Genomic DNA, 112,974 nt, shown 5'->3' on the forward strand with positions numbered 1-112,974 from the left:
CGCGCCAGCCAAGCGCGTCGTGACGGTGACCACGGGTTCGTCGATCTTGGGATACTCGCGCACCGGCAGCTGGGTGAACGCCACCCAGCCCACGAGCACGATCAACAGCGACAGCACGGTGGCAAACACCGGGCGGCGGATGGCGATTTCGGGCAGTGGCATCGGGCAGCTCCCGGGGGGTCAGGACGCGGCCTGCGGCGCGCGCGGCGGCCGGTTGGGGTCGATCACCCGCACCGGGGTGCCATCTTTTTGCAGCCGCTGCTGCCCCGCCACGACGATGGTATCGCCGGGCTGCAGGCCCTCCGTTACCTGCACGCGGCCGTCGCGCCGCACGCCCAGGCGCACGGACACCCGCTCCGCCTGCGGCGGCGCGTCGCCCTGTGCCGGGCGCAGCCGCCACACCCAAAACTGCTGCCCCTGCGGCACAATGGCTTCCTCTGGCACCATCAGCGCCGCGGGGTCGCGCCCCAGCTCGAGCGCCACGCGCGCGAACATCCCGGGCTGCAGGCCCTGCTGCCCCTGCTCGAGCTGCGCGCGCACGATGAGCGCGCGCCCGTCGGCATCAAGCGCCGGGTCGATGGCCTGCACGCGCGCCAATACGTCCTGCTGGGGCCGGGGATCCACGCGCAGGCGCAGCGTCTGCCCCAACCGCACTTGCGGCTGCCAACGCTCCGGCAAACGAAAATCAACGACGAGGCGCGAGGTGTCCTCCAGGTGCACCAGTTCGGTGCCGTCCTTCACATACTCCCCCACGTGCACCTGGCGGATGCCCGCCACGCCGTCGAACGGCGCCAACAGCCGCATGCGCTGCAGCCGCGCCTGCGCCAAGGCCACCTGCGCCTGCGCCACCTGCACCGCAGCGCGGCTCTCATCCAGCACCCGCTGCGCCACGAACCCCTGTGCCACCAGCTCCTCGTTGCGGCGCAGGTTGGCCTGCTGCACCGCCAGTTGCGCCTGCGCCTGGGCCAGTTCGGCCTGCTGCAGCGCGTCGTCGAGCTGGAACAGCACCTGCCCCTTGCGCACAGGCGCGCCGTCAACGAAGCCGATGGCCACGATGCGCCCGGCCACCTCCGGCCGGATGGCCACCCGCTGGCGCGCCAGCAGCGTGCCGACCGCCTGCGCCTCTTGCACGAGCGGGACCGCCTGCACGATGGCCACCTCCACCGCTGGCGGCCCGCCGCGGCCGGGGCCACCAGCGGCACCCGGGCCAGAGCCTGTGCCCGCGCCGCCACGCGGGGCTCCCGACGCGGCGCCAGCGGCCGCTGTTGACGCGCCACCCGCCGACCCCGCCGCCGTCCCGGCGCCAGCCGTCGCCGCAGGCATCCTCTGCCACCACCAGCCCGCCGCAGCTACCACGGCCAGCACGACGACGGCCACGATGGCATGGATGCGCGGACGGACCTGGGGCATGGGCATCTCCCGTGAATGAGCAGGGCTAACCGTATCAGCCGGCGAGTCTCAACTGTAGCCCAGCCACGTTGCTCGCGTGTAAACCCGAGGCAAACACCGCCACTAGCGCGGCACCCCCCGATTGGCCAGTGCATCGGCGCGCTCGTTGCCCGGGTCGCCGGTGTGGCCGCGCACCCAGTGCCATTCGATGCGGTGCCCGCGGGTGTGCACCAGCTCGTCGAGTTGGCGCCACAGGTCGGCGTTTTTGACCGGTTGCTTGGACGCGGTCTTCCAGCCCTTGGCCTTCCAACCGGGCAGCCATTCGGTGATGCCCTTGCGCACGTACTCGCTATCCAAATAAACGTGCACGTGGCAGGGGCGCTTGAGCAATGCCAACGCCTCGATAACAGCGCGCAGTTCCATGCGGTTGTTGGTGGTCAGCGACTCGCCGCCGCAAAGTTCTTTTTCGGTGCCACCGGCGCGCAGCAGCGCCCCCCAGCCCCCGGGGCCGGGGTTGCCCTTGCAGGCGCCGTCGGTGTAGATGGTGACTTCGGTCATGACAAACTCGGGGTGTCGCGGTCGCGCCGTGCCACCACCGCCGGCGCCGCGGCGGCGCGGGTAGGCCGCCACGCGGGCCCGAGCAGGTGCATGCCGCGCACGCGCTTGACCGCCACGATGAAATAAACCGCACCCAAAAGCGGCCACCAGCGCGGCCCGAGCCGGTCCATCCAATCGAAGCGCTGCAACCAGCGTTCGGACCGCACGGCGGGCCGGTAGCAGCCGCGCTCGATGGCCTCGACCTCGAAGCTGAGCAGGCGCAGCCAGTCGCACAAGCGCCACGGGCCGATGAAGGCGCCCGCCTCCGGCAGGTATAGCCGCGCCAGGCGCGTCTGGCCTAACCCCAGGCGCGTCGCCGCATGCGCGCGGAACTGCCGCATGCCCCACCAGCTGGCGGGATTCAAGCCGCTGACGATGACGCGGCCGTTGGGCACCAGCACGCGCTCGACCTCGCGCAGCACGGCATGTGGGTCGGCACTGAGCTCCAGGGTGTGGGGCAGCAGCACGAGGTCGAGACTGGCGGCTGGAAACGGCAACGCGGCCGCGTGCGTGACCAGGTCGACCGGACGGGCCGGGCCACCCTCCGTCGACCAGGCAACGCCGCCGGGCGCTTCGGGCAGTGCCAGCCAGCGATGCGGCATGCGGTTGTTGGCCAGCGCGTCCAGTGGCGGCAGGCCCAGTTGCAGCGCATGGTATCCAAACGCATCGGCGACCGCGTCGGCAAACCGGGCGCGCTCCCAATCGAGCAGATAGCGCCCTGGCGGGGTCTGGAACCAAGCGGCCAGTTCCGCCCCGAGCGCCTGCGCCTCGTCGCTGGCCCGCTGCGGCTGCGTTTCGGCGGCACGATCATCGGACATGGCCGACAGCGACGACGGTCAGTCGGCGGCGGCGGCCAGCGCCGGTGCCGGCGCCGCATCGGTATCGGCGTCGGGCTGGCCCAACACCACGGCGCGCACCATCTCACGCATGGCGCGCTTTTCGGGGAACGTCAGGTTGCGCCCCAGTTCGTGCCGCACACGCATCAGGATGCGTCGGTCGGCTTCGGGCGGCACGCCGATCTGCCCGCGCATGGCATCGGCCAGTTCTTGCCGTCCGTCTTCAGGCTCGTCGTCCCACCACGACTGGATGATGCGCGAAATCTCCGCACGCCAGTGGTCGTCGGGCTCGGCCGGGGCGCGCGAGGGCGGCACCGAGCGCTGGCCGGCATCGATGTCGTCGCCCTCTGCCCCGCTGGCGCGCGGCACAGCGTAGCCCACACCCGGTGTGGTCAGCGCACTCCAGGCGCCCATGGGCACGGCCACACGGCGGTCGGCCTGCATCAGCAGCCGGGCCCAGCTCGGGTCTTCCTTCGACAAGTGGCCGAAGTCGTGCACCGCGTCATCCGCCACCAGCACCACCCGCGCACCCCAGGACTGCGCTTCGTCCAGATAGGGAATCAGGCGCTCGTCATCGCTGGCGACGAGCAGCCAGCCCGCGCCGTGGCGCGCCAACTGGACGATCTCTTGCCCCAGCGCGCGCACCAGCGACAGCCCACCGTCGGTCGAGTGTCGCGGTACCAGCCGCACCACGATGTCGTCGTGCAGCTCGGTCGGCGACGCGTCGCTGAAGAGTAGCGTGCGCAGCAAGGGGGCTTCGGCGCCCGCGAGCCGGGCCAGGTGCGCCAGCACGCCAGCCAGCGATCCGCGCTGCAGCGTGTTGTGCTGCGTTCCGGTGACCTGAGACGCGAGCCAGACCAAGTAGCGTTCATCGACCAGCGCGATGACCGACCCACCCGTGGCTGCCGACGACGCGGACGACCCCAAACGATGGGGGGAGCGCTTATTGAGGTGGTATTTGGTTTTCATGAAGAACGATCCGATGGGGAGGTATGTTCAGCGGCAGAGTCACACCAGCCGACTGAAACGATAGAAAGCCAAAAGGCGTGGCGAATGCAAAGGTTGCCACACGCGGATTGTGCCGCAAGTGCGGGCTGCACAGGGGCCCGGGGAGCTCAACGCCCCTGGTCCGTCGGGGGCGCCTCTGGCCCCAGGACCCATGCTTGCCGACGACGGGCACGCGCCGCAGCCTCGGCGTCCCCGGCGGCATCAGCCAGGCGGGCCTGTACCCCCAACCAGACCGCCAGCGGCCGCCGCCAGCCCTGCGCCGAAGCGGTATCGACCAGAACGGCCACGCCGGCCGCATCGAGCCGGCCTGCCCGCCACACGACGCTGCCCGCAACCAGCCGAGCGAGCGGGTCGGGCACCGACTGCAACGCCAGCACCAACTCACCGGGAGGCGCCCCCTGGAGCAGCCGCTGGGCCACGGGCTGGTGGGCGGGCGGCAGCGCGGTCACGGTCGGCGCAGTCGTGGGCACATCGGGCCATGCGAGCCACGCGGCGTATGCCTGCAGCGCGGGGCTGGCATCGGGCAGGTAGGGCTGCGCGGCGGCGCACCCATCCCACACGAGCGCGGTTTGCTCGATGGCGCAGCGCGACAACGCCACGTGGGCCAGCACGTCGGCGCGGCCGGTGGCGGCGGCGGCCTGGAGTGCCCGGTGCCACTGGGCTTGAGCCACCCTTGCCTGACCCGCCAGCGTCGCGGCCATTGCCTGCTCGACGGCTTGGCGCACGTCGAGCTGCCAAACGGGCGGCGGCGTGCCCGCACAGCCGGTCAGGGCGGCCATGACGCCGACGGCCAGCCAACGGGTCAGCATCGACCAGGGGGCTTGTCGCGGGCTCATGGCAGACGCAGCTCCGGGTTGGCGCCGAACGGCCAGCGGCGCTGGATGTCGAGGATCATGCCGTCCACGCGGCGCAGCGTGGTTTCGACCTCGGCGCGCAGCGCGTCCAGGTCTTGGGTGGCGGTGCGCGCGTTGGCCGCCACACCCTGCGCCTCGACCAGCACCGCATCCACCCGCTGCAGCGTGGCGCGCAAATCGAGCAGCAGCTCGCGCGCCTGCCGCACACCGCCCTGCACGTCGTCGGCCAGCCCTTGCGCGCCAAAGACGCGCTGATCGGCCTGCTGCACCAGGCGTTCTGCGCGCTCGGCCACCCCTTGCAGGCGCTGCAACAGGCGTCGCACATCGTCCACGGCTGCGGTCACGCGCTGGCGGTCGGCATCGTTGCCCATGAGCACGCCCAACACCCCTTCGCGCCCGTTGGCGCGGGCGAGCAGCTGTTGCAGCTCGCGCAGACTGGCGTTGAGCGGTGCGTCGGCGGCGGTCATGGCTTTGATCTGCTCCAGCAGCTCGCGCGCAGTGTTGACCATGCGCGGCAAGTCGGCCAGCGCGTCGCCGCGCAATACCGGCCGCTTCGCCCCGTCGGGCAGCAGCGGCCCCTCCAGCACACCGGTGTAAGCCCGCAGGCGCACACCGCCGACCAGCCCCCGCTCCATGGTGAAGACACTGCCCTCGCGCAGCCAATGCGCCTCGCGCCGCACCACGTCGATCACGATGCGCACCGTCCCGTCGGGGGCCAGTTCGATGCGGCGCACGCGCCCGATGGGAAACCCCGAAAACGTCAGGTCCATGCCCACCGCCACGCCCTCGGCGTCGTCGGCGGTCAGCACCAGGGTCTGCGTCGGCTCGAACACGCCACGCGCGTACAGCACATACAGCGTCGAGGCCAACAGCAGCACACCCAGCAGCACCAGCAGGCCGCGCGCGCGGCGCTCGACGGCCGCCGCGATCGCGGGCGGCTCCCGATCGGCATGGGCTGGCGGCGGGGAGTCGGACACCGGGTTCATGGGCTCAATAATAGTTGCCGATCAGCGACAGCAGCTCCACCAGCAACAGAACGGCGGCGGTGCGCACCAGCGCCCGCACGTCGCCCTGGGGCGACGACTCGAACGCCGCCACCATGGGCACCAGCGAGATCGCCAGCGCAAACCCCAGCGTCTTGAACACGAAGATCAACGCGACCGCGGGCGAAAAGACATGTCCGACGGCGCGCGTGTAGGGGGCCAGGGCCCACGGCGTGAAGCCGTACAGGTTGAGATAGGCCAGCACCAGCGCCAGCACGGCGCTCAGCATCACGAGCAGCAGCGTGGCAAACACCCCACTGAGCACGCGCGGCAAGGCCAGCTCGCGCAGCGGATCCTGCCCAGCGCGGCGCAGTGCATCGAACGTGCCGCCGTCGCGCAGGGCTTGCAGCGCCCGCCCGTGGCCCACCGTGACGCGCAACAATACGAACAACGCCGCCGTCAGGGGAATGAGCTCCAGCACCAGCACCCGCACCACCATCTCGACCGCATACTGCGTCAGCCCATAGCTGATGGCGGTGACGACCACGATACGGATGAGCACTTGCCCGAACAGCGCCGACAGCACGGCATACCACCACACCGCGGGCACGGCAGCGGCGACCAGTTGCTCGGCCAGCGCGTGCCAGCGCGCGCCGCGGTAGCTGGACGCCATGCACGCCCACGCCAGCACCCGGCCCGTCAAGCGCAGCCACTCGCCCCAGTGGGCCAGCGCGGCCAGGGGCCCACGCCGGGCGGGGATGGCGACCAAGGGATCACGGCGATCGGCGCTCATGGCGTCATCCTAGTCCATCAGGGCCCAGGCGACGTGCTCGCGCACCAGTGCGGGCGTGTCGGGGTCGGCCAGCGCAGGGGCCAGCGCCGACTCGATCGCGGCTTGCTGCGCAGTGTCGCCCCGCGCACGGGCAGCCGCGCGCGCATTGCCCAGCGCCACGGCCAGGTTGCGCCGCCAGCGCTGGTAGCCGATGCGCCGGATGGCGCTGCCCTCGGTGTGGCGCAAAAACTCGCCCTCCGACCAGGCCCATAGCGGCAGCAGTCGCGGGGCGGCCAGGGCCTCGCGGGCGTCGAAATCCGGCAGCGGGCTGCGGCGCGCGTACTTGTTCCAGGGACAAATCAACTGGCAATCGTCGCAGCCGACAATGCGGTTACCCAGCGCGCGGCGCAGCGGCACGGGGATCGGCCCCTCGTGCTCGATCGTCAGGTACGAAATGCAGCGGCGCGCATCGAGCCGGTAGGGCGCGACGATGGCACCCGTCGGGCACACGTCGATGCACGCCTGGCAGCGGCCGCAGTGCGCCGGGTGCGCAGGCGTGGGCGGCAGCGCCTGGTCGATAAAAATCTCGCCCAGAAAAAACATCGACCCCGCGTCGCGGTGCAACGCCAGCGTATGCTTGCCGCGCCAGCCCAGGCCACTGCGCGTGGCCAGCTCCACCTCCAGCACCGGTGCCGAGTCGGTAAACACGCGCGTCTGGGGCGCGGGCTGCCCCGCCGCGACCCACTCGGCCTCGATGCGCTGCGCGAGCTGCTGCAGCCGCCGCCGCAGCACCTTGTGGTAGTCGCGTCCGCGGGCGTAGATCGACACGACGGCAGCGTCCGGGTCGGCCAGCCGCGCCCACTCGCGCGCGCGCCAGTCCTCGCCCGCGTCACGCGGCAAGTAGTCCATGCGCGCGGTGATCACGCTCAGCGTGCCCGGCACCAACTCCGCCGGGCGGGCGCGCCGCAGCCCATGGCGCGCCATGTAGTCCATCGTGCCATGAAAGCCTGCGGCCAACCAGGCCAGCAACCCGGGCTCGGCATGCGACAGGTCGACGGCACTGACGCCGATCTGGGAAAATCCCAGCGCGAGCGCCCAGCCGCGGATGCGCTCGACCCAAGCGACGCCGGTGTCCGGTGTCGGCTGGGCGGGCGCATCGGCCCCGCTCGGCGTGGGTATTGGCTGCATGCGCCGCGATTGTAGGAAGTCCCCGAGAAAGATCCATGTCTTCGTCCCCCACGCCCCTGCCCACCGCCACGCGCGACTGGCTTGCCGCCAGCGAGGACGACACCGCGCGCCTGGCACAACGGCTGGCTGTAGCCATGCAGGCCGACGCGTCGCTGGCCGACGCGCTGCTGACCCTGCGCGGCGAGCTGGGCGCGGGCAAGACCACCTTCGTGCGCCACCTGCTGCGGGCGCTGGGCGTGACGGGGCGCATCAAGAGCCCGACCTATGCCCTGGTCGAGCCCTATGAGCTGCCCGCCACCCCTGCGTGGGGCGGCCCCCTGCCCGCCTGGCACGCCGATCTATATCGCTTCGACGACCCGCGCGAGTGGGAGGACGCGGGCCTGCGGGAACTGTTCGCCGGGCGCGGGCTCAAGCTGGTCGAATGGCCGGACAAGGCCGGCCCGCTGCTGCCCATGCCCGACCTCGACCTGCTGTTGCGGCACACCGACGACGGTGGCCGATACATCACCCTCAGCGCCCGCTCCGCGCGTGGCGTGGCCCTGCTCGACACCGCTGCATGAGCCGATCGCTGAACGCCGAACGCCGCGCCCTGATGAGACACCTGCACGCACTGCTGGTGCTGGCAGGATTGGGGGGCAGCTGGCCCGCCTGGGCCGCGCGCGTGGTAGGCGTGCGGGTGTGGCCCGCACGCGACTACACGCGTGTCACCATCGAGTCCGACACCGCCTTGCAGGCCACCACCCTGTACGTGGCTGACCCGCCGCGGCTGGCGGTAGACATCCGGGGTGCCGACCTGCTGCCCAGTTTGCAAGAGCTGGTACAGCGCATCCAGCCCGACGACCCATTCGTGGCGCGCGTGCGCGTGGGACTCTACGACCCTGACACGGTGCGGCTGGTGCTCGACCTCAAACAACCGGTCGGGCCGCAGGTATTCCAGCTCGAGCCGGTGGCCGCGTACCAGCACCGGCTGGTGCTGGACCTGTACCCGCTGACCCCGCCGGACCCCCTGGAAGAGCTGATCGCACGCCACGTGGCACGCGCCCCGGCGCCAACGTCCGGGGCCGACGCGGCCATATCACCGTCCACCCACACCGCTGGGCCGCCCGCTGTGGACGAAGACCCCATTGCCGACTTGATTGCGCGCCGCGAACGGCAAGAAGTCGCCCCGCCCCCGGCGCCACCGCCGGCTGAACGCGCCCCGGCGGCCCGCCCCACGCCCAGCCCCGACGGCCCCCGCCGCGCACCCAGCGAGCGCCTCATCATCGTCGCCCTCGACCCCGGCCACGGGGGAGAAGACCCCGGCGCGATCGGCCCCGACGGCACCCGGGAAAAAGACGTCGTGCTGGCCATCGCGCACCGCCTGCGCGAACGCCTGGATGGCACGCGCATCCAGGGCAACCCGGTGCGCGTGTTCATGACGCGCGACGCCGACTTCTTCGTGCCGCTGCACGTGCGCGTGCAAAAGGCGCGCCGCGTGCAAGCCGATCTGCTCGTGAGCGTCCACGCCGACGCTTTCTTTACCCCGCGCCCACGCGGTGCCAGCGTCTATGCCCTCAGCGACAGCGGGGCGTCGAGCGCCGCCGCGCGCTGGCTGGCCAACCGCGAAAACGCCGCCGACCGCATCGGCGGCCTACCCGTCAACGTCAAGGACGTGACCGTGCAACGCACGCTGCTCGACATGAGCATGACCGCGCAGATCAACGACAGCCTGCGCTTAGGCGCCACCCTGCTGCGCGAGATCGAGCGAGTTAGCGTCCTGCACAAGCCACGCGTCGAACAAGCCGGCTTTGCCGTGCTGCGCGCGCCCGACATCCCCAGCGTGCTGGTGGAGACCGCCTTCATTAGCAACCCCGACGAAGAGCGCCGACTGCGCGACCCGGCGTTTCAGGCCCGCATCGCCGAAGCGCTGGAGCGCGGCATCCGGCGCTACTTCGAGCGCAACCCGCCACTGGCGCGCAATCGGTCCACCTGATGAGCCCCGACGCCCCCATCCCACGCCGCGCCATCCGCCCCCTGCCCGACGAGCTCATCAGCCAGATCGCTGCGGGCGAAGTGGTCGAGCGGCCCGCCTCCGTCGTGCGCGAGCTGGTCGACAACGCCCTCGACGCGGGCGCGCGCCAGATCACGGTGCGCCTGGCTGGTGGCGGTGTGCGCCTGATCGCGGTGGAGGACGACGGCATCGGCATCCCACGCGAGGAACTGCCCGCCGCCGTGCAACGCCACGCCACCAGCAAAATCCGCGACCTGGCGGAACTCGAATCCGTGCTCACGATGGGCTTTCGTGGCGAGGCGTTGGCCGCCATCGCCTCGGTGGCCGAGGTGACGCTGGTGTCGCGCCCGGCCGACGACCCCGATGGCCATGCGTGGAGCCTGGACGCCCGCAGCGGCGAACTGCGGCCGGCGGCCCGCCCACCCGGCACCACGGTCGAGGTACGCGAGCTGTTCTACGCCACCCCCGCGCGGCGCAAATTTCTCAAAAGCGACGCCACCGAGCTGGCCCACTGCATCGAAGCCGTGCGCCGCCACGCCCTGGCGCGCCCCGACGTGGGCTTTGCCATCTGGCACGAGGGGCGGCTGGTGCAGCAGTGGCGCGCGTGCACCGATCTGGACGCCACACTCGCGTGGCAGCGCCGCATCGCCGACGCGCTGGGCAGCGATTTCGTGGGCGACAGCCTGCCGCTGCAGGCCAGTGCCGGGCCACTGTCGCTGCACGGCCTGATCGGCCTGCCCGATGCAGCCCGCGCACGCACCGACCGCCAGTTTGCCTACGTCAACGGCCGCTACGTGCGCGACCGCGTGATCACGCACGCCGTGCGCAGCGCCTACGACGACGTGCTGCACGGCCAGCGCCAGCCGGCGTACGTGCTGTTCCTCACGCTCGATCCGCGTGCGGTGGACGTGAATGTGCACCCGACCAAAATCGAGGTGCGCTTTCGCGACAGCGGCGCCGTGCACCAAGCGGTGCAGCGCGCGGTCGAAGCCGCCTTGGCCACCCCCCGCAGCCGCACCATCGGCCCCACGGCCACCCCCGCGCCCGCTGCACCCGCACCCGTGCCCTCCCCGCTGCCGCGCGGCCCCGGGGACTGGGACACCACCCGCTACCAGCGGCCGGTCGGCCTCGACCTGGGCGTGCGCGAGCCGCTGCCGCGCCTGCCGGGTTGGCCCGACCCGCCGCCGCGCCCATCCGAGCCCGCCGCCCCGACATTCCCGCCGACCCCCACCGCCGCGGTCGCCACGGACGCCCCAGCGAACGGCGAATGGCCGCTGGGCCGAGCACTGGCGCAACTGCACGGCATCTATATCCTGGCCGAAAACGCCCACGGCCTGGTGCTGGTGGACATGCACGCCGCGCACGAGCGCATCGTGTACGAGCGGCTCAAAGCACAGTTCGACCAGCTGGGCGAGACGGCCATGCCGAGCCAGCCGCTGCTCATCCCGGCCACGTTTGCCGCCACCCCGCTGGAGGTGGCCTGCGCCGAGCGCTGCGCCGACGACCTGCAGCGGTTGGGGCTGGAGGTGGTGCCGTTGTCGCCACAGACGCTGGCGGTGCGCGCCGTGCCCGTGCTGCTGGCCCACGCCGATGCGGTGGCCCTGGCGCGTGCGGTGCTGGCAGAACTGGAGCAGCACGGCGGCGGCCGCTGGGTACTGGAGCGTGCGCGCAACGAGCTGCTGGCGACCATGGCCTGCCACAGCGCGGTGCGCGCCCACCGCCGCCTCACCGTGGAGGAAATGAACGCCCTGCTCCGCCAGATGGAAGCCACCGAGCGCAGCGACCAGTGCAACCATGGGCGCCCGACCTGGCGCCAGCTCAGCCTCCAAGAGCTCGACGCGCTGTTTCTGCGCGGTCGCTGAGGCGACGCCGGACGGCTCGCGCCCAGGCCTGCACGCGGGCTGGGTTTGGTAGCATCCTGTCATGCACGCATCCGCTACCGGCACGCCCCCCATGACACCGGGGTGGGTCGTCGTCTTCCTTTCGCTGCTGCTGGGCATCCAGCCGCTGGCCACCGACCTGTACCTGCCCGCGTTGCCGGCCGTCACGGCCGCCTTTGGTGCCCCCATGGCCCAGGTCCAGGCGACGCTGACCGCCTTGCTGCTGTCGTTCGGTGCCGCCCAGCTCGTGTGGGGGCCGATTTCCGACCGCTTCGGCCGCCGCCCGGTGCTGCTGGTCGGTCTGGCGGCGTACACGCTGGCCTCGATCGGCAACACACTGGCCACCACGATCGAGCAGCTCATTCTGTGGCGCATCGTTCAGGGGGCGGCCATGGGTGCCTCGGTCATGGGCGCGCGCGCCATCGTGCGCGACCTGTATGGCCCGACCGAAGGCGCGCGCATGATGTCGCGTGGCCTGACCGGGCTGGGCATCTTCGCCTGCATCAGCGGCCCTCTGGGCGGTTGGCTGACGGAGCACTACGGCTGGCGCGTCACGCTCGGGGCACTGGCGGTGTTCTCGGCGTTGGCGCTGGCACTGGTGGCGCTGCGCTTTCGCGAGACGCTGCCCGCCCCCAACCCGCGTGCCCTGCAACCGCGCGAGATGCTGCGCATCTGGGCTCGCATCGTGCGTCACCCGACGTTTTGGGCCTGGGCGCTGCTGGCCGCCACCTCGTATGGCGGACTGTTTACGTTTCTCGCCACCTCGTCGTTCGTCTTCATCACCGTCTTGGGTCTCAGCAAAACCCAGTACGGCTTGCTGATGCTGTCGATGTCAGCCGTCTACATCGCGGGCACCGTGTTGTGCCGGCACTTGATTCCACGCTGGGGTGTGCGGCGCACGGTAGCGCTGGCGGCGGGCTTTACCCTCACCGGCGGGACGCTGTGCGGCGTGCTGGCGCTGCTGGGCTGGCACCACACCTGGGCCATCATGGGACCGTACTACCTGTTCATCCTGGCACACGGCGTGCACCAGCCCTGCGGCCAAAGCGGCGCCGTCTCGCCATTCCCACAGGCGGCCGGGGCGGCGTCGGCGCTGGCGGGTTTCATCATGATGCTCACCGCCTTTGGCATGGGCACCTGGCTGGGCCAGCACATGTCCACTGGCCCCGACGGTGGGGTGTACCCGCTCACCAACGGTCTGTGGTTCTGGTCCGTGGTCATCGCCACCGTGGCCTGGACACTGGTGCAGCGCCATGGGGAGGTTCGCTCGCCAGTGCGGCCGCGATAATCGCGGACCCATGACTGCCCCTCCCCTCCACCCCACCGATGCCGCACCGAGCGTTGCCTGGCTGGCACTGGCGGGGCCCACGGCCAGCGGCAAGACGGCAGCGGCGCTGGCGGTGGCCACGCGCTGGCCGGTGGAGATCATCAGCGTGGACTCGGCGTTGGTGTACCGCGGCATGGACATCGGCACGGCCAAGCCAACGGCAGTCGAGCGCGCGGCGGTGCCGCACCACCTGATCGACATTCTGGAACCGACGCACGCCTACAGCGCCGCCGAGTTCGTGCGCGATGCGCGGCGGCTGCTGGCCGACATCCGCGCCCGCGGGCGATGGCCATTGTTGGTCGGGGGAACGATGCTGTATTTCAAGGCGCTGTTCGAGGGGTTGGACGACCTGCCCCCGGCCCAACCGGCCGTACGCGCAGCGATCGAGGCACGGGCGCAGCAGTACGGTTGGCCGGCGTTGCACGCCGAACTGGCGCGGGTCGATCCGCTCACCGCGGCGCGGCTGCCGCCGACCGACGCGCAACGCATCGGTCGGGCGCTGGAGGTGTGGTACACCACTGGTCAGCCGTTGTCGGCACTGCAGCGGCGCTGGGGGGGCGAGGAGCGAAAGCACGGCGAGCAGAGAGACGCTCGCCCCGCGCTGCTCATCGATAGCCTGCCGGGGCACCTGCTGTCGTTGGAGCCGCGCGAGCGCGCCTGGCTGCATCAGCGCATCGAGGCCCGCTTTGCCGCCATGCTGGACGATGGGTTGCTCGATGAGGTGCGCGCCCTGCGCGCGCGCGGCGACGTACACCCAGGGCTGCCGTCGATGCGATGCGTGGGTTACCGACAGGCGTGGGAGGCGCTCGACGCCGCCGCCGCGCACGGGCGCGACACGCTGAGCGCTGACGAACGGCGCGCGCTGCAAGAGCGTGGGGCCGCCGCCACACGCCAACTGGCCAAGCGGCAGCTCACCTGGCTGCGCTCGATGCCGCACAGGCACGTCATCGCCATCGATGACCCCCTGACGGCACAGACCGAGCTGCTGGCCGCCGTGCGTGCCGCCTGGGGCCCAGAGGGCAGCGCTCCTCTGCCGCTGTCGACACTGGCCTGATACAGACCAGCGCGGCGGTCAACCCGGCTCACGCCCCCGCGCACAGGCGCGCGCGAGCCTCGTCGTACTCTTGTTTGAGGCGCGCCACCACCTCGGCCGCCGGGCGCACCGCATCCACCACACCAATACCCTGACCACAGCCCCAGATGTCCTTCCAGGCCTTGGCGCCTGCCGAGGCGAAATTCATCTTGCTCGGATCGCTCTCGGGCAGATGGTCCGGGTCCAACCCCGCCGCACGGATCGAGGGCTTGAGGTAGTTGCCGTGCACGCCGGTGAACAGATTGGTGTAGACGATGTCGTCCGAGTTGCACTCCACGATGCACTGTTTGTACGCGTCGCTGGCACGTGCCTCGTGTGTGGCGATGAACAGCGAGCCGATGTAAGCGAAATCGGCCCCCATCGCCTGCGCTGCCAGCACCGCACCGCCCGTCGCGATGGATCCCGACAGGGCCAGCGGCCCGTCGAACCACTGGCGGATCTCTTGGATGAGCGCAAACGGGCTTTTGGTACCCGCGTGCCCCCCCGCGCCGGCGGCGACCGCGATCAGGCCGTCGGCGCCTTTCTCGATCGCCTTGCGGGCGAAGGTGTTGTTGATGATGTCGTGCAGCACGACGCCGCCCCAGCCATGCACGGCCTGGTTGACGTCCTCGCGTGCGCCCAGACTGGTGATGACGATGGGCACTTTGTACTTGGCACACAGCGCCATGTCGTGCTCCAGCCGGTCGTTGCTCTTGTGCACGATCTGGTTGATGGCAAACGGCGCGGCGGGCTGATCTGGGTGCGCGCGGTTGTGCGCATCGAGCGCCTCGGTGATTTCGGCCAGCCACTCATCGAGCTGCGAGGCCGGGCGCGCGTTGAGCGCTGGCATGGCGCCCACGATGCCGGCTTTGCACTGCTCGATGACGAGCTTGGGATTGCTGATGATAAACAGCGGCGAGCCGATGACGGGAAACGGCACGCGCTGCAAAACAGTGGGCAAACGGGACATGAAAGCTCCTTCAGTACGTATCGAGCGCCATGTCGGCGATGGCGTCGTGACCCGCAACGATGCTGTCGCGCCAGCCGCCGCAGCGGGTCAGGATGTGGTCGGCGTAGAAGCGGGCAGTGGCGATCTTGGCCTGCATGAACGCGACATCCCGCCCGGCGGCCAGCTCACGCTCGGCCACGAGCAGCGCGCGCGCCATCTGCCAGCCCGCCATCAGGTTGCCCGCCAGCATCAGATAGGGCACGCTGCCCGCGTACGCCGCCACCGGGTTGGCCTTGGCTTGCGCAGCAATGAACGCCACCACCTGCTCGTAGGCCTCGCGGGCCGCCTGCAGGCGCACCTGCACGGCGCGCGCGGCGTCGCTGCCACTGGCGGCCAGCGCCGCTTCGGTGGCCTGGATTTGCCGGGCGATGGCCAGCGCCGTCGTTCCACCGTCGCGCGCCGTCTTGCGGCCCACCAGGTCGTTGGCCTGAATGGCCGTCGTGCCCTCGTAGATCGTCAAAATCTTGGCGTCGCGGTAGTGCTGCGCCGCGCCCGTCTCTTCCACGAAACCCATGCCGCCGTGCACCTGCACACCCAGGCTGGTCACCTCGTGGCTGATCTCGGTGCTGTAGCCCTTGACCAGCGGCACCATGAATTCGTAGAAGGCCTGGTTCTGGCGCCGCACCGATTCGTCCGGGTGGTGGTGCGCGGCGTCATAAGCGGCAGCGGCCACCGTCGCCATCGCGCGGCAGCCCTCGGTGAGCGCGCGCATGGTCATGAGCATGCGGCGCACGTCCGGGTGGTGGATGATGGGCGCGGGGCCGGCCACGCTGCCGTCGACCGGGCGGCTTTGCACGCGGTCGCGCGCGTACTGCACCGCTTTCTGATAGGCCCGCTCGGACAGGCCGATGCCCTGCAGACCCACGGCGTAGCGCGCGGCGTTCATCATGATGAACATGTACTCCAGCCCGCGGTTTTCTTCACCGACCAGATAGCCGATCGCCCCGCCGTGGTCCCCGTACTGCAGCACGCACGTCGGGCTGGCCTTGATGCCCAGCTTGTGTTCGATGCTGACGCAGTGCACGTCGTTGCGCGCGCCCAGGCTGCCGTCCGGGTTGACCAAGAATTTGGGCACGATGAACAGGCTGATGCCCTTGACGCCCTCCGGCGCCCCCGTGACGCGCGCCAGCACCAGGTGCACGATGTTTTCGGCCATATCGTGCTCGCCGTAGGTGATGAAGATCTTGGTGCCAAAGATCTTGTAGGTGCCGTCGGGCTGGGGTTCGGCGCGCGTGCGCACCAGCGACAGGTCCGAGCCCGCCTGCGGCTCGGTCAGGTTCATGGTGCCAGTCCAGCGGCCCTCGATCATCGGCGGGATGTAGGTCGCCTTCTGCGCGTCCGAGCCGGCGGTCAGCAGCGCCTCGATCGCGCCATCGGTCAGCAGCGGGCACAGGGCAAAGCTCAGGTTGGCGGCATTGAGCATCTCGGTACACGCTGCGCCGATCGTCTTGGGCAAGCCTTGACCACCGAACTCGGCCGGGTGTTGCAGGCCCTGCCAGCCACCCTCGGCGTACTGGCGGAAGGCGTCGGCAAACCCGGGTGTGGTGCGCACCGCGCCGTCTTGCCACCAGGAGGGGTTCTTGTCCCCCTCCCAGTTCAGGGGCGCGATCACTTCCTCGTTCAGACGCGCGCACTCTTCCAGCACGGCCTGGGCCGTCTCCAGGTTGGCGTCCTCGAAGCCAGGCATCTGGGCAATCTGGTCCAGCTGCGCCAGGTGCGCCATCGCAAAGAGCATGTCTTTGACGGGGGCTTTGAAAGTCATGGGGTCACTCCTCGGGCAAAAAAAGGGCATCCCGCGGATGCCCAGCCATCGAACACGGCGTCACAGCGCCTTGACCAGTTCTGGCACGGCCTGGAACAGGTCGGCCTCGAGCCCGTAGTCGGCGACGCTGAAGATCGGCGCTTCCGGGTCCTTGTTGATCGCCACGATCACCTTGGAGTCTTTCATCCCCGCCAGGTGCTGAATGGCGCCGCTGATGCCCACGGCGACGTAGAGCTGTGGCGCGACGATCTTGCCTGTCTGCCCCACCTGCCAGTCGTTGGGCGCGTAGCCCGCATCGACCGCGGCGCGGCTAGCGCCGATCGCCGCACCCAGCTTGTCCGCCAGTGGCGTGATCACCTCGTTGAACTTCTCGGCGCTGCCCAGCGCCCGCCCGCCCGAGACGATGACTTTGGCCGCTGTCAGCTCCGGGCGGTCGCTCTTGGCCAGCTCGCTCTTGACGAAGGCGCTCTTGCCGCTGTCGGCCACCGCCGGCACCGGCTCCACGGGCGCCGCACCGCCGCTGCCCGCGGGGTCGAAGGCGGTGGTGCGCACCGTGATGACATGCTGCGCATCGCCGCTTTGCACCGTCGCGATCGCGTTGCCTGCGTAGATCGGGCGCTCGAACGTGTGCGCATCGACGACGGCGGTGATGTCGCTGATCTGCGCGACGTCGAGCTTGGCAGCCACGCGTGGTGCGACATTGCGCCCGCCCGCGGTGGCCGGAAACAGGATATGACTGTAGCCCGCGGCCAGGGCCAGCACCTGAGCGGCCACGTTTTCGGCCAAACCGTGCGCCAGCGCGGGCCCGTCGGCGTGCAGCACCTTGGCTACGCCGGCAATCTGGGCGGCAGCTTGCGCGGCCCCTGCGGCGTTGTGCCCGGCCACCAGCACGTGGATGTCGCCGGCCCCGGCGGCTTGCAGCTTCAGCGCCGCCCCCACGGTGTTGAGGGTCGCGCCCTTGAGGGTGGCGTTGTCGTGTTCGGCGATGACGAGAATGGTCATGGCGCGTGTCCTTTCCTCAGATGACCTTGGCTTCGTTCTTGAGCTTGTCCACCAGCGTGGCAACGTCCGGCACCTTGATGCCCGCGCTGCGCTTGGGTGGCTCGGCAACCTTCAGGGTCTTCAGGCGCGGCGTCACGTCCACGCCCAGATCGGCGGGCTTGACGGTCTCCAGCGGCTTTTTCTTGGCCTTCATGATGTTGGGCAGCGTGACGTAGCGCGGCTCGTTGAGGCGCAAGTCGGTGGTGACGATGGCCGGCAGCGTCAGCCGCAACACCTCCAGTCCGCCGTCGACCTCGCGCGTGACCTCCACCGCCTCACCCTGCACCTCGACCTTGGAGGCAAACGTCGCCTGTGGCCAATCCGCCAGTGCCGCCAGCATCTGCCCGGTCTGGTTGGCGTCGTCGTCGATGGCTTGCTTGCCCAGGATCACCAGGCCCGGCTGCTCTTTGTCCACCAAGGCCTTGAGGATCTTGGCCACTGCCAGCGGCTGCAGCTCCTCGTCCGTCTCGACCAGGATGGCGCGGTCGGCACCGATGGCCATGGCGGTGCGCAGCGTCTCCTGGCATTGCGCCACGCCGCACGACACCGCCACCACCTCGGTGGCCACACCCTTTTCCTTCAGGCGCACGGCTTCCTCGACGGCGATTTCGTCGAACGGGTTCATGCTCATCTTGACGTTGGCAATGTCGACACCAGTGCCGTCGGCTTTGACGCGCACCTTGACGTTGTAGTCGACCACGCGCTTGACGGGGACGAGAATCTTCATGCTGGCTCCTGTGGGTGGTGGAGAACGACGCCGACTTGACGTTTACGTCAACGTCAATCGTTCGCATTGTACGGGGAGGACCCCGTGAAAAAACGAACGATCGTTCGTTTTTCGTGCATTATAGGGGGAGCGCGCGGACGTCACAAGCCCCCAACCCGCGCGTCACAAACCCGTCAGTGGCCGGGCGCCTGGGGAGCCGCGGCAAGCACCGGCATGGCCGCCCCCGCGCCACCCTCCGTCGGGCGCACATGCAACACCCTCTGCGGGTAGGGGATTTCCACCCCGTGCTCGCGAAACAGCGCCAGGATGCGCAGATTGATGGCCGAGCGCAGGCCGAGCTGGCCGTTTTCGGGGTCGGCGATCCAATAGCCCAGCGTGAACTCGAGCCCGTCGGCACCGAAGGCCGACAGGGCCGCCAGCGGCGCCGGGTCACGCAACACGCGGGGCTGCTCCAGCGCGGCTTGCACGAGCAGGCGCTGCACCAGCTCGACGTCACTGCCATAGGCCACGCCGACCACCGTGGACTGCCAGACCTTCGGGTCGGACAGCGAGAGGTTTTCCACGCGCTGCGTCAGCAGCAGCTCGTTGGGCACGATCGATTCCCGCCCGCCCACCGAGCGGATGACGGTGTAGCGCGCCTTGATGTCGGCCACCACCCCTTCGAAGGTGTCGAGCCGCACCATGTCGCCGATGCGCAGGCTGCGCTCGGTCAGGATAACGAAGCCGCTGACGTAGTTGGCGGCGAGCTTTTGCAAGCCAAAGCCGATGCCCACGCCGATCGCGCCGCCCAGCACCGACAGCGCCGTCAGGTCGATGCCGACCGCGGACAGCGCCAGCATCAACCCGACGAACAGGAGCAGCGCGCGCGTGGCATTGCTGGCGGCCTTGCGCAGCGACAGCGACTCGCCGCTCGCGTCTTGCAGCAACCGTGCCTCGATGGCCGACGAGATCCACAACGCCACGATCAACACCGCGCCGGCGCTGAGCACCCCCTCGATGAGGGTGCGCACCGACATCGTCGTGCCGCCCAGTTTCCACGTGATCTGGTCCAGCTCGGCCAGCACCACCGGCAGCAACCCCGTGATCCAGGCCACCGCCGCCAGCCACGCCAACCACGACACGGTGCGCTCCACCGGGCGCAGCCACGCCGCCCCGCGGAACGCCACTTCCAGCACCTTGACGCCGATGCGAATGATCACCAGCGCCAGCAGCGCCGGAACGGCGACACGCCAAACCGCGGGCGGCGCCCACAGCGCGGTCAGCGCACGCGCTGCATACGCCAGCACGAGCAATAGCAACGGAAACAGCACCCCATCGATGCCGCGATGGCCAAACCAAATCGAGCGCTCGGCGTCGGGATTGAACGCATGTTTCAAGCCTCGCGCGACGCCCCAGCTCAGCGCCACACACACGGCCAGCGCAGACAGCTCGATCAGGGCGCCGGGCTGCAAAAAGGTCTGCAACCAGGCGCCGATGTCGTCGATCGGGGCGGGAGCGGGGGGTCGGCTCATGGGTGACTCGGTCGGTCGAACAACGCTGAAAAGGAGGGCGGTCGGCAGCGACGCGTCAGGCCGACGCGCGCCACGCGGGCGGACGCTTTTCGATAAAGGCCTGCACGCCTTCTTGGGCCACCTCGTGCATCATGTTGCAAGCCATGGTTTGGCCCGCCAGTTGGTAGGCGGCCTCGATGCCGGTCTCGCGGTGCTGGTAGAACACCGCTTTGCCCATCGCAATGGCTGCGCGCGGCTTGGCCAGGATGGCGCTGACCAGCCGCTCGATCTCGGCGTCCAGCGCATCCGCTGGCACCACCCGGTTGACCAGCCCGCGCAGGCGCGCCTCCTCGGCGCTGATGAACTCGCCCGTGAGCAGCATCTCCATCGCCACCTTGGTCGGCACGTTGCGCACCAGCGGTACGCTGGGCGTGGCACAAAACAGCCCGACGTCGATGCCGTTGACGCCAAAGCGCGCCTCTTGCGCCGCCACGGCCAAGTCGCACTGCGCCACCAGTTGGCAGCCCGCCGCCGTCGCCAACCCTTGCACGCGGGCGATCACCGGCACCGGCAAGCGCTGGATCTGCAGCATCATGCGCGAGCACTGGGCAAAGAGCTGCTGGTAGTACGCAAGCTCCGGGCGAGCCCGCATTTCCTTGAGGTTGTGCCCGGCGCAAAACGCCTTGCCCGCCGCGCCGATGACGAGCACGCGCGCGCCCTCGTCGGCGGCGATGTCGTCCAGCTTGGCCGACAGCGCGGCGAGCATCGCCTCGCTGAGCACGTTGAACGATTGCGGCGTGTTGAGTGTGAGGGTATGCACGCCGCGCGCGTCGCGGGTGTGCAACAGGATGGGGGCATCGGTCGTCATGGGGGTCTCCTCGGCAAAGCCATCACAACTCGGCCAGCGTGCGCACGTGTGCCTCGACGCTGCGCGCCAGCGCACTCAGGTTATAGCCGCCTTCGAGCACGCTGACGATACGGCCCTTGGCATGGCGCTTGGCCACCTCCATCAGCCGCTGCGTGATCCAGACGTAGTCCTGCTCCACCAACGCGAGCTGACCCAGGTCGTCCTCGCGGTGCGCATCGAACCCGGCGCTGATCAAGATCAGCTGCGGCCGGTGCGCCTGCAGCCGAGGCAGCCACATCATCTCGACGATTTCGCGCACGTCCATGCCCTTGGTGTAGGCCGGCACGGGCACGTTGACCAGGTTGGGCGCATCGCGGTGGTCCCACTCGGGGTAGTAGGGGTGCTGATAAAAGCTGCACATTAGAATGCGCTCATCACCCGCGACGATGTCCTCGGTGCCGTTGCCGTGGTGCACGTCGAAGTCTACGATGGCCACCCGCTGCAGCCCCAGCCGCTGCAACGCGTATTTGGCCGCCACGGCAACATTGTTGAAAAAGCAAAAGCCCATCGCGCGGTTGCGGCAGGCGTGGTGCCCGGGTGGGCGCACGGCACAAAAGGCGTTGGCCAGCTCGCCGGCCACCACGGCCTCGGTAGCGTCGATCGCGGCCCCTGCCGCGGCCAGCGCCGCCTCCCAGGTGTGGACGTTGAGCGCGGTATCGGGGTCGAGCGACAGGTGCGACGGCCCACCGGCGGCAATGCGCTCGCGCAACTCGTCACTCAGGCCGCGGATGGCGGCGATGTGCAGCCGGTCGTGCGCCAGCTCCAACTCGGCCACCGCCGCCGGCGTCGCGGTTCGCTGCTCCAGCGCGTCGAGCACCCCGGTGATGAGCAAGCGGTCGTCGATCGCGCCCAGGCGCTGCGGGCACTCGGGGTGCCCCGGCCCCATGTCATGGCGGACGCAGAGGGGGTGCGTGAAGTAGCCGGTCGGTTTCATGGCTTGTCTGTCGCGGGGCCGTCGCGGCGTGACGCTTTCCGGTATCGTGCAGTCATGGATGCGAACCGGCCCCTCATTGCCTCGTTACTCGATCAGCTTACCACGGTCATCGTGGGTAAAGACGACGTGCTGCGCGACGCCGTCACGTGTTTGCTGGCAGGTGGCCACTTGCTCATCGAGGACATGCCCGGCGTGGGCAAAACGACGCTGGCGCACGCGCTGGCGCGCACCTTCGGGCTGCGCTTCGCGCGCGTGCAGTTCACGTCGGATTTGATGCCCAGCGACCTCACCGGTGCGGCCGTCTATGACCGGCAGCGGCAAGAATTCGTCTTTCACCCGGGCCCGCTGTTCGCCCAGGTGCTGCTGGCCGACGAGATCAACCGCGCCAGCCCGCGCACCCAAAGCGCGTTGCTGGAGGCGATGGAAGAGCGTCAGGTCAGCGTCGATGGCGTCACGCACGCGCTGCCCGAGCCATTTTTCGTCATCGCCACGCAAAACCCGTTCGAGCAAATCGGCACGCACGCGCTGCCCGAATCGCAACTCGACCGGTTTTTGATGCGGCTATCACTCGGCTACCCCAACCGCCGCGCCGAGCGTGCGCTGTTGGCGGGCGAAGACCGGCGCGACATGCTGCAACGGCTGCCGGCACTGGTCGATGGCACCCGACTGCGGGCACTGCAGCAGGCCGCGGGGGCGGTGACGGTCAGCGACGCCCTGCTCGACTACGTGCAGGCGCTGCTCGAGGCCACGCGCGACGGCCGCTGGTTCGTGCACGGGCTCAGCCCCCGGGCGGGCTTGGCACTGTTGCGCGCCGCGCGCGCCCGCGCGCTGCTGCAGGGGCGCCGCTACGTGGTGCCGGACGACGTGATCGACGTGCTGGTGCCGGTGGCCGCACACCGACTCGTGCCCGTCAGCGGCGCGGGGCGCGATGCGGCCGGCCAACTGCACGCGCTGGTGCAGGCCCTGCCCTTGCCGTGAGCCCGATGGCCGCCCCCTCCCAACCCCACAGCGGCTGGCGGCAGCGATGGCGCGCCTGGTGGCTGGCCCGCCTGCCCGTCACCGCGCAGCACGTGCTGACGCACCGCAACCTGTATCTGTGGCCCACTCGGGCGGGCTGGATGCTGGGGCTGACACTACTGCTGTTGCTGGTGGGCAGCATCAACTACCAACTCAACCTGGGCTACGGCCTGACATTTCTGCTGGCCGGCAGCATCGCCGCGAGCGTGCACGTCGGGCATGGCAACCTGCGCGGGCTGCGGCTGCAGGTTTCGATCGACGGCGAGGCGTGGGCCGGGCGCCTCATCCCGGCCCGGGTGTGGCTGGAGGCACCCGGGCGCCACCCGCGCTGGGCGGTGTCGCTGCAGTGGCTGCAGCCCGGCGCGGCAGCGGCCGGCACCGACGTCGCCGCGGGCGACCGCACGGCGATCGAGCTGCCGCTGGTGCTGCCCACGCGCGGACGGCACGCGCTGCCGCCGCTGCGGGTCGAATCCCTGTACCCGCTGGGCGTCGTCCGCTTCTGGAGCGTGTGGCGCCCCGCAGGCAGCGTCACGGTCTACCCCGCGCCGGAACCCGACGCCCCGGCGCTGCCCACGGCCTCGCTGTCCACGCCGGCGCCTTTACAGCCCGTAGCGCTACCCATCCGGCATACCGCCACGGGCGACGCGACACCACAGGCCGTGCGTCCGTACCGCACTGGAGACGCCGCCACTCGCGTGCTGTGGAAGAAGGCGGCGCGCACCGATGGCAACCCAGCGGGCTGGCTGGTGCGCGCCGCCGAGCCCACCCCGCCATCCGCCGACCTCTGGCTCGACGAGGCCTGCTGCGGCCTGGGGTCGCTGGAAGCCCGGCGCTCACGCCTGGCGGCCTGGGTGCTGCGCGCCGACGCCGAGGGTCGGCGCTACGGCCTGCGGCTAGCCGCTATCGTCATCGAGCCGGACCATGGGCCTGCCCACCGCCGCCGCTGCCTGGAGGCCCTGGCATGCCACTGACCCCGTCGGCGCTGTTTCCGCGCCTCGCTGCCCTGCCGCGCGAGGCCCGCGACACCCTGTTTCTGCTCACGGTGATCGGCGGGATCGTCGTGCTGCAGGCCGGCCACGTGCCGGGGTGGACCAGCGCGCTGGCTTTTGGCGTGCTGGCCTGGCGCGGCTGGCTGGCCTGGCGGGGGCGCGCGCTGCCGGGCTGGCCGTGGCGGCTCGCGCTCACAGCGGTGGCCGTGGGCTTGACGGTCTACACCCACCGCACGCTGCTGGGCCCGGAGCCCGGCGTGACGCTGGTGGTCGTGCTGCTGGCCCTCAAGACCCTGGAGCTGCGCGCGCGCCGCGATGCGTTCGTGGTGTTCTTCCTGGGCTTTTTCGCCTTGCTCACGCCACTGCTGCAATCGCAGTCGCTGCCGATGGCGCTGGGCATCGTGCTGGCGGTGTGGGGGCTGCTGACGGGGCTGGTGCTGGCCCACCGCCCCCATGGCCGCCCGCCCCTGGCGCAGGCGGCACGCACGGCCGGTGGCATGGCACTGCTGGGGGCGCCCATCATGGCGCTGCTGTTTGCGCTGTTTCCGCGCCTGCCGCCGCTGTGGGGTATCCCCACCGACACCGCCCTGGGGCGCAGCGGTCTGTCGGGCCAGATGCAGGTCGGCGACGTGGCCCGGCTGGCGCTGGACGAGCGGGTGGCGCTGCGCGTGGCGTTTCCGGATGGCGCACCGCCGCGCGAGGCGCTGTATTTTCGGGGGCCGGTGCTGCGGGTCTTCGACGGGCGACGCTGGCGACCGGTGCACGGCCCGGATGCCGCCACCGATGTGCCCGTCGGCTTGCTGTTGCACGACACCGGAGGCGATTTCGCACCGCTCGGGTCGGCTGTGCGCTATCAGGTCACGATGGAGCCCAGTCTGCGCCCGTGGCTGCTGACGCTGGACGCCACGCCCACCGCCCCGGTGATCACTGCCGCCGCCGGTAGTCTGGCGGGTTTGACGCCGCAATCCTCGCCGGATGGGCAGTGGTGGCTGGCGCGCCCCGTCACCGACGTGCTGCGCTACGAGGGGCACGCCTACCCCGCGCACCAGCGCGGCACCAACGCGCAGCGGCTGGCGCTGCAGGTGGACCGCGAGCTGCCGCCGGGCTACAACCCACGCACGCTGGCCTGGGCACAGCAGCTGCGCCGCGACTTGGGCGAGCCGCCGCCGCACGTGCTGGTCGACGCGGTGCTGCGCCGCTTGCGCGATGGCGGCTACCGCTACACGCTCGAGCCCGGCCCCTACGGACGCGACACGGCCGACGAATTTTGGTTCGACCGGCGCGAGGGCTTTTGCGAGCACATTGCCTCGGCGTTCGTGATCGCGATGCGTGCGCTCGACATCCCCGCGCGCATCGTGACCGGCTATCAGGGTGGTGAGCCCAACCCCTTGGACGGGCGGTGGACCGTGCGCCAGAGCGACGCCCATGCTTGGGCCGAGGTCTGGCTGCCCGGCAAGGGTTGGGTGCGTATCGACCCCACCGCCTACGTCAGCCCGGATCGCACCACCACCGCACAGCGGCTCAGCCCCCCGCCCGGCCCCGTTGCGGCCGCGGTGGTCCGGTTCGACCCGCGGCTGCTGACCACGCTGCGCGCCGTCTGGGACGCCGCCAACCAGCGCTGGAACGACTGGGTATTGGACTATGGCCCTACGCGCCAGCTCGATATGCTGCGGCGGCTGGGCTTGGACGCGTCGGACTGGCGCGACGCCGCGCGCGCACTGGGCATCGCGCTGGCCGCGCTGGCGCTGCTGGGCACCGCGGCCCTCGTGTGGCACCGGCCCCGCCGCGACCCGTGGCAGCACCTGCTGGCGCGCGCCGCTCGGCGCTGGGCGCGCGCGGGGATAGCATGCCCGCCGCCGCTGACCCCGCGCCGACTGCTGGCCCGCATCGAACAGCACCCGACCGTGCAAAGCGATGCCGACATGCGGCGCGCCTGGGCCGAATGGCTGCTGGCGCTGGAAGCGGTGCGCTACGATGCACGCGTGACGACGCCTTCCCGACCCCCGATGCCCGATCTGCCAACGCTCGCGCGCCGACTCTCCACACTGCCCCTGCCACCCAAGGCAGCGCCGGACAACGCGCCGGCCCTGCGTCGGCGCACCCTGCTCGTCATGGCCGGACTGACCGTGCTGGCCGGGGCCGGCACCCCAAGCGTGGGCCAGGCCCGCCCGCCCGCGCCTGCCGACCCCACCTATGCCGCGCGCACCGATGCCCAAGCGCTGGCCGCGGCCATCGACGCCGCCGAGGGTTGGACGGACGGCTGGGCGCAGCGGTGGCTCTCCCGCGCCCGGCGTGACGAGCGCGTCACGCGCTTGATCCTGCCCCCACCACCCGCCGCATTCAAAGATTGGGCTGCCTACCGCGCGCGCTTCGTCGAGCCGACGCGCATCCAAGCCGGCGTGCGCTTTTGGTCGGCGCACGAGGCTGCGCTGGCACGCGCCGAAGCCGAATACGGCGTCCCGGCAGCGCTGATCGTGGGCATCATTGGCGTCGAGACCCTCTACGGCCGCCACCTGGGTCAGCACCGCACGCTCGACGCGCTCACCACGCTGGCGCTGGACTTCCCGGCCGCCCACCCGCGCGCCGCCGCCCGCCAGGCGTACTTTCAGCAAGAGCTGCGCGCCTTCTTGCGGCTGGCGCGGCTGGAGGGCACCGCCCCCGATGCGTGGCGCAGCAGCTACGCGGGCGCCATGGGGCTGCCGCAGTTCATGCCCAGCAATTGGCTGGCCTACGGTGTGGATGCCGACGGCGATGGCCACGTGGACCTGACGGCCAGCGCCCCCGATGCCATCGCGTCCGTGGCCCGCTTTTTGCGCGCCCACGGTTGGCGGCCCGGTCTGGCACCGACGTACGCCGTCACGCCCCCTGCCGATGGCGAGCATTTGGCCACGCTGCTGGCCCCAGACATCCGCCCCACGTTCACGCTGGACCAATTACGCGCCCTGGGCGCGCGCCCCGCGCCCGAGGCTGAGGCGCACACCGACGGGTTGCTGGCGCTGGTCGAGCTGCAAAACGGTGACCCCACGCGTGGCGGCGCCCCCGCCACCTATGTGCTGGGTACCGATAATTTCTACGCTATCACCCGCTACAACCAGAGCAGCTATTACGCGATGGCCGTGCTGGCGCTGGGCCATGCCGTCGAGCAGGCGCGCGCCGTCGGCGCCCCTGCACCGGATGTCACCCGGGCGTCGCCGCCACGGGGTTTCCCCTGAGGTCGCCAACTCGACGCCACGCTGCAGTCAGCCGGGTTGGGCGTGGCCTCCATCCGCGATCTGGCCACGGCCATCAAGATCGTCGTCATCCCGGTACCCCCGGAAGTCGTGGCCAAGGTGGGCGACCCGGCGTACCAGCCTGCGGTCATTCCCGCCAACACCTACACCGGCCAAACGACGGACATACCGACGGCGGCCATCCCCAACTTTTTGGTCACGCACAGCGGCGTGCCCGAGGACTTGGTCTACCGCATGACCAAGGCCATGTATGACAACCTGGACACGCTGTACGCCGCGCACAACGCCGCGCGCGCCATCAAGCGCGACAACGCCCTCAAGGGCATGCCGGTGCCGCTGCACCCCGGGGCCGAGCGCTACTACCGCGAAGTGGGCTTGATCAAGTAACCACTGTGGGCCCACGCTGACGCCCCACCACGATACATGCAAGCCGAACCGGTTCACCCGGCCCCGTCCGGCGCCACGGGGCCCGACTGGCGCGCGCCCGCCACCTGGGTGGCGCTGGCGTTTGCGGCCTTCCAGCTCTGGATGGCGGCCTTTCACCCGCTCTCCAGCCAGGTCATCCGTGCCCTGCACGTCGGATTCGTGCTGTGGCTGATCTTTTTGCTGTATCCGCCGTTTCAGCGTCGCGGTCCGCGGCTGGCCCAGGCCGGGCGTGCGCTGGGTTGGGTGCTCGGGGTCGCCGGCTTTGGCACCGGCTTGTACCAGTGGGTGTTCGAGGCCGACCTGACCCAGCGCGCGGGCGAACTCGAGGGCTGGGACTGGTGGGTCGGCATCGCCGCCATCGCGCTCGTGTTCGAGGCGGCGCGCCGCGTCATGGGCTGGGGTCTGCCCATCATTTGCGCGGTTTTTTTGGCCTACGCGGCGTTTGGTCAGCACCTGCCCGGCGCCCTGGCGCACCGTGGCTACGACTGGGAAATCCTCATCGCCACGCTCGGCTTTGGCACCGAGGGCATCTACGGCACGCCCACCTACGTGTCGTCGACCTACATTTTTTTGTTCATCCTGTTTGGCGCGTTTTTGGAACAGGCGGGCATGGTGCGCCTGTTCACCGACTTTGCGATGGGCACGGTGGGTCACACGCGCGGCGGCCCGGCCAAGGTGGCCGTGCTGTCGTCGGGCCTGATGGGCACGATCAACGGCTCAGGCGTGGCCAACGTGGTCACGACTGGGCAGTTCACCATTCCGCTCATGAAGCGCTTCGGCTACAGCCCCGCATTCGCAGGCGGGGTCGAGGCCACTTCCAGCATGGGCGGCCAGATCATGCCGCCGGTGATGGGCGCGGTGGCCTTCATCATGGCCGAGACCATCAACGTGCCCTACTTGGCCATCGTGCAGGCGGCGCTGATTCCCGCCATCCTGTATTTCGTCACCGTGTTCTGGATGGTGCACCTGGAAGCCGGACGCAAAGGGTTGGTGGGGCTGCCGCGTGAGCAATGCCCCAACCCGTGGACGGCGGTACGCGAGCGCTGGTATCTGCTGCTGCCGCTGCTGGGGCTGGTGGTGCTGCTGTTTTCAGGCTACACGCCGATGTTTTCCGGTACGGTCGGGCTGGCGCTGACCGTGGTGTTGATCTTTGGCGCGGCGGTGATGCAGGGACTGCGTGGCCGCGCCCTGCGCTTCGTGTTCTGGGTGTTGCTGGCACTGGCGTGCAGCGGGTTTTTCCGCTTTGGCGCCGGCGCCTTCTTCGTGATCACGGCCGCCCTGGTGGCGCTGACCTACGCACTGCGCTGCGGCCAGCAAGCGCGCGCGCTGGCCCTGCAGGCGCTGGTCGACGGCGCACGCCACGCGCTGCCGGTGGCGGCCGCCTGTGCGTTGGTCGGGGTCATCATCGGGGTCATCAACCTCACCGGCGTGGCGGCGGAAATCGGCGGGCACGTGATCGCCATCGGGCGCGACAACCTGCTGCTGGCGCTGGTGCTGACCATGCTGACGTGCTTGGTGTTGGGTATGGGGATCCCGACCATCCCCAACTACATCATCACCAGTTCGCTGGCCGCGCCGGTGCTGCTGGAGCTGGGCGTGCCGCTGATCGTGTCGCACATGTTCGTCTTCTATTTCGGTATCATGGCCGACCTGACCCCCCCGGTGGCGCTGGCGGCGTTCGCAGCCGCGCCCATCGCGCGCGAGCGGGGCCTGCTCATCAGCCTCAACGCGGTGCGCGTGGCCATCGCCGGCTTCATCGTGCCCTACATGGCGGTCTACAGCCCGGCACTCATGCTGCAGGGCGACCCGACGGTGTGGGCGGTGGCGTGGATCGTGTTCAAGGCGCTGGTGGCGATCGGACTCTGGGGCGCGGGGGCGATCGGACACCTGTGGGGGCCGCTGGCCTGGTGGGAGCGCCTGTGGGCGATCGGCGCGGCCAGCCTGCTGGTGGCGGCGCTGCCGGTCACCGACGAGGCTGGCCTGGCCGGCACGGTCGCGTTGCTCGTATGGCATGGCTGGCGCCAGCGCCGGCGGCCTGCGCGAGCGACCGGCCGCTCCTGACGCGGATGTGCCGATGGCGGGCGGCTGGGCCCTGTGCTTGTTGTGGGCGGCCTCCGCAGCCACCTTGCCGCCGAACACCGACGGCGCGCCGCCCACCGCGCACGAGGCGGTGCATTCCGCGCGCCAGATCACACTGGCCTGGATGCACACCATCGAGCGCACGCGCTGGGAGGAGCGCTACGACCTCGTCGGCCCGGACGACACCGACGGTCCGTGCGCGCCCGTGCCACACGGGGCGCTGTGCCCGCGCTGGGTGCGCGTGCAGGGCTCGGGGGCCGGCATGGAGCCCGCCCCGCCCGCCACGTGGCGGGATGGCGGCTACGAGTGGGCGCCGCCCGCGTTGCCCGTGTCGGCGCTGCGCCTGATGCGCTCGCCCCATGCCGCAGACTACACGCTTTGCCTGGATGCGCACTGCCGCCCACTGACCGCGTGGTTGCCGCAGACGCCGCCGCCCGAGGGCGTGGTACGTTTGCGCGTCTGCCCGGCGACGGGTGTGTCGCTCACGCCGGCACCGGCAACAAAAACGTCTGGCTGATGCGCGTGCCCAAGGCGTTGATGCGCTCGAGAAACTGCGTCAGAAACGCGTGCAGCCCATTGGCCAGAATCTCGTCGATGCGGGCAAACCGCAACTCGGCGCGCAAGCGCCCCGCGTGGCGCTCGGTCTCGGCCGACTGGGCGTTGCGCACCGCCTCCAAATTGCGCACGACTTCTTCCACGCAGGCGCTCAGGCTGCGCGGCATATCGGGGCGCAGAATCAACAGCTCGGCGACGCGCTCGGGCGTGATCACGCTGCGATACACCTTGCGGTAGATCTCGAACGCGCTGACGCTGCGCAGAATGCTGCTCCAGTGGTAGAAATCGAGCGTGGCGTCCGTGCCCGCGGCGGCACCCGGCGTCGCGGCCTCGGCAGGGGCGGCATGGAATTTGACATCGAGCATGCGCGCCGTGTTGTCGGCACGCTCCAAAAACGTGCCCATGCGCAGGAAGTGAAACGCCTCGTCCTGCAGCATGGTGCCGTAGGCGACCCCGCGCGAGACGTGCGAGCGAAATTTCACCCACTCGAAGAAGCGCGCCGGATCACGTTCGAATTCGCCCGCTTTCAGCAGCCGCTGCAGCTCCAGCCACGTCTGGTTGTGCGCCTCCCACAACTCCGTGGTCAGCACCCCACGCACGGCACGCGCGTTCTCACGCGCCGCGCGCAGGCACGAATAGATGCTCGATGGGTTGTATTCATCGCGCACCATGAACTGCAACACGTCACGCGCACTGACCTCGCCATACTGATACTGGTACGCCGGCATCAGCTCGCTGATGCGCAGCAACCCCTCCCAGCCCTGCCGCGCCACCGCGTCGGACTGTGGCAGCAGCGAAGTCTGGTAGTGCACGTCGAGCATGCGGGCGGTATTTTCAGCGCGCTCGGTGTAGCGCGCCATCCAGAACAGGTGATCGGCGGTGCGGGACAGCATGACAGTCTCCGGTGGCGTTGAGGGTGACGGAATCAAGTCTCCAGGACCCACGTATCCTTCGTACCGCCGCCCTGTGACGAATTGACGACGAGCGAGCCCTCGCGCAACGCCACCCGCGTCAGCCCGCCGGGCACCATCTGCACTGTCTTGCCCGACAGCACGAAGGGCCGCAAATCGATGTGACGCGGGGCGACGCCCTGCTCCACAAAGGTCGGGCAGGTCGACAGCGCCAGCGTCGGCTGCGCGATGTAGTGCTCGGGGCGCGCCCGGATCGCGGCGCGAAACTGCTCGATTTCGGCCCGCGTCGCCGCCGGTCCCACCAACATGCCGTAGCCGCCCGCGCCATGCACCTCCTTGACCACCAGCTCCTCCAGATGGTCCAGCATGTAGGCCAGGTCATCGGCCTCGCGGCCCAGGTAGGTGGGCACGTTGGCCAGGATCGGGCGCTCGCCCAGGTAGAACTCGATCATGCGCGGTACATAGGGGTAGATCGACTTGTCGTCGGCCACGCCGGTGCCGATCGCGTTGCACAACGTCACGTGGCCGCGCCGGTAGGCATCGAGCAGGCCCGCGCAGCCGAGTTGCGAATCGGCGCGAAACGCCAGCGGATCGAGAAAATCGTCGTCGATGCGCCGGTAGATCACATCGACGGGCTGCGGCCCGCTGGTGGTGCGCATGTAGACGCGGCCGTCGCGCACGAACAAGTCCTGCCCTTCCACCAGCTCGACCCCCATCTGCTGCGCCAAAAAGGCATGTTCGAAATAGGCGCTGTTGTAAATGCCCGGCGTCAAGACGACGACCGTCGGGTCGGCCACCTGACTGGGCGCAACCGAGCGCAGGGTCTCCAGCAACAGGTCGGGGTAGTGCGCCACCGGTGCGACGCGGTATTCGCGAAACAGCTCGGGAAACAGTCGCATCATCATGTTGCGGTCTTCGAGCATGTAGCTCACGCCGGAGGGCACGCGCAGGTTGTCTTCGAGCACGATGTACTGCGCCTCGCCCGCTGCGCCCGGTAACGGTGCACGCACCACGTCGATGCCCGCAATGTGGGCATACACACTGCCCGGCACGTCCAGCCCCACCATTTCGGGGCGAAACTGCGGGTTGTGCAGCACGGGCTCGCGCGGGATGATGCCCGCGCGCAGAATCTCCTGCTCGTGGTAGAGGTCGTGGAGGAACCGGTTGAGGGCGGTGACGCGCTGCACCAGTCCGCGCTGTAGCTGCTGCCACTCGTGCGCAGGAATGATGCGTGGAATGACGTCGAACGGGATCAGACGCTCAGTGCCCGCACCGTCTTCGTCCTTGTCGCCGTAGACGGCGAACGTGATGCCGACGCGGCGAAACATCATCTCCGCCTCCTCGCGGCGAGCAGCCATGCGCTCAGGCGGCTGTTGCTGCAACCAGCGGGCGTAGGCGGCGTAGTGGGCGCGCACGCTGCCGTCGGCAGCCGTCATTTCATCGGGGGCAGGGGACAGTCTCGTCATCGCAGGCTCGCTCGGGGCATGGGGTGCCGTCGGTTCTCTTTCATCCGTACTTGGGGTCGACCTCACCGGGGCGGCAGCAAAAACCGCGCCAGACCCGGTGCGGCGCGCGCCGCGGCTGATTCATGAAACTGACATCCAGGCGCATTATCGTGATGGCTGGTCTGTTTCGAACCGTGCTCCCATGATACTGAGCGTGCCTGCACCATCGGCGCCTCCCGACCCCAACAGCGTGCGCGCCCTGCTGAGCGCGGGTGGGCTGCACACGCACGTGCAGCCGATCGTCGATCTGGCCGCGCGGCGGGTGGTGGGCCACGAGGCGCTGGTTCGCACGCCGCCCGGCTGCGCTTGGCGCAGCCCCGACACCCTGTTCGCAGCGGCGCGCCGCGAGGGCTGCACGCTCGAGTTGGAACACGCCTGTGTACAACTGGCGCTGGCACGGCGCAGCACGGAACCCGGCATCGGGCAGTTGTTCGTCAACCTCAGCGCCGATGCGCTCGTGCACGGTGCGCTGCAACAGTGGCGGGGTGGCCCGGCAGAACCCTCGACGATGACGGCCAATGCTGGCGGCGGGACGGCGGGAGACTTGTCGGGCGTCGTGCTCGAATTGACCGAGCACCAACTGGTGCACGACGTCGACGCGGTGCAGGAGGCGCTGTCGGAGTGGCGTGCCGCCGGTGCCGCCCTGGCACTGGATGATTTTGGCGACGGCCGCTCCAGCCTGCGCTTGTGGTCGGAGCTGCGGCCCGAGTTCGTCAAGATCGACAAATATTTCGTACGCCACGTGCACCTGGAGAGCCACAAGCTCAAGACGTTGCGCGCGCTGCAGCAGCTGGCCGAAACGTTTGGCTCGCGTCTCATCGCCGAGGGGGTGGAAGAGACCGACGAACTGATGGTGCTGCGCGACATGGGTATCCCCTTGGTACAGGGCTACCTGCTGGGGCGGCCCCAAGCCACGCCGCGCACCCTGGTGCCGGAGGAAGCGCTCACCGTGCTGCGCAGCCGGGAGATCGCGGTCCTGCCACAGGAGCGCCAGATCGGCAATCGTGGCTTGACGGCACGGTCCCTGCTCATCGACGCACCGGCGCTCGACGCCCATGCCAGCCACGACGAAGCGATGGCGATGTTTCGACGCCACCCGGACCTGCATGCGTTCGCCCTCGTGGACAAAGGCCGCCCGATCGGGTTGATCACGCGCCAGACCATGCAGGAGCTGGCGCTGCAAAACCGCTATTTCCGCGAGCTGTACGGACGCCGACCGTGCCGGGTGCATGCCAACAAAGACCCGTTGTGCGTGGACATCCACACCCCCATCGAGCAGCTCACTCAAGTGCTGATGTCGCCCGACCAGCGCTACCTGCGCGACGGCTTCATCATCACCGAAAACGGTCACTACGTCGGCATGGGCACGGGTGAACAGCTGGTGCGGCGCGTCACCGAAGCGCGCATCGAGGCCGCGCGCCACGCCAACCCACTGACCTTCCTGCCGGGCAACGTGCCGCTGACCCAACACATCGAGCGCCTGCTACAACACGGCGCACCGTTTGCGGCCTGCTACGCCGACCTCAATCACTTCAAGGCGTTCAACGACCATTACGGTTACTGGCGCGGCGACGAGATGATCCGCACCCAGGCCCGCTGCTTGAGCGAGGCGTGCGATCCGCGGCGCGACTTCATCGGCCACGTGGGCGGCGACGATTTCGTGCTGCTGATGCAAAGCCCCGACTGGCGCGAGCGCCTCGAGCGCGCGGTGCAGCAGTTCAACCAGGCGGCGCGCGAGCTTTACGACGAAGAGGCGATCGAGGCTGGCGGCATCCATGCCGAGGATCGGCACGGTGTGATGCGCTTTCATGGCTTTACCACGGTCAGCATCGGCGTCGTGGTGGTGCACCCTGGCCGTCTGCGCAGTGCAGAGGACGTGGCCAACACCGCCGCCGTTGCCAAACACCACGCCAAGCAGGCCCGACTGGGCATTTACGTGCTGGATGAGCGGGCGGCGCCGGACGGACAAGCGCCCGAGCCCGCGACGGCCGGGGGACACGCACCCGCTCAGTCCGGCGCTGACGTCAGCCAGTAGCGGCGCACCCGCTGGCGCTCGCACGACAGGCTGGCGCTGGCTTCGCTGCGCCAGGTAATCGCGCCACAGGTGGCCGTGTTGGCCCAGGTGAGCGAGCGCTCCTGCAAACGCTGCACCACATCTGGGTGAGGGTGTCCATAGCGGTTGCGCCAGCCCGACTGAATGGCCACCGCCGCCGGCTGCAGCCTGTCCAGCCACGCCGCACTGGTCGAGGTGCGGCTGCCGTGGTGGGCCGCCACCAGCAAGCCCGCGCGCAGGTGCGGATAGGCGGCGATCAACGCCGCTTCCTCCGCCTGCGTGATATCACCGGTCAGCAACGCGGCCTGCTCACCGCTGCCGACCAGCAGCACGCACGAGCGGGCATTGTCGCCATCGGGCCCGGGTGCACCATACTCTGGTGTAGGTGGATGCAAAAAGACAAACCGCACCCCATCCCACTCCCAGCTGGCGCCCGCGGCGCAGTGCTGCACTGGAATCGACACCCGAGGGGCGGCGTCGAACGAGGCCCACCATTGCGCGCCGGGATACCGTCGCGCCAGCGTCGCCATCCCTGCGGCATGGTCGCTGTCGTCGTGACTGATGACGATCGCCGTTGGCTGCGCGCCCAGCGCGCGCAGCCAGGGCAGCAGCACACGCTCGGCCGCATCGCTGCGCCCCAGCGGCGGGCCGCTGTCGAACACCAGCGTGTGGCGCGCCGTGCGCACGATGGCGGCACTGCCCTGACCGACATCGGGCAGCAGCACCTCGAACGCCCCGTGTGCGGGGGCGGGCGGCTGAAACGCTAGCGCCGGCCACAGCAACCACGCGCCCCACGCGCGCCAGCGCCAGGGCAGCCGCCACACCAGCAGCACCGCGCCCAGGCACGCCAGCGCCGCCAGCGGCAGCGGCACCGCGGGGCGCTCCCACACCGCCCAGGGCCATTGCGCCATCCCATGCAACAGCACCATCAGTGCCCGTGCCAGCCACGCGGCCCAGTCCCACAGCAGGGGCAGCATCACGCCCGCCAAGGCCAGCGGCGTGAGTACCAGCGTCACCCACGGTATGGCCACCGCATTGGCCACCAGCCCGACGAGCGAGACCTGTCCGAACAACAACAAGGTCAGCGGCGCCAGCGCCACCGTGATGAGCACCTGCACGGTGAGCAACTGGCGCAGCGCCTGCCATGCCCGCGCTGCCATGCTGACCTCTGGCGCGGGGGCGGGACCTAGGCCGAACAGCACCCCCACCGCCACGAAACTCAACCAAAACCCCGGCTGCAGCACGGCCCAAGGGTCGATCGCGAGAGCCGCCGCCATGGCCGCGAGCCAGACCGCCGGCCACAGCCAACGACGACCGCTGAGCTGCAGCGCCACCACCACCGCCAGCATCGTCACCGTGCGCTGTGCCGGTACCCCCCAGCCCGCAAACAGCGCATACGCCAGCGCCAGCCCCACCCCGCCCACGCCCGCCGCGACGGGCACGGGACAAGTCAACAGCCACCGCGGCCAGCGGCGCCCGACCGCGCGCCACACCACCCCCACGACCGCCGTGGCGAGCACAGCAAACATCGTCACATGCAGGCCGGAAATGGCGACCAAGTGCGCCACGCCCGTCGCCCGAATGGCCACCCAGTCGGCCGCCGGGATGGCCCCCTGGTCACCCGTGACCAGGGCGGCGATCAGACCGGTCGCGGCAGCGCCGTGGGGCGCCGCCAACCGCTCGACAATCGCGTCGCGCACCAGCGTGCGCGCCCGTGCGACCGGGTGGCGCCACTGCTCATCGTGCAAGGGGTGCGGCGCCGCCCATCGACCGCTGTGGAGCACGCTACCGGTGGCGGCCACTCCCTCGCGCCACAGCCATGTCTCGGCATCGAAGCCGTACGGATTGGCCAACCCCCGGGGTGCCCGCAGCCGCAGCCAGCCGCGCCACGCCTGCCCCGGCATGACGCGCGGCGGCCCCGCGCGCGAGTCGCCACCCGGCGCCAGGCGCCATGTCAAGCGAACGACGCCGGCGATCGGCACGGCATCTCCCTGCGGGGTATGGGCAGATAACAGGGTGGCATCGAACACCACACCGTCGGCGTGTCGCGCCGGCAGGTCTTGAACGCGCCAGACGGCCTGCACCGTCGCTCCATCCCAGGCCCGGGCCAACACCCGCTGGGTGTGGTCCACGGCGCGGCCGCCGGTGCTGGCAAACGCCAGCAACGCCGCGGCGCACCCCACGGCAACGGCGGGCCAGCGTGATTGGCGCCCTCGCCCGATCGCCAGCGCCAGCAAGACCACCCCCACTGCCGCTACCGAGCCGTAGGCAAGCAAAGGCCACAGGGCCGGTTGTGCCAGCTGCGCTAGGGTACCCGCGACCCAGCCCAGCAACGCGGGCACCCACAGCCGACGCGCCACGCACCCCCTGGACACCACCACTGCGCCTCCTCCCTCGTCGACCACCGCCCCGTGCCGTGGTGCTCGCCGGTACCACGGGCGGTTTGCGGCATTATCGCGGGCATGCGTCTGCAGATCCGCCACCTGACCCGCTACCGGTACGAACACCCCGTGGTGTCGTCGCAACATGTGGCCATGTTGTGCCCCCGCGACGGCTTCGGGCAGCGACGGCTGTCGCACACCCTACAGATCGACCCTGCACCGGCACAGCGGCACGACGACATCGACGCCTACGGCAACCGCCGCACCCACTTTGCCATCGCGCAGCCCCACACCGAGCTGGACGTGCTGGCCGAGTCGATGGTCGAAACCCAGCCGCCCGCCCAACCGACCGATGATCAGCCGTGGGAAGCGCTGCAGCGCCAGCTGCAGCGCGGCGCGGATGCCACCTCCCGCGTGCTGCAGCCGTACACGATGGCTTCGCCACATGTGGGGCCTGACGCACTGGGCGACCCAGAGTTGCGCGCCTACACGCTGCAAAGCCTCGTCCCGGGGGGCGGCTGGTTAGATGGCTGCCGCGATCTGGCCACGCGGCTGCACCGCGACTGGACGTATGCCCCCGGTAGCACGCGGGTCGATACCCCGCCGCTGCAGGCGTTTCGCCAGCGTGCGGGCGTGTGCCAGGACTACGCGCACGTGATGATCGCGGCGCTGCGCGCGCTGGGCTTGCCGGCACGGTATGTCAGCGGCTACGTCTGGAACGAACCGCCACCTGGCCAGCCGCGGCTGCTGGGGGCCGATGCGTCGCACGCTTGGGTGGCCGTCCCCCATGCGGGGCGCTGGTTTCACCTCGACCCCACCAACCACCGCTGGGGCTGGGACCGACCGGATGAGGGTTTCGTCACCTTGGCGTTTGGCCGGGACTACGGCGACGTCTCGCCACTGCGCGGCACGCTACAGGGTGGCGGCGCGCACACGCTGGAGGTCGCGGTCAGCGTCACCGCCGCCAGACCATGACCCGTGGCAGTGCGGGTGACTAGAATCGGGCGGCGAAGGAGTACCACACATGAGTGTTTACACCCGCCTGCAACACCTCGGGCTAACCCTGCCCCCCGTGGCGGTTCCCGCTGCGGCTTACGTGCCTTTCGTCCAAACGGGTCGGCTGGTCTTTTTGAGTGGCCACATCGCCAAACGCGATGGCAAACCCTGGGTGGGCCAGCTGGGTCTGACCATGACCACCGAAGAGGGTCAAGCGGCCGCGCGCGCGGTCGCCATCGACCTGCTGGGCACGCTGGAGGCGGCCTGCCGCGCCGCGGGCACCACGCTCGACGGCGTGCGGCGCATCGTCAAGGTGCTCAGCCTGGTCAATTCCACCCCAAGCTACACTGAGCAGCACCTGGTCACCAATGGTTGTTCGGAGCTGTTGGGCCAGGTCTTCGGCCCCGAGGTGGGCGCGCACGCGCGCAGCGCCTTCGGCGTGGCCCAACTGCCGCTGGGCGCGTGCGTCGAAATCGAGCTCATCACCGAGCTGGCCTGAGCGTCCCCAATCCGCGCGGCAGCGCGGTAGCGCTCAGAGCACCCGCAACACGCGCTGCGGCTTGAAACCGAAGCGCACGTCGCGCCCCTTGCGGCCGCGCGCGGCCAGCGCGTTGTGCAGGCTGCGCGCCTCCAGCACCTCGGCGCGCGGCTGACCGCTGCGGGCCACCCCGTCGATGCGCACGCTGCGCGCGTAGGCAGCCGCACCGACCAGCGTATCGCCGCGCTCCAATCCGATCAGCAGCAAGCCGCGGCCGCCCTTGGGTTGGACCTTGAGCTCGTCGATCTCAAACGTCAACAAGCGGCCACTGGCCGAGACGACGCACACATGGGTGGCGGGCTCGGGCGCACGGTCTTCCCCTTCCAGCCGCGGGGGCGACACGACGGCGGCGCCATCGGCGCCGGGATACTGCACCCGCCCGTGGCCGCGCACGGGTGACGGCAGACACGGCGCCTCGCCCTCGGCCAGCGTCAAAAAGGCCTTGCCCCCGCGCTGACGGGTCGTCATGTCCTCCACCGTCGCCAACAACCCATGACCGCCACTGCCGCTGAGCAGCCAAGTCGACGCAGCGGCTCCCGCCAGGAAGTGCACCGGTTGCGTGCCGGGCTCCAGGTCGATGAGCGTGGTGATGGGCTGGCCGTCGCCGCGCCCGCCGGGCAGACTCGCCACCGGCACGCTGTAGACCCGGCCGTTGCTGCCCAGCACGATCAGGGTGTCGACGGTGCGGCACTCGAACGTGGCGTACAGCCCGTCGCCCGCCTTGAAGCCGAACGCCATCGCCTCGTGCCCGTGGCCGGTGCGCGCGCGCACCCAGCCCTTGGCGGAGACAACCACCGTCACCGGCTCGTCCACCACGCGGATCTCGGCCACCGCCTTCTTCTCGGGCTGGATGAGCGTGCGGCGCGCATCGCCAAAGGTTTTGGCGTCGGCCTCGATCTCGCGCACCATCAGCCGGCGCAAGCTGGCCGGGTTGCCCAGCACGTCTTCCAGCCGGCCCTGCTCTTCGCGCAGCGCCTGCAGCTCTTGCTCGATGCGAATCGCCTCCAGCCGCGCGAGTTGGCGCAAGCGGATTTCCAGGATGTCATCCGCCTGCTGCCCGGTCAGCGCAAAGCGGGCCATCAAGGCCTGCTTCGGCTCGTCGCTGGCGCGAATGATGGCAATCACCTCGTCGATGTGCAGCAGCACCACCTGCCGCCCTTCCAGGATGTGGATGCGCTCGAGCACCTGTTGCAGGCGCTGGCGCGAGCGGCGCACGACCGTGTCCTGCCGGAACGCGATCCAATCGGCAAGGATCTGCCGCAACGACTGCAGCCGCGGCTTGCCATCGCGCCCCACCACCGTCAGATTGATCGGCACCGACGTCTCGAGGCTGGTGTGGGCCAGCAGCGGCGCGATCAGATCGGCCGGCGCCAGACGGCTGCTCTTGGGCTCGAATACCAGCCGCACCGGTGCCTCCTTGCCCGACTCGTCGCGCACGCCGTCCAGCACCGCCAGCAGGCTGGCCTTGAGCTGCAATTGCTCGGGCGTGAGCGCCTTTTTGCCCGGGCGCACTTTCGGGTTGGTCGCTTCCTCGATCTCCTCCAACACACGCTGCGCGCTCACCCCCGGCGGCAGTTCCGTCACCGCCCACTGCCACTGGCCACGCGCCAGTTCCTCGATCGTCCAGCGCGCGCGCACTTTCAGGCTACCGCGGCCGCTGCGGTAGGCGTCTCGGATCTCTGCCGGCGTGCTGATGATCTGGGCGCCACCGGGAAAGTCGGGGCCGGGCAAATACGCGAACAGCTCGTCGTCTGCGAGGTCGGGATCCTTGATCAGCGCCACGCACGCATCGGCCACCTCACGCAGGTTGTGGCTCGGGATCTCGGTGGCCAGCCCCACGGCGATACCGCTGGCGCCGTTGAGCAGCACGAACGGCAGGCGCGCGGGCAGTTGGCGCGGCTCCTCGGTCGAGCCGTCGTAGTTGGGCACGAAGTCCACCGTGCCCTGGTCAATCTCATCCAGCAGCAGGGTGCTGATGCGGCTCAGGCGCGCCTCGGTATAGCGCATGGCCGCCGCCCCATCGCCGTCGCGGCTGCCGAAGTTGCCCTGGCCATCGATCAAGGGGTAGCGCTGTGTGAAGTCCTGCGCCATGCGCACCAGCGCGTCATACGCGGCTTGGTCGCCATGGGGGTGAAAGCGCCCCAGCACGTCGCCCACGACACGCGCGCTCTTGACCGGCTTGGGTGGTGCGGTGCGGTTGGGTCCGCCCCAGCCCAGCCCCATGCGCTGCATCGCGTATAGGATGCGGCGCTGTACCGGCTTGAGGCCGTCGCACACGTCGGGCAAGGCGCGGCCCTTGACCACGCTCAACGCATATTCCAAATAGGCGCGCTCGGCGTAGGCGGCCAGGCTGTCGGGGTCGTCAGCGCGGTCGGTGCGCGGCTCGGGGGGCAACACGGTCATGGACATGCTTTATTGTCCCTCGAATCGACGCCGCCGCTTGCTCTACACTGCAGCGCGTCGCCACCATCCACCCGATCGCCGCCGCTGTCGGCACGGTACGCAATTCCATGGCTCGACTCCCTCCACCCAAGCGCCGCGGGCTGTCACGCCTGTGGCATGCCACCCAGTATTCGATCGATGGCCTGCGTGCCGGCTGGCACGAGCCCGCGTTCCGGCAGGAACTGCTGCTTGGCGTGCTGTTGCTGCCCGCGGCTTGGCTGCTGGGGCGCACCTGGGCTGAGATGGCGCTGCTGGTGGCAGTGGTGATCCTGGTGTGGGTGGTCGAGCTGCTCAACACCGCGGTGGAGTCGGTGGTCGACCGCATCGGACCCGAATGGCACGCGCTGGCCAAACGCGCCAAGGACATGGGCAGCGCCGCGGTGCTGCTGTCCCTGCTGCTGGCCGGGGGCGTGTGGGGCGCGGCGTTGTGGACCTGGTGGCGTAGCGCCTAGGCGGACGCTCTCACGACCGGCACGTGCGCAGCAAATCCCGCTCGGAACGGTAGGCGTGGGTCCGGATGTCCCACACCCCGAGCAGGGTGTGAAAGACGTCGTCGTGCGAGGCTGGCTTGACCGCGCGCCGCTGTAGACATTCCCACGACAGCCCCAGTCGTTCGCGCATCGCATCATTGGCCCACACCAACATCGGTACGTGTGTTTGCTCGCGCGGCGCCAGCGCGTAGGGCATACCGTGCAAATAGACCCCACCTTCCCCCAGCGATTCGCCATGGTCGGACACGTACCACAGCGCCGTCGGCCCGGGGCGCGCGCGCAGCCACTCGACGAGTTCGGCCAGCACATGGTCGGTGTAGTACAGCGTGTTGTCGTAGGCGTTGACGATCGCTTGGCGGTCGCACGCCTGCAACTGGTTGTTCGTGCACTCAGGACGAAACGGTTTGAACGCCGGCGGGGTTCGCTTGTAGTAGGCCGGTCCGTGGCTGCCCATCATGTGCAGCACCGCCACGGTTCCCACCCGGCGCCGCGCCGGGTCGAGCGCCGCTAGCGATGAGGGCAGTTCGCGCAGCAAGACCTCATCCCAGCATTCGTCGCCGCGGCACAGGTCGGGCAGCCCCAAGCGATCGGTGCGGCGGGTGGGCACTCGGTTGCACACCCCCTTGCAGCCGGACTGGTTGTCCAGCCAGGTGACGGCCAGTCCCGCACGTTGCCAAACGTCGAGCAGGTTTTCTTGCCGCTGCGGTGGCGTGCGGGCATCGCGGCCGTCTGGGCTGAACAAACAGGGCACCGAGGTCGCGGTGTCGGTGCCGCACGAGGTGGTTTGTGCAAAGTACACCAACTCGCCTCGCGCCTGTAGCGCCGCCAGGCGCGGCATCGTGGGACGAGGGTAGCCGCCCAAGCTGACGTTGGCGGCACGCGCCGTCTCGCCCACCACCAGGAGAACCAAGGGTGCTTCATCAGCGCGAGGCGCTGCTGGCAGGGGTTGCACATCGGCCCCCACCGGGAGCAAGGGCGTCGATGCACCCGCGGCAGGTAGCCGCCCAGCGGCGTAATGAACCACCCCATAGATGGTGTTGTAGGGGTTGATGCGATAACGCAGCCCGCGGTCGTTGCGCATCAGCGAGGCCAAATCCGCAAACGTCAGCCACAGGGCCAGCCCCGCCAGTACCAGCCCCCCGACCGCGAAGGCCGCGCGCCAGGCAAGTGCCCGCCGCCACGGCCAGGGCCGCCACGGCAGCCGCCACCACAGCCAGCCGGGCAGCAGCACGCCCCCCACAACCACCACCCCCAACGCCGGGGCGAGCAGATCGGCACTCTCGCGCAGGTCCGTCTCCAACACGTTGGTCACCATGGCGCCGTCGATCACCACGCCGTACGCCAGCATGAAGTAGCTGGGAATGGCTACCAGTATGATGAACACGAGCCCCAGTGGGCGACGCACCGGCCCCGCGGCCAGCAGGGCCAGCACCGCCAGATTGACCCCAACCAGGGCCACCGCCCATGCCAGCATCACCCACCACGCCCGCATGCCCAACGCAGCCGTGTGGTCCCAAACGGCCATCCACAGCGACACATTGCCCGGCACGGCGAGCCACACGGCCAGCACCGCCAGCGCCACGGCGGGATGCCAGCCGAGGGCGGCTTTGGGTTGAGCATCGGCAGTAGCGGTCATCAACGTCAGCGCAGGTACGGTCATGGCGGCGAGATTGCCCGCACTGAATTATGGCCGCCTTAACGCACTGCCCCCCGCGGCCAGCGCAGTTGATATGCCGTCGTCCACGAGGGCGGTGGCTCGACGCGCTGCAGGAGGGCGCCTTCGCGTTCGGCGATGCGCTGCACCAAGCCCAGCCCCACCCCCAGCCCGCCGCGGTCGGACGCCGCCTGCAGCGCGCGCTGCGCCGCGCCCCCGTCGTCCACCACCTGCAGTACCACCGCCCCGTCGGGCTCGCAGCCCAGCCGCACATCGACCCGCGAGCCACTCGGGGTATGGCGCAGCGCATTGTCCACCAGATTGCGCACGGCCAGGTGGATCAGCGTGGGATGCCCCCAGACGATGGCGGGCTGCAGACGCGTCTGCACATGCTGGCCGCGCGCGTCGACCATGGGTTGCAAGCGTGCCACCACCTCACGCACCAGTGCCGCCAGATCCACCGGCTCGGCCGGCTCGGCACCCGGCGCGTCCGCTCGGGCCAACGCCAGCAGTTGGGTGAGCAGCTCGCCCGCGCGCAGCGCCTCTTGCTCGACTTGCACCAGCGCCGCCTGACCCTCGGGGATGTGTGGCTGGGTGCGCGCCAGGCGCGCTTGCCACACCAGCGCCTGCAGCGGAGAGCGCAGCTCGTGTGCCACGTCGGAGGTAAAACGCCGCTCGCGCTGCCACAAGGCATGCAAGCGTTGCACCAGATCCTGTAGGGAAGGTCTGCAAAACCTTCCTGCCAGACTGCCGGGATGGGACAATAGCGACATGAAGCAGATGAGTCTGGAGGCGACGATGTATACGGGCTTTGAGCTGCGCACCAAGCGCACCCGCAAGCGTGCGTTTTTGGAGCAGATGGACCGTGTGGTGCCGTGGGCAGAGTTGGTCGCACTCATCGAGCCGTATGCGCCGAAGGCGGGTCCCAAGGGTGGGCGGCCACCCTTTGCGGTAGAGAAGCTGCTGAGGATTCATTTTTTGCAGCAGTGGTTTGGTCTGTCGGACCCGGCGGTGGAGGAAGCCTTGTACGACACGCCGCTGCTGGCGAGCTTTGTTGGTCTGGACCTGGGGGTGGATGTCGTGCCGGATGAGAGCACCATCCTGCGCTTTCGCCACCTGCTGGAGCAACACGGCCTGAGCCAGCGTATCCTCGAGACGGTCAATCGCATCCTGACCGAGCGTGGCCTCATGCTCAAGAGCGGCACCATCGTGGATGCCACGCTCATTGCTGCTCCCAGCTCGACCAAGAACGCCCGCCGTGAGCGCGACCCTGAGATGCACCAGACGAAGAAGGGCAACCAGTGGTACTTCGGCATGAAAGCGCACGTTGGGGTCGACGCCGAGACAGGGCTGGTACACACGGTGGTGGCCACCGCTGCCAACGTCTCGGATGTGACGCAGGCGCATCGGCTCTTGCACGGGCAAGAGACCGACGTCTTTGCCGATGCGGGCTATCAGGGAGTGGACAAGCGAGCGGAAAACCAGGGCAAGCAAGTCGCTTGGCACGTGGCCATGCGGCCGGGCAAGCGCCGGGCATTGGACAAGCGCACTTTTCTTGGCCAGGTGATGGATGCCTTGGAACGCACCAAGGCGCGCATTCGTGCCAAGGGTGAGCATCCGTTTCGGGTACTCAAATGCCAGTTTGGCTACCGCAAGACGCCCTATCGAGGCTTGGCCAAGAACGGCGCGCAGCTCAACGTCCTGTTTGCGCTGGTCAATCTGTGGCTGGCGCGCAAAGCCTTGCTGGCTGCGACGGGATAAGTGCGCCCGCAGTGGGCTCACTGGGGCCGGATGAGGCTGCAGAGGGCCCACGAAGGGGCTTGCTGGAGCCCAAGAACCGTTCAGCATCTGTTTCGATCCCATCCTACGAAACGATATTGACCCTGAACTCGTCGCCACGAACGAGTGGGCGGGGTAGTGCAGAGGTTCCGTAGTGCGCGCTGCACCCGCAACAGCTCCTCATGGCACTGCACGGGCCAGTCCATGGGCTGCCCGGGCTCCGAGCCGCGCAGCCGCTCGGCCAGCCGCGTCAGCGGCCGCAGGCCGCGCCGGATCGCCCACGCCAGCAGCAGCGCCAGCACGGGCAGCAACACCACTGCCGGGCGGACCAAGTGCGTCGCGATGTCGCGCCCCAGCGCAGGATGGCGGCTGGCGTCCAACCCGACGGCGACACGGCGCGCCCCCTGCTGTGCCACCAACCAGCGCCAAGGACGACGCCGATCACCGTCCGGCAGTTCCCACGTGTGGTAGCCCACAGGGGCGTCGGCGGGCAAACGGGGGGCCCAGCCGTGCGAGTCCCACACCAGATCGCCCTGCTGCCACAACACCACGTGGACGTCGGGCGCATAACGCTGGGGCGGCTGGGGCATGCTCGGCTCGGCATCGGAGAACCGTGGCGACGCTACTCGGTCTGCAGATGACGGCAGGGGCGCCTGCAGCCACAGCCGTGCCATCGTGGCCAACTGACCGTCGGTGACCTCTTCGGCCTCGTGCACGCCCGTGACGTAGGCCGCAGCCACCAGCACCACCCATGCGAGCAACAACGCTCCCAGTACCCACGCCCACAGGTACCGCCACAACCGTGGCGCGCGCCCCGGCGCTCCGTCAGACCCTGGGCCCACCCCGCTCACGACTGCATCGCCTCCTGCGCTGCGGGCATGCGATACCCCACACCGCGCACGGTTTCGATCCACCCACTGCCCAACTTACGCCGCAGATGGTGGATGTGCACCTCCAGCGCGTTGCTGTCCACCAGCTCGTCGAAACCATAGAGCGCCTGCTGCAGCCGCTCTCGGGTGACGACGTGGCCACGCGCCCGCAGCAGGGCCCACAACAGGGCGTATTCCTTGGCCCGCAGGGCAACGGGCCGTCCATGCAGCGAGACGGCGCGCGCCGCCGGGTCCAGCACCAAGGGCCCGATGCGCCACAGCGGTTGCGCTTGTCCGGCACCGCGGCGCAGCGCCACCCGCAACCGCGCCAGCAATTCCTCCGGTGCAAAGGGTTTGACCAAGTAATCGTCGGCACCGGCATCCAGCCCCACCACGCGCTGCGGCAGCGCATCGCGCGCGGTCAGCACCAGCACCGGCGTCGTTCGGCCGTCGGCACGCCAGCGTTGCAGGCCCACCAACCCATCGCCGTCTGGCAACCCCAAATCGAGCAGCACCGCATCGAACGACTCCACCGCCAGTGCCGCCTCTGCACACCCCAGCGTCGCGCACACGTCGCACGCGTAGCCCTCGGCCCGCAACAGCGCGGCCAAGCCCTGTGCCACGGCGGCGTCGTCTTCCACGATCAGGATGCGCATGCCATCGAAGTCGAAGGTCGTTTAAGGCGGGTTTAAGGCCATGGCTTTGCAATGTCCTTAACGCGCCATCCGATTGTCACACGGGCCCGGCACGATGCCTACCCGCGCGCCGCCCATCACACCCATCCCATGTCATCACGCCCATCCTGGCCCACCTCCCGCCACCGCACCCTGTGGGTCGGCCTGACCTGGCTGGCACTCATCATGGCCATCGCATGGCTGCGCCAGCCCCCGCTGGCACAGGCCAGCCTACTGGCCACGCAAACGTGGACGCGCCTGGTGCCCGACACGTGGTGGCACGCTCTCACCTGGTTGGGTGACGCCCATTGGGCACTGGCGCTGTGGTGGTTGTCGCTCGCCTGGATCGGGCAGCCGCGGCAGGCGCTGGGCATCGCCGCCTGGGGCGCACTGCCCACCATTACCATGGTACATGTCACCAAAGCCTGGGTCACCTCGCCCCGCCCCGCCGCCGTCATGCCCGAGGGGCTGTTGCACGTCATCGGCCCCGTGCTCAAGATGGGCAGCTTTCCCTCCGGACACACGGCCACGGCCTTTTATCTGGCCGCGGCGTGGGCCTTGTCGGTCGGCCCCGGACGGCGGCAACGATGGGCTTGGGGCTTGGCCGTCGGAGTGGCCGCCGCCGTCGGCTTGTCGCGCGTGGCAGTGGGCGCGCACTGGTGGGCGGACGTGCTGGCAGGCGCAGTGGTGGGGATATGGGGTGCTGCGCTGGGTTGGCTGGGCCAGCGGCACTGGGGCCATGCGTGGCCCCGTCTCTCGTGGCAACGGACTGGCCCCGTGGTCGCACTGGCACTGGCCGTGTCTCTGTGGTGGCGGCCAGTTCCTGCCGATGTCGTGTTTGTCTCACACGCCCTGGGCGCGTTGCTCGCGGGCTGGGGTGCATGGAAAATGTCGCACCGTTTGCGCCCGCATCCAACTGTCTATGCCGACTGAGCCAGCCGCCCGCGTCCGCTCGCACCTTGACCCCTGGGTCATTTTGTTGCCGCTCTTGGCTTTCGGTCTGGGTCTCGGCTGGCCCCCGCTGTTCGATGTCGACGAAGGCGCATTCGCGGAAGCCACGCGCGAAATGCTGCAGCGGCGCGACTGGATCGCCACTTGGCTCAACGACCAACCACGCTACGACAAGCCCATTTTGATTTATTGGTTACAGGCACTGGCCGTGGCGGTACTGGGTCCCAGCGAATGGGCGTTTCGCGCCCCGTCCGCGCTGGCTGCCTGTGCTTGGGCATGGGCAGTGTGGGTTTTTGCCCGCCCGCGTCTGGGCCATGACGCTGCACGGCTGGCACTGGCCATGGTCTGCACCGCGTGGGGGCCGTGGATCATCGGCCGCGCGGCGACGGCCGACGCGCTGTTGAATCTGTGGTTGACACTCGCTGGCCTGGACATCTGGCGCTACCTCGAAGTCCACCCCGGGGAAAACCGCGTGGCCTTGCGGCGCGCCTACGCCTGGGTGGCGTTGGGCCTGCTGACCAAAGGGCCTGTGGCCGCCCTGGTGCCGGCCGCAGCGGCCGCCGTGTACTGCCTGTCGCGGCGCGAGTTACGGCCGCTGTGGGTCGCCGCGCGCGACCCCTGGGGCTGGTTGCTGCTGCTGGGTATCGCCGGTCCCTGGTATGCCGCCATCCTGGCCACGCATGGTCAAGCCTTCATCGACGGCTTCATCCTCAAACACAATGTCCAGCGCTTTACCCACACGCTCGAGGGCCACGGCGGCAGCCTCGTGTACTACGTGGTCATGCTGCCGCTGCTGTTGGCCCCCTGGAGCCTGCGCCTGCCCGGCACGATCGCGCGCCTGCGGCAGGACTGGCAAGACCCCTTGGCGGTTTACCTGTGGGGTTGGGCGTTGTTTGTGCTGGCATTTTTCTCGCTGTCGGGCACCAAGCTGCCCCACTACGTGCTCTACGGCAGCACGCCGTTGTTTCTGCTGCTGGCGCGCCACTGGGGCAGCGGCGGACGGCTACCCCTCTTCGGTGCCGTGGCCCTGCTGGGACTCTGGCCGGCGCTGCCGTGGCTGACCGTGATGCTGGCCGAGCGCGCGAGCAACGGCTACTACGCCGATCAACTGCGACTGGCATTGGCGCTGGCGGGTCCCGGGTACTGGGTCGTGACGCTGGGCGCTGCGGCGCTCGGTCTGGCGTTGTTCGCCTGGCGCCGCGGGTCCACGGCGACGCGCATGATGGCGTTGGCCGCGCTGCACACGCTGGTGCTGGCGCTGGCCGTCGCGCCTTGGGCGGGGGAGGTGTTACAAGGCGCGGTCAAACGAGCGGGGCTGCAAACGCGTGCTGCTGGTGTGTCCGCCGTGACGTGGCGCTTCGACGCGCCGAGCTTCAGCGTCTATCGGCAAGCCGTCACGCCACGGCGCGAGCCCGCCGTGGGCGAATGGGCCCTGACGCGAAGCGACCGGGATCCACCGTGGCCTGCCCGCGAGCACGACCGGCGCGGCGGCGTCGTGCTGCTGGAGCGGCTGCCCGATGGGCCCGCGACACCCGGCGCCGCTCAAACGTCGACCTCCACCGCATCCCCATAGCGCTCCAGTAGCTCCCGGCGCGCGGCGGCCTCGCCCTTGCCCATGAGCTGGCCAAAGCGCTCGGCAGTGCCCGCGGCGTCCAGCGCCCCCAACGTCACCGGCCACAGCCGGCGCGTGTCCGGGTTCAGTGTGGTGTCCCACAGCTGCTCGGCGCTCATTTCTCCCAGCCCCTTGAAGCGGCTGATCTGACACTTTTCGCGCGGCACGCCCTCCTTGGCGCATTTATCCAGGATCGCAGCCAGCTCGCCCTCGTCCAGCGCGTAAAACTTGCCCGCTGGCTTCTTTCCGCGCGCGGGCACGTCCACCCGGTACAGCGGCGGCCGGGCCACGTAGACGTGCCCCGCCTCGATGAGCTTGGGAAAGTGGCGAAAGAACAGGGTGAGCAGCAGCACCTGGATGTGCGAGCCATCCACGTCCGCGTCGCTCAGGATGCAGACCTTGCCGTAGCGCAGGCCACTCAGATCCACATCATCACCAGGGCCGTGCGGATCCACGCCGATGGCCACCGCGATATCGTGGATCTCGGTGTTGGCAAACAGCCGCTCGCGCTCTACCTCCCAGGTGTTGAGCACTTTGCCACGCAGCGGCAGCACCGCCTGAAACGTCTTGTCGCGGCCCATCTTGGCGCTGCCGCCAGCGCTGTCGCCCTCGACCAGAAACAGCTCGTTGCGCGCCAAATCGCGGCTTTCGCAGTCAGTGAGTTTGCCCGGCAGCACCGCCACGCCCGAGCCCTTGCGCTTTTCCACCTTCTGCGCGGCTTTCTGGCGGCTTTGCGCGGTGCGAATCACCAGCTCCGCCAGGCGCTTGCCGTGCTCCACGTGCTGGTGCAGCCACAACTCCAGCGCCGGGCGCACGAACGACGCCACCAACCGCAGCGCGTCACGTGAATTGAGCCGCTCCTTGATCTGCCCCTGAAACTGCGGATCGAGCACCTTGGCCGACAACACATAACTGGCGCGCGCGAACACATCCTCGGACAGTAGCTTGACCCCTTTGGGCAATAGGGCATGCAGCTCGATGAAGCTGCGCACGGCCTGGAACAGCCCTTCGCGCAGCCCGCTGTCGTGCGTGCCGCCGGCCGGGGTCGGAATCAGGTTGACATAGCTCTCGCGCACCAATGGGCCGTCCTCGGTGAACGCGACCGCCCAGGCCGCGCCTTCGCCCTCGGCAAAACTCTCGTGTCCCGCCTCGGCGTAGCCCTCACCCTCGAACAGCGGGATGATCGGCTCGGCAGCCAGCGTCTGCAGCAGGTAGTCGCGCAAGCCCCCTTTGTACTGCCACGTCTGCGTCTCGCGCGTTTTTTCATTCACGAGCGTGACGCTGACGCCCGGCATCAGCACCGCCTTGCTGCGCAGCAGGTGGGTCAACTCCGCCAACGGCAGCGCCGTGCTGTCGAAATAGCGCGCATCCGGCCATACACGCACCGTGGTGCCTTGGCGGCGCTCCCCAGCTTCGAGCGGACGGCGGGTGAGCGGCTCGACCACCTCTCCCCCGGCAAACGCCATGCGTGCCACATGCCCGTCGCGGTGGCTGGCCACCTCCAGCCGCGCCGCCAGCGCGTTGGTCACGCTCACGCCCACGCCATGGAGCCCGCCCGAGAAGCTGTACGCGCCCCCCTGTCCCTTGTCAAATTTGCCCCCCGCGTGCAGCCGGGTAAACACCAGCTCCAGCACCGGCACGCCCTCCTGCGGGTGCAGGCCGTGCGGGATGCCGCGCCCGTCGTCTTCCACGCTGACCGAGCCGTCCGCGTGCAACGTGACACGAATGCGCTTGCCAAACCCCGCCAGCGCTTCGTCGGCGGCGTTGTCGATCACCTCTTGCACGATGTGCAGTGGGCTGTCGGTGCGGGTGTACATGCCCGGGCGCTGCTTGACGGGCTCCAGCCCTTTGAGCACCCGGATCGAGGCTTCGGCATAGCCGGGAGTGGCGCCCGGCGCAGGGGAGGATGCAACCATGGCGGCCGATTGTAGGGGCGCGCTCGGCCCCGTCCGGGGGGCTTGACAGCGCCCCAACCGATGGTGTTGTGCACAGAAACGCGACACCGGCTGTACGCGTATCGATGCGCTGGACGCCCCTTGTTTGCACCGCAGCGCACTCGGAGAATATTGCACCACGTTGTTTTATTTGGTATTTTTTGATTCTCAAAAAATAGGCAATCTGTTCAAGGCCTTGACGGATGCGGCTTTGCGATCGCTGGCCACGGCTTGCCCACAAAGTTATCCACAAGAAATTGGGACAACGGCGAAGACGCCCAACGACACAAGGACTTGCCGCGCATCGCTGACATCGAATCTGCAGCGGTGGCGCCAAATCCCGCCTCGATGGACGGGCGCGACAGCTTGCCCACCCGGCCACGGGGGGCTTGCGCTAGACTGCGCGGATGTCTTCTCGCGCCCGCCTGGGCGCCGTGCAGGTCCTGCTGTGCGGCGCGTTGATCGTCACGTTCTCCATGGGCATCCGCCACGGCTTTGGCTTGTGGCTGCAGCCCATCACGCAAGCCCAAGGCTGGTCGCGCGAGACCTTCGCGCTCGCCATGGCCATCCAGAACCTAGCGTGGGGCGCATTCGGCATCTTCGCGGGCATGCTCGCAGACCGGTTCGGGGCGTTTCGCGTGCTGGTCGCGGGCGCGGCGCTGTACGCGCTCGGGCTGCTGGGGATGGCGCTCGCCACGTCCACCCTCGTGTTCGCGCTGACCACCGGCGTGCTCATCGGTGCCGCGCAGGCAGGCACGACCTACGCCATCATCTATGGTGTGATCGGGCGGCAAATCGCGGCCGAACGGCGCTCGTGGGCCATGGGCGTGGCAGCGGCCGCCGGGTCGTTCGGGCAGTTTCTGATGGTGCCGGTGGAAGGCTGGCTGATCACCACGCTCGGCTGGCAAGCCGCGCTGCTGGCACTGGCGGCAGCGGTGCTGCTGATCGCCCCGCTGGCCTGGGGGCTGCGCGAGCCGGACTTCGCCGCTGGCGCGTCCCCCGCGCCCCGGGAGCAGACCATCGCGCAAGCCCTGCGCGAGGCGTTCGGCTACCGCAGCTTTCAGCTGCTGATGGCGGGCTACTTCGTCTGCGGCTTCCAGGTGGTGTTCATCGGCGTGCACATGCCCAGCTATCTCAAGGATCAGGGCCTGTCGCCCCAAGTGGCCAGCACGGCGCTGGCGCTCATCGGCTTGTTCAACGTGTTGGGCACCTATGCGGCCGGCGCCTTGGGCCAGCGCATGGCCAAGCGCAAAATCCTCTCGGCCATCTACGCGCTGCGCTCGGTGGCGATCGTGCTCTTTTTGACCGCCCCGCTGACGCCCTGGAGCGTGTACCTCTTCGCCGCCGCCATGGGGGTGCTGTGGCTGTCTACCGTGCCACCCACCAACGCCATCGTGGCACAGGTGTTCGGCGTGGCGCACCTGTCGATGCTGGGCGGCTTCGTCTTCTTCAGTCACCAGGTCGGCAGCTTCATGGGGGTGTGGCTCGGGGGCTTGCTCTATGACCGCACGGGTAGCTACGATATCGTGTGGTGGATATCGATCGCGCTGGGCGTCTTCGCCGCGGCCGTCAACTGGCCCATTCGAGAGGAACCGATCCGTCGCGGCCCGGTGCCGCTGGTGGGTCAGGCGGCAGCCTGACACCCGCCGCGCGGTGGGTGCCCAGGCGCCTGTCCGCTCTTTTCCTTCATCATCGTCGTCCCATGTCTGAACCTCGCGCCACCTGCCCGCCCGCCGCTGTCGCCGGTGTGGCCGCGCCGCGGCTGCTGGCTTGGGGGGTCGCACTGGGCGTGTGTGGCCTCGTGTTTACCTGGTACCAGCAACCGGATTTTCTGTTCACCCTGGCCGACCGGCTCTGGAACTGCTTCTGACGATGCCGCACGCCGACGACCTGCCGCCCTCGGACTGGATCACGCGCTTCGCGCCCTTGTTGCGATCGCTCGCGCAGCCGTCCCACGCCCCGCTGCAAGCACTCGATCTGGCCTGCGGCAGCGGTCGCCACACGCGTTGGCTGCTGACGCAAGGCTGCCACGTCACCGCCGTCGACCGTGATGCCGCCGCTCTGGCCCGCCTGGCCGATCGGGTCGGCCAAGCCGGGACGACGATGCTGACATGCCTGGAAGCCGACCTCGAAAACGCCCCCTGGCCGCTGCCGGGACGCACCTTCGACATCGTCGTGGTGACGAACTATCTGTGGCGCCCGCTGCTGCCGCGTATCGTCGAGTCGGTTGCCATCGGCGGCGTGCTGCTGTACGAGACGTTCGCCCAAGGCAACCAGACGGTGGGACGGCCCGCGCGTCCCGATTTTTTGCTCGCACCGGGTGAACTGCTGCAGGCGTGCGCGGGGTTGCGCGTCATCGCCTACGAAGACGGCTACCTGCACGCCCCACCACGCTTCGTGCAACGCATTGCCGCCGTGCGCGAGCGCCCGTGGCCGCCCGACGCCCCGCCCCGCTACCCCCTCGACTGACCGACCGATTCCGCCCCGCGGGCTGGTTAGAATGTCCGCTGGATTTTCGAACGTCACCCGCCACAACACGCCATGAAGCCCATCACCGGCAGCATCGTCGCCCTCGTCACCCCGATGCACGAGGACGGCAGCGTCGACTACGACACCCTGCGCCAGCTCATCGACTGGCACATCGACCAAGGCACCGACTGCATCGGTGTCGTGGGCACCACGGGTGAGTCCCCCACCGTCAGCGTGGAGGAGCACTGCGAAATCATCCGCGTCGCGGTCGAGCAGGCGGCGGGGCGGTGCCCGATCATGGCGGGCTGTGGGGGCAACTCCACGCGCGAGGCCATCGCGCTGGCCGAGTTCGCGCGCAAGGTCGGCGCCGACTGCCAGCTCCAGGTCGTGCCGTATTACAACAAGCCCACGCAGGAGGGGATGTACCAGCACTTCAAGGCCATCGCCGAAGCCACCGGTGACCTGCCCATCGTGCTGTACAACGTGCCCGGTCGCACCGTGGCCGATCTGCTGCCCGAAACGGCGCTGCGGCTGGCCCAGGTGCCCGGCATCGTCGGTATCAAGGAAGCCACCGGCAACATCGAGCGCGCCCAGTGGCTCATCCGCGAAAAGCCCGACCACTTCGCCGTCTACTCCGGCGACGACGCCACCGCCGTCGCGCTCATGCTGTGTGGCGGCCAGGGTAACGTCAGCGTCACGGCCAACGTGGCCCCGCGGCTGATGCACGAGCTATGCATGGCGGCCATTGCAGGCGACGTGCGCACCGCGATGCGCATCCAGATGCAGCTGCTGCCGCTGCACAAACAACTGTTCGTCGAGGCCAACCCGATTCCCGTGAAGTGGGCGATGGCGCGCATGGGCCTGTGCGGGCCGACGCTGCGCCTGCCCATGACGCCACTGTCCGCCACCCACCAGCCTGCCGTCGAGGCGGCGCTGCGCGCCAGCGGTCTGATCTGAGCCCGACTCGCCCGAAACGCCCAGCCCAAGGGAACCGACATGCACGCCTCCCACCGTCCCCGTTTCGCTGCCGCGTGGCGGCCCGCCCTCTTGACGCTCGCCGCGCTCTTGGCCAGCGGCTGCTCGGTGCTCGAAGAAACCCGCATCGACTACAAAAGCGCCAAACAGATCAACACGCTGGAGGTGCCTCCCGACCTGACCCAACTGGCGCGCGACTCGCGCTACGCGCTGCCAGGGGCCACTGTCACGGCATCGGGCTATCAGGCCACGGCAGCGGCCCGGCCCTCCGGGGTCGCCGCCCCCGTGCAAATCGGCGACGTGCGCATCGAGCGCGCCGGCAACCAGCGCTGGCTGGTCGTCGACCGAGCGCCCGAGGTGCTGTGGCCCGCGCTGCGCGATTTCTGGCAAGAAAACGGCTTCCTGCTCACACTGGATCAGCCGCAGCTCGGCCTGATGGAGACCGACTGGGCCGAAAACCGCGCCAAGATTCCGCAAGACATCATCCGCTCGACCATCGGCAAGCTGTTCGACAACCTGTATTCGACCGGCGAGCGCGACAAATTCCGCACCCGGGTCGAGCGCAACGCCGCTGGCGGCAGCGAAATCTACATCAGCCACCGCGGCATGGTCGAGGTCTACACCACCGACCGCAAGGACAACACCGTCTGGCAGCCACGCCCAGCCGACCCGGAGCTGGAGGCTGAATTTCTGCGCCGCCTGATGGTCAAGCTGGGGGTGAGCCAGGAACAGGCCAAGGCCACGATGGCTGCCCAGGCCAATCCGCCGGTGGCCCGCGTCGAAACGGTGGATGGGATGCCCGCCGTCGTCATCGACGAAAACTTCGACCGTGCTTGGCGGCGTGTGGGCTTGAGTCTCGATCGCAGCGGCTTCACCGTCGAAGACCGCAACCGCGCCGAGGGCATGTACTTCGTGCGCTACGTGCCGCCCGACGAAGGCAGTGCGGGCAAAGAGCCCGGCTTTTTCGGGCGTATCACCGGCTGGTTCAGCCGCTCGGATTCGAGCACCAGCGCACCCGCGCGTTACCGCATCCGGGTCGCCACCAGCGGCGAGCGCAGCACCGTCACCGTGCTCGACGCCAATGGCCAACCCGATCGTTCGCCCGCCGCGCAACGCATCGTGCAGCTGCTGGCGGCGGACATGAAGTGATGGGCGGCGCTCAGGTGGCAGCCGCTGCCACCTCTGGTTGGGGCTGCGGCGTGCGAATCAGGTAATCGAACGCCGACAGCGCCGCCTTCGCACCCTCCCCCGCGGCGATCACGATCTGCTTATACGGCACGGTCGTGCAATCGCCTGCGGCGAAGACGCCCGGCACGTTGGTGTGGCCCTTGGCGTCGACGACGATTTCGCCGTAGCGGTTGCGCTCCACCACGCCGTCGAGCCATTCCGTGTTGGGCACCAGGCCAATCTGCACGAAGACCCCCTCCAGCGGCAGCACGTGCTCCGCGCCGCTGGCGCGGTCGCGCCAGCGCAGGCCCGTCACCCGCTGGCCGTCGCCCTGCACCTCGAGCGTCTGCGCTTGCGTCAGCACGGTCACGTTGGGCAGACTGCGCAATTTGCTGACCAACACCGCATCGGCTTTGAGCTGATCGGCAAATTCCAACAGCGTCACATGCTGCACGATGCCTGCCAGATCGATGGCCGCCTCCACACCAGAGTTGCCGCCGCCGATGACCGCCACGCGTTTGCCCTTGAACAGCGGACCATCGCAGTGGGGGCAGTACGCCACGCCGCGGTTTTTGTATTCGGCCTCGCCCGGCACATTCAGGTTGCGCCAGCGCGCGCCCGTGGCCAAGATGACGCTGCGGGCCTGCAGTGCCGCCCCGTTGGCCAGACGCACGCCGATCCAGCCACCGGGTGGCTCGGCGGGCTGCAGTGCCGCCACCGCTTGTCCGTTCATTAGGTCCACCTCATAGTGGCGCACCTGCGCTTCCAGCGCCGCGGCAAAGCGGGGGCCATCCGTTTCCAGCACCGAGATGTAGTTCTCGATCGCCAACGTGTCGTTGACCTGGCCACCGAAGCGCTCGGCCACGAGTCCGGTGCGAATGCCCTTGCGCGCCGCATACACCGCCGCCGCTGCCCCGGCCGGCCCGCCGCCCACGATCAGCACGTCGAATGGGTCCTTGGCCGCGATCGCCGCGGCCGCGCGGGCCTGCGCACCGGTGTCGAGCTTGGCCACGATCTCCTCGAGCGACGTGCGGCCGGAGAGAAACACCTCGCCATTGCGCAGCACCAGCGGCACCGCCATCACGTTGCGCTGCTCCACCTCGGCGGGGAAGAGCGCGCCATCGATGACGGCGGTGTGCACGCGCGGGTTCAGAATCGCCATTAGGCTGAGCGCTTGCACCACGTCCGGGCAGTTGTGGCACGACAGCGACATGTACACCTCGAAGTGGTGCTCGCCGGGCAGCGCACGCACCTGCTCGATCAGTTCTGGCGCCACTTTCGGTGGGTGACCGCCGGTCCACAGCAGCGCGAGCACGAGCGAAGTGAATTCGTGCCCCAGCGGGACCGCCGCAAAGGTCAGGTCCGGGCCGCCGTCGGGGCGACGCAGCGCGAACGACGGGCGGCGCGACGCCTGTCCGTCGAAGCGGGCAGTGATTTTCCCGTCCGACAGGCGGGCGATGGTGTCGAGCAACTGCCGCAGCTCGGTCGAGCTGGCCGAGTCATCTAGCGTCGCCACCAGCTCGAACGGCTGCTTGACGTGTGTAAGGTAAGACTGCAATTGGGTCTGAAGTTGGGCGTCGAGCATGGGTTCTCTCCTGGGGGGGCGATGGGGCGGGTGGACTGGGTCAGCCGGCGGGGCGATGGCGCCCCACCATGCACCCGGCGCAGTTGGCCGGGGCTTGACGATTTAGATCTTGCCGACCAGGTCCAGCGACGGCGCAATCGTCTTGGCGCCTTCGTTCCACTTGGCCGGGCAGACTTCACCCGGGTGTTCGGCCACGTACTTGGCGGCCTTGAGCTTGCGCAGCGTCTCCTTGACATCACGCGCGATGGCGTTGTCATGGATTTCGGCCGTCTTGATCACGCCTTCGGGGTTGAGGATGAAGGTGCCGCGCAGCGCCAGACCTTCCTCATCGATGTGCACGTCAAACTGACGGGTGAGCTGATGCGTCGGATCGCCAATGAGGGGGAACTTGGCTTTGCCCACGGCAGGCGACGTTTCATGCCACACCTTGTGCGAGAAGTGCGTGTCAGTGGTGATGACGTACACCTCGGCGCCCAGCTTTTGGAACTCGGCGTAGTGCTCCGCCGCGTCCTCCACCTCGGTCGGGCAGTTGAAGGTGAACGCCGCGGGCATGAAGATCAGCACCGACCAGTGGCCCCTGAGCGACTGGTCCGTGATCTCGACGAACTTGCCATTGTGAAACGCTTGCACTTTGAAGGGTTGAACTTGCTTGTTGATGATGCTCATAGAGCGCTTCCTTTCTTGAGACGGGTTGAACACTGACAACCACGATAGCGGTACGGGACATCCGTACCAACACCGATATTATAGACATAAACAATCGTTACGCTGTATTGATAGTTTCTATTGTCCGCATCGACTCGCGCTATGTATACGTAATACGACTCACTCTTATTTGTGGTAAAGTATGGATTCACCAATCGACTCAACTCGGTATCATGCGCATCGCTGCTGTGGCACGTGCGGCCCGCGCGACGCGCCATTGACCACCTGCGCCGCCTGCCCAGCAAACCAGCCCGCTAGTGGCGCAAAGCGGCACGTGCAGAGAAAACGATATACAACTCGGTAATGCGCTTTGCGTTCCTGCCCTCCTCGCCTGCAGCCACCCCCGCGACACCCGTGGCACGGCGCCATCCCGTGCGCGCTCGGGTTTGGGGTGTGACGCTTGCGGTGACCGCAGGCCATGGGTTGGCACTTTGGGCGCTGCAGCAAGCGTGGCAGCGACCGGTATCGCCCCAAGTTACCCCGCCACGCGTGGTGCAAGTCTCCCTCGCGCCGGCCGCGGTTACCGCCCCTGCACCGGTGCCAGAGCCTGCGCCGATCACGCCACCCTCCCGGCGCGAGCCGGTGCCGCGTCAATGGCCCAAACCAGTCCCGCGCTCGTGGACGGCGCCAGAAGCGACGCCGCCTGCGCCCGCCCCCGTCGCAACACCTGCCCCCGCAGAGGCGGCAACCGAAACCTCCGTGCCCATCGCCGCCTCCACGCCCGTGAGCACTGCCGCAGCGGCGACCCAGGGCGGGCCATCCATCGCCACGGAGGCCGCCGCGTCGGCACCCGCGGCCCCTCCAGCACCGCCGCGCATCGAGTTGCCCTCGGCCAGCGCCGCGTACCTCAACAACCCGCCACCGGCGTATCCGGCGCTATCTCGCCGCTTGGGCGAGCAAGGCCGCGTGGTGTTGCGCGTGCGCATCGAGCCCGATGGCACCGCTTCCGCCGCCGAAATCCGCACTTCCAGCGGCTACGAGCGGCTCGACGAGGCAGCCCGGCAGGCGGTCTTGTCGTGGCGCTACGTGCCGGGCAAGCGCAACGGCGTGCCAGAAGCCATGTGGTTTTTGATCCCGATCCAATTTGAGCTGCGCTGACAAAGCCACCCGCCCTACCGATATTCGAAACCGACTCGTTGAAGATAGGAAACGATCCACCATGGAAACCACAGCAATGCCCACCGCTTTCGGACTCGCCCACTTGTGGTCGCAAGGCGACGGCGTCATTCGCGCCATCGCCATCCTCTTGCTGTTGATGTCGGTGGCCTCTTGGGTGGTCATCGTCCTCAAGGCGCTGGACCTGCGCCGCTACCGCGCCCAGGCGCGCCGGGTCGAGGCGTTTTGGCACGCCAGCGACTTCGCCGACGGGCTGGAGCGCCTCGGGCGCGAGGTGGACAACCCATTCCGACTGCTGGCGGTGCACGGTCGGGATGCAGCCGCCCACCTCCAGGGGCAAGACGGGTCACCCCGCACGCCTCAACTGCACGACCAGCTCGACCTGAGCGAATGGGTGCAGCGCGGCCTGCGCCACGCCATCGACGATTTCGTCGCGCGGTTGCAATCGGGCCTGTGGATCTTGGCGTCAGTGGGCTCGACCGCGCCGTTCGTGGGGCTGTTCGGCACGGTCTGGGGCATCTACCACGCCTTGATCGGGATTGGCATCTCAGGCTCCTCCACCCTCGATCAAGTGGCGGGCCCCATCGGTGAGGCGCTGATCATGACCGCACTCGGCTTGGCCGTGGCCATCCCGGCCGTGCTGGGCTACAACGCCCTGGTGCGCGGGCACAAGGCGCTGGTGCATCGCGTCAACCGCTTCGCGCACGATTTGCATGCCTACTTCGTGACCGGCGCACGGGTGATGAGCCGCCAAGCCGACGACAGCAAAGTGCGGCCCTTGCGCAGTGAAGCGCGCTGAGCGCCAAGTGGAGACTCAAGCCATGGCCTTTTCCATCCAAGACGACCAAGACGGCGAGCTGCTGAGCGAAATCAACATGATCCCGCTCATCGACGTGATGCTGGTGCTGCTGATCGTGTTCATGATCACCATTCCCGTCATGAAGCACGCCGTCTCCGTCAACCTACCCCAGGCAAGTGCCACGCCACAGACGCCACCACCCCAGGCCGTGCGGCTGAGCATCGCCGCCGACGGCAGCTACCGCTGGGACGACGAGGACGTCGATGACGCCACCCTCGAGCAACGCCTGCAAACCATCGGCGCCCTTGACAACCAGCTGCCGCTGCAGATCCTGGCAGACCGGGAGGTACGCTACGAACGCGTGGCACAAGCGCTGGCAGCCGCGCAGCGTGCCGGCGTGCGCAGCGTGGGCTTCGTGACCGAGCCCGAGCGGTAAGAGTGCAAGACGTGCGAAGATACGTGCCGTTCGATTCGCAGCCACGGTCATCCAGCCCGAGTACCGGGAACTTGCTCCCCCGACGACCGATCCTACACTGCGGAAGATTCCCCACCCTAGACCGCCTCGATGACAGGAGACGTCTGCCATGAACTTCGACACCGCTATCCGTCGCTCTGACGCTCTGGTTGGCGACGCATCGCGCCAGCGCGTTCTGCGCAACACCTATTGGCTGCTCGCGCTCAGCCTCGTGCCCACCGTGCTGGGGGCGTGGATTGGGGTCAGCACGGGCATCACCGCCGCGCTGTCCGGCGGTATTGGCCTGCTCGTCTTTCTGGGTGGCGCATTCGCATTCATGTTCGCCATCGAGCGAACCAAACACTCGGCCACTGGCGTGGCGGTGCTGCTGGCGTTCACCTTCTTCATGGGGTTGATGCTGTCGCGGCTGCTGGCCGTGGTGCTGGGTTTTGGCAATGGCGCCCAGCTGGTCATGACCGCCTTCGGCGGGACGGCTGCCGTGTTTTTTGTCATGGCCAATCTGGCCAGCGTCGTCAAGCGTGACCTCGAAGGGTTGGCCAAGTGGCTGTTCTTCGGCGCCATCGTGCTGCTCATCGGCGGCATCATCAACGTATTCGTCGGCAGCACGGCGTTCATGGCCGCGCTGTCGGTGATGGCGATCGGCATCTTCAGCGCCTTCTTGCTGGTCGATCTCAAGCGCATCATCGACGGCGGCGAGACCAACTACATCTCCGCCACGCTGGCGCTGTATTTGAGCCTGTTCAACGTCTTCCAGAGTCTGTTGGCGCTGCTGGGGATCTTCGGCGGCGAGCGCGAATGACGCCTTCTGCGGCGGTTTCGCTGGCTGCGTAACGGTTGACACCCGATCGGCCAGCGCCGTCTGATGCCCGAACCGCGAAAATGACGGTCCGGGCATCGTTTTTTTCGTGCCTCGTGGGGGTGGCCGATCCCTCCCCCTTCTCCGACAATCGGATCATGAGGTCGCTCCCCCCTGTTGCCTTCTCCACCGCCTATCGCTTGCCTGCCCGCACCGGCCTGGCGCTGGTGGCCGCGGCCACCATGCTGACGGGATGCGACGCGCTCGGCATCGACACGCCTGCCAAGCAAGCCCAGCGCCGCGAAGCCGAAGGCAAGGCCATTGGTGCAGCCTGCCGCCACACGCAGCGCAGCCTGGAAGATTGCTACGCGAGCAACCCCAAGGCTTCCAAGGCCGCCATCTTTGCCGGCTGGCGCGAGATGGACGAGTACATGCGGGAAAACGACATCCCCCCCGCGCCGCCGGCACCGCCCAAGGTGGCCGACAGCGATGCCGTCAAGGAGGAGATCGTCGCGCCCGCTGGGCGCTGATGCGTCCGCCGCGTCAAGCCAGCGCTGCGTCGCGCTCGAAGACCGCGATGCTCTCGACGTGCGCGGTGTGGGGGAACATGTTGACCACGCCCGCCGCCGTGCAGCGGTAGCCTGCTTGGTGCACCAGCAAGCCCGCGTCGCGCGCCAGGGTCGCCGGGTTGCAACTCACATAGACGATGCGCTGCGGCGGTCGCCACGGCTGCCCTTCGGGCGTCGTGGGTGCCGGCGCACCCGACAGGGCCGCCTGGTGTAGATCGGCCAGGGCCTTGACCAGGGCAAACGCCCCCTCCCGCGGCGGGTCGACCAGCCACCGATCCGCCCGCCCGTCGGCCACCAATTGCGCCGGCGTCATCTCGAACAAATTGCGCGCGACGAAGGTGGTGGGCGCCAAGCCCCCGCGCTCCCGTTGGTTGCGCGCCCAGTTATCCCGGGACCGTGCCACCAGCGCCTCGCTGCCCTCGACACCCAGCACTTCGCCCGCCTGGGTGGCAATCGGCAGCGTGAAGTTACCCAGCCCGCAAAACCAGTCGATAACCCGCTCGTGCCGCTGCCCCTGCAACAAGCGTAGCGCGCGCCCGACCAGTACACGGTTGATGTGAGGGTTGACCTGGGTGAAATCGGTCGGGCGAAACGGCATGCGCAGACCGAACTCCGGCAGCGCATAAGACAGCTCGGGCGTGCCGTCGTCGGGGTCGAGACGGTGCACGCTCTCGGGCCCCTTGGGCTGCAGCCACCACTGCAGCGTGGCCGACGGATGGGCGCGGGCGAACGCACGCAAGCGATCCCGATCCGCGTCCGACAACGGCTCCAAGTGCCGCAGCACCAAAGCGGTCACGCCATCGCCACACGCCAGCTCGATCTGCGGGCAGGTCTCGCGCGCGTCCATCGCCATCAGCAAACCGCGCAAGGATGGCAGCAGCGCGCTCACCGGCGCTGGCAACACCGCGCACGAGCCCATGTCAGCCACATAGCGGCTCTTGCGCTCGTGAAAGCCGATCAGCACGTCCCCCTTTTTGGCCACATACCGCACCGACAGCCGCGCGCGCCAGCGGTAGCCCCAGGCGGGGCCGACGATGGGCGACAACACCTGCTCCGGCCGCACCTTGCCCAGCCGCCACAGGTTATCCTCGAGCACGCGCTGCTTGATCGCCACCTGCACCGATGGCTCCAGGTGCTGCATCTTGCACCCACCGCATGCGCCTGCGTGCAGGCCAAAGTGCGGGCAGCGCGGCGTGACGCGCCACGGCGATGCACGATGGATGGTCTGCACCTGTCCCGCTTCCCATTGGTTCTTGCGCCGGGTTACCACCACATCGACCCACTCACCGGGCAGCGCCCCCTCCACGAACACGACCTTGCCGTCGGGGCGGCGTGCGATGCCCTGCGCTTCGATATCCAGTGCCTGAATCCACAGCGCAGACGTGGGCACACCCGCGGGTCTGGGTGGTTCGTTCGGGGTGCTGGCGGGCAGACCGGCGTCGGCGCCGGCACACAGATCAGGGGTGGGGTTCATCAGCGGCTCGGCAGCAGGGTCAGCGGATCGACCGGCTTGCCCTGGCGCCGGACTTCGAAGTGCAGCTTCACCCGATCGGCGTCGCTGCTGCCCATTTCGGCGATCTTTTGCCCCTGGCGCACGGTTTGGTCCTCACGCACCAGCAACGCCTGGTTGTGGGCATAGGCCGTCAGGTAGGTGTTGTTGTGCTTGAGGATGATCAGGTTGCCATAGCCACGCAGGTCGGAGCCGGCATAGACCACGCGCCCGTCAGCGGCCGCCAGTACGGGGTCGCCCGCGCGCCCACCGATGCCAACCCCCTTGCTGCGCGTCTCATCGAAGGTGTAGAGCACGGGCCCCTTGGCCGGCCAGATGAGCGCGATCGTATCGGTACCCGTGGCTGCGGGCGCGGACGCCGCAGGAGCCGGTGGACTGCCACCATTTGCCGCCGTCGTCGCCGGCGCCGCGGGCGTGCGGGCCGCAGTGGCAGATGGGGCCGCCGGGCTCGCATCCAGCGGCCGCGGCTGCACACTGGCCCCTGGCACGGGCTGGGTGGTGACGCCAGCGGTATTCGTGCCTGCCGTATTCGCACCTGCGGCTGCGGGCACGGCTCCGGGGGGCACCACGCGCAACACCTGCCCCACCTCGATCAGGTTGGGGTTGGTCAGGCCGTTCCAGGCCGCGATGTCGCGCCAGCTCTGCCCGTGCTCCAGCCCGATGCGATAGAGCGTATCGCCAGGTCGCACCGTGTAGTACCCCGGCTTGCCAGCGTTTTCGCTGCCGGGCGCGGCAGCGGCCGGCGTGGTGGACGCCCCCGCAGACGCGCTCGCCGGGCCGCCGGCCACCCCTGGCGCCCGGTCGACCACCGGTGCCTGCCGCGGCACGGGCTTTTGGGGCGCCGCGCAACCGGCCAACAGCACCACCAGCGCGGCCAAGGACGCGCCCAGCACACGCGCAGGCAGCAAAGGGGTGATCACGGCCACAAACGGGGGGCGTAGGGCATTCATCGCAGCGTTTTCGTCCTCGGTCATGCAGTCCCCGATTTTAGGGGGACGAACCGGACCCCCTCGAGCACGCGCCGCTCGAAACCGTGCGCGCTGCGCTGCACCACCACCAGGCTTTGCTGACCCGACTGCAGCTCGGCGGGCGCGACCAGCCGCGCCCCCACGGCCAGCTGCTCCAGCCATGCCGCCGGGATGGATTCCCCACCCGCCGCGGCGATGATGCCCGCATACGGTGCCCCTTTCGGGTAGCCCAGCATCCCATCGCCAAAAATCAAATGGACGTTGGGAATGCGCATCGGGCGCAGGTTGTCGCGCGCGCGCTCGTGCAGCGCGCGCAGCCGCTCCATGCTGTAGACCTCGCGGCATAGGTGCGACAGCAGCGCCGCCTGATAGCCGCAACCCGTGCCGATCTCGAGCACGCGCCCCAGCGGCAGGGTCTGCCCCTCGCACAACAATTCGAGCATGCGGGCCACCACGCTGGGCTTGGAAATCGTCTGCCCCCAGCCGATGGGCAGGCTCGTGTCCTCGTACGCCTGGGCGGCCAAGCCGGAATCGACGAAGCAATGCCGCTCGACCCGCTCGAACGCCTGCAGCACCGCCGGCTGCGTCACCCCCTGTTGCGCCAACCGGCGCACCATGGCCTGGCGCACGGCCGCAGAATCCAACCCCACCCCGGCCACCGCGGGCGGCACGGCGGTCTGGGCCCGCGCCGCTGCGGCGGACGCCGGGCGGCCGCCCATCCCCACGCTGGGCCCCACGGGCAAGGTCGCCGGGAAGCGCGGCCGCGGCGGCCGCCCCCCGCTGGGCGCCGTCGGGCTGGGGCGCGGCGGCCTGGGCATCACCATGGGCGGGCGTCTCCCGCAGCAGCCCGTGCCGCCGCCCCTTCGCGCGCGTCACCGTATCCACCCGCAGCAGAAAGCGCGGCCGCCGTCTGCGCCCAGTAGGCCAGGCGGGCATGGTCGGTCAGGTCGATCTGCAGCGGCGTGATCGAGACGTAGCCCTGCCGCGTGGCGTGAAAGTCGGTGCCTTCCGCATCGTCCTTGGCGGGACCGGCGGCACCGATCCAGTACATCGTCTCGCCGCGCGGGTTGACTTGGGTGATGACGGGCTCGGCCGCGTGCCGACGCCCCAGGCGCGCGACCTTGAAGCCGCGGATCGCCGCGCGCGGCAGACTGGGGATGTTGACATTGAGCAGCCACGGTCCTGGGTGCGCCGCATCGGGCGGCGTATCGGCCATGGCACGCCGGTGCGCCTCGGCCGCGGGTTGCAGCGTGCGCACCAGCTCGGCCGCCAGCGCCGCCGCGCCGTCCAGGTGCGCCCAGCCCTTTTCGGTGAGTGAGAACGCGATACCGGGAATGCCGAACAAATACCCTTCCATCGCTGCGCCGACGGTGCCGGAGTAGATCGTGTCGTCGCCCATGTTGGCGCCGTTGTTGATGCCCGAGACGACCAAGTCCGGCCGGTAGTCCAACAGGCCCGTGAGCGCGATGTGCACGCAGTCCGCCGGTGTGCCGTTGACGTAGCGCACCCCGGGGGCCGCCCGGTGCACATACAGCGGCGCGTTGAGGGTGAGCGCGTTGGACTTGGCGCTGTTGTTGTGCTCGGGCGCCACGACCTCGACCTCGGCGAACGCCGACAGCGCCTGCGCCAGCGCCACGATGCCCGGCGCTTGGTAGCCGTCGTCGTTGCAGAGCAGGATCTTCATGCCGGTCGATTGTAGGGCCCATGCCATGCACCTGTGCGACAGCGCCGCGACGGGCGCGCGCCCTATGATCGCGCCCACCCATCATCCGAAGGAGACTCCCATGCACGCTTGGCTGTGCGAAAACCCCGTCGGCGTCGACGCGCTGCAATGGAAAGAACTGCCCACCCCGACACCCGGGCCCGGCGAGGTGCTGATCGAGATCGCCGCAGCGAGCCTGAACTTCCCGGACCTGCTCATCGTGCAGAACAAGTACCAGTTCAAGCCTCCGCTGCCCTTCGTGCCGGGGTCGGAGTACGCCGGCATCGTGCGCGCGACAGGCCCGGGCGTCACCGGGCTGCAGCCTGGCCAGCCGATCGCCTGCCTGACGGGCACGGGGGGCTTTGGCACGCATACGCTGGCACCGGCGCAGCGCTGCATCCCGCTGCCCGAGGGTTTCGACCTGACCGATGCCGCCGCCTTCATCATGACCTACGGGACGTCGTACCACGCGCTGCTCGACCGCGGCGCGCTGCAGCCCGGCGAGACGGTGCTGGTGCTCGGTGCCGCTGGCGGTATCGGCACGGCGGCGATCCAGATCGCCAAACACGCGGGCGCGCACGTCATCGCCGCCGCCTCCAGCGCTGAAAAATGCGCGCTGGCGCAACGCCTGGGGGCCGACGCGACCATCGACTACTCCCTGCACGGCGCCAGCGGTGGCTTTCGCGACGAGCTCAAGCGCCTGACCGAAGGCCACGGGCCGGATGTGATCGTCGATCCAGTGGGGGGTGACTTGGCCGAGCCGGCGTTGCGCTCGATCGCCTGGCGTGGCCGCTATCTGGTCATCGGGTTTGCCGCCGGCCCGATCCCCAGCTTGCCGCTGAACCTGCCACTGCTCAAGGGGGCATCGCTGGTCGGGGTATTCTGGGGTGAGTTCGCCCGCCGCGAGCCCACGGCCAACGCAGCCATGCTGCAGACGCTGGCACAGTGGTATCTCCAAGGGCACATCAAACCGGTCATCGATCGCGTGCTGCCAATGACCGAACTGCCCCAGGCCTACGCTCTGATGGCCCAGCGCCGGGTGATGGGGAAGCTGGTGCTGCGCAACACGCCCTAGAATGGGGCTTCGACAGTCGCCAGGGGAGCCCGCGGTGCGTCCTAGCCGGGACGGTACGGGCTGAGAGTGGGCCGCAGGCCATGGGGGCCGACGCCCAGACCCTGGAACCTGATCCGGTTCGCACCGGCGGAGGAAGCGCGACATGACCTGGATGCCGATGGCCGCCGTGGGCGCGGCTCTGATTGTCTTTTTGTGGGTCGGGCTGCGCGCCCGCACCGCCAACGCCCCCCTCGACGACTACCTGACCGCCCGCGGCTCGCAGCGCGCGGGCACGCTGGCGTGGTCGTTTTTGGCCTCGGGGCTGGGCGCGTGGATCCTGTTCGTACCCCCCGAAATCGGGGCCTTCGTCGGCCCAGTGGCGCTGGCGGGCTACGCCATCGGCGCGGCGCTGCCCTTTTTGGTGCTGGCGTGGTGCGGGGCTGCCATCCGACGCTCGCTGCCCACGGGACGCAGCCTGACAGACTTGGCCGGCGAGCGCTTCGGCCCGCTCATGCGCGGCTGGGTGCTGGTGCTGTCGCTGCTGTACATGCTGTGCTTCGTGACCGCGGAGCTGACCGCCGTGGGCGCCATCGTGACGCTGCTGACCGGCGCCGACGGCCGCTGGGCGGTGCTGGCGGTGGCCGCCGTGACGCTGACCTACACCACCTGGGGTGGCCTGCGCGCCAGCCTGGCCACCGACCGCTGGCAAGGCTGGCTGCTGCTGGCGCTGCTGGCCCTGGTCGCGCTGGTCATCGGCCAGCAGCCGCCGCAGCCGCGCGGCGAGCCGACCGCCCCTGCCTCGGCGCCCCTGTCGGTGGGACTGTCGGTCGCGCTGACCCTCGTCATCGCCGTCACCGCCGCCAACGTCTTTCACCAGGGCTATTGGCAGCGGGTCTGGTCGGCCGACAGCACGGCCGCGCTGCACCGCGGCGCGTGGCTGGGGGCGCTGGGCACGGCGGCGGCCATCGCGCTGGTCGGCGCACTGGGCATGTGGGCGGCGCGCCAGGGCCTGCCACTGGGCCAGCCGCCCATGCCGTTTTTCGCGCTCGTCCAGCACGCCCCCGCCTGGGTGGTCGCCCCCGTGCTGTTGCTGGCGGTCACGCTCGTCGCCTCGTCGGTGGACACGCTGCAAAACGCCATCGCGGCGCTGCTGGTTTCGCAACGGCGCGACGCATCGCTGCCTGGGGCGCGCTGGGCCACGGTTCTGCTCATGGTGCCAGTGATCGCCGTCGCCTGGCAAGGGCTGTCGGTGCTGCGGCTGTTTTTGATCGCCGACTTGCTGTGCGCCACAGCCGTGGTTCCGCTGCTGCTGGCCCTGTGGCGCCGCACGCCCCGCGGCGCGGCCCTGACGGGAGCACTGGCGGGTCTGGTGGGCGCCGTCCTGCCCGATGCGATCGCCAGCGGCAGCGTCGCCGCGGGCATCCACGCCGCCACCTTCCCGGCCAACGTGCCGACGCTGGCCCCCTTCGTGGGCGCGCTGCTGGCCTCGAGCACGGTCACGCTGGCGTGGACCGTGCTGCGTCCAGCGCGCGATTGATCAGGCGCGCGCGTCGCCCCAGCGCAGCGGGCAGCGGTCGTCGCCCACGTAGGTGGCGCGGCCATGGCGGTCCACGCAGTAGCTGGGCGAGACGATCATGTCCTGAAACAACATGCCTGCGCCGATGCGGGTGTACTCGAACAGCACGCTGCGCTCGACCCGCGAACCCGCGCTCAGGTGGCAGCCATGGCCGATCCACGCGGGGCCCACGATCGAGCAGCCGGGATCGAGCCGCGTGCTCGACCCGATGTAGACCGGCCCCGTGATCTGCACCCGGTCGACATCGATGCGGGTATTGAGCCCGACCCACACGCCCGGGCGGATTTCTTTGCCCGGCATGCGCATGCGCTCGATCTCGCCGCGCAGCACGCGCTGCAGCACCGACCAGTAGTCGCTCACCCGACCGATATCGATCCAGTGAAACGGCCGACTCTGCGCATAAAACGGCAAGTCGCGCTCCACCAGCAGCGGAAAGAGCTGACTGCCGATGTCGAACACCTGACCGGACGGCACCAAGTCCAGCACGGCCGGCTCGAAAATGTAGATACCGGTGCTGGCCAGGGTCGAGCGCGCCTCCTCGGGCCGGGGCTTTTCCTGGAAGGAGCGCACGCGTCCGTCGGCGTCGGCCACCACGATGCCGTAGTTGCTGACCTGGTCGCGCGGCACGTCCAGCGTGACGACCGTGGCCAGCGCCCCTTTGGCGCGGTGCTCGGCCAGCGCCGCGGTGATGTCCAGATCGACCAGCGCGTCGCCGCACAGCACGATGGTCGTCTCGTCGAAGAAGCCGCTGAAATCCTGTATGTGCTTCATGCCACCGGCCGAGCCCAGCGGCCGCGGCAGGATGTCGCCGTGCTCGTACACCCCTTCGTAGGAGTAACCGATCTCGACCCCCCAGCGGTGCCCATCACGAAAATACTGCTCGATCTTGTGGTGATTCCACGCCACGTTGACCATGATCTCGCGCACCCCGTGCGCGGCGAGCTGCTCGATCAAATACTCCATGACCGGTTTGCCGAGGATCGGCACCATCGGTTTGGGGAGGTCTTTGGTCAGCGGGCGCACGCGGGTTCCCTGTCCCGCGGCCAGGATCATGCCTTTGGCCATGATGGTGTGCAGCGTCGAGATACAAAAAAAGCCCCTAATGGGGCTTTTGTCTGATGGAAATCGGTGGGGTGGCTGATGGGACTCGAACCCACGACAACCAGAATCACAATCTGGGACTCTACCAACTGAGCTACAGCCACCGTAGAAGCCGAAATTATAGCGCCGATCTGGGCCTCGTCGGCCCGGGACCTGGGTCTCGTCTTACTTGACCAGGATTTCCGCCTCATAGCGCTGACGCAACGCGGCCAGGTAGGCGCGCGCAGCCCCCTCGCCCCACAGGCGGGCGAGTTCTTGCCGCTCGTTGCGTTGCTGCAACGCGTCCGGGGTATCGCGCGCCGGGCCACGCCGCACGCGCATCACCGCAGCGCCCTCCGGCCCCAGATCGACCAGCACCCAGGCCGGGGCGTCGCCATCGAGTCGCGCACTCAGCGCGGCCCGCACGGCGGCGGGCGGCAAGCCCTGCGCCGCCTGACGGGACACGAGCACCGGCGCCCGCAGTCCGCTGGCCGCGTTCGGCTGCGCCGACCATTGCGCGTGCGCCTGCCGTGCGGCCTCCAGCGCCGCGGCACGCGCGCGCTCCTGCACGATGCGCTGGCGCACCTGGGCCGCCACGGCCTCGAAGGGCTGGCGCTGCGCCGGCCGGTGCTCGACCACGCGCACCGACACCAGGCGGTTGCCGCCGAGCTCGATCGCGGGGCTGTTGCGCTTTTGACCCAAGGCCTCCTCGTTGAACACCGCACGCAGCACGGCCGGCTCGCGCAGCACGGCGTCTGCCTCCCCCACCGGCCCCGTGCGCTCGACGGTCGCCTGCCGCACAGGTACGCCCAGCTCGCGCGCCACCGGCTCCAGGGAGTCCGCCTGCTCGTACACCAGATTGCTGAAGCGCTCGGCGCTTTCCGCAAACTGCCGCTGTGCGAGCTGGCGGCGCAGCTCGGCTTCGATGCGCGGGCGCGCCTTCTCGAACGGCTCGGGCGCGGGCCGTCGCACATCGATCAACTGGATGATGTGCAGACCGAAGTCGGTCTCGACGATGTCCGAGATTTGCCCCTTCTGCAGCGCGAAGACGGCGTCCTCGAAGGGTTTGACCATTGCCCCGCGCCCAAACCAGTCCAAATCGCCCCCTTTGGCTGCAGAACCCGGGTCTTGCGAGCGGGCACGCGCCAGCTCGGCAAAGCGGCTCGGGTCGCGGCGCAGCTCGGCCAGCAGTTGCTGCGCCTCAGCGCGCACCCGCGTCTTGTCCGCCTCCGACGCCTTGGGGTCGAGCTGCAGCAGGATGTGCGCGGCGCGCCGTTGCTCGGCGCGCGTGGTATCGGCCACATTTTGCTGGTAATAGGCGCGCAGATCGTCTTCGGTGACGGCAACGCGCGCGGCCACCGCTTCCAGATCAAGCACCACGTACTCGATGCGCGCCTGCTCGGGGGTGCGAAAGTCGTCGGCGTGCTGTTGATAAAACGCCTGTAGCTCGTCATCCGTCACACGCACGGCGGCTGCAAAATCTGCCGGCCGGAACGTCGCCAGCGCCACCTCGCGCCGCTCGAAAAAGGCCTGCGCCGCCCAGTCGGCCAGCGCCCTGGGCATGAAGGCGCTGTCGCGCACGATGCGGGTGACGCTGTCGCGCGCGAGCTCGGCGCGCACGCTGGCCTCGAACTGCTCGGCCGTCAGGCCTTGCGACCGCAACAGGTCTTGGTAGCGCTGCACGTCCAGGCTGCCGTCGGGCTTGCGCAGTTGCGCGATGGTGGGGTCGCGCAACAATTCGGCCGCCAGCCGGCGATCGGTGGTCACCAGCCGCATGTCCTGCGCCGCGCGGGCCAGCACGCGCTCATCGAGCAAGCGCTGCAGCGTCGCACGTCGGCTGTCGTCGCCCTCCAACAAGGCGCGATCCAGCCCCGGCATGGCGGCACTGAGCCGCTCGACTTCGCGCCGGTGGGCTGCGTCCCATTCGGTGCGGGTGATGCGCTCGCTGCCGACGCGCGCCACGGGTTCGGAGGCGTCCCGAAAACGGGTGTACCCCTCGATGCCGAAGAAGACGAACGAAGGGATGATCAACAACATGAGCAGCGCCATCAGCACTTTCATGTTGTTGCGGAAAACGTCGAACATGGCCTGCGCTCGGGGGTTGGGTGGTGGGTGCTGACGGGTTCGAACCGCCGACATTCGCCTTGTAAGGGCGACGCTCTACCAACTGAGCTAAGCACCCGTTGCATCGCGGGCCGGTCACTGCACACCGGCCGCGGCAGCAGTCATCCGTTCACGGCGTCCTTGAGCGCCTTGCCCGGACGGAATTTCGGCATTTTAGCCGCAGCGATCTCGACCGTCTCGCCCGTCTTCGGATTGCGCCCCTTGCGCGCAGCGCGTTCGTCCACCACGAACGAGCCAAATCCAACCAGGGTCACGTCGCCGCCCTGGGCCAGCGCCGTCGTGACGGCAGAGGTGAAGGCATCCAACGCCCGCGCGGCTTGCTGGCGCGTCAGGTCAGCTTTTTCGGCGATGTGGTCGATCAGTTGTGCTTTGTTCATGCGGGGTTGCTCCTGCAGACGGCGCGGACCGTGGCGCCGCAAAAAGCCGCGTATTCTACCCACGGCACGCGCATCGAGCGCACGCATCAAACGCCACTGCGCAATGCCTCCTCGATGGCCCGCCCGACATCCTGCGTGCGGGCGCTGCCACCGATGTCCGGGGTGCGCGGCCCACCGCTGCCCGGGTCGAGCACCGCCTCGATGGCGCGCACGATGGCATCGTGTGCGTCGCGGTAGCCCAGAAAATCCAGCATCAGCGCGCCGGACCAAATCTGGCCGATCGGGTTGGCGATGCCGCGGCCCGCGATGTCGGGTGCCGAGCCGTGCACGGGCTCGAACAGCGAGGGGAAGCGCCGCTCGGGGTTCAGGTTGGCCGACGGGGCAATGCCGATGGTGCCGGTACACGCCGGCCCCAAATCGCTGAGGATGTCGCCGAACAGGTTGCTCGCCACCACCACGTCGAAATGCTCAGGCCGCTGCACGAAGTGCGCCGTCAGGATGTCGATGTGAAACTGATCGACCGTCACGTCCGGGTACTCCGCCGCGATCGCGCGTACCCGCTCGTCCCAGTACGGCATGGTGATGGCGATGCCGTTGGACTTGGTGGCGCTGGTCAGGCGTTTGCGCGGGCGGCGGCGCGCTTGCTCGAACGCGTAGCGCAGCACACGGTCGACGCCGTGGCGGGTCATGACCGTCTCTTGCAACACGATCTCACGTTCGGTGCCCTCGAACATGCGCCCACCAATGCTGGAGTATTCGCCCTCGGTGTTTTCGCGCACGATCAACATGTCGATCTCACCCGGCGCGCGCGCACTGCCGTCGCGCCGCACCAGGGGTGACCGTATGCCCGGCATCAGCCGCGCTGGGCGCAGGTTGACGTACTGGTCGAAGGTGCGCCGAAACTGCAGCAGCGAGCCCCATAGCGATACGTGGTCCGGGATCTTTTCGGGCCAGCCGACGGCGCCGAAGAAGATCGCGTCGTGTCCGCCGATGCGCTCCTGCCAATCGTTGGGCAGCATCTGTCCGTGGCGCTCGTAGTAGGGCCAACAGGCAAAGTCGAAGTGATCGAACACCAGCGCGATGCCGAAGCGCTCGGCCGCGGCCTGCAGCACGCGCAGCCCTTCGGGCATGACTTCGACGCCAATGCCGTCTCCGGCGATGACGGCGATGCGATGGGGTGCAGACATGGGCATGGGCCCCTCCAGATCGAACGCTCAGGATCCCCGGCTGGCGCGCACCACCAGTGCGACGCCGGCAGCGGTCAGCGCCGTGCCGATCAGCGTGGTCAGCGTGACCGGCTCACCAAACAACAGCCAGGCCAAAGCCGCAGTGCACGGTGGCACCAGGTACATCAAGCTGGAGACGGACGCCGCCGCGCCGCGCTGGATCAGCAGGTACAGCAGCGAGCTGCCCCCCAACGTCAGCCCCAGCACCGACCACGCCATGGCACCGACAGACTCGGCATTCCAGCGCATCGGCTCGGCCTCGGCCCACGCCAGCGGCAGCGTGACCAGCAGTGCCGCCGCCAGCTGCACCGTATTGGCGGTGCGCACGTCGCAGGGCGCCAAAAAGCGCTTTTGATACAACGTGCCGCTGGTGATCGCGAGCAACGCGCCAATGGCGTACGCCAGATTTTCCGCGTTGGCGGTATCACCGGGCGACCCAGCCCCCAGCTTGTGCCACACCACCAGCACCAGCCCCACGAAGCCCAGCGTCAGTCCCAACCAGTGCCGCCCCGAGACGCGCCCGCCGGTGCCGGCCAACCACAACGCCGTCAGCACCGGCTGCAGACCCACGATCAGAGCCGATAGACCCGCCCCCATGCCCGCCTTGACCGCCGCCCATACGCCGCCCAAATAGCCCGCGTGCATCAGCACCCCAGTCACGGCCAGATGCCCCCACTGGACCAAGCCGCGCGGCCACGCCACCCGCGCCAGCGCGATCCAGACGCCAAAACATGCGATCGACAAGGCATACCGCCAGGCCAGAAACGTCATTGGCGGCGCATGCGGCATGCCGTAGCGCGCCACGATGAAGCCCGTGCTCCAAATGAGCACGAACACCGCCGGCATGGCGCGGATCCAGGGGGAGTCGGCGGCGGTCATGGTCAGCCGGGGCGCGGGGCTTCAGCGGGTACGGGCCCGGATCTCGGGAATGGCTTTGCTCAGGTAGTACACCATCGACCATACGGTCAGCACGGCCGCGGCCCAGATCAGCACCGTCCCCCACCAGCGCGTGTCCACCCCCAGCACCACGCCGTCATAGAGCAGAAACGGGATGGCCACCATCTGCGTGGCCGTCTTGGCCTTGCCCACCATGTGCACCGCCACGCTGCGCACCGCGCCGATTTGCGCCATCCATTCGCGCAGGGCCGAGATGGCGATTTCGCGCCCGATGATGATGAGCGCCACGAACACGTGCACGCGCCCCAGATGCACCAGCTCGAGCACACAGGCACAGACCAAAAACTTGTCCGCCACCGGGTCCAGAAAGGCGCCGAACGCCGACGTTTGGTTGAGCCGCCGCGCCAAGTAACCGTCGGCCCAGTCGGTCAGGGCAAACACGATGAACAGCCCCGTGGCCAGCAGGTTCTGCGTCACGGGCAACAGCCCCGGCCAGTGAAACACCGCCACGATGAGCGGAATGGCCGCGATGCGCGCCCAGGTCAGCAGGGTGGGCAGGTTGAAAAACATGGACTCGGATTATGCGGGTTTATCCGTGCAGTGCGCGGTAGATGGTCTGCGCCAGCTCCAGCGAAATGCCTTCGACGCTGGCCAGGTCCTCGACACTGGCCGCGGCCACCCCGCGCACGCCGCCAAAGCGCGCCAGCAGCCGCGCGCGCCGCTTGGGGCCGACGCCCGGAATATCCTCCAGCCGGCTGCCGCCGGTGCGCGTGCGGGCCCGGCGCGCGCGCATACCGGTGATCGCGAACCGGTGCGCTTCGTCCCGAATCTGGGCCACCAGCATCAGTGCCGCCGAATCGGGGGGGAGCGTGATTTTGTCGCGCCCATCGGCGAAAACGAGTTCCTCCCGCCCCACCTTGCGTCCCTCGCCCTTTTCCACGCCAACCAGGCGCGCCGGGTCCAGCCCCAGCGCCACGAACACCTCGCGCGCCACGCCCACCTGGCCCACGCCCCCATCGATGAGCACGATATCGGGCAGCCGCGCCTCGCCGCGCACGCGCGCTGGCTCGGCGCCCAATGCGCCATCGCCGCCGGTATCCGCCAACGCGGCGGCCAACTTGCCGTAGCGGCGCTGCAGCACCTGGCGCATGGCCGCGTAGTCGTCACCCGGGGTGATGCCCTCGATCGCGTAGCGCCGGTACTGCGCGGGCTGCATCTGATGCCCCTCGAACACCACGCACGACGCCATGGTCGCCTCGCCCGCGGTGTGCGAGATGTCGAAGCACTCGATGCGCAGCGCGGCCAGCGCTTCGGGCGGGTCGGTGGGCAGCCCCAGCGCCTCGGCCAGCGCACGCGTGCGCGCCTGCTGCGACCCCTCCTCGGCCAGCAGCCGGGCCAATTGCAAGTCGGCGTTTTGCTGCGCCATCTCCAGCCACTGCCGGCGCTGCTCGCGCGGGTGCCACACCCCGCGCACGCGCACGCCGCTTTGCTCCGACAGCGCGGCCAGCAGCGCCTCGTCCACCGGCGCACCCAACACCAGCACGGGGGGAGGCGGCACCTGTGTGTAGTGCTGGGCGATGAAGGCTTCCAGCACCCGCTGCTCCACCGATGCGCACTGCTCCGGGTCGGCCAGCGCCGCGCCATCCTCCACGTGGGTGGGAAACGACGGCCGATCGCCCAAGTGGCGGCCGCCGCGTACCATGGCCAGGTTGACGCAGGCGCGCCCGCCCTGCACCCGCACCGCCAGGATGTCCACATCCTGGTCGTCGTAACTTTCCATCGCCTGCTGGTGCAGCACCCGCGACAGCGCCGTGATCTGGTTGCGCACCTCGGCCGCCTGCTCGAATGCCAGCCGCTCGGCGTGCGCGAACATGCGCGCCTCCAACTCGGCCAGCACCGCCTGACTCTCACCGTTGAGGAAGGCGCTGGCCGCGCGCACGTCGGCGGCGTACTCGGCCGGACTGATCAAACCCACGCACGGGCCGCTGCAGCGTTTGATCTGGTACAGCAGGCACGGCCGTGTGCGGTGCGCAAACACCGTGTCCTCACAAGTGCGCAGCCGAAAGACCTTCTGCAGCAGCGCGATGGTTTCCTTCACCGCCCAAGCGCTCGGGTAGGGGCCGAAGTACTGGTGCCGTCGATCCACCGCCCCCCGGTAGTACGACATGCGCGGATAATGGTCAGGGTTGGGCACTCCCGGCACTCGTCCCGCCTGCGGCGCCTCCGGCACCCAGGTGCTCGCGCTCAGCCGCAGATAGGGGTAGCTCTTGTCGTCGCGAAACAGAATGTTGTAGCGCGGCTGCTGCGTCTTGATGAGGTTGTTTTCCAGCAGCAGCGCCTCGGCCTCGGAGCGCACCACCGTGGTCTCCAGACGCGCGATCTGGCTGACCATATGCCCGATGCGGGTGCCGTCGTGCGTTTTCTGAAAATAACTGCTGACCCGCTTTTTCAGGTCCCGCGCCTTGCCCACGTACAGTAGGTTTCCCGCCGCGTCGTAGTAGCGGTAAACCCCAGGCAGCGACGGCAACGCCGCCACTGCCCGCAACAATGCATCCGAATGCTGCCCTGACATGTCCGATCTCGATGCTGACACCGCCGCCGATTGTGCGCTCACCTGGGACGTGTTTTGCCACGTCATCGACAACTGGGGCGACGTCGGCGTGTGCTGGCGCCTGTGCCGCCAACTCGCCGCTGCGGGCCAGCGCGTGCGCCTGTGGATCGACGACGCCTGCGCCCTGGACTGGATGGCACCCGGCGCGCGCACGGGTGGCGTGGCGGGCGTGACCGTGCACGAATGGCCGGCGGCGCACACCGCGAGCCAACCACCCGCCGCACCACCGGGCGTACCGCCAGGCGACGTGCTGATCGAGGCCTTTGGCTGCCACGTACCCGACGAATGGGTCGCGGCCCTGCTGCCCCCGCTGGCCCGCGATGGCCAACCCAGCGTCTGGCTCAACCTGGAATACTTGAGCGCCGAGCCGTGGGTCGCGCGCAGCCATGGACTGCCCTCGCCCGTTTGTCATGGCTTGCTGGCGGGCCGAACCAAGTGGTTTTTCTTCCCCGGTTTCACACCCGTCACGGGCGGGCTGCTGCGCGAGGCCGACCTGATGGCGCGCCAACGGGCGTTCGACGCGGCGGCCTGGCGCGCCCACACCTGCCGCCAGAGCAGCGCCCCCTGCGGGCCGTGGGTCAGCTTGTTTTGCTACGAGCCAGCCGCCCTGCCGCGGCTGGTGGCACAGCCAGCGCTGACACACGCACAGTGGCTGGTGGCCGCGGGCCGCAGCGCCGCGGCGTGGCAGGCGTTGGCCCCTGCGCTGCCTGCGGGGGCGCGAATGCGCGTGCTGGAGAGCGTGCCACAACCGGCGTTCGATGAGCGCCTGTGGGCCTGCGACCTGAATTTGGTGCGCGGTGAAGATTCGCTCGTGCGGGCGCTGTGGGCGGGCCAGCCCTTTTTGTGGCAACTCTACCCCCAGGACGACGGCGCCCACCACGCCAAGCTGGACGCTTTTCTGGACTGGCTGGACGCGCCCGACGACTGGCGCGCCTGGATGCGCGTGTGGAACGGCGTGCCCGGCGTTGAACCGCCGCCGTTGACCACCGGCACCCTGCGGCGCTGGCGCGACGCGGTGCACACCGCCCGCACGCGCTTGCTGGCTCAAGACGACTTGTTGACCCGGCTGCTGGCCTTCGTGCGGGCCAAGCGCAAAACGGGCGGCGCCCCAACCGTCACCTCGGCGGGGTAAAATGTTCGGTTTGTTCGACGAACTCCCGCCAAAGCTACCATGAAACTCGCTCAAGAAATCCGCGCCGGCAACGTCATCATGCACGGCAAGGACCCGATGATCGTCCTCAAGACCGAATACCAGCGCGGCGGCCGCGGTGCCGCCACCGTGCGCATGAAGCTCAAGGCGCTGCTCAACAACAGCGGCACCGAAGTCGTCTTCAAGGCCGACGACAAGATCGACAACATCATCCTCGACAAGAAGGAATGCACCTACTCCTACTTCGCCGACCCGATGTACGTCTGGATGGACAGCGAGTACAACCAGTACGAAGTCGAGGCCGAGAACATGGGCGACGCCCTCAACTACCTCGAAGACGGCATGACCGCCGAGGTCGTGTTCTACGAGGGCAAGGCCATCTCGATCGAGCTGCCCACTTCCGTCGTGCGCGAGGTCACCTGGACCGAGCCGGCCGTCAAGGGCGACACCTCAGGCAAGGTGCTCAAGCCGGCCAAGATTGCCACCGGTTTCGAGGTCATGGTGCCGATCTTCGTCGAGCAGGGCGACAAAATCGAAATCGATACCCGCACCGGCGAATACCGCAAGCGCGTCTGATGGTGCACGACCCCGAGCACGACCTGCAGACGCAGCGGCTGGCCGACGCGGCCGTCGAGATGCACCTGCTGTCCGACGAGGGCAGCCGACCCGCACCCGACGCCTATCGGCTGGCCTTTGTCGACCCCGAATTCCTGCTACGACGCGAAACGCGCGGCATCCGCTTTCAGCTCGAGCTGCTCAAGCCCGACCTCGCGCAGACCGAGGCGGGCATCGACAACACCATCGTCGTCTTCGGCAGCGCCCGCTTTCGCGAGCCGGCCCAGGCCGAGGCCATGTGGGCCGAGGCACAAGCCAGCGGCGATGCGGTGGCCGTGCGAAGGGCGGCGGCGATTCGCCGTAACGCGCGCTACTACGACGAAGCCCGGCGCTTCGCGCAATTGGTGGCTGCCTATAGCCAGTCTTGCCCCGACGCCGCGAAGCTCTATATCGTGACCGGTGGCGGCCCTGGCATCATGGAAGCGGCCAACCGCGGCGCGCACGACCTGGGCGCACCCAACGTGGGACTGAACATCCTGCTACCGCACGAGCAGGAGCCCAACCCCTACATCAGCCCGCACCTGCGCTTCAAGTTTCACTACTTCGCGCTGCGCAAGATGCATTTCATGATGCGCGCCAAGGCGCTGGTCGCCTTCCCCGGCGGCTTTGGCACCCTGGACGAACTGTTCGAGGTGCTCACGCTCGTGCAGACGCACAAGGCCAAGCCGGTGCCGGTCTTCCTGTACGGCAGCGATTACTGGAAGCGGGTGATCGACTTCGAGGTGATGGTCGACGAGGGCGTCATCTCGCCCGAGGACCTCGAGCTCTTTACTTACGTGGACACCCCGGAAGCGGCGTGGAACGGCATCCGTGCCTTCTACGACCTGCCCACCGCCTGCGTACCTGACGCCAGCGCTTAGCGCTCGTGACGGCGCTCGGGCACCGCGTCGCGCGGCACCGGCGCGCGCGACGCCAGCCGCAAGTGCAGTGCGGCCTGCGCCATCAGATTGGCCGACACGGGCGCGGTCACAAACACGAACAGCGTGATCAACAGCTCGGCGATGCCGGGCCGCCCATGCACCAGCGAAACCAGCATCGACGCCAGCAGCACGCCCCCCACGCCCAGGGTCGAGGCCTTGGTCGGGGCGTGCAGCCGCATGTAAAAGTCGGGAAAGCGCACCAGTCCAATCGAGCCCACGAGCAAAAAGAACGAGGCCACCAGGATCAGCACCCCAGCTAGGTGTTCCAGCCAAACGGTCATGTCGCTCCCCTTCACTCGATCACGTCACCACGGGTCACGTAGCGCGCCAGCGCCACCGTGGAGACGAAGCCCATCATCGCGACGATCAACGCCGCCTCGAACAGCAGCGGCGTGTCGTAGCGCATCCCCAGCAGGATGACCAGCGCCACCATCCCCATGTACAGCGTGTCGAGCGCCAGGATGCGATCGAGCCGCTCGGGCCCACGCAGCAGACGCCAGCCACACAGCAGCACCGAGACCGCCACCGTCACCGCGCCCACGTCCAGCGCCCATGCCAACAGCGCACTGCTCATCCCCGACCTCCTCGTCCCGATGCACCATGCGCATCGTCATCGACCCCGAATATCCGCAGCAGGGGCGCCTCGTAGCGCGCCTTCATGTCCGCCACCATCGCGGCGGCATGGTCGCAGTTGAGTGCGTGCACGCGGATCTCGCCCCGCTCCTCGTCGACCACCGCCGATACGGTGCCCGGCGTCATCGTGATGATGCTGGCAAACAAAGCGTTCACGCTCGGGTGGGTGCTGGCCAGTGGCACGCGCAGCCACGCTGGCTGCACGCGCTGCAGGGGGCCCAGCGTCAACCGGGCCACCGTCACATTGGCCACCACGATGTCCCACAACACCACGAAGAACAATCGCACGGCGCCGGGCCAGTGGATGCAACTGGCCGCACCCAAAAACGGGGCCAACAGTCGCGGCAGCCCCCAACCCAGCAGCACCGCCGTCAATAGGTGCACGAGCGCCACGCTGTGCGACAACGCCAGCCAGGTCGCCGCCAGCAACAGCGACAGCACGGGATGGGGAAACCAGACGCGCCAGCGGGGCGTCCCGTCGGCGGGGTGGAAAGGCGCGCGCGGGGTCGGCGTGGTCATGGGCGGTCCTCCTGCGCGGCACCGGTCGGCGCCGCGTCGTTCGGCAGCACGCGGCGGCCGTCGTACGGCCGCGTCGTCGGCACGTCCGCGCCACCTTGGCGCTGCAGCACGGTGGCCGCGTAATGATCCTTGTCGGTCAACTGCTGGGCCAGCGCATCGGTATAGGCCTTGATGGGACTTGCCGCGAGTGCCATCGCCACCGTCAGCCCCATGAAAATCCACGGTGCAGCCAGCAACCGCGCGCTACTGCCCGCCGCAGTGACGCTGCCGTCATCGGGCTGCACGTGCCAGAACATCACCACCCCTGCCCGCGCCAAGCCCAGCAGGGTCATAAACCCCACGCCCAGCACCACGGCCCACACCCACGGCTGCACGGGCAAATCCGCCGTGCTCTGCAGCAGCATCAGCTTGCCCAAAAAACCGGGCAGCGGCGGCAGACCGGCCGCCGACGCAGCACCAAACAGCATCATCACTCCCAGCAGCACGGGCTCGCGCACGGCAGGGGCGGGCTGCAGGCGGTCGTGCATCGTCCCGCGCTGGGCGGCCACCAGCTCGGTGAACAAGAACAAACCCGCGATCACCACAGTGCTGTGCAGCGTGTAGTACAGCGCCGCGGACAGCGTGGCCGGCGTAAACAGCGCCACCCCGGTGAGGATCGTGCCCACGGAAGACACGGTCAGGTACGCCACCATGCGTGCCAGGGTGTGCGCCGCCAACGCCCCCAGCACGCCCAGCACACTGGTCAGCAGCGCCGCCGGCAACAGCCACGACTGCGCCGTCAACGACGCCGCCCCGGCGTCGACCCCGAAAATCACCCAGTGCACGCGCACGATGCTGTACACCCCGACCTTGGTCATGAGGGCAAACAGCGCCGCCACCGGCGCGCTGGCCGCGGCGTAGGTGCCCGGCAACCAAAAGTACAGCGGCACGAGCGCGGCCTTGAGCCCGAACACCACCAGCAGAATCAGCGCTGCCGACTGTGCCAGCCGCAGCGCATCGCCCTCCAGGCGCGCGACCTGCAGCGCCGCATCGGCCATGTTGAGCGTGCCGGTGACCGAGTAAAACATCGCCAACCCAATGAGGAACAGCGCCGATGCCGTCAGGTTGAGCACCACGTAGTGCACGCCCATGCGCAGGCGCTCGCGCCCCAGGCCGTGCAGCATCAGCACGTAGGACGCGATCAGCAGCACCTCGAAAAAGACGAACAAGTTGAACAAGTCGCCGGTCAGGAAGGCGCCGTTGAGCCCCATGAGCTGGAAGTGAAACACCGCGTGGAAATGTCGCCCGCGCACGTCCCAGCCGCCGCAGGCATACCACAGCACGGGCACGGCCACCGCTTGCGTCAGCAGCACCATCAGGGCCGACAGTCGATCCAACACCAGCACGATGCCGAACGGCGCGGGCCACTCGCCCAGCTCGTAGACCATCAGCTCGCCGCTGGCCGCGCGCGCCACCAGCCCCACGGCCATGGCCAGGCCCAACGCGGCCGACGCCAGGCTGAGCGCGCGCCGCCAGCGCACGCGCGCGCCGCCGTGCGGTCCACCTTGGGCCGACAGGCCATCGTGGTCGCCCAGCAACAACAAGGCCACCGCCGTCAACGACGGCAGCAGCACCGACAGCACGGGCGCATGCGTCCCCCAGAATGCCAGCAGGGCCTGCATCAACCCGCCCCCCCATCACGGCCCGCCGCGCCACCGCGGCCGCCCGGCTCGGCGCCATCGACGTGATCGCTGCGCGCCTCGTGCGCGCTGCGCAGGGCCAGCTCGACGACGAACCCCGTGGTGGCAAAGCCGATCACGATCGCCGTCAACACCAGAGCCTGCGGCAGCGGATCGGCCACTGGCTCGTTGCCGATCAGGATGGGATGGGCATCGGTCCACAGCCGCCCCATGACGAAAATGAAGACGTTGACCGCGTAGCCGAGCAGCGACAGGCCCAGCACGACGGGGAAGGTGCGCCCGCGCAACAGCAGGTACACGCCACACGCGGTCACCATGCCAATGCCGGTGGCGACGAGAAATTCCATGCTCATGAGCGTTGCTCCTGGTGTCCGTCGGCCGACTGGGGCCCGTCGACGCTCGCCGCCCCGAGGACGGAGATCGTCAACAACGTGGCGCCCACCACGGTCGCATACACCCCCAGGTCGAACAGCGCGGCTGATGCCAGCGGCAGCTCACCCAGCAGCGGAACATAGGGGTGCCCATGCGCACTGGTCAGGAATGGCCGACCAAAAACGAAGGCCCCCGCCCCCGTCAACCCCGCGATGGCAAGCCCCGATCCGATCCAGCGCACGTAACGCCGTCCGCCCTGGGCACGCAACAGCGCTTCGGCGGGACCTTGCCCCATCGCCATGTATTGCAGCACGATGGCCACCGCCGTCACCAGGCCCGCGATGAAGCCCCCGCCCGGCATGTTGTGGCCACGCATGAAGATGTAGAGCGCCACCACCAAGGCCACCGGCAACACCACCGACGCCGCCACCCGCAACAGCAAGGGATGCTGCGCAAACGTCCAGCGCCGCCCCTGTTCGTCGACCGGCGGGCGGTGCACGCGCATGCCCTCCATCAGTGCCAGCACGCCGATGGCCGCGATGGCCAGCACGGTGATCTCGCCAAAGGTGTCGTAGCCGCGGAAATCGACCAGGATCACGTTGACCACGTTGCTGCCACCGCCCTTGGGCAGCGACTGCTCCAAAAAGTACCAGGCGATGGAGGCGTGATCGCGCGTGAGCATCACCCAGGCGATCCAGGCGATACCAGCGCCCGCAGCCAGCGCCAGTGCCGCGTCGCGCAGCCGGCGGTTGGCCGACGACTCGCGCGGCGTGTACTGGGGCAGCAGCGCCAGCCCAATGAGCAACAGCACGGTCGACACCAGCTCCACCGACAGCTGCGTCAACGCCAGATCGGGCGCCGACAGGCTGACGAAGGTCAGCGACGTCACCAACCCCACGACCCCCACCAGCACCACGGCCAGGAAGCGCTGGTGGTGGGTCAGCACCAAGGCGATACATGTCGCCGCGAGCAACAGCCACACCACCACGGCCAGCACGTTGGCATCCAACGGCGTGCGCCCACCCGTGCCGATGGGCTGCCCCACCAATGGCGCGGCCGCCACCACGATGGCCGCCCCCAACAACCACACCAGGTAGCGCTGCAGCGAGCCGTTTTCCAGCGCCACCGTCAGGCGTCCAGCGACACCGAACAGCGCGTCCACGGCCGACTCGAACAGCGCACGCCCCGTCCAGCGGCCAAACCAGTCTTCCGACACGATGCGGTGCAGGCGCCGCCCCCGCACCAGCGCCGCGTACAGCGCCACCCCACCGACGAGCGCCAGCGCGCTCATCAGCAGCGGTACATTGAACCCGTGCCACAAAGACAGGTGATACGCTGGCAACGCGCCCCCCACCATGGCGCGGGCGGCGACATCGACGAGCGGCCCGGCCACCAGCGCCGGCAGCACCCCCACCAGCAGGCACAGCAGCACCAGCAGCGCCACGGGCAGCTTCATGCCCAGCGGCGGCTCGTGCGGGTGGGCGTTGGGCACTTCGCCCAGCGGGCCGTTGAAGAAGGTATCGTGCACCAGCCGCAGCGAATACGCCACGCTGAACGCCCCGGCCAGCGTCACCACCACGGGCAGCAGCGCGCCCCACGGCGATGTCGCCGCCGTCACGGCCTCGGCAAAAAACATTTCTTTCGACAAAAAGCCATTCGTCAGCGGCACCCCCGCCATGGCGGCGGCGGCCACCAGCGCCAGCGCCCCCGTCCACGGCATGAAGGCCCACAGGCCCCCGAGCTGACGCATATCGCGCGAGTGCGTCTCGTGGTCCACGATGCCCGCCACCATGAACAGCGAGGCTTTGAACGTTGCATGGTTGAGCACGTGAAACACCGCCGCCACCGCCGCCAGCGGCGAGCCCAGCCCCACCAGACACGTCACCAGCCCCAGGTGGCTGACCGTCGAATACGCCAGCAGCCCCTTGAGATCATGCTTGAACAGGGCGATGAAGGCCGCAAACAGCAGCGTCACCGCCCCCACCGTGGTCACGATCGCCTCGAACCACCCCGACCCCGCCAGCACCGGGTGCAGCCGCATCAGCAAAAAAACGCCTGCCTTGACCATGGTGGCCGAGTGCAGGTACGCCGACACCGGTGTGGGCGCCGCCATCGCGTCGGGCAGCCAGAAGTGGAACGGAAACTGCGCGCTCTTGGTGAACGCGCCCAGCAAAATCAACAGCAGCGCCGGCAGGAACAGTGGATCGGCCTGGATCTCCGCCGCGCGCCCCGTCATCTCGCTGATCTCGAAGGTGCCCGCGATCAGCCCAAGCAGCACAAAGCCACCCAGCATCGCCAGCCCACCGCCACCCGTGACGGCCAGCGCCTGGCGCGCACCGCTGCGCGCATCGGGCCGATGGCTCCAGTAGCCCACCAGCAAAAAGGACGACACACTGGTCAGCTCCCAGAACACGACCAGCACCAGCAGGTTGTCCGACAGCACCACGCCCAGCATGGCGGCCATGAACAGCATCAGCAGCGCGTAGAACTTGGCCGCCGAGTCCTGTGGCGACAGGTAGTAACTGGCGTACAGGATGATCAGCAGGCCGATGGCCGTGATCAGCCCGGCGAACATCAACGATAGCCCGTCCAGCCGCAAGCTCAGGTGCAGGCCGATCTCGGGCACCCAAGGGAAAAATGCCCGCTCCCCCACCCCGCTCCAGGCGGCCGGGGCCTGCAGCAGCAGCAACACCAGACTGCCGACGGTGACGGCGGCGGCGGCCAGCGCCGCGGCACGACGCGAGCGCCCGCCGAGCACCCCCGTCAGCGCAGTCCCCAACAGCAGGGGCAAAAAAACGATCAACAGCAGAGTCATCGCATGGACTCAAGGCACGGGCGGGCACCCCCGAAGGGCGACCACCGCAGGATGAATGACGCCCCGGATTGTAGGCAAGTGCGCCAGCCCCCCGGCACGCCAGGTCACGCGCGCGGCGCGGGCGGCTGGTTCACCGGCGTCAGCGCCCGCCCTTCTGTCAGATACGCAATCAGATTGTCCACCGCCAGATCGACCATGGCGCGTCGCGTGCGCAGCGTGGCGCTGGCGATGTGGGGCGTGAGCACCACGTTGGGCACCGAAAGCAACCCCGGGTGCACCGTCGGCTCGCCCTCGAACACGTCCAGCCCCGCGGCGGCGATGCGGCGCTCGCGCAGCGCCTCGGCCAGCGCCGCATCATCCACGATGCCGCCGCGCGCCAGGTTGACCAGCACGGCGCTGGGCTTCATGCGCGCCAGCTCCGCCGCACCGATGGTGTGGTGACTCTGCGGTGTATAGGGCAGCACCAGCACCAAGTGGTCCGACTCGCGCAGCAGCGTGTCCTTGTCCACCCAGGTGGCGCGGCACGCCCCCTCCACCGCTGCATCCAGCCGGTGCCGGTTGTGGTAGAGCACGCGCATGCCAAAGCCGTGCGCGCCCCGGCGCGCGATCGCCTGCCCGATGCGGCCCATGCCCAAAATGCCTAGCGTCGTGCCGTGTACCTCGGCGCCGACGAAAAAATCGTATGACCAGCGCGTCCACTGCCCGGCGCGCAAAAAGCGCTCGCTCTCGGTAACGCGCCGCGCCGCGGCCAGCAGCAGCGCAAAGCCAAAGTCGGCCGTGGTCTCGGTCAGCACGCCTGGCGTGTTGGTGCCCACCACACCGTGCGCATCCATCGCCTCGACGTCGAAGTTGTTATAGCCCACCGTCATGTTGGCCGCGATGCGCAGCGCGGGGCAGGCGCGCAGCAGCGCGTCATCGACGCGCTGGGTGCCCGTCAGCAGCACACCGGCCTTGCCCTGCAGGCGACGGATCAACGCCTCGCGCGGCCACTCTTCGTCCGTGGGGTTGTCCTCGACGTCGAAGTGCTGGCGCAGGCGCTCGACGGCCTCGGGAAAGACCGCCCGCGCCACCAATACTGCGGGTCGGCCGCCGCTTGCCGATGCGCACGGATGTCCGTCCATCGCACTTACTCCACCCAGGTCACGAAGCGCTCGATCGGCTCGCGCGGGGTGACAAACCGGTTGACCAGCGCGTCCGGGTCGGCATAGCCGAGCGACATCCCGCACACCAGCATCTCGTGCTCGCTGGCGCCGATGTGCGGCAGGATGATGCGGGCATAGGCATTCCAGGCCGCCTGCGGGCAGGTATCCAGCCCGTGCGCGCGCGCGGCGATCATCAGGTTTTGCAAAAACATGCCCGTGTCCACGAGCGAGCCGCGTCCCATCACGGTGTCGATCGTCACCATCAGCCCCACCGGCGCGTCGAAGAAGCGAAAGTTGCGCTGGTGCTGCGCGTGCATCTTGTCCTTGTCGCCCTTGCCGATGCCCAGCAGCCCGTACAGCCCCCAGCCGTTTTCGCGGCGGCGGTCGATGTAGGGGCTAACCCACTGGCTGGGGTAGTAGTCATAGGCCTCCTGATAGTCGGCCGCCAGCGCCGGGTTGGCACGGATCGCATCGTGCGCGGCGCACACCTGCTCGACCAGCGTGTCGCGCGCACGGCCCTGCAGCACATAGACCTTCCACGGCTGGGTGTTGGTGCCCGATGGCGCGCGCGCCGCCACTTGCAGCAGCCGCTCGATCAGCGGCCGCGGCACCGGCCGCGGCAAAAAGGCGCGCACCGAACGCCGCCCGACGATGGCCGCCTCCACCTGCGCGGGGTCGATGGCGCGCGCCGCCGCACGCAGCGGATCGAGCTCCAGCCGCGGCAGCGCGATTTCTGGTTCGCCTTGGGCGACCCCCGACGCAGCGGGTACTGAAGCGTTCATTGCAATTCCTCCAAAACGCGACGCAGCGCGGCGGGCAGCGCCGGCACTGGACGCCGGCTGACGCGATCCACGTACACGTGCACGAAGTGCCCCCGCGCGGCGCAGGTGTCGGCGCCCGTGGCAAAGATGCCGACCTCGTAACGCACACTGGATCGGCCGATGTGCGCCACGCGCAGCCCCGCCTCCACGGGCTGCGGAAACGCCAGCGACGCAAAGTAGTGACACTGCGTCTCGACCACCAGCCCGATCACGTCCCCCACATGGATGTCTAGCGCCCCGCGGCCGATCAAGTAACCGTTGACCGCCGTGTCGAACCAACTGTAGTATACCACGTTGTTGACGTGGCCGTAAATGTCGTTGTCCGCCCAGCGCGTGCCAATGGGCACCCAGGCGCGGTAATGGGATCGGGGCAAAGGCTGGGGCCGTTCAGTGGCAGTGCTGCCATGCGTCACGGGGAATACTCCTGTTGTCGACGGGTCTCGCCCGATTCTGCCATCGCCCGCCAGCGCCGCCAGTACGCGAGTGCGACACGGTAGGTGTTGCACTGCACGCGCACCGTGGTGGCGATGTCGTGCCCGTAGCCGCCCGCCATGACCATCGCCAGCGGCAATCGGCGCTGCCACGCCCACTCGAACACGCGCCGGTCGCGCGCCTCCATACCGTCGTCGGTCAGCTTCAGGCGGCCCAGCCGATCGCCCTCGTGCGGATCGGCCCCCGCCAGGTACAACACCGCGTCTGCGGCGAAGCGCCGCTCCAGCTCGCCCAGTGCCCACTCCAGCGCTTCCAAATACTCGGCATCGCCGCAGCCGTCGGGCAGTTCGACATCACAGTCACTGGGCTCCTTGCGAAACGGAAAATTGCGCGCCCCGTGCAGCGACAGCGTGAAGACCGACGGGTCGTCGCGGAAGATGCGCGCCGTGCCGTTGCCCTGATGCACATCCAGGTCGATGATGGCCACACGCAGCGGCCGCGCACGCTGGGCTGCGCCCCGCCGCGCCCACTCCGCCTGCAACAGGCGGGCCGCCACCGCCACGTCGTTGAAGACGCAAAACCCACTGCCCTTGTCTGGATAGGCATGGTGGGTGCCGCCCGCGATATTGGCCGCCACTCCCTCGCCCGCCAGCGCGACGCGAAACGCCTGCACCGTCGCCCCCACAGAACGGCGTGCGCGCTCGACCATCGCCGGGCTCCACGGAAATCCGATCTCGCGCTGCTGCGCCGCGCTCAGCGCGCCGTGCACGACGGCATCGACGTACGCAGGCGTGTGCGCCAGCGCCAGCTCGCCGTCACTGGCCGGCTCGGCCAGCCGCAGCCGGATGTCCGGCTCGCGGGCCAACACGTCGCGCAGCAGCGCGTACTTGGCCATCGGAAAGCGGTGACCCGCGGGCAGCGGCAACACGAACTGCGTGGCATAAAACACCTGCATGACGCCAAGTGTGCCAGGAAGATCCGCCGGCATCCGCCCGCGGGGAGATGGCTGCCAGTGCGCGCCCGGCGTGTGGAATACTCACGACAGCGTACCGTTGCGCAAACTCTCCCCAACCCCATGAAAGCCAGTATTTGGTTCGCGCTCGGCGCGGCAGTCCTGTTCGGTTTGAGCACGCCATTCGCCAAACTATTACTGGGGTCGGTGTCGCCAGTTTTGCTGGGTGGGCTGCTTTACCTGGGCAGCGGTATTGGCTTGATGGCCGCGCGGCTGTGGCGTGACCAAGGCTGGCATACCACCGGAATGCGACCGGACGATTGGCCGTGGCTGGCAGGCGCGATCTTGTTTGGAGGTGTGTTGGGTCCCGTAGCCCTGATGCTAGGCCTGCAGCACACAGCCGCGGCCACGGCCTCTTTGCTGCTCAATCTTGAAACGGTGCTCACTGCCGTTTTGGCCTGGGTGATCTTCAAGGAAAATGCCGATCGACGGGTGGTGGCGGGCATGATGGCCATCGTGGCAGGCGGCTTGATTCTGTCGTGGCCAGCCCAAGGGGCGGCAGAGACCGGAATGAACTGGAGCGCGGGGCTGATCGTGCTGGCCTGCCTGTGTTGGGCCATCGACAACAACCTCACGCGCAAGGTATCCGCATCCGATGCGTTGTTCATCGCGGGCAGCAAGGGGCTTGTGGCCGGTTGTGTGAACGTCACTGCGGCCATGGCCCTGGGTACGCTTTGGCCCACGCTACCCGGCGTGCTGGCTGCGATGGTGGTGGGGCTGTTGGGCTATGGCATCAGCCTGGTGTTGTTTGTGCTTGCGCTCAGAGGCCTGGGTACCGCCCGCGCCGGTGCGTATTTCTCCGTGGCACCGTTCATTGGCGCTTTGGTGTCATTGTGGTGGTTGGGCGAATCGGTTGGACCCGGGTTCTGGGTAGCGTGCGGGTTGATGGTTTTGGGCATCTGGCTGCACCTGACCGAGCGACACGAACACGAACACACACATGAGCCACTAGAACACAGCCATGCCCATGTCCACGACGAGCACCACCAGCATGAACATGCCTTTGCCTGGGATGGGCGAGAGCCCCATGTGCATGTGCATCGGCACCAGGCCATCACGCACCGACATCCGCATTTTCCGGACATTCATCATCGACACAAGCACTAGCCTCACACAGGGGGATTGCCAAGGTGCCTGCAATGCGTGATAATCAACGCATGCTGCAGCGCAGCAAAAGCAGTCACCCACTTTCGGAGGAAACCATGCTGACCCCAGAACAACTGGCGGCCGCCCACAAGGCCAACATCGACATGCTCTTCGGGCTGACCCGCAAGGCGTTCGAGGGGGTCGAAAAGCTGGTCGAACTCAACCTGCAAGCCACCCGTGCCGCGCTGCGCGACTCCGCCGATCAGACGCAGGCCCTGCTGTCGGCCAAAGATGCACAAGAACTGCTGCAGCGCCAGGCCGCGCTACTGCAGCCGTTGGCCGAAAAAGCCATCGCCTACAGCCGCCAGCTGTATGACATCGCCGCCAGCACCAGCAGTGCCTTCACCGAACTGGCCGAGCACAACGCCGCCGACGTGCAGCTCAAGGCGCAGGCGGTGATGGACAACATCGCCAAGAATGCCCCGGCTGGCACCGAAGCCGCCGTCGAGGCCATGCGCAACGCGGTCAACGCCGCCACCTCGGCCATGGAAACCATCCAGCAAGCCGTGCGGCAGGCCAACGAGCTGGCGGCCCAGCAGTTTCACCAGGCCGCCGAGCAGGCCCAGCAACACCTGCACGCGAACACCACGGCGGCCGCCCCCGCCAAGGCACCGGCGCGCCCGCGCCGCAGCAGCAGCGCGGGCTGACGCCCGGGGCCATTGTCACGAGTTGTCTCCTCGGGTCTCTTCGAAATCGGATTCAGGGACCCTTCAAGCCCCGCCGCTGGCGGGGCTTTTTTTCGCCACGTCCGCAGCCGGCGGTGCCTGAGGGTGGTCCACCAGCGAGCGCACCCGTTCGTACAGCCCCGGCAGATCGCGGTGAATCGTCCTCCAGACGATTTCAAAGTCCACCTTGAAATAGCCGTGCGCAACGGCGTTGCGCATTTGGTAAGCAAACGACAACGGCAGCTCCGGGTGGGCAGCCGCAAATTCGGGATAGTATGTCAGGATCTTGTTGCTGGCCTCGCCGATGATCTCGACATTTCGAATCACCGCGTCTTGAACCAGATCATGGTTCAGAAATTCGGCCTCGTCGATGTCTCGGGTATAGCGGTCGATGCGCTCGATGGCCTGCGCGATGTGCCCTAGATAGTCCACCAGGCGTTGCCGATCGCGGTTCATACCGGGCGAGCCTGTGCCAGCACCGAAGCCCGGAAGTGGTCGGGCAGTGCGTTGGGCGTCAGCACATCGACAGGCACTCCCAGAAGCGTGCTGAGTTCGTGACGGATGGCTCCGATGTCGAAAAGGGTGGTCTCCGGCGTGGGATCAATCAGGATGTCCAAGTCGCTGCCGTCGGTGTCCTCGCCACGCAGGACGGAACCAAACACCCGAGCGTTGCAGGCGCGGTGCGACTCGACCACTTGCCGAATGGCCGCACGGTTCAAGACCAAGGCTTCCGAAGGCCTCATACGCTCGTCTCCACAATGAGCCCATGGTAGACCAACCTAGCAGGGAGCGCAACAACCGCGCCCGGATTGACGGCGAGATGACATCATGGGTGCCGCCGCAATGGCAGAAACGCCCGCGAAACGGGTGACGTTTTACGCCCGGCCCGAGGGCAGCGGCTGGCGCAGCGCGACGAGCCGCTCGCGCAGCGCGGGCAAGGCGGCCTGCATGGCCGCGCGTCCAGCCGCAATGCTGCGCTGGCGCGCCGCAAAGTCGGCACTGCCCACCCCGTCGAGTGCTGGGCGCACCACGACGTCGGCGCGCGCCAGCACATGCCGGTTGATGGTCTGCCCCATGATGGTGAAGGTTTGCAGCAGCACCCGCACCGGATCGGTCTGCACCAGCGGCTCGGCAGGGCTGGAGATGTCCACCGCCAACACCAGCTCGGCGCCCATCTCGCGCGCCTGCTCCACCGGTACCGGCGCCACCAGGCCGCCATCGACATAGGTGCGACCAGCGATGGCCACAGGCGAAAACACCCCCGGCACCGCACTCGAGGCGCGCACCGCCAAGCCCGTGTCGCCGCGCCGAAACAGCACCGGGTGGCCCGTCGCTAGGTCGGTGGCCAAAATGCCCAGCGGCAGCGGCATCGCCTCGATCAGCCGCCCCTGCACCATGCGGTTGACGTAGCGCGCCAGCGCCTCGCCGCGCAGCAGCCCGCGGTTGAAAATCGGCACTGTCCAATCGGCGATGGTCGCCTCCTCCATCTCCAGCGCTGCACGCTCCAGCGCCGCACCGCCCAAGCCATGCGCATACAGCGCCGCCACTAGGCTGCCCGCCGACGTGCCCACCACCAAGTCGGGGCGGATGCCCTCGCGCTCGAGCACCTGGATCACCCCCACGTGGGCAAACCCCCGTGCCGCGCCCCCGCCCAGCGCCAACCCGATGCGCGGCGGCCGCAGGGGCGGCTCGAGCGGTGGCGCCGGAACAGCAGGTGGCGACGGAGGGGGCGGTGTTGCGCAGCCGCCTAACATCCAGGCCGCCAGTGCCGCAGCGCTCCCTGCCAGCCACTGCCGCCGAGATGGCATCGGTAAAAAAGTTTGCTTTTCTCTCTCCATAACGATAATGATTCTTGTTTGTGGTATTATCCCTCTCGTCATCGCACCGGCTGCATCGATCGCCGTGGCCGATGCACTGTCAGACCCTCATCGCCACAAGGAGCTCTACCCATGTCGAACCGTCCTTCACCGCTGCGTCGCCGCTTCGTACAAGGCACGCTGGCCGCCCTGACACTGGCCACCCCGCTGCTCATGCCCGTGATCGCCGCGGCGCAGGACAAGGTGCTGCACCTGTACTCGGCGCGCCACTACCCCGGTGACGAAGTCATCTACGACACCTTCACCCGCACCACGGGCATCGCCATCAAGCGTGTCGACAGCGACGACGCCGGCATTGTCGCGCGGCTGCGTGCTGAAGGCGCCGCCTCCCCTGCCGACGTGGTGCTGCTGGTCGATGCCGCGCGCATGGCCGCCGCCGACGCGCAGGGGCTGTTCCGCCCCATCCGGTCGGCCAAGCTCGACGCGGCCATCCCGCCCGAGCTGCGTGCCGCGCGCACACCCGAAGGCGTAACCTGGACCGGCTTTTCGACGCGGGCGCGCGTCATTGTCTACGACCCGCTGCGCGTCAAGGCCGAAGACGTCGCCACTTACGAGCAACTCGCCGACCCCAAGCTCAAAGGCCTGCTGTGCACACGCAGCGGCTCGCACCCGTACAACCTGTCGCTGTTTGCCACCGTCATCGAACGCATGGGGGATGAAAAAGGCCAAGCCTGGCTCAACGGGTTGGTCGCCAACATGGCGCGCCCGCCCAAAGGGGGCGACACCGACCAGATCCGCGCCGTGGCCAGCGGCGAGTGCGGTGTGGCGCTGACCAACAGCTATTATCTGGCGCGGCTGGTCAAATCCGACAAGCCCGAAGACCGCACGGTGATCGAGCGCGTGCGCGTGGTCTTCCCCAACCAAGCCACCACGGGCACGCACATCAATATCGCCGGCGCCGCCGTGGCGCGCCACACCAAGAACCTGGACGCCGCGGTGCAGTTCATGGAATTTTTGGCCAGCCCGTTTGCACAAGACTACTTCGCCAACGGCAACAACGAGTACCCGGCGGCGCGCGGCGTCAAGATCGACAACCCCGCGCTCAAGGCCATCGGCGGCGACGCTTTCAAGCGCGAGACCATTCCGCTCGCGGTCGTGGCCAAAAATCTGCCCAAGGTGCAGCAAATGCTCGACCGCGCCGGCTACAAGTGATGCACGCGTGCCGCTCCCACACAGAGCGGCCGCGCACCGACTCCTGGTAGAGTGCACCCCATGGTGCTTGACGCGCCCACCGCTGGTGGGCGCTTTTTTTCGCCTATGATTGACGTTTACGTCAACGTCAAATCAGCACAGGAGATCGGCCATGGAAATCGCGGGCAAGGTATTTGTGGTCACGGGCGGCGCGTCGGGCCTGGGCGAAGGCACGGCACGCCGACTGGCAGCCGCCGGCGGCCGCGTCGTCATCGCCGACCTGCAAGACGAGCGCGGGCAGGCGGTGGCGCGCGAGATTGGCGGCAGCTATGTGCGTTGCGACGTCAGCCAAGAGGCCGACGCCCAAGCCGTCATCGACCAGGCGGTCGCACTGGGCAAGCTGGCCGGGCTCGTCAATTGCGCCGGCATCGCCCCGGCCGAAAAAACGGTCGGTAAAAACGGCCCGCACCCGCTGGCGCTGTTCAACAAGGTCATCCAGGTCAACCTGGTGGGCACGTTCAACATGATCCGGCTTGCCGCGCACGCCATGAGTGCCAACGAACCCGAGCCCACCGGTGAGCGCGGTGTCATCGTCTCCACCGCGTCGGTGGCCGCGTTCGAAGGGCAAATCGGCCAAGCGGCCTATGCCGCGTCCAAGGGTGGTGTGGTCGGCATGACGCTGCCGATTGCGCGCGACCTCGCCAAACTCGGCATCCGCCACATGACGATCGCACCGGGCATCTTTGGTACACCGATGCTGTTTGGCATGCCGCAAGCAGTGCAAGACGCGCTGGCGGCCATGGTGCCCTTCCCGTCACGCTTGGGGCGTCCCGACGATTACGCCAAGCTGGTGCAGCACATCATCGAAAACGATATGCTCAATGGCGAGGTGATCCGCCTCGACGGCGCGATTCGCTTGCAGCCGCGCTAAAGGAGAGGCCCTCGTCCCCGGGGAGCGCTACACTGGCGGCTGTCCGCGCGTCTACACGGCTGACCCGCAACCATGGCCACCCCGACTCCACAAGAAATCGCCCGCGAGGCCGTCAAGCTACTGGCGGCGCGTCGGCTGCCGCCCACGCCCGACAATTTTCAGAGCGCCTACCATGAGGTCGCGGGCACCCGGCCGCTGCAGCCGTTTCCGCTGCTGCAATTGCGCCAGATCGGCCAAGCGTTGCCGGAGCGCACCCCGGCTCAAGTGCGCTTCAAGGCGCTGTTCAACAAGGCCGTCTCGCGCCACAGTTGGGAAGACCTGGAAAAACTGCTGACGCAGCACCTGGCCAGCGCGGCGGCTGCCCCACCACCCGTCGGTAGCACCCGCGAGGAACGCGATAACGCCCCACCCGCTGCGCCCACCGCGCCAGCCGCTTCGGCAGACGCTGCGCCGCCCATCGCGCCCGAGATCGCCGAGCAGACGGCGCGCATCATCGACATCGCCCAGCCGCTGGTGGCGGCTGACGACGCCCGGCTGCAGCAACTGGGCAGCGAACTGGTGCAGTACCTGCGCCTGCCCGATCACCACACACCGACCCTGCGGCGCCTGCTGGCCGATTACGCATGGCGACTGTCGTTTGGGGTTGAAGAGCAATTGGGCGTACGCGAGGGGCTGTTGGCGCTGCTGCGCCAAGTGCTCGAACAGCTCGATGCGCTCAGCCCCGACAACCCATGGCTACGCCAGCAGTTGCAAGCGCTGGTGCAAGCCGTGCAGCCGCCGCTGTCGCAACGCCGGCTGGAGGACCTGCACAGCCGGCTCAAGGACATCGCCGCCAAGCAAGTGCAGGCGCGTGAGCAGACGCTGCAAGCCCAGGAGCTGATGCGCCAGACGCTGGCCACCTTTCTGGAGCGGCTGGCGCAGACGGCCGACGCCACCAGCCAGTACCACAGCAAATTCGAAGCCTGCGCGCAGCGCCTGGAGCAAGCGACCAGCCTGGCCGACATGGCGCCGGTGGTGCAAGAAGCCATCCAGACCGCGCGCGCCTTCGCCACCGACACCCAGCGCGTGGCCGACGAGCTGATCGACTTGCGCGACCGCGCCAACCGCGCCGAAGCCGAAGTCCAACGGCTGCAGCGGGAGCTGGATCAGATGGCCGAGCTCGTCACGCACGACCTGCTGACTGGCGTACTCAACCGCAAGGGGCTGGAATCCGCCATCGACCGCGAAAGCCGGCGTGCCGAGCGCCAGGGAACGCACTTGTGCCTGGCGTTGCTGGACGTCGACAACTTCAAACGCCTCAATGACACCCTGGGCCATCTGGCCGGTGACGCGGCGCTCAAGCACCTGGCCGACGTCAGCCGCCGCAGCCTGCGGCCGCAAGACACCATCGGGCGCTACGGCGGCGAGGAGTTCATCATCATCCTGCCCGACACCGAGCCGACCGAGGCGGCCGAGGTCGTGCGCCGCCTGCAGCGTGACCTGAGCACGCACCTGTTTTTGCAAGGCGAGCAGCACGTGCTCATTACCTTCAGCGCTGGCGTGACCGAGCTGCGCGCGGACGAACCCGTGGCCGATGCCATCGCCCGCGCCGATGCTGCCATGTACCGTGCCAAGCGCGCCGGTAAAAACCGGGTCGAGATTGGCTAACATTTCGGCTCATTCCGCAGCTCAGCGCGTCGGGTCGGCCCCCCAAACACTTTCTGCCATCATGATGAATCGTCGTGGGATACTGCGGGGCGCGCTGGCCAGTGCGGCCGTGCTGGCCGCTGGCGGCGGCACCGGGTGCGCGGCGCGTGAGCTGCTACGGGTGGCCTACCACCCTTGGCCCGGTTATGCGCCGCTGGAGCTGGCCCGCAGCCTGGATTGGTGGGAAGAGGCTGCCGTGCAGGCACTGCGCACCGGCGCGGCGTCGGCATCGCTGCAAGCGCTGCGTGAAGGGCGCGTCGCGGCGGCCGCGCTCACGCTCGACGAAGTGATCGGCGCCCGCCACCAAGGACTGCCGCTGCGGGTCATGGGGATACTCGACATCTCGCTGGGGGCCGACCAAGTGCTGGCCCGCCCCAGCCATGCCGACCCTGCGCAGTGGCGCGGCGCGCGCCTGGGACACGAAAACAACGCCGTGGGCGAACTGATGGCCGTGGCGTGGCTGCAGGCCGCGGGGCTGCAAGCCAGCGACGTGCAGATGGTGCACGTCCCGTTCGACCGGCACGAGGCCGCTTGGCACCAACACGAGGTCGACCTGCTCGTGACCTTCGAGCCCACCGCAGGCCGCCTGCGCCATCGCGGGGCCGTGCCCATCTTCGACAGTGCGCAACTGCCCGCGCCCTGGGCTATCGTGGACGTGCTGGCGGTCCATGCGCGTTTTGCCACGGGTCGGCACACCCCCCAGTGGCGCGCACTGCTGGCCAGCGTGTGGGCGGCCCAGCGGCACCTCAACGAACTGCCGGAGGACAGCCGCTACCGACTCGCGCCCTGGCTAGACGTGCCGCGCGACGAGGTCTTCGCGCTTTTTGCCGGCCTGCGACTGACCGGCTGGCGCGACAACCGCGACTGGCTGGTGGGCGATGAAGCGCGCCTGCCCGCCGTGGCCGACGCGCTGCGCGACCTGATGCGCCGCAATGGATTGCTGTCGGGCACCGAAGTCGACACCCCCCTGGTGTGGCCCGATACCATCGGAACCGAAGCCCCGACATGAGCCCCCTGCGCCCTCCCCCCAATGCGGGTAGCGCCGCCCTGACGCGGCGCAGCTGGCTGCTGGGCGGGCTGGCACTGGCCGCCAGTGCCGTGCGCGCGGCGCATCCCCCGCGCCAGACGGTACGGTTGGGGATTCTGATCTACCGCCCGCTGGACGTCGAACAGCGCACCTGGCGACCACTGCTGCAAGCCCTCGACGAGCGACTCGCTCCGCTGACCGTCGAGGCCCAACTGCTGCCGTACGACGAACTCGACACCCATATCTCGGCACGGCGCGTCGATCTCGTCATCACCAACCCGGCGCACGCGGTCATGTTGGCGGTGCGCGAGGGGGCCAGTACCCCCATGGCCACGCTGGTACGCCGCCGTCGCGGCATCGAGACGACCGCCTTTGGTGGGGTGGTGCTGGTGGCCAGCCACAGCCGGCTACAGCATTGGCGCGATCTGCGCGGCCACCGCGTGGCGGCGGTGCACAAGGAATCGCTGGGCGGACTGCACCTGCAGCGCTTCGAACTGCACCGCCGTGGCGTGCGCGACAGCGAGATCGACTGGGTCTACACCGGCATGCCACACGACCGTGCCGTGCGCGCCGTCCTCGACGACCAAGCGGACGCCGCCTTCGTGCGTGACGGCGTGTGGGAAGCACTGCTGGCCAGCGGCGCCATCCCCCCGAACCGCCTGCGGGTGTTGCAACGGCAAGACCTGCCGGGCTACCCCGTGGCGGTGAGCACCCCGCTGTACCCCGAATGGGCGGTGCTGGCGCTGCCGCACGTGGACACCGCATGGCGGGGTTTGATCACGCAAGCCCTGTTGGCCCTGCGCGGCGACGCCCGGCTGGCCAGCGGTGAGATCGCGGGCTTCACACCGGCGCTGACCTATGCCCCGATCGAGCGCCTGCTGCGCGAGCTGCGCGCCGAACCTTTCGGCACCCCGCGCTTGACGTGGCAAGAAAACCTGCGTCTCAACGCGCCGGGCTGGGCAGCCGCCGCTGGGGGCATCGTGGCGCTGGGCGCACTCGCAGGCTGGATGGCCCACCAGCGCCGACGCCTGCAAGGCTTGCTGCGCGACAAGGCAACCCTGCTGGACGAGTTGGCGGTCGTGGCCAAGACGTTCGACAGCGCGCAGGGCGTGCTCATCACGGACGCTAGCGGGCGCGTCATACGCGTCAACCGGGCGTTCACCGCCATCACCGGCTACACCGAGGCCGAAGCGCAGGGCCGCAAGCCCGGCGAGCTGCTCGGCTCGGGCCGCCACGGGGCAGACTTTTACCGCGCCATGTGGGAGGCACTGCAGCGCGACGGCCACTGGGAGGGCGAAATCTGGAACCGCCGCAAGAACGGCGAGATTTACCCCGAATGGCTGACCATCAGCGCGGTCACCGACGCGGTCGGGAAAGTCCGGCACTACGTGGCCATCTTCAGCGACATTGGCTGGCGTGTACAGGCCGAGGCACAGATCCAACAACTCGCCTTCTATGACGCGCTCACCGGCCTGGCCAACCGCCGCCTGGCGCTGGATCGGCTGCAACAAGCCATCCTAACCGCGCGGCGCGACGGGCGCTGGGGCGCAGTGCTGTTCGTCGATTTGGATCATTTCAAGGCCATCAACGACGTGCACGGCCACGATGCAGGCGATGCCGTGCTGCGCGCGGTGGCCCAGCGGTTGCGCGCCGCGCTGCGCGAGCAAGACACCCCGGCGCGCTTAGGGGGAGACGAATTTTTGGTGCTGCTGCCCGCCGCACACCCCAGCCGGGCCAGCGCTGCCGACGCGGCGCGCACCGTGGCCGACAAAATCGTTATCGGTGTGACCGCACCACCGGAATTGCCTGGGCAAGCCCAGTCGACCCGATTGACGTGCAGCGTGGGCATCGCGCTCTTTGGTGACGACGATGCCCAGGCGGAAGACGCGGCAGCCGTGCTGCGCGCCGCCGACTTGGCCATGTACAGCGTCAAGCAAGGGGGGCGCAACGGCGTGGCCTTCTTCGACCCCGAGATGGAGGCCGCCATGCGCGAGCGCCAGCAGCGGCTGGACGCGCTGCGCGATGCCATCGACACGGGGAGGCTGTGCCTGTACCTGCAACCCCAGGTCGATGCCAAGGGGCGCATCGTCGGCGCCGAAGCACTGGTGCGCTGGCCGCAGGCGGATGGCAGCTTCATCCCCCCCAGCGAGTTCATCCCGCTGGCCGAGGAAAGCGGCCTGATCGTACCGCTGGGGCAACGGGTGCTGGCGCAAGCCCTGGCGCTGCTGGCGCGCTGGCGCGACGACCCGGCGCTGTCGCGCCTGCGGCTGGCCATCAACATCAGCGCGCGCCAGTTTGCGCAGCCCGACTTCGCCAACGGGCTGCTGCATGCGCTGCGGCAGGCCGGTATATCGCCCCAGCGGCTGGAAGTGGAAATCACCGAATCGGTTTTGTTGGGCGACATCGAAGAGGCACGACGGGTGCTGCAGACACTGGACCGGCACGGCCTGTCGCTGGCGATCGACGACTTTGGCACCGGCTATTCCTCGCTGGCCTACCTGGCCGAGCTGCCGTTCGACGTCATCAAGATCGACCAGCGCTTCGTGGCCCGGCTACAACAACACGACCGCCACTTCGAAGCCATCGTGACCACCATCATCGCGCTCGGGCGCCGCTTGGGGATGACCGTGCTGGCCGAAGGCGTGGAAACGCCCGAGCAGGCCCAGTACCTGCTCGAGCACGGTTGTCACCAATTGCAGGGCTATCTGTACGGGCGGCCCATGCCCGTCGAGGCGTTCGAGGCACTGGTGCGCGAGCGCCCCGGCGCGAGCCATGACGGCGGCAACGACAGCGGCACGCGATAATCCCGGCCTGTGGCCATCCCGAGCGAATTTTTGCAGACGCTGCTGGCGCGCGTGGACCTCGTCGAGGTCGTCGGGCGCTATGTGCCGCTGCGCAAGGGGGGCGCCAATTTCGTCGGGCTGTGCCCCTTCCACGCCGAAAAGTCGCCCTCCTTCACCGTCAGCCCCAGTAAGCAGTTCTATCACTGCTTTGGCTGCGGCGCGCACGGCAACGCGATCGACTTCCTGATGGCGCACACGGGCGCCTCGTTCCCCGAAGCGGTGCGCGACTTGGCGCAGCAAACAGGGCTGACCGTGCCCGATGACGAGCGCTCGCCGCAGGAGCGCGCGCGCGCCGCAGCGCAGCGCCAGCGACAAGCCACACTGACCGAAGTGCTCGCACTGGCGGCACGCGCCTATCGAGCGCAGCTCAAAACGTCGCCGCGCGCCATCGACTACCTCAAACGCCGCGGCCTGACCGGGCAGGTGGCCAAGCGCTTCGGGCTGGGCTATGCGCCGCCGGGCTGGCGCTTTTTGTCCACCGTCTTTGCCGACTACCAGGACGAGCGGTTGGTGGAAGCCGGGCTGGTCATCACCAGCGACGACACCGGCGTGGCCGACGCCCCAGGCCAGCGCCGCTATGACCGCTTTCGCGACCGCATCGTCTTTCCGATCCGCAACGTCAAAGGCGAAGTGATCGGCTTTGGTGGCCGCGTGATCGACGCGGGTGAGCCCAAATACCTCAACAGCCCCGAGACACCCGTGTTTCACAAGGGCGAAGAACTCTACGGCCTGTTCGAGGCCCGCAGCGCCATCCGCCAAGCCGGGTGCGTGCTGGTGACTGAGGGCTACATGGACGTGGTGGCGCTGGCACAGTGGGGGTTCGAGCACGCGGTGGCGACGCTGGGCACCGCGTGCACGCCGGAGCACGTGGGCAAGCTGTTTCGCTTCAGCGACACGGTGGTGTTCGCCTTCGACGGCGACGCGGCCGGCCGACGCGCGGCACGACGCGCGCTGGAAGCCGCCCTGCCGCTGGCCACCGATACGCGCAGCGTACGCTTTCTGTTTCTGCCGCCAGAACATGACCCGGACAGCTTCGTGCGCGAGCGCGGCGCCGACGCCTTTGCCGCAGCGGTGCGCGACGCGACGCCGCTGAGCCGCTTTTTGCTGGAGGTGGCCGCCACCGATTGCGACCTGGACACGCCGGAGGGTCGGGCACGCTTGAGCGCGCAAGCGCAGCCGCTGTGGAGCGCCATGCCCGACGGTGCACTCAAGCGCCAATTGCTGCAGGAACTGGCCGACGCCATTGGACTCGAGGCGCGCGAGCTGGCGCAACTATGGGCGGCGCCCGGCCGGCACGGCGCGGTGGCCACCCGCGCACAGGCGCCCGAGCGGGCGGCGCCGCCGCGCCGCCCGCTGCCGCCGACGGGCGCCGCTCCCACCCAGCCCCGCTCTACCCCCGTGCGCGCCGCACCGTGCGCGGACTGCTGGGCCGCGCCGACCGGGTGGCGCGCATCGTGCTGGGCACACCGCAAGCGTGGGATTGGCTGACCGCCGACGACCACGCGCTGCTGGCCGCCGAACCGCCTCCCCACGGGCCGCTGTTCGCCTGGCTGGAGCGCCAGTGGCTGGAACATGGCCCTCAGCCCTGGGCCGCACTGCGCGAAGCACTGCGGGGAGAGCCGTTCGAGGCGCTGGCGGTGGCGCTGCACGACAGCGGACCGTGGCTGGAGCGCTTCGACGCCCCATCGGGCGATGGCGCGGCGGCGGATGCCGCCCCCGCAGACGAGGAGATCCGGCACGAGCTGCGTGAACTGCTGCGCCGCATCCGCATCGAAGCGCTCATGCGGCTGGAGACCGAGCTGATCGCCCGCGCCGCGACCGACCCGCAAGCGCTGGCTCGCTACCGCGAGGTGAACGCCGAACGTCGTTTGCTACAGAAAGACGACACTCTGCTATAATGAGAGGTTTCGCAAGCGCGACAGCAGCACCTCCGGACAGGGCCAGCCGACAGCCCGACCCGTCGATGGCAGGCACCCCGTGCACCGCCACCCATGTCGACCGGTCAGTCGGTCACGCGGGCCGCTCCCCCGCTGGCCAGGACGCCCACGGCGCGTCCGCCCCCGCAAGGACTGCACACCAAATGTTCGCCCACCCCTCTTGCGAAGCCGACGGGCCAACCCCACATGGGCATGGCTCCGCGGAGCCGTTTTCTCGTGTCTTTTTCTTCTCCGTCAGGCCCGCCCCCACGCCGGGCAGAAAGCGTTTGCCGTGAGTACCCGTTCCAAAAAAACCCAGAACACCGCCGAAGCCGTCAACGCCGAGGTCGCCGCGGTGGCCACCCCTGCGGCCTCGCCCGCACCCAAACCCACCAAGCGCACCCCGAAGGCCGCCAAGCCGGTCCCCGCTGCCACTGCCGTCGAGAGCGACGACACCGCGCCCCTGGCCGCCGAGGAGGCCGCCCCCGCCAAGGCCACGGGCAGCAAGTCCCGATCCGGTGCGGCCAAAGCCAGTACCACCAAAGCCCGCGCGGCCAAAGGTGGCGCCGCGCGTGGCCGCAAGCCCGCCGCAGCCAAGGCTGAGGACGACGTCTTCGACGACGCTGACCTGACCGACGACCTCGACGACGAGCTGATCGACGACGAGGTCGAGGCCGTGGCCGACGACCCAACCGGCAGCGCGGCCGAAGCAGCCGAGAAGGCCAAGCCGCTGCGCATGAAACTCAGCAAGGCCAAAGAGCGCGCCTTGATGAAGGAGTTCGGCCTGGACGACACCGTTCTGACCGAAGAAGAGGCCAAGCTGCGGCGCGAAAAGCTCAAGCAGCTCATCAAGCTGGGCAAGACGCGCGGCTACTTGACGCACGCCGAGATCAATGACCACCTGCCCGACAAACTGGTCGAGCAAGAGACGCTGGAGGTCGTGGTCTCGCTGCTCAACGACATGGGTGTGGCCGTCTATGACCAGACGCCCGACGCCGAAACCCTGCTGCTGACCGGCGCCCCCACCGCCGTCACCACCGAAGAAGAGGCCGAGGAAGAAGCCGAAGCCGCGCTGTCCACCGTGGACAGCGAATTTGGCCGCACCACCGACCCCGTGCGCATGTACATGCGCGAAATGGGCACGGTAGAGCTGCTCACGCGCGAGGGCGAGATCGAGATCGCCAAGCGCATCGAGCGCGGTTTGCACGAGATGATGGAAGCCATTTCGGAGTCGCCTGCCATCATCCACGACATCCTGGTCATGGCCGACGAAATCCGCGAGGGCAAGACCATCATCTCGGCGGTGGTGGACGGTTTTACCGACGCCGACGAAGCCGACGACTACGTCGCCGAGGAAGATTTCGACGACTACGAGGACGACGATGATGGCAAGGGCGGCTCCAAGGCGCTGACGCGCAAGATGGAGGAGCTCAAGCGCGAGGCGCTACAGCGCTTCGACGCCATCCGCGCGCAGTTCGACGAGCTGCGCGAAGTCTACGAGGCCGAGGGCTGGGGCACGCCGCGCTACCGAGCGGTGCAGGCGCGCATCACCGAGACCTTGATGACGATCCGCTTCACCGCCAAGGCGATCGAGACGCTGTGCGACAAAGTACGCCAGCAGGTCGAGACCGTGCGTCGCATCGAGCGCGAGCTGCGCCGCATCATCGTGGACAAGTGCGGCATGCCGCAAAAGAAGTTCATCGCCGAGTTTCCGCCCAACCTGCTCAACCTGCAGTGGGTGGAACGCCAAGCCGCGGCCAACAAGCCGTGGAGCGCGGTGCTGGGGCGCAACATCCCCGCCATCCAGGAGTTGCAGCAAAAACTCATCGACCTGCAAACGCAAGTCGTGGTGCCGCTGGAGCAGCTCAAGGCGATCCACAAGCGCATGAACGAAGGCGAAGCCATGTCGCGCGACGCCAAGCGCGAGATGATCGAGGCCAACCTGCGGCTGGTAATCTCGATTGCCAAGAAGTACACCAACCGCGGCCTGCAGTTCCTGGACCTAATCCAGGAGGGCAACATCGGCCTGATGAAGGCGGTGGACAAGTTCGAGTACCGGCGCGGCTACAAGTTTTCCACTTATGCCACTTGGTGGATCCGGCAGGCCATTACGCGCTCGATCGCGGATCAGGCGCGCACCATCCGTATCCCGGTGCACATGATCGAGACCATCAATAAGATGAACCGCATCTCGCGCCAGCACCTGCAGGAGTTTGGCGTGGAGCCCGACGCCTCGATCCTGGCGGAAAAAATGGGGATGCCGGAGGACAAGATCCGCAAAATCATGAAGATCGCCAAGGAGCCGATCTCGATGGAGACCCCCATCGGCGACGACGACGACAGCCACCTGGGCGACTTCATCGAGGACACAAGCAACGTGGCACCGGTCGATGCCGCCATGCAGGCTGGCTTGCGCGAGGTGGTCAAGGAAATCCTGGACACCCTAACCCCGCGCGAGGCCAAGGTGCTGCGCATGCGCTACGGCATCGAAATGTCCACCGACCACACGTTGGAGGAGGTGGGCAAGCAGTTCGACGTCACGCGCGAGCGCATCCGCCAGATCGAGGCCAAGGCGATCCGCAAGCTCAAGCATCCCAGCCGCTCGGAGAAGCTGCGCAGCTTCCTCGATAACCCGTGACGTCCGAGGGGCCATCGCCCCTTGGCGGACGGCCGTTGGGCAGCGGATCCAGCGCTCAGCGGACCCGAAAGCGCGCTGGAAACAACATCTGGCTGTCGGCCGGATTCTCGGTGTCCCGCTTGATCAAGCCCATGCCGTGCGCCGCGAACAGCATCCGCAGCTCCTTGAGCGTGCATCGGGGTAGAGCCAGCGGTTGCCGATCTTAACGGTATTGCTGCCACCGCAGCGGGCACGGTAGCGGCGGTGCACACCGGATGTTCCGGCACGCGCTCTAGGCCCCAGCCCGACCAACCCGACACGCGAGATCGAGGGTGCGGTCGAATGCACACCCGCACCGTCTGCGGGCATGGTGGGCTTCACGACGTCAGCCATAGCGCAAACAAGGTAATACCAGGAAACGCGGCCAAGATCGCCGTACGCACCAGGTCGCTGACAACGAACGGCAGCACCCCGCGGTAGGTGTGTTGGATCGGCACATCGCGCGCCAAGTTGTTGATGACGAACAGGTTCATGCCCACAGGCGGCGTGATCAGGCCCACTTCGACCATGATCAACACCAGAATGCCGAACCAGATGGCCGTCTCTTCGGGCGTCAAGCCGAAATCCAGACCCATGATCATCGGAAAAAAGATCGGGATGGTCAGCAGGATCATGGACAGCGAGTCCATGACACAGCCCAGCAACAGGTAGATCACGAGCACCGCCGCCAGCACCACCCACGGGCTAAGGCCCTGGCCGATGACCCATTGCGCCAGCTCCTGCGGCAGTTGCGACAGCGCCAAAAACGTGTTGTACAGGCCGGCACCGAGCACGATCATGAAGATCATGCCCGTGGCCACCGCGGTGCCATAAATGGCTTCGCGCAGGGTGCGGGCGTTGAGGCCACCGGCCAGCCAGGCCGCCAACCCTGTTCCGAAGGCCCCGACGGCCGCCCCCTCGGTGGGGGTGAAGATGCCGCTGTAGATACCCCCCACCACGGCCAAAAAAATCACGATCACCGGCCACGTTTGGACGAGTGCCTTCCAGCGTTCGGCCATGGGCGCGGGCGCCATGCGCCCGGCGCTGCTCGGCCGAGCCCGCACGTACAGCGAGATGACGATGAGGTAGCCCACGGCCGCCAGCACGCCAGGGATGAAGGCGGCCAGGAACAGCTTGGCGATGTTCTGTTCGGTCAAGATCGCGTAGATGACGAGCACCACGGAGGGGGGAATCAAGATGCCGAGCGTGCCGCCGGCAGCCAGACAGCCCGTGGACAGCGCCCCCGAGTAACCGGCGCGGCGCAGCTCGGGCAAGGCCACCTGCCCCATGGTGGCGGCCGTGGCCAGCGACGAGCCACAGATGGCGCCGAAACCCGCACAGGCACCGACGGCCGCCATGGCCACGCCACCGCGCCAGTGGCCAATCCAGGCTTCGGCCGCCTTGAACAGCGCGCGCGACAGGCCGCCCAGTGCCGCGAACTGCCCCATCAGCAAAAACAGCGGCACGACCGAAAGGTTGTAGTTCGAAAACGTGGTGAACGTGACCTGCTTGAGCTGATTGAGCAGGGGCGCCGGCGTGCCGTAGATGAGCACCGCCCCGCCAATCCCACAGAGGGCCATGGCCAGCCCGATGGGCACGCGAATGAAAATGAGCGCCAACAAGACCGGAAACGACCATGCGGCCAGTTCGATCCCCGTCATGTCAATGCGCTCCCGCGGATGCCACCGGCCAACCCTGCGGGTAGCGCGCCAGCCCCAGATCGATCGCTACCTTGGCCGCGTAGGCCAGGCAGCCAATGGCAGCACCGACCACACACGCGGCATACGCCCACCAAACGGGCAGCTGCAGGATGAAGGTGGTCTCGAGGTATTCGCGCTTCTCCAGCATGCCATCCCAAAGCCGCCAGGTCAGCACCGCCCACAGCAACAGCATGAGCACGTCACACACCAAGGTCAGCACGTGCTGAACGGCGCGTGGCAAGTGGTGGTAGAGCAGGTCGACGGTGGCATGTCCGCCGCGCAGAAACGTCCACGGCAGAAACCAAAAAACCGCCACACCCGTGCCCAGCTCGACGAGTTCGAAGTCGCCCGGCACGGGGCCCAGCCCCAGCCCAGTGAGCGCGCGACCCGTGACGCTGATGACGACCATGACCGTGATCGCCACGAGAACCAAACCGCCGGTCAAGGCCGACCAGCGGGCCAGCCGAAAAACCCAATCCGTCATCATGGTATTCCGTGAAAAAACCCGGCCCCCCAGGCCGGGGGCCCCGCCGATGCCGATGGAACGCCCGAGGCGAGCACACGCGCCCGGGGCGACGAAGTTTACTGGTCCTGATCGCCAGACCGGGCGGGCAACACGGTCCCCCGGCATTCGCCAAAGCCGATGCGCACTGCGCCGGACGCCTCGCACCAGCCGCGCAGCACGACAGTGTCGCCGTCCTCCAGGAAGGTGCGCGCTTCGCCGCTGGGCAGCGTCAGCGGCTGTTTGCCGCCCTGCGTCAGCTCGATGAAAGCGGCGGCCTGTTCGGGCTGCGGGCCCGAGAGGGTGCCCGTGCCCAACAAGTCGCCGGGCTGCAGGTTGCAGCCGTTGACGGTGTGGTGCGCCACCATCTGCCCCAGCGTCCAGTACGCATGGCGGTAGTTGGTCTGCGCAGCGGGGTGCGGCGGCAGGCCTTGCTCTGCCATGCGCACCGTCTGCCACGCGATCTCGAGCTGGATGTCGACAGCCCCCTGCTCGCGCAGGCGGGGATGGTCCAGGTAGGGCAAGGGCGGGGGGTGATCGGCTGAGCGCTCGAACGGGACGCGAAACGGCGCCAGCGCCTCCAGCGTCACCACCCAAGGCGAAATCGTGGTGGCGAAGTTTTTGGCCAGGAACGGGCCCAGCGGTTGGTATTCCCAAGCCTGAATGTCGCGCGCTGACCAGTCGTTGAGCAGCACGATGCCAAACACGTGCGCCTCGGCCTCGGCCACGGGGATGGGCTCGCCCAGCGCGTTGCCAGGGCCCACAAAGACGCCGAGTTCGAGTTCGATATCCAGCCGCCGACTGGGTGCCAGCACGGGCGCTGCAGCGTCGGGGGCCTTGATCTGGCCGCGCGGGCGGCGAAACGCCTGCGGCGACACACCGATGCTGGAGCTACGCCCGTGGTAGCCGATCGGCACCCAGGTGTAGTTGGGCAGCAGCGGATTGTCGGGCCGAAACAGGCGCCCGATGTTGGTCGCGTGATGGATGGAGGTGTAGAAGTCGGTGTAGTCGCCGATGCGGGCGGGCAGCCCGTACTCGGCCTCGGCCTGCGGCATCAGGCAGGGCTCGACGACGGCGCGCAGCGCACTGCCCTCGCGCAGCGCGTGCGACAGCGCCAGCCGCAGCGCGCTCCAGTGCGCGGGGCCCAAGCCCATCAGCGCGTTGAGCTGGGGCTCGGCCCCCGCCGCCAGGGCCTCGGCCGCCAGCCCGTCGAACGGATGTGCGCGGTGCAGCGCGGCGAGATCGACGATGGCGTCACCAATGGCCACGCCGCCGCGGAAAGGCTCTCCGGTGCCACGGCGACGTACGCTGGCAAACGGCAGGTTCTGGATGGGAAAGTCGTGGCCGGGCTGGTTGGCGCTGGCGACCCAACTGCGCAGGGCGGGATCGTGGGTTTCGTTGATCAGGGACATGACAGGGTCAAGCGGCAGTGGTGGCGAGGGTGTTGGCCCGCGCCAGCGTGATCGCCTCGGACAGCACGGCGCGGTCGCCGACGTGGTTGGCCAGGATCAACACCAGTTTGGCCAGAAACATCTCCGCCTGCTCGTCGGTGAGGTCGCGCTGGGCGTTGATCAATTCCTCGTAAAAGGCGTCGGGCTCGGGGATGTGGGGTTGGCGGTTCAGCGGCATGACAAGCTCCGAATGAGGGCGCGGCGCACAGCCCGGTTCAAACCCGCACATGCGCCAGCGCACGCGCCAGGGCGGCCTGGACAGCAGCAGCGTCGAAGCGGCGCCAGCGCGCGGCGACGTACTGGTCGGGCCGGATCAGGTAGACCGTGCCGGGCTGGCCGTCGTAGCGCTGCGCGAGCACGCCCGTGGGGTCGTGCAGGTCGCGGCCCACCTGCAGCACCCGCGCCTCGACGCCGCCCACGCGCACCGGCTCAGCGGGCCCAAAGGCCAGCAGCACGAAGCCATCGCCCAACTGGTTGAGCAGCCATGCGGGTCGACCGTCAACGTCGATCGGGGCATCGGCGCAATTGGTGCCCGGCGTCATGCGCCCGGCAAACGGCTCCGCATCCGGGGTGTTGAGCGGGGAGTTGATATACGGGGTGGGCGTCGAGAGCCGCCCGCTGTTGACCAGCGGGCGCGCAAACGGCTCGGTGCGCGCCAGCTCCAGCACCGCATTGCGCAGGCGCAGCGAGGTGCGGCTCTTGGGCGTGATGAAGTCCGTCGAGCGCGTGGAGTTGCGCAGGTTGTCGTCGGCGGCAAAGGCGCGCTCGTCGTGGTACGTGTCCAGCAGGGCCTCGGGCGCGTCGCCGTCCAGCACGGCCTTGAGCTTCCAACTCAGGTTGTCGCAGTCCTGCACGCCGCTGTTGGCCCCGCGCGCACCGAACGGCGAGACCTGGTGCGCCGCGTCGCCCGCGAAGATCACGCGGCCGTGGCGGAAGCGGTCGATGCGCCGGCAGGCGAACTGATACACCGACACCCACTCCAGCTCGAACGGCACGTCCGGCCCCAGCATGGCCTGGATGCGCGGGATGACGCGCTCGGGCTTTTTCTCCTCGTTGGGGTCGGCGTCCCAGCCGAGCTGGAAGTCGATGCGCCAGACGTTGTCGCACTGTTTGTGCAGCAGCACGCTCTGGCCGCGGTGGAACGGCGGGTCGAACCAGAACCAGCGCTCGGTCGGAAAGTCCGCCTTCATCACCACGTCGGCGATCAGGAAACGGTCCTGGAAGAACTGGCCGGTGAAATCCGCGCCGATCAGGCGGCGCGTGTCGCTGCTGGCGCCATCGCAGGCGATGAGCCACGACGCCTCGGTCTTGAAGATGCCGTCGGGCGTCTCGATCGTGAGCACCACGTGGTCGGCCTGCGGCTCCAGCGCCAGCACCTTGTGCTTCCAGCGCAAGTCCACCAGGGGCGACTCGTCGCAGGCGCGCACCAGCCGCTCTTCCAGGTAGTACTGCTGCAGGTTGATCATCGCCGGCATCTTGTGGTGGTCTTCCGGCAGCAGGTCGAACTGGTAGACCAGCTCGTCGCGGAAGAACACCTTGCCCACCTTCCACTGAATGCCCTGGGCGACGAAGTCCTCGGCCACCCCCAGGCGATCCCAGATCTCCAGCGGCCGCTTGGCATAGCACACCGCACGCGAGCCCACGCTGACCGTGTTGTTGTCGTCGAGCACGACGGTGGGGATGCCGCGGGCGGCACAGTCCAGGGCCTGCGTCATGCCCACGGGGCCGGCGCCGATGACGACGACCGGGTGGCGCACCCGCAGGCCATCGCGCTGCTCGTCGCTTTGCCGGTAGGCGTACTGCGGATAGGTGTAGGTGTGCAACATGTTCAGTCGACGGCGTGGAACTCTTTTTCGTGCATCCAGGCGGCGTGCTTGGGCGCCCGCTTGGTCCGGGCCCATTCGTCCAGCATCTCCCACTTCACGGCGTCGAGTTTTTCGTACATGTCCGGCGTGCCGACGTCGGCCGCCAGCTCGATGCGGTGACCGTTGGGGTCGAAGAAGTAGATGCTCTTGAAGATCGTGTGGTCGGTGATGCCGACCACCGGGATGCCGGCGGCCTCCAGCCGCGCCTTGGTCTCCTCCAGCGTCTGCACGCTGTCCACCTTGAAGGCGATGTGCTGCACCCACTCGGGGGTGTTGGTGTCGCGCCCCATGGCCGGCGAGTTGGGCAGCTCAAAAAACGCCAGCACATTGCCCTGCCCAGCGTCGAGGAACACGTGCATGTACGGATCCGGCGCCTTGGTGGAGGGCACCTGGTCCTCGGCGATCGCCAGCACGAAGTTCATGTTCAGGTGCTTGACGTACCACTCGACGGTTTCCTTCGCGTCCTTGCAGCGGTAGGCGACGTGGTGGATGCGTTGAATCTGCATGATCGGTCTCCTCTCGGGTGGCGAAGGCGGCATCAGCCTTCCAGGGTTTCCCACATCTGGCGGTCGCGCTCGGCGGTCCAGATGCGGGGGTCGGGATATTGCGTGGCCTCGTCGTAGCAGCGCGTCACGTCGAAGGGCATGCAGTGGTCGAAGATCACCCAGTGGCCGTACTTGGGCTTGAGGCGCTCATAGGTCTCGCGGTAGACGGTCTTGAGGTCCTTGCCGGCGGCCACCCCCTCCTGCACGCAGGCGTACACGTCCGAGATGAAAGCCCGTGTTCCGGCCAAACCGGCTTGCACCTGCTCGGGCGTGACCAGCGCCGCCCCGCGCCCCGGCACCAATTTTTCGGGCTGCAGCGCGGCGATGTTGTCGAGCGTGCGCGGCCAGTCACGAAAGTACGCATCTCCCGCGTAGGGCGTGGCGTCGAACTCGACCAAGTCACCCGAGAACAGGATCTTCTCTTGCGGCAGCCACGCCACGGTGTCGCCCTTGGTGTGGCCACGCCCCAGTTGCAGCAGTTGCACTTCCAGCTTGCCCAGCCAGATCGTCATCTTGCCGGTGAAGGTGATGGTCGGCCACGTCAGGCCCGGCGGCACCGACTCGACGGCGCGGAACAGACGCGGAAAGCGCCCTATCTCGCTGGCTTTGTCGGCCTCGCCGCGCTCGACGATCAGGTCGTAGGTGTCCTGGCTGGCGATGATGTGCTCGGCCTGGTAGGCCGATGCCCCCAGCACGCGCACCGCGTGGTAGTGCGACAGCACCACGTACTTGATGGGCTTGTCCGTGACCTCACGGATGCGGCGGATCACGTCTTGCGCCATCACGGGGGTGGCCTGCGTGTCGATCACCATCACGGCGTTGTCGCCGATGATGATCCCGGTGTTGGGGTCGCCCTCGGCGGTGTAGGCGTACGCGTGCTCGGACAGGCGGGTGAAGCTGACCGGTTTGTCTTCGAGGTCGGCCTGGCTGGCAAAAGCTTTTCGGCTCATGGAGAACTCCGTGGGCGCTGGCATCGTCGTTCACGCATGCCAAACGCATTTGTCATACAACAACGCACATCATACGCGACCATGTTGTACCATGTCCAACGAATTTGACTCCGTATAAACCCGAACCCAAGGATCACGCGCGTGCTCAGCGCGTGTGAGTCGATACGATTGGTCCCATCATGAGCACGCTCCCCCCCAAACGCACGCGCCCGGCGACGAGCGGTATCCCTGCCGACGGCTCGGAAGCGCGCGGCTCGCGCGGCATCCAGAGCGTGGAGGTGGGCGGTCAACTGCTCAAGGCTCTCGTGCGCAGCGGCACCGCCTTGCCGCTGAAGGATTTGGCACGCGCCGCGGGCATGACGCCCGCCAAGGCACACCCGTACCTGGTGAGCTTTGGCAAGCTGGGGCTGATCGAGCAAGACCGCGTCAGCGGCCACTATGGGCTGGGGCCCCTGGCGTTGCAGCTGGGGTTGATCGGGCTGCAGCAGGTCGATCCGGTGCGCCTGGCCGTGAGTGAACTGCCGGCGCTGGCGCAAGCGGTCGGCTGCACGGTATCGGCGGCGGTGTGGGGGCCGATGGGGCCGATCATCGTGCATGTGGAACACGGCCCTACGCCGGTGCACGTGGCCGTGCGGCACGGCACGCCCGCATCGCTGCGGCACACCGGCACGGGCAAGGTGTTTGCGGCCTTCGCCCCCGCGGAGGCGGTGGCGGCGGCGCTGGCGCGTGAGGGCGAGGCCGCCGCGTTGGACGATGCGGGGTTTCAGGCCGAGCTGGCAGCCATCCGGCGCGAGCGCGTCAGCCGCGTGCGCGACGAACTGCTGCCGGGCATCAGCGCCATGGCGGTACCGGTCTTCGATGGTTTGGGGCGGTTGGCGCTGGTCATGGCGGCCATCGGCCCCAGTGCCTGGCTGGATTTGGCCCCGGGTAGCGCCCAAGCGCAGGCGCTGCAGGCCGCCGGTGAGCGGCTGTCGGCGCGGTTGGGTGCGGTCTCACCCGAACTCGAGCGGCCCTAACGACCGAGAAAACGGGGCGCGCGGCGCTGCCCAAACGCAGCCCGCCCTTCGGCGAAGTCGGCACTGGCATAGGTCGCGGCCGCACGTGCCTCCCACCGCGCGGGCTGATCCTCACCCAACGCCATTTCCTGCAGCGTCTGCTTCATGCCCTGCACCGCCAGCGGCGCCAGTGCAAGCACCTGCTCGCAGCGTTGGCGCACGGCCGCAGGCAAGTCCTCGGCCGGCACACACTCGTCCAAAAAACCCAACGCCTGCAGCGCGGCGGCATCGAGCGGCTGCCCCAGCAAAAAAAGGCGCCGCGCCGCCCGCAGGCCAATCGTGGCC

General features: G+C 68.6%; 102 protein-coding genes, 2 tRNA genes and 1 pseudogene (2 of these 105 only partly in view). 44 read left to right on the plus strand and 61 right to left on the minus strand.

All coding sequences use genetic code 11. From position 1 onward, the window contains the following. From ACPP3B_RS00475 to queG, 9 genes are all read right to left on the minus strand, one after another. A protein-coding gene (locus tag ACPP3B_RS00475) for an efflux RND transporter permease subunit (protein WP_424859409.1) crosses the window boundary here: on the minus strand, positions 1-162 show its 5' end (the start). Its footprint begins 2,916 nt before the window's first position; the window shows 162 of its 3,078 coding nt (coding positions 1-162); it begins with the start codon at positions 160-162; the stop codon falls past the left edge of the window. Positions 163-180: 18 nt separating this feature from the next. Continuing rightward, positions 181-1,410: an efflux RND transporter periplasmic adaptor subunit gene (locus ACPP3B_RS00480; RefSeq protein ID WP_424859410.1), complete on the minus strand. Its 1,230-nt coding sequence runs from the start codon at positions 1,408-1,410 to the stop codon at positions 181-183. Between the two features lie 102 nt (positions 1,411-1,512). Continuing rightward, complete coding sequence (rnhA, locus tag ACPP3B_RS00485; protein ID WP_424859411.1) at positions 1,513-1,947, minus strand: ribonuclease HI; 435 nt, start codon at positions 1,945-1,947, stop codon at positions 1,513-1,515. Continuing rightward, entirely contained in the window at positions 1,944-2,732 is a 789-nt protein-coding gene (locus tag ACPP3B_RS00490) for a class I SAM-dependent methyltransferase (RefSeq protein ID WP_314225983.1), read from the minus strand. The genes rnhA and ACPP3B_RS00490 overlap by 4 nt, the downstream gene beginning before the upstream one ends. Before the next feature lie 90 nt (positions 2,733-2,822). Beyond that, on the minus strand, positions 2,823-3,791 hold the full coding sequence (locus ACPP3B_RS00495) for a hypothetical protein (RefSeq protein WP_424859412.1): 969 nt from the start codon (positions 3,789-3,791) through the stop codon (positions 2,823-2,825). A 146-nt stretch (positions 3,792-3,937) separates the two neighbouring features. Further along, positions 3,938-4,666, minus strand: coding sequence for a hypothetical protein (locus ACPP3B_RS00500; protein ID WP_424859413.1), 729 nt, complete (start codon positions 4,664-4,666; stop codon positions 3,938-3,940). After that, the gene (locus ACPP3B_RS00505) at positions 4,663-5,670 is read right to left on the minus strand and encodes an MlaD family protein (RefSeq protein WP_424859414.1); all 1,008 of its coding nucleotides are present in this window, start codon (positions 5,668-5,670) and stop codon (positions 4,663-4,665) included. The genes ACPP3B_RS00500 and ACPP3B_RS00505 overlap by 4 nt, the downstream gene beginning before the upstream one ends. Before the next feature lie 4 nt (positions 5,671-5,674). Next, the gene (locus ACPP3B_RS00510; protein WP_299018771.1) at positions 5,675-6,460 is read right to left on the minus strand and encodes an MlaE family ABC transporter permease; all 786 of its coding nucleotides are present in this window, start codon (positions 6,458-6,460) and stop codon (positions 5,675-5,677) included. A gap of 9 nt (positions 6,461-6,469) precedes the next feature. Then, positions 6,470-7,546 (minus strand): tRNA epoxyqueuosine(34) reductase QueG, encoded by a 1,077-nt coding sequence (queG, locus tag ACPP3B_RS00515; protein WP_424860202.1) that lies wholly within the window; start codon positions 7,544-7,546, stop codon positions 6,470-6,472. Between the two features lie 116 nt (positions 7,547-7,662). Here queG and tsaE point away from each other — a divergent pair, with 116 nt between their 5' ends. From tsaE to miaA, 5 genes are all read left to right on the plus strand, one after another. Next, positions 7,663-8,187 carry a tRNA (adenosine(37)-N6)-threonylcarbamoyltransferase complex ATPase subunit type 1 TsaE gene (tsaE, locus tag ACPP3B_RS00520; RefSeq protein WP_424859415.1) on the plus strand — a complete coding sequence of 175 codons (525 nt, stop codon included), beginning with the start codon at positions 7,663-7,665 and terminating at the stop codon, positions 8,185-8,187. After that, positions 8,184-9,599, plus strand: coding sequence for an N-acetylmuramoyl-L-alanine amidase (locus tag ACPP3B_RS00525; RefSeq protein ID WP_424859416.1), 1,416 nt, complete (start codon positions 8,184-8,186; stop codon positions 9,597-9,599). The genes tsaE and ACPP3B_RS00525 overlap by 4 nt, the downstream gene beginning before the upstream one ends. Continuing rightward, complete coding sequence (gene mutL / locus ACPP3B_RS00530) at positions 9,599-11,479, plus strand: DNA mismatch repair endonuclease MutL (RefSeq protein ID WP_424859417.1); 1,881 nt, start codon at positions 9,599-9,601, stop codon at positions 11,477-11,479. The genes ACPP3B_RS00525 and mutL overlap by 1 nt, the downstream gene beginning before the upstream one ends. A 61-nt stretch (positions 11,480-11,540) precedes the next feature. Further along, positions 11,541-12,785: a multidrug effflux MFS transporter gene (locus ACPP3B_RS00535; RefSeq protein ID WP_424859418.1), complete on the plus strand. Its 1,245-nt coding sequence runs from the start codon at positions 11,541-11,543 to the stop codon at positions 12,783-12,785. A 10-nt stretch (positions 12,786-12,795) separates the two neighbouring features. Beyond that, positions 12,796-13,878 (plus strand): tRNA (adenosine(37)-N6)-dimethylallyltransferase MiaA, encoded by a 1,083-nt coding sequence (miaA, locus tag ACPP3B_RS00540; protein ID WP_424859419.1) that lies wholly within the window; start codon positions 12,796-12,798, stop codon positions 13,876-13,878. Positions 13,879-13,906: 28 nt separating this feature from the next. Here miaA and ACPP3B_RS00545 read toward each other — a convergent pair whose 3' ends face one another. From ACPP3B_RS00545 to ACPP3B_RS00575, 7 genes are all read right to left on the minus strand, one after another. Continuing rightward, complete coding sequence (locus tag ACPP3B_RS00545; protein WP_299020859.1) at positions 13,907-14,866, minus strand: NAD(P)H-dependent flavin oxidoreductase; 960 nt, start codon at positions 14,864-14,866, stop codon at positions 13,907-13,909. Between the two features lie 10 nt (positions 14,867-14,876). Beyond that, complete coding sequence (locus ACPP3B_RS00550; RefSeq protein ID WP_299020861.1) at positions 14,877-16,667, minus strand: acyl-CoA dehydrogenase; 1,791 nt, start codon at positions 16,665-16,667, stop codon at positions 14,877-14,879. A 60-nt stretch (positions 16,668-16,727) separates the two neighbouring features. Then, positions 16,728-17,669 (minus strand): electron transfer flavoprotein subunit alpha/FixB family protein, encoded by a 942-nt coding sequence (locus tag ACPP3B_RS00555; protein WP_424859420.1) that lies wholly within the window; start codon positions 17,667-17,669, stop codon positions 16,728-16,730. Between the two features lie 16 nt (positions 17,670-17,685). After that, positions 17,686-18,435 carry an electron transfer flavoprotein subunit beta/FixA family protein gene (locus ACPP3B_RS00560; protein WP_299020864.1) on the minus strand — a complete coding sequence of 250 codons (750 nt, stop codon included), beginning with the start codon at positions 18,433-18,435 and terminating at the stop codon, positions 17,686-17,688. 173 nt (positions 18,436-18,608) lie between these two features. Further along, positions 18,609-19,946, minus strand: a complete 1,338-nt coding sequence (locus ACPP3B_RS00565; protein ID WP_424859421.1) for a mechanosensitive ion channel family protein — start codon at positions 19,944-19,946, stop codon at positions 18,609-18,611. A gap of 55 nt (positions 19,947-20,001) precedes the next feature. Beyond that, a complete protein-coding gene (locus tag ACPP3B_RS00570) occupies positions 20,002-20,793 on the minus strand; it encodes an enoyl-CoA hydratase (RefSeq protein WP_424859422.1) in 792 nt (263 codons plus the stop codon). A 22-nt stretch (positions 20,794-20,815) separates the two neighbouring features. Beyond that, entirely contained in the window at positions 20,816-21,766 is a 951-nt protein-coding gene (locus tag ACPP3B_RS00575) for a histone deacetylase family protein (protein ID WP_299020868.1), read from the minus strand. A 54-nt stretch (positions 21,767-21,820) separates the two neighbouring features. Between ACPP3B_RS00575 and ACPP3B_RS00580 the strand changes: the two genes are divergently transcribed. The 6 genes and pseudogenes from ACPP3B_RS00580 (at position 21,821) to ACPP3B_RS00605 (ending at position 30,024) form a co-directional block, all read left to right on the plus strand. Then, the gene (locus tag ACPP3B_RS00580; protein ID WP_424859423.1) at positions 21,821-22,744 is read left to right on the plus strand and encodes an AAA family ATPase; all 924 of its coding nucleotides are present in this window, start codon (positions 21,821-21,823) and stop codon (positions 22,742-22,744) included. Between the two features lie 5 nt (positions 22,745-22,749). Then, complete coding sequence (locus ACPP3B_RS00585; protein ID WP_424859424.1) at positions 22,750-23,754, plus strand: DUF58 domain-containing protein; 1,005 nt, start codon at positions 22,750-22,752, stop codon at positions 23,752-23,754. Next, on the plus strand, positions 23,745-26,984 hold the full coding sequence (gene mltB, locus ACPP3B_RS00590) for a lytic murein transglycosylase B (RefSeq protein WP_424859425.1): 3,240 nt from the start codon (positions 23,745-23,747) through the stop codon (positions 26,982-26,984). Before ACPP3B_RS00585 ends, mltB begins: the two co-directional genes overlap by 10 nt. A 15-nt stretch (positions 26,985-26,999) precedes the next feature. Further along, positions 27,000-27,389 (plus strand): annotated as a pseudogene (locus ACPP3B_RS00595) (TAXI family TRAP transporter solute-binding subunit); the annotation flags it as partial. Between the two features lie 36 nt (positions 27,390-27,425). After that, a complete protein-coding gene (locus ACPP3B_RS00600; protein ID WP_299021548.1) occupies positions 27,426-29,489 on the plus strand; it encodes a TRAP transporter permease in 2,064 nt (687 codons plus the stop codon). After that, positions 29,440-30,024: a DUF1850 domain-containing protein gene (locus tag ACPP3B_RS00605; protein WP_299021550.1), complete on the plus strand. Its 585-nt coding sequence runs from the start codon at positions 29,440-29,442 to the stop codon at positions 30,022-30,024. The genes ACPP3B_RS00600 and ACPP3B_RS00605 overlap by 50 nt, the downstream gene beginning before the upstream one ends. Here ACPP3B_RS00605 and ACPP3B_RS00610 read toward each other — a convergent pair. Beyond that, positions 29,990-30,955: an alpha-E domain-containing protein gene (locus ACPP3B_RS00610; protein WP_424859426.1), complete on the minus strand. Its 966-nt coding sequence runs from the start codon at positions 30,953-30,955 to the stop codon at positions 29,990-29,992. The genes ACPP3B_RS00605 and ACPP3B_RS00610 overlap by 35 nt on opposite strands. Before the next feature lie 32 nt (positions 30,956-30,987). Beyond that, positions 30,988-32,439 (minus strand): circularly permuted type 2 ATP-grasp protein, encoded by a 1,452-nt coding sequence (locus tag ACPP3B_RS00615; protein WP_424859427.1) that lies wholly within the window; start codon positions 32,437-32,439, stop codon positions 30,988-30,990. 193 nt (positions 32,440-32,632) lie between these two features. Between ACPP3B_RS00615 and ACPP3B_RS00620 the strand changes: the two genes are divergently transcribed. Then, positions 32,633-34,513, plus strand: coding sequence for a GGDEF domain-containing protein (locus ACPP3B_RS00620; protein WP_424859428.1), 1,881 nt, complete (start codon positions 32,633-32,635; stop codon positions 34,511-34,513). On the opposite strand, the gene ACPP3B_RS00625 is transcribed toward ACPP3B_RS00620, so the two are convergent. Continuing rightward, complete coding sequence (locus tag ACPP3B_RS00625; protein ID WP_424859429.1) at positions 34,486-36,909, minus strand: DNA internalization-related competence protein ComEC/Rec2; 2,424 nt, start codon at positions 36,907-36,909, stop codon at positions 34,486-34,488. The genes ACPP3B_RS00620 and ACPP3B_RS00625 overlap by 28 nt on opposite strands. An 84-nt stretch (positions 36,910-36,993) precedes the next feature. Here ACPP3B_RS00625 and ACPP3B_RS00630 point away from each other — a divergent pair, with 84 nt between their 5' ends. Together ACPP3B_RS00630 and ACPP3B_RS00635 are read left to right on the plus strand one after the other, a co-directional pair. After that, a complete protein-coding gene (locus ACPP3B_RS00630; protein ID WP_424859430.1) occupies positions 36,994-37,887 on the plus strand; it encodes a transglutaminase family protein in 894 nt (297 codons plus the stop codon). 49 nt (positions 37,888-37,936) lie between these two features. Then, a complete protein-coding gene (locus tag ACPP3B_RS00635) occupies positions 37,937-38,407 on the plus strand; it encodes a RidA family protein (protein ID WP_424859431.1) in 471 nt (156 codons plus the stop codon). A 33-nt stretch (positions 38,408-38,440) separates the two neighbouring features. Here ACPP3B_RS00635 and parC read toward each other — a convergent pair whose 3' ends face one another. Next, positions 38,441-40,855, minus strand: a complete 2,415-nt coding sequence (gene parC, locus ACPP3B_RS00640) for a DNA topoisomerase IV subunit A (protein ID WP_424859432.1) — start codon at positions 40,853-40,855, stop codon at positions 38,441-38,443. A 101-nt stretch (positions 40,856-40,956) separates the two neighbouring features. Between parC and ACPP3B_RS00645 the strand changes: the two genes are divergently transcribed. Further along, the gene (locus tag ACPP3B_RS00645) at positions 40,957-41,340 is read left to right on the plus strand and encodes a diacylglycerol kinase (RefSeq protein ID WP_424859433.1); all 384 of its coding nucleotides are present in this window, start codon (positions 40,957-40,959) and stop codon (positions 41,338-41,340) included. A 10-nt stretch (positions 41,341-41,350) separates the two neighbouring features. Here ACPP3B_RS00645 and ACPP3B_RS00650 read toward each other — a convergent pair whose 3' ends face one another. Together ACPP3B_RS00650 and ACPP3B_RS00655 are read right to left on the minus strand one after the other, a co-directional pair. Next, positions 41,351-43,039 (minus strand): phosphoethanolamine transferase, encoded by a 1,689-nt coding sequence (locus ACPP3B_RS00650; protein ID WP_424859434.1) that lies wholly within the window; start codon positions 43,037-43,039, stop codon positions 41,351-41,353. A gap of 35 nt (positions 43,040-43,074) precedes the next feature. Next, the gene (locus ACPP3B_RS00655; RefSeq protein ID WP_424859435.1) at positions 43,075-43,740 is read right to left on the minus strand and encodes a sensor histidine kinase; all 666 of its coding nucleotides are present in this window, start codon (positions 43,738-43,740) and stop codon (positions 43,075-43,077) included. Positions 43,741-43,804: 64 nt separating this feature from the next. Between ACPP3B_RS00655 and ACPP3B_RS00660 the strand changes: the two genes are divergently transcribed. Then, positions 43,805-44,794 carry an IS5 family transposase gene (locus tag ACPP3B_RS00660; protein WP_424858568.1) on the plus strand — a complete coding sequence of 330 codons (990 nt, stop codon included), beginning with the start codon at positions 43,805-43,807 and terminating at the stop codon, positions 44,792-44,794. A gap of 80 nt (positions 44,795-44,874) precedes the next feature. Here ACPP3B_RS00660 and ACPP3B_RS00665 read toward each other — a convergent pair whose 3' ends face one another. Both ACPP3B_RS00665 and ACPP3B_RS00670 read right to left on the minus strand, forming a co-directional pair. Then, a complete protein-coding gene (locus ACPP3B_RS00665; protein WP_424859436.1) occupies positions 44,875-45,573 on the minus strand; it encodes a hypothetical protein in 699 nt (232 codons plus the stop codon). Between the two features lie 86 nt (positions 45,574-45,659). Beyond that, positions 45,660-46,337 (minus strand): response regulator, encoded by a 678-nt coding sequence (locus ACPP3B_RS00670; protein WP_424859437.1) that lies wholly within the window; start codon positions 46,335-46,337, stop codon positions 45,660-45,662. A 129-nt stretch (positions 46,338-46,466) separates the two neighbouring features. Here ACPP3B_RS00670 and ACPP3B_RS00675 point away from each other — a divergent pair, with 129 nt between their 5' ends. Beyond that, the gene (locus ACPP3B_RS00675; protein WP_424859438.1) at positions 46,467-47,288 is read left to right on the plus strand and encodes a phosphatase PAP2 family protein; all 822 of its coding nucleotides are present in this window, start codon (positions 46,467-46,469) and stop codon (positions 47,286-47,288) included. A 55-nt stretch (positions 47,289-47,343) separates the two neighbouring features. Beyond that, positions 47,344-48,879: an ArnT family glycosyltransferase gene (locus tag ACPP3B_RS00680; RefSeq protein ID WP_424859439.1), complete on the plus strand. Its 1,536-nt coding sequence runs from the start codon at positions 47,344-47,346 to the stop codon at positions 48,877-48,879. Here ACPP3B_RS00680 and ACPP3B_RS00685 read toward each other — a convergent pair. Then, positions 48,849-50,834 (minus strand): DNA topoisomerase IV subunit B, encoded by a 1,986-nt coding sequence (locus ACPP3B_RS00685; RefSeq protein ID WP_424859440.1) that lies wholly within the window; start codon positions 50,832-50,834, stop codon positions 48,849-48,851. The genes ACPP3B_RS00680 and ACPP3B_RS00685 overlap by 31 nt on opposite strands. A gap of 425 nt (positions 50,835-51,259) precedes the next feature. On the opposite strand from ACPP3B_RS00685, the gene ACPP3B_RS00690 reads away from it, so the two are divergent. The 5 genes from ACPP3B_RS00690 to bamC all read left to right on the plus strand — a co-directional run bounded on the left by ACPP3B_RS00690 (position 51,260) and on the right by bamC (position 55,445). Beyond that, positions 51,260-52,492, plus strand: a complete 1,233-nt coding sequence (locus ACPP3B_RS00690) for an MFS transporter (RefSeq protein ID WP_424859441.1) — start codon at positions 51,260-51,262, stop codon at positions 52,490-52,492. A 62-nt stretch (positions 52,493-52,554) separates the two neighbouring features. Further along, positions 52,555-52,722 carry a hypothetical protein gene (locus ACPP3B_RS00695; protein WP_299018972.1) on the plus strand — a complete coding sequence of 56 codons (168 nt, stop codon included), beginning with the start codon at positions 52,555-52,557 and terminating at the stop codon, positions 52,720-52,722. Positions 52,723-52,724: 2 nt separating this feature from the next. After that, the gene (locus tag ACPP3B_RS00700; RefSeq protein ID WP_424859442.1) at positions 52,725-53,321 is read left to right on the plus strand and encodes a class I SAM-dependent methyltransferase; all 597 of its coding nucleotides are present in this window, start codon (positions 52,725-52,727) and stop codon (positions 53,319-53,321) included. Positions 53,322-53,393: 72 nt separating this feature from the next. After that, positions 53,394-54,278, plus strand: coding sequence for a 4-hydroxy-tetrahydrodipicolinate synthase (gene dapA, locus ACPP3B_RS00705; protein ID WP_424859443.1), 885 nt, complete (start codon positions 53,394-53,396; stop codon positions 54,276-54,278). Between the two features lie 39 nt (positions 54,279-54,317). Next, positions 54,318-55,445, plus strand: coding sequence for an outer membrane protein assembly factor BamC (gene bamC / locus ACPP3B_RS00710; protein ID WP_424859444.1), 1,128 nt, complete (start codon positions 54,318-54,320; stop codon positions 55,443-55,445). Between the two features lie 10 nt (positions 55,446-55,455). On the opposite strand, the gene ahpF is transcribed toward bamC, so the two are convergent. Both ahpF and ahpC read right to left on the minus strand, forming a co-directional pair. Next, positions 55,456-57,048 carry an alkyl hydroperoxide reductase subunit F gene (gene ahpF / locus ACPP3B_RS00715; protein WP_424859445.1) on the minus strand — a complete coding sequence of 531 codons (1,593 nt, stop codon included), beginning with the start codon at positions 57,046-57,048 and terminating at the stop codon, positions 55,456-55,458. A 102-nt stretch (positions 57,049-57,150) separates the two neighbouring features. Next, a complete protein-coding gene (ahpC, locus tag ACPP3B_RS00720) occupies positions 57,151-57,714 on the minus strand; it encodes an alkyl hydroperoxide reductase subunit C (RefSeq protein WP_424859446.1) in 564 nt (187 codons plus the stop codon). A gap of 738 nt (positions 57,715-58,452) precedes the next feature. Between ahpC and ACPP3B_RS00725 the strand changes: the two genes are divergently transcribed. From ACPP3B_RS00725 to ACPP3B_RS00745, 5 genes are all read left to right on the plus strand, one after another. Beyond that, positions 58,453-58,851 carry an energy transducer TonB gene (locus tag ACPP3B_RS00725; RefSeq protein WP_424859447.1) on the plus strand — a complete coding sequence of 133 codons (399 nt, stop codon included), beginning with the start codon at positions 58,453-58,455 and terminating at the stop codon, positions 58,849-58,851. Positions 58,852-58,927: 76 nt separating this feature from the next. After that, positions 58,928-59,668: a MotA/TolQ/ExbB proton channel family protein gene (locus ACPP3B_RS00730; protein WP_424860203.1), complete on the plus strand. Its 741-nt coding sequence runs from the start codon at positions 58,928-58,930 to the stop codon at positions 59,666-59,668. Between the two features lie 22 nt (positions 59,669-59,690). Continuing rightward, positions 59,691-60,104, plus strand: coding sequence for an ExbD/TolR family protein (locus ACPP3B_RS00735; RefSeq protein ID WP_424859448.1), 414 nt, complete (start codon positions 59,691-59,693; stop codon positions 60,102-60,104). 148 nt (positions 60,105-60,252) lie between these two features. Next, the gene (locus tag ACPP3B_RS00740) at positions 60,253-60,942 is read left to right on the plus strand and encodes a Bax inhibitor-1 family protein (protein WP_299020603.1); all 690 of its coding nucleotides are present in this window, start codon (positions 60,253-60,255) and stop codon (positions 60,940-60,942) included. Positions 60,943-61,097: 155 nt separating this feature from the next. Beyond that, positions 61,098-61,469 (plus strand): hypothetical protein, encoded by a 372-nt coding sequence (locus tag ACPP3B_RS00745; RefSeq protein WP_424859449.1) that lies wholly within the window; start codon positions 61,098-61,100, stop codon positions 61,467-61,469. Between the two features lie 13 nt (positions 61,470-61,482). Here the strand turns inward: ACPP3B_RS00745 and rlmD are convergent, their stop codons facing one another. The 4 genes from rlmD to surE form a co-directional block, all read right to left on the minus strand. After that, entirely contained in the window at positions 61,483-62,982 is a 1,500-nt protein-coding gene (gene rlmD / locus ACPP3B_RS00750; RefSeq protein ID WP_424859450.1) for a 23S rRNA (uracil(1939)-C(5))-methyltransferase RlmD, read from the minus strand. Continuing rightward, on the minus strand, positions 62,982-63,926 hold the full coding sequence (locus ACPP3B_RS00755) for a peptidoglycan DD-metalloendopeptidase family protein (RefSeq protein ID WP_424860204.1): 945 nt from the start codon (positions 63,924-63,926) through the stop codon (positions 62,982-62,984). Before ACPP3B_RS00755 ends, rlmD begins: the two co-directional genes overlap by 1 nt. Before the next feature lie 62 nt (positions 63,927-63,988). Next, entirely contained in the window at positions 63,989-64,810 is an 822-nt protein-coding gene (locus ACPP3B_RS00760; protein WP_424859451.1) for a protein-L-isoaspartate(D-aspartate) O-methyltransferase, read from the minus strand. Continuing rightward, complete coding sequence (surE, locus tag ACPP3B_RS00765) at positions 64,804-65,670, minus strand: 5'/3'-nucleotidase SurE (protein WP_299019949.1); 867 nt, start codon at positions 65,668-65,670, stop codon at positions 64,804-64,806. Before surE ends, ACPP3B_RS00760 begins: the two co-directional genes overlap by 7 nt. A 100-nt stretch (positions 65,671-65,770) precedes the next feature. On the opposite strand from surE, the gene ACPP3B_RS00770 reads away from it, so the two are divergent. After that, positions 65,771-66,763, plus strand: coding sequence for an NADPH:quinone oxidoreductase family protein (locus tag ACPP3B_RS00770; RefSeq protein ID WP_424859452.1), 993 nt, complete (start codon positions 65,771-65,773; stop codon positions 66,761-66,763). Between the two features lie 142 nt (positions 66,764-66,905). Beyond that, positions 66,906-68,279: a sodium:solute symporter family transporter gene (locus tag ACPP3B_RS00775; RefSeq protein ID WP_299019943.1), complete on the plus strand. Its 1,374-nt coding sequence runs from the start codon at positions 66,906-66,908 to the stop codon at positions 68,277-68,279. Here ACPP3B_RS00775 and ACPP3B_RS00780 read toward each other — a convergent pair whose 3' ends face one another. The 9 genes from ACPP3B_RS00780 to uvrC all read right to left on the minus strand — a co-directional run bounded on the left by ACPP3B_RS00780 (position 68,280) and on the right by uvrC (position 76,594). Then, on the minus strand, positions 68,280-69,383 hold the full coding sequence (locus ACPP3B_RS00780) for an NDP-sugar synthase (RefSeq protein ID WP_299019941.1): 1,104 nt from the start codon (positions 69,381-69,383) through the stop codon (positions 68,280-68,282). Between the two features lie 64 nt (positions 69,384-69,447). Next, positions 69,448-69,523, minus strand: a tRNA-His gene (locus tag ACPP3B_RS00785). A gap of 61 nt (positions 69,524-69,584) precedes the next feature. After that, entirely contained in the window at positions 69,585-71,483 is a 1,899-nt protein-coding gene (locus ACPP3B_RS00790; protein ID WP_424859453.1) for a SurA N-terminal domain-containing protein, read from the minus strand. A 21-nt stretch (positions 71,484-71,504) separates the two neighbouring features. Next, positions 71,505-71,580: transfer RNA gene (locus ACPP3B_RS00795), tRNA-Val, on the minus strand. A 43-nt stretch (positions 71,581-71,623) separates the two neighbouring features. Next, positions 71,624-71,917, minus strand: coding sequence for an HU family DNA-binding protein (locus ACPP3B_RS00800; protein WP_299019956.1), 294 nt, complete (start codon positions 71,915-71,917; stop codon positions 71,624-71,626). Between the two features lie 68 nt (positions 71,918-71,985). Beyond that, complete coding sequence (locus ACPP3B_RS00805; protein WP_299019953.1) at positions 71,986-73,086, minus strand: tartrate dehydrogenase; 1,101 nt, start codon at positions 73,084-73,086, stop codon at positions 71,986-71,988. A 27-nt stretch (positions 73,087-73,113) separates the two neighbouring features. Beyond that, positions 73,114-74,004, minus strand: coding sequence for a DMT family transporter (locus ACPP3B_RS00810; RefSeq protein ID WP_424859454.1), 891 nt, complete (start codon positions 74,002-74,004; stop codon positions 73,114-73,116). A 21-nt stretch (positions 74,005-74,025) separates the two neighbouring features. Further along, entirely contained in the window at positions 74,026-74,592 is a 567-nt protein-coding gene (gene pgsA / locus ACPP3B_RS00815; protein ID WP_299019932.1) for a CDP-diacylglycerol--glycerol-3-phosphate 3-phosphatidyltransferase, read from the minus strand. 19 nt (positions 74,593-74,611) lie between these two features. Continuing rightward, entirely contained in the window at positions 74,612-76,594 is a 1,983-nt protein-coding gene (gene uvrC, locus ACPP3B_RS00820) for an excinuclease ABC subunit UvrC (RefSeq protein ID WP_424859455.1), read from the minus strand. On the opposite strand from uvrC, the gene earP reads away from it, so the two are divergent. The 3 genes from earP to ACPP3B_RS00835 are packed head-to-tail and all read left to right on the plus strand — an operon-like array spanning position 76,593 to position 79,258. Then, positions 76,593-77,765 (plus strand): elongation factor P maturation arginine rhamnosyltransferase EarP, encoded by a 1,173-nt coding sequence (gene earP, locus ACPP3B_RS00825; protein ID WP_424859456.1) that lies wholly within the window; start codon positions 76,593-76,595, stop codon positions 77,763-77,765. The genes uvrC and earP overlap by 2 nt on opposite strands. Before the next feature lie 39 nt (positions 77,766-77,804). Next, positions 77,805-78,359, plus strand: coding sequence for an elongation factor P (efp, locus tag ACPP3B_RS00830; protein ID WP_299019511.1), 555 nt, complete (start codon positions 77,805-77,807; stop codon positions 78,357-78,359). Further along, positions 78,359-79,258, plus strand: coding sequence for a TIGR00730 family Rossman fold protein (locus ACPP3B_RS00835; protein ID WP_424859457.1), 900 nt, complete (start codon positions 78,359-78,361; stop codon positions 79,256-79,258). The genes efp and ACPP3B_RS00835 overlap by 1 nt, the downstream gene beginning before the upstream one ends. Here ACPP3B_RS00835 and ACPP3B_RS00840 read toward each other — a convergent pair. From ACPP3B_RS00840 to ACPP3B_RS00885, 10 genes are all read right to left on the minus strand, one after another. Continuing rightward, positions 79,255-79,599 carry a Na+/H+ antiporter subunit G gene (locus ACPP3B_RS00840; RefSeq protein WP_299019515.1) on the minus strand — a complete coding sequence of 115 codons (345 nt, stop codon included), beginning with the start codon at positions 79,597-79,599 and terminating at the stop codon, positions 79,255-79,257. The two genes, ACPP3B_RS00835 and ACPP3B_RS00840, sit on opposite strands and share 4 nt — an antisense overlap. 11 nt (positions 79,600-79,610) lie before the next feature. Continuing rightward, entirely contained in the window at positions 79,611-79,892 is a 282-nt protein-coding gene (locus tag ACPP3B_RS00845; RefSeq protein WP_299019516.1) for a K+/H+ antiporter subunit F, read from the minus strand. Next, the gene (locus ACPP3B_RS00850) at positions 79,889-80,470 is read right to left on the minus strand and encodes a Na+/H+ antiporter subunit E (protein WP_424859458.1); all 582 of its coding nucleotides are present in this window, start codon (positions 80,468-80,470) and stop codon (positions 79,889-79,891) included. The genes ACPP3B_RS00845 and ACPP3B_RS00850 overlap by 4 nt, the downstream gene beginning before the upstream one ends. Further along, positions 80,467-82,131: a monovalent cation/H+ antiporter subunit D gene (locus tag ACPP3B_RS00855; RefSeq protein WP_299019518.1), complete on the minus strand. Its 1,665-nt coding sequence runs from the start codon at positions 82,129-82,131 to the stop codon at positions 80,467-80,469. The genes ACPP3B_RS00850 and ACPP3B_RS00855 overlap by 4 nt, the downstream gene beginning before the upstream one ends. Next, positions 82,131-82,496 carry a Na+/H+ antiporter subunit C gene (locus ACPP3B_RS00860; protein WP_424860205.1) on the minus strand — a complete coding sequence of 122 codons (366 nt, stop codon included), beginning with the start codon at positions 82,494-82,496 and terminating at the stop codon, positions 82,131-82,133. The genes ACPP3B_RS00855 and ACPP3B_RS00860 overlap by 1 nt, the downstream gene beginning before the upstream one ends. Positions 82,497-82,498: 2 nt before the next feature. Continuing rightward, the gene (locus ACPP3B_RS00865) at positions 82,499-85,336 is read right to left on the minus strand and encodes a monovalent cation/H+ antiporter subunit A (RefSeq protein ID WP_299019519.1); all 2,838 of its coding nucleotides are present in this window, start codon (positions 85,334-85,336) and stop codon (positions 82,499-82,501) included. A 104-nt stretch (positions 85,337-85,440) separates the two neighbouring features. Next, positions 85,441-86,457: a 2-hydroxyacid dehydrogenase gene (locus tag ACPP3B_RS00870; protein ID WP_299019520.1), complete on the minus strand. Its 1,017-nt coding sequence runs from the start codon at positions 86,455-86,457 to the stop codon at positions 85,441-85,443. Between the two features lie 5 nt (positions 86,458-86,462). Continuing rightward, positions 86,463-87,260 carry a nitroreductase gene (locus tag ACPP3B_RS00875; RefSeq protein WP_424859459.1) on the minus strand — a complete coding sequence of 266 codons (798 nt, stop codon included), beginning with the start codon at positions 87,258-87,260 and terminating at the stop codon, positions 86,463-86,465. Beyond that, a complete protein-coding gene (locus tag ACPP3B_RS00880) occupies positions 87,257-87,673 on the minus strand; it encodes an acyl-CoA thioesterase (RefSeq protein ID WP_299019522.1) in 417 nt (138 codons plus the stop codon). The genes ACPP3B_RS00875 and ACPP3B_RS00880 overlap by 4 nt, the downstream gene beginning before the upstream one ends. Before the next feature lie 35 nt (positions 87,674-87,708). Next, positions 87,709-88,686 (minus strand): histone deacetylase family protein, encoded by a 978-nt coding sequence (locus tag ACPP3B_RS00885; RefSeq protein ID WP_424859460.1) that lies wholly within the window; start codon positions 88,684-88,686, stop codon positions 87,709-87,711. A gap of 120 nt (positions 88,687-88,806) precedes the next feature. Here ACPP3B_RS00885 and ACPP3B_RS00890 point away from each other — a divergent pair, with 120 nt between their 5' ends. Next, the gene (locus ACPP3B_RS00890) at positions 88,807-89,850 is read left to right on the plus strand and encodes a DMT family transporter (protein WP_299019528.1); all 1,044 of its coding nucleotides are present in this window, start codon (positions 88,807-88,809) and stop codon (positions 89,848-89,850) included. A gap of 95 nt (positions 89,851-89,945) precedes the next feature. Further along, the gene (phaP, locus tag ACPP3B_RS00895; protein WP_424859461.1) at positions 89,946-90,536 is read left to right on the plus strand and encodes a TIGR01841 family phasin; all 591 of its coding nucleotides are present in this window, start codon (positions 89,946-89,948) and stop codon (positions 90,534-90,536) included. A 63-nt stretch (positions 90,537-90,599) separates the two neighbouring features. Here the strand turns inward: phaP and ACPP3B_RS00900 are convergent, their stop codons facing one another. The 3 genes from ACPP3B_RS00900 to ACPP3B_RS00910 form a co-directional block, all read right to left on the minus strand. Further along, positions 90,600-91,010, minus strand: a complete 411-nt coding sequence (locus ACPP3B_RS00900; RefSeq protein WP_299019525.1) for a HepT-like ribonuclease domain-containing protein — start codon at positions 91,008-91,010, stop codon at positions 90,600-90,602. Further along, a complete protein-coding gene (locus ACPP3B_RS00905; RefSeq protein WP_299019526.1) occupies positions 91,007-91,297 on the minus strand; it encodes a nucleotidyltransferase family protein in 291 nt (96 codons plus the stop codon). The genes ACPP3B_RS00900 and ACPP3B_RS00905 overlap by 4 nt, the downstream gene beginning before the upstream one ends. 132 nt (positions 91,298-91,429) lie before the next feature. Then, positions 91,430-92,362, minus strand: a complete 933-nt coding sequence (locus ACPP3B_RS00910) for a patatin-like phospholipase family protein (protein WP_424859462.1) — start codon at positions 92,360-92,362, stop codon at positions 91,430-91,432. A 141-nt stretch (positions 92,363-92,503) separates the two neighbouring features. Here ACPP3B_RS00910 and ACPP3B_RS00915 point away from each other — a divergent pair, with 141 nt between their 5' ends. The 8 genes from ACPP3B_RS00915 (at position 92,504) to rpoD (ending at position 104,603) form a co-directional block, all read left to right on the plus strand. After that, positions 92,504-93,583 (plus strand): extracellular solute-binding protein, encoded by a 1,080-nt coding sequence (locus ACPP3B_RS00915; protein WP_424859463.1) that lies wholly within the window; start codon positions 92,504-92,506, stop codon positions 93,581-93,583. 151 nt (positions 93,584-93,734) lie between these two features. Beyond that, the gene (locus tag ACPP3B_RS00920) at positions 93,735-94,493 is read left to right on the plus strand and encodes a 3-hydroxyacyl-CoA dehydrogenase (protein ID WP_424859464.1); all 759 of its coding nucleotides are present in this window, start codon (positions 93,735-93,737) and stop codon (positions 94,491-94,493) included. A gap of 72 nt (positions 94,494-94,565) precedes the next feature. Then, a complete protein-coding gene (locus ACPP3B_RS00925; protein ID WP_424859465.1) occupies positions 94,566-96,140 on the plus strand; it encodes a diguanylate cyclase in 1,575 nt (524 codons plus the stop codon). Between the two features lie 61 nt (positions 96,141-96,201). Beyond that, positions 96,202-97,188 (plus strand): ABC transporter substrate-binding protein, encoded by a 987-nt coding sequence (locus tag ACPP3B_RS00930; RefSeq protein ID WP_424859466.1) that lies wholly within the window; start codon positions 96,202-96,204, stop codon positions 97,186-97,188. Next, the gene (locus ACPP3B_RS00935; RefSeq protein WP_424859467.1) at positions 97,185-100,010 is read left to right on the plus strand and encodes an EAL domain-containing protein; all 2,826 of its coding nucleotides are present in this window, start codon (positions 97,185-97,187) and stop codon (positions 100,008-100,010) included. Before ACPP3B_RS00930 ends, ACPP3B_RS00935 begins: the two co-directional genes overlap by 4 nt. Positions 100,011-100,019: 9 nt before the next feature. Then, positions 100,020-101,537 (plus strand): DNA primase, encoded by a 1,518-nt coding sequence (gene dnaG / locus ACPP3B_RS00940; protein WP_424859468.1) that lies wholly within the window; start codon positions 100,020-100,022, stop codon positions 101,535-101,537. After that, complete coding sequence (locus ACPP3B_RS00945; RefSeq protein WP_424859469.1) at positions 101,462-101,947, plus strand: hypothetical protein; 486 nt, start codon at positions 101,462-101,464, stop codon at positions 101,945-101,947. The genes dnaG and ACPP3B_RS00945 overlap by 76 nt, the downstream gene beginning before the upstream one ends. A gap of 310 nt (positions 101,948-102,257) precedes the next feature. Beyond that, positions 102,258-104,603, plus strand: a complete 2,346-nt coding sequence (gene rpoD / locus ACPP3B_RS00950; protein WP_424859470.1) for an RNA polymerase sigma factor RpoD — start codon at positions 102,258-102,260, stop codon at positions 104,601-104,603. Between the two features lie 356 nt (positions 104,604-104,959). Here rpoD and ACPP3B_RS00955 read toward each other — a convergent pair whose 3' ends face one another. The 7 genes from ACPP3B_RS00955 to ACPP3B_RS00985 form a co-directional block, all read right to left on the minus strand. Next, on the minus strand, positions 104,960-106,282 hold the full coding sequence (locus ACPP3B_RS00955; RefSeq protein ID WP_424859471.1) for a TRAP transporter large permease: 1,323 nt from the start codon (positions 106,280-106,282) through the stop codon (positions 104,960-104,962). 1 nt (position 106,283) lies between these two features. Next, on the minus strand, positions 106,284-106,808 hold the full coding sequence (locus tag ACPP3B_RS00960) for a TRAP transporter small permease (protein WP_424859472.1): 525 nt from the start codon (positions 106,806-106,808) through the stop codon (positions 106,284-106,286). Positions 106,809-106,903: 95 nt separating this feature from the next. Then, on the minus strand, positions 106,904-108,235 hold the full coding sequence (gene fahA / locus ACPP3B_RS00965; protein WP_424859473.1) for a fumarylacetoacetase: 1,332 nt from the start codon (positions 108,233-108,235) through the stop codon (positions 106,904-106,906). A gap of 7 nt (positions 108,236-108,242) precedes the next feature. Beyond that, entirely contained in the window at positions 108,243-108,452 is a 210-nt protein-coding gene (locus ACPP3B_RS00970) for a DUF2783 domain-containing protein (protein ID WP_299020588.1), read from the minus strand. 37 nt (positions 108,453-108,489) lie between these two features. Continuing rightward, positions 108,490-110,100, minus strand: coding sequence for an FAD-dependent oxidoreductase (locus tag ACPP3B_RS00975; RefSeq protein ID WP_424859474.1), 1,611 nt, complete (start codon positions 110,098-110,100; stop codon positions 108,490-108,492). A 2-nt stretch (positions 110,101-110,102) separates the two neighbouring features. Further along, complete coding sequence (locus tag ACPP3B_RS00980; protein WP_424859475.1) at positions 110,103-110,645, minus strand: VOC family protein; 543 nt, start codon at positions 110,643-110,645, stop codon at positions 110,103-110,105. Between the two features lie 32 nt (positions 110,646-110,677). Continuing rightward, the gene (locus ACPP3B_RS00985; RefSeq protein ID WP_424859476.1) at positions 110,678-111,634 is read right to left on the minus strand and encodes an MBL fold metallo-hydrolase; all 957 of its coding nucleotides are present in this window, start codon (positions 111,632-111,634) and stop codon (positions 110,678-110,680) included. Positions 111,635-111,813: 179 nt separating this feature from the next. On the opposite strand from ACPP3B_RS00985, the gene ACPP3B_RS00990 reads away from it, so the two are divergent. Next, complete coding sequence (locus ACPP3B_RS00990) at positions 111,814-112,650, plus strand: IclR family transcriptional regulator (protein WP_424859477.1); 837 nt, start codon at positions 111,814-111,816, stop codon at positions 112,648-112,650. On the opposite strand, the gene ACPP3B_RS00995 is transcribed toward ACPP3B_RS00990, so the two are convergent. Beyond that, a protein-coding gene (locus ACPP3B_RS00995) for an enoyl-CoA hydratase/isomerase family protein (RefSeq protein ID WP_299019819.1) crosses the window boundary here: on the minus strand, positions 112,647-112,974 show its final stretch. 452 nt of this gene lie beyond the right edge of the window; the window shows 328 of its 780 coding nt (coding positions 453-780); its start codon lies beyond the right edge, outside the window; it ends in the stop codon at positions 112,647-112,649. The genes ACPP3B_RS00990 and ACPP3B_RS00995 overlap by 4 nt on opposite strands.

The sequence above is a fragment of the Tepidimonas sp. HKU77 genome (genome assembly GCF_049728535.1).
GTDB lineage: Bacteria > Pseudomonadota > Gammaproteobacteria > Burkholderiales > Burkholderiaceae_C > Tepidimonas.

What these genes read in the sequence shown, in the direction of transcription:
- ACPP3B_RS00480 (WP_424859410.1), bottom strand. Translation starts at nt 1,410, where the DNA reads ATGCCCCAGGTCCGTCCGCGCATCCATGCCATCGTGGCCGTCGTCGTG.
- rnhA (WP_424859411.1), bottom strand. Translation starts at nt 1,947, where the DNA reads ATGACCGAAGTCACCATCTACACCGACGGCGCCTGCAAGGGCAACCCC.
- ACPP3B_RS00495 (WP_424859412.1), bottom strand. Translation starts at nt 3,791, where the DNA reads ATGAAAACCAAATACCACCTCAATAAGCGCTCCCCCCATCGTTTGGGG.
- ACPP3B_RS00500 (WP_424859413.1), bottom strand. Translation starts at nt 4,666, where the DNA reads ATGAGCCCGCGACAAGCCCCCTGGTCGATGCTGACCCGTTGGCTGGCC.
- ACPP3B_RS00505 (WP_424859414.1), bottom strand. Translation starts at nt 5,670, where the DNA reads ATGAACCCGGTGTCCGACTCCCCGCCGCCAGCCCATGCCGATCGGGAG.
- ACPP3B_RS00510 (WP_299018771.1), bottom strand. Translation starts at nt 6,460, where the DNA reads ATGAGCGCCGATCGCCGTGATCCCTTGGTCGCCATCCCCGCCCGGCGT.
- tsaE (WP_424859415.1), top strand. Translation starts at nt 7,663, where the DNA reads ATGTCTTCGTCCCCCACGCCCCTGCCCACCGCCACGCGCGACTGGCTT.
- ACPP3B_RS00525 (WP_424859416.1), top strand. Translation starts at nt 8,184, where the DNA reads ATGAGCCGATCGCTGAACGCCGAACGCCGCGCCCTGATGAGACACCTG.
- mutL (WP_424859417.1), top strand. Translation starts at nt 9,599, where the DNA reads ATGAGCCCCGACGCCCCCATCCCACGCCGCGCCATCCGCCCCCTGCCC.
- ACPP3B_RS00535 (WP_424859418.1), top strand. Translation starts at nt 11,541, where the DNA reads ATGCACGCATCCGCTACCGGCACGCCCCCCATGACACCGGGGTGGGTC.
- miaA (WP_424859419.1), top strand. Translation starts at nt 12,796, where the DNA reads ATGACTGCCCCTCCCCTCCACCCCACCGATGCCGCACCGAGCGTTGCC.
- ACPP3B_RS00545 (WP_299020859.1), bottom strand. Translation starts at nt 14,866, where the DNA reads ATGTCCCGTTTGCCCACTGTTTTGCAGCGCGTGCCGTTTCCCGTCATC.
- ACPP3B_RS00550 (WP_299020861.1), bottom strand. Translation starts at nt 16,667, where the DNA reads ATGACTTTCAAAGCCCCCGTCAAAGACATGCTCTTTGCGATGGCGCAC.
- ACPP3B_RS00555 (WP_424859420.1), bottom strand. Translation starts at nt 17,669, where the DNA reads ATGACCATTCTCGTCATCGCCGAACACGACAACGCCACCCTCAAGGGC.
- ACPP3B_RS00560 (WP_299020864.1), bottom strand. Translation starts at nt 18,435, where the DNA reads ATGAAGATTCTCGTCCCCGTCAAGCGCGTGGTCGACTACAACGTCAAG.
- ACPP3B_RS00565 (WP_424859421.1), bottom strand. Translation starts at nt 19,946, where the DNA reads ATGAGCCGACCCCCCGCTCCCGCCCCGATCGACGACATCGGCGCCTGG.
- ACPP3B_RS00570 (WP_424859422.1), bottom strand. Translation starts at nt 20,793, where the DNA reads ATGACGACCGATGCCCCCATCCTGTTGCACACCCGCGACGCGCGCGGC.
- ACPP3B_RS00575 (WP_299020868.1), bottom strand. Translation starts at nt 21,766, where the DNA reads ATGAAACCGACCGGCTACTTCACGCACCCCCTCTGCGTCCGCCATGAC.
- ACPP3B_RS00580 (WP_424859423.1), top strand. Translation starts at nt 21,821, where the DNA reads ATGGATGCGAACCGGCCCCTCATTGCCTCGTTACTCGATCAGCTTACC.
- ACPP3B_RS00585 (WP_424859424.1), top strand. Translation starts at nt 22,750, where the DNA reads ATGGCCGCCCCCTCCCAACCCCACAGCGGCTGGCGGCAGCGATGGCGC.
- mltB (WP_424859425.1), top strand. Translation starts at nt 23,745, where the DNA reads ATGCCACTGACCCCGTCGGCGCTGTTTCCGCGCCTCGCTGCCCTGCCG.
- ACPP3B_RS00600 (WP_299021548.1), top strand. Translation starts at nt 27,426, where the DNA reads ATGCAAGCCGAACCGGTTCACCCGGCCCCGTCCGGCGCCACGGGGCCC.
- ACPP3B_RS00605 (WP_299021550.1), top strand. Translation starts at nt 29,440, where the DNA reads ATGGCTGGCGCCAGCGCCGGCGGCCTGCGCGAGCGACCGGCCGCTCCT.
- ACPP3B_RS00610 (WP_424859426.1), bottom strand. Translation starts at nt 30,955, where the DNA reads ATGCTGTCCCGCACCGCCGATCACCTGTTCTGGATGGCGCGCTACACC.
- ACPP3B_RS00615 (WP_424859427.1), bottom strand. Translation starts at nt 32,439, where the DNA reads ATGACGAGACTGTCCCCTGCCCCCGATGAAATGACGGCTGCCGACGGC.
- ACPP3B_RS00630 (WP_424859430.1), top strand. Translation starts at nt 36,994, where the DNA reads ATGCGTCTGCAGATCCGCCACCTGACCCGCTACCGGTACGAACACCCC.
- ACPP3B_RS00635 (WP_424859431.1), top strand. Translation starts at nt 37,937, where the DNA reads ATGAGTGTTTACACCCGCCTGCAACACCTCGGGCTAACCCTGCCCCCC.
- parC (WP_424859432.1), bottom strand. Translation starts at nt 40,855, where the DNA reads ATGTCCATGACCGTGTTGCCCCCCGAGCCGCGCACCGACCGCGCTGAC.
- ACPP3B_RS00645 (WP_424859433.1), top strand. Translation starts at nt 40,957, where the DNA reads ATGGCTCGACTCCCTCCACCCAAGCGCCGCGGGCTGTCACGCCTGTGG.
- ACPP3B_RS00650 (WP_424859434.1), bottom strand. Translation starts at nt 43,039, where the DNA reads ATGACCGTACCTGCGCTGACGTTGATGACCGCTACTGCCGATGCTCAA.
- ACPP3B_RS00660 (WP_424858568.1), top strand. Translation starts at nt 43,805, where the DNA reads ATGAAGCAGATGAGTCTGGAGGCGACGATGTATACGGGCTTTGAGCTG.
- ACPP3B_RS00670 (WP_424859437.1), bottom strand. Translation starts at nt 46,337, where the DNA reads ATGCGCATCCTGATCGTGGAAGACGACGCCGCCGTGGCACAGGGCTTG.
- ACPP3B_RS00675 (WP_424859438.1), top strand. Translation starts at nt 46,467, where the DNA reads ATGTCATCACGCCCATCCTGGCCCACCTCCCGCCACCGCACCCTGTGG.
- ACPP3B_RS00685 (WP_424859440.1), bottom strand. Translation starts at nt 50,834, where the DNA reads ATGGTTGCATCCTCCCCTGCGCCGGGCGCCACTCCCGGCTATGCCGAA.
- ACPP3B_RS00690 (WP_424859441.1), top strand. Translation starts at nt 51,260, where the DNA reads ATGTCTTCTCGCGCCCGCCTGGGCGCCGTGCAGGTCCTGCTGTGCGGC.
- ACPP3B_RS00695 (WP_299018972.1), top strand. Translation starts at nt 52,555, where the DNA reads ATGTCTGAACCTCGCGCCACCTGCCCGCCCGCCGCTGTCGCCGGTGTG.
- ACPP3B_RS00700 (WP_424859442.1), top strand. Translation starts at nt 52,725, where the DNA reads ATGCCGCACGCCGACGACCTGCCGCCCTCGGACTGGATCACGCGCTTC.
- dapA (WP_424859443.1), top strand. Translation starts at nt 53,394, where the DNA reads ATGAAGCCCATCACCGGCAGCATCGTCGCCCTCGTCACCCCGATGCAC.
- bamC (WP_424859444.1), top strand. Translation starts at nt 54,318, where the DNA reads ATGCACGCCTCCCACCGTCCCCGTTTCGCTGCCGCGTGGCGGCCCGCC.
- ahpF (WP_424859445.1), bottom strand. Translation starts at nt 57,048, where the DNA reads ATGCTCGACGCCCAACTTCAGACCCAATTGCAGTCTTACCTTACACAC.
- ahpC (WP_424859446.1), bottom strand. Translation starts at nt 57,714, where the DNA reads ATGAGCATCATCAACAAGCAAGTTCAACCCTTCAAAGTGCAAGCGTTT.
- ACPP3B_RS00730 (WP_424860203.1), top strand. Translation starts at nt 58,928, where the DNA reads ATGCCCACCGCTTTCGGACTCGCCCACTTGTGGTCGCAAGGCGACGGC.
- ACPP3B_RS00735 (WP_424859448.1), top strand. Translation starts at nt 59,691, where the DNA reads ATGGCCTTTTCCATCCAAGACGACCAAGACGGCGAGCTGCTGAGCGAA.
- ACPP3B_RS00740 (WP_299020603.1), top strand. Translation starts at nt 60,253, where the DNA reads ATGAACTTCGACACCGCTATCCGTCGCTCTGACGCTCTGGTTGGCGAC.
- ACPP3B_RS00745 (WP_424859449.1), top strand. Translation starts at nt 61,098, where the DNA reads ATGAGGTCGCTCCCCCCTGTTGCCTTCTCCACCGCCTATCGCTTGCCT.
- rlmD (WP_424859450.1), bottom strand. Translation starts at nt 62,982, where the DNA reads ATGAACCCCACCCCTGATCTGTGTGCCGGCGCCGACGCCGGTCTGCCC.
- ACPP3B_RS00760 (WP_424859451.1), bottom strand. Translation starts at nt 64,810, where the DNA reads ATGGTGATGCCCAGGCCGCCGCGCCCCAGCCCGACGGCGCCCAGCGGG.
- surE (WP_299019949.1), bottom strand. Translation starts at nt 65,670, where the DNA reads ATGAAGATCCTGCTCTGCAACGACGACGGCTACCAAGCGCCGGGCATC.
- ACPP3B_RS00770 (WP_424859452.1), top strand. Translation starts at nt 65,771, where the DNA reads ATGCACGCTTGGCTGTGCGAAAACCCCGTCGGCGTCGACGCGCTGCAA.
- ACPP3B_RS00775 (WP_299019943.1), top strand. Translation starts at nt 66,906, where the DNA reads ATGACCTGGATGCCGATGGCCGCCGTGGGCGCGGCTCTGATTGTCTTT.
- ACPP3B_RS00780 (WP_299019941.1), bottom strand. Translation starts at nt 69,383, where the DNA reads ATGGCCAAAGGCATGATCCTGGCCGCGGGACAGGGAACCCGCGTGCGC.
- ACPP3B_RS00790 (WP_424859453.1), bottom strand. Translation starts at nt 71,483, where the DNA reads ATGTTCGACGTTTTCCGCAACAACATGAAAGTGCTGATGGCGCTGCTC.
- ACPP3B_RS00805 (WP_299019953.1), bottom strand. Translation starts at nt 73,086, where the DNA reads ATGTCTGCACCCCATCGCATCGCCGTCATCGCCGGAGACGGCATTGGC.
- ACPP3B_RS00810 (WP_424859454.1), bottom strand. Translation starts at nt 74,004, where the DNA reads ATGACCGCCGCCGACTCCCCCTGGATCCGCGCCATGCCGGCGGTGTTC.
- pgsA (WP_299019932.1), bottom strand. Translation starts at nt 74,592, where the DNA reads ATGTTTTTCAACCTGCCCACCCTGCTGACCTGGGCGCGCATCGCGGCC.
- earP (WP_424859456.1), top strand. Translation starts at nt 76,593, where the DNA reads ATGTCCGATCTCGATGCTGACACCGCCGCCGATTGTGCGCTCACCTGG.
- uvrC (WP_424859455.1), bottom strand. Translation starts at nt 76,594, where the DNA reads ATGTCAGGGCAGCATTCGGATGCATTGTTGCGGGCAGTGGCGGCGTTG.
- efp (WP_299019511.1), top strand. Translation starts at nt 77,805, where the DNA reads ATGAAACTCGCTCAAGAAATCCGCGCCGGCAACGTCATCATGCACGGC.
- ACPP3B_RS00835 (WP_424859457.1), top strand. Translation starts at nt 78,359, where the DNA reads ATGGTGCACGACCCCGAGCACGACCTGCAGACGCAGCGGCTGGCCGAC.
- ACPP3B_RS00840 (WP_299019515.1), bottom strand. Translation starts at nt 79,599, where the DNA reads ATGACCGTTTGGCTGGAACACCTAGCTGGGGTGCTGATCCTGGTGGCC.
- ACPP3B_RS00845 (WP_299019516.1), bottom strand. Translation starts at nt 79,892, where the DNA reads ATGAGCAGTGCGCTGTTGGCATGGGCGCTGGACGTGGGCGCGGTGACG.
- ACPP3B_RS00850 (WP_424859458.1), bottom strand. Translation starts at nt 80,470, where the DNA reads ATGACCACGCCGACCCCGCGCGCGCCTTTCCACCCCGCCGACGGGACG.
- ACPP3B_RS00855 (WP_299019518.1), bottom strand. Translation starts at nt 82,131, where the DNA reads ATGCAGGCCCTGCTGGCATTCTGGGGGACGCATGCGCCCGTGCTGTCG.
- ACPP3B_RS00860 (WP_424860205.1), bottom strand. Translation starts at nt 82,496, where the DNA reads ATGGAATTTCTCGTCGCCACCGGCATTGGCATGGTGACCGCGTGTGGC.
- ACPP3B_RS00865 (WP_299019519.1), bottom strand. Translation starts at nt 85,336, where the DNA reads ATGACTCTGCTGTTGATCGTTTTTTTGCCCCTGCTGTTGGGGACTGCG.
- ACPP3B_RS00870 (WP_299019520.1), bottom strand. Translation starts at nt 86,457, where the DNA reads ATGGACGGACATCCGTGCGCATCGGCAAGCGGCGGCCGACCCGCAGTA.
- ACPP3B_RS00875 (WP_424859459.1), bottom strand. Translation starts at nt 87,260, where the DNA reads ATGAACGCTTCAGTACCCGCTGCGTCGGGGGTCGCCCAAGGCGAACCA.
- ACPP3B_RS00885 (WP_424859460.1), bottom strand. Translation starts at nt 88,686, where the DNA reads ATGCAGGTGTTTTATGCCACGCAGTTCGTGTTGCCGCTGCCCGCGGGT.
- ACPP3B_RS00890 (WP_299019528.1), top strand. Translation starts at nt 88,807, where the DNA reads ATGAAAGCCAGTATTTGGTTCGCGCTCGGCGCGGCAGTCCTGTTCGGT.
- phaP (WP_424859461.1), top strand. Translation starts at nt 89,946, where the DNA reads ATGCTGACCCCAGAACAACTGGCGGCCGCCCACAAGGCCAACATCGAC.
- ACPP3B_RS00900 (WP_299019525.1), bottom strand. Translation starts at nt 91,010, where the DNA reads ATGAACCGCGATCGGCAACGCCTGGTGGACTATCTAGGGCACATCGCG.
- ACPP3B_RS00905 (WP_299019526.1), bottom strand. Translation starts at nt 91,297, where the DNA reads ATGAGGCCTTCGGAAGCCTTGGTCTTGAACCGTGCGGCCATTCGGCAA.
- ACPP3B_RS00910 (WP_424859462.1), bottom strand. Translation starts at nt 92,362, where the DNA reads ATGCCATCTCGGCGGCAGTGGCTGGCAGGGAGCGCTGCGGCACTGGCG.
- ACPP3B_RS00915 (WP_424859463.1), top strand. Translation starts at nt 92,504, where the DNA reads ATGTCGAACCGTCCTTCACCGCTGCGTCGCCGCTTCGTACAAGGCACG.
- ACPP3B_RS00920 (WP_424859464.1), top strand. Translation starts at nt 93,735, where the DNA reads ATGGAAATCGCGGGCAAGGTATTTGTGGTCACGGGCGGCGCGTCGGGC.
- ACPP3B_RS00925 (WP_424859465.1), top strand. Translation starts at nt 94,566, where the DNA reads ATGGCCACCCCGACTCCACAAGAAATCGCCCGCGAGGCCGTCAAGCTA.
- ACPP3B_RS00930 (WP_424859466.1), top strand. Translation starts at nt 96,202, where the DNA reads ATGATGAATCGTCGTGGGATACTGCGGGGCGCGCTGGCCAGTGCGGCC.
- ACPP3B_RS00935 (WP_424859467.1), top strand. Translation starts at nt 97,185, where the DNA reads ATGAGCCCCCTGCGCCCTCCCCCCAATGCGGGTAGCGCCGCCCTGACG.
- ACPP3B_RS00955 (WP_424859471.1), bottom strand. Translation starts at nt 106,282, where the DNA reads ATGACGGGGATCGAACTGGCCGCATGGTCGTTTCCGGTCTTGTTGGCG.
- ACPP3B_RS00960 (WP_424859472.1), bottom strand. Translation starts at nt 106,808, where the DNA reads ATGATGACGGATTGGGTTTTTCGGCTGGCCCGCTGGTCGGCCTTGACC.
- fahA (WP_424859473.1), bottom strand. Translation starts at nt 108,235, where the DNA reads ATGTCCCTGATCAACGAAACCCACGATCCCGCCCTGCGCAGTTGGGTC.
- ACPP3B_RS00970 (WP_299020588.1), bottom strand. Translation starts at nt 108,452, where the DNA reads ATGCCGCTGAACCGCCAACCCCACATCCCCGAGCCCGACGCCTTTTAC.
- ACPP3B_RS00975 (WP_424859474.1), bottom strand. Translation starts at nt 110,100, where the DNA reads ATGTTGCACACCTACACCTATCCGCAGTACGCCTACCGGCAAAGCGAC.
- ACPP3B_RS00980 (WP_424859475.1), bottom strand. Translation starts at nt 110,645, where the DNA reads ATGCAGATTCAACGCATCCACCACGTCGCCTACCGCTGCAAGGACGCG.
- ACPP3B_RS00985 (WP_424859476.1), bottom strand. Translation starts at nt 111,634, where the DNA reads ATGAGCCGAAAAGCTTTTGCCAGCCAGGCCGACCTCGAAGACAAACCG.
- ACPP3B_RS00990 (WP_424859477.1), top strand. Translation starts at nt 111,814, where the DNA reads ATGAGCACGCTCCCCCCCAAACGCACGCGCCCGGCGACGAGCGGTATC.